This window comes from Microbacterium sp. BR1 (assembly GCF_002812725.1).
Lineage (GTDB): Bacteria > Actinomycetota > Actinomycetes > Actinomycetales > Microbacteriaceae > Microbacterium.
This window is the reverse complement of record NZ_NMUN01000004.1, coordinates 1084380-1188149: the sequence shown is the minus strand read 5'-3', so window position 1 is coordinate 1188149 and position 103770 is coordinate 1084380. Positions and strand designations below refer to the sequence as shown.

Below are 103770 nucleotides of genomic sequence, written 5' to 3'. Positions count from 1 at the left end.
CGCCGGCGCGGGCCCGGTGGCCACCACCGCGGGCCCTGCGGCGTCCGCGGGCGGTGCCGCGGCGGACGGGGCATCCGACTCCGCGGCGGCCCCGGCATCGGCACGTTCCTCCGCCGCACCGGTCGCGACGCCCTACGACTCCGAAGCCACCTGAGGGCACCCGCGCGGCTCAGGTGAAAGAGAGCACCTCGTCGCCCCACGCCGCGCGCAGGTCGTGGTCGAGGTCCGGTTCCACCCGGTCGACCCGATCGATCACGAGAGTGGCGCGATCCGCGGCGGTGTACGGCTCCCAGGTGACGGCGCCCTCGGCCTGCGGTGACGTGTCCAGCGCGAAGCCGATCCATCGGCGTTGCAGACGCGTCGACAGCGCGTGGCCGGTGCGCAGGCCACCGAGGCGGAAGGTGATGTCCTTCTTGCCGCCCTGCAGGTTTCCCCACAGGTAGGGCAGCTCGGTCCCGTGGGTCGCGCCGATCCCGAGCAGTCGCAGCATGGGTGTTGCCCAGTCGAAGCGGTACAGGTAGGTCGGGGCGACGGCGGCGTGGCCCTGCACGACCCAGAGGGTCGGCATGCGGAATCCCAGGTCGCGCGAGATGGCCGGGCCTTGTTTCTTCAGGCGCAAGCCCGCGTAGGCGGACTGGATCTCGGCGTCGGAGGGGATGTCGAGGTCGGGGCGATCGGCGCGCAGGTCGATCGACATCTCTTCGATCGCCTCTTTCGAGACCGGCATGAGCGGTGACTTCATCATGGTGAACAACGAGGTCTCGTCGCGGTTGGTGCCGATCAGCAGCGGCACGGGCAGCGCGCCTCCGCGCGAGAACACATCGACCGGATGCTCCGGCACGAGGTTACCGTCGACCACGGGCGTGAAGGCCAGGGTGCCCGGCTCGTCGGCGGGGGTGGATGCGTATACCGTCATCGCCGCGGCGGCGAGCCGATCGGCGGGAATGTTCCGGAACGACGAGACATCGGCGGGGTCGGCGTCGACGGCCTGCAGCAGCTCGCGGGCCACGCGCTCAGCGCGGTCCTGACCGTAGACAGAGGTCGCGGGCGAACTCTCGGCGATCGCTCGGTGGAACAGCCCGCGCGCCGCGGGCGAGGTCATGAGGGTCGTGACGATGCCGCCCCCGGCGGATTCACCGAACAGCGTGACGCTCTCGGGATCGCCGCCGAAGGCCGCGATGTTGTCGCGCACCCAGGCGAGCGCGAAGAGGACGTCACGCAGCGCGAGGTTCGTCTCGAAGGTCTCGGCATCGGTCGAGAAGCGCGAGAGATCGGCGAACCCCAGGGCGCCCAAACGGTAGCCGACCGTGACGAGCACGATCTCGCCGCTGGCAGCCAGCGACCGGCCGTCGTACATCGGCTGCGAGGTCGCGCCGAACATGTACGCGCCACCGTGCACCCACACCATGACCGGACGCGGTTCGCTCGCCGAAACGCTCTCCGCCGCCCAGACGTCCAGGGTCAGGCAGTCCTCGCTCTGCACGGCATCATCGGGCAGGCGGATCGCGGGTGACGCCGTCTGCACGGCGATGGGGCCGAACCGGGTGGCGTCGGCCACAGCGGTCCAGGGTTCGGGAGCGCGCGGCCCGCGCCAGCGCAGCGGGCCCGTGGGCGGGGCTGCGTAGCGGATCCCCTTCCACGAGCGGATCGCGCCGTCGGACTCGCCTCGGACGGGTCCGTGCGTCGTCGTCACGGTCGTGTCGGATGCCATGGGTTTCCTTCGCGGGTCAACGGGGCCTGAGGGTGAGGGGGCGGCCGGCGAGACCGCGCGGCGTGACGGCGAGCCGCGCCGCGAGGTCGATCAGCGCTCGCCGGGCCGGGTCATCCGCGTTCGTGTCTGGTGCCTCCCCGGGCGCGCCCGTCGCGGTGAGGGGCTCACCCGCGTCGCCCGCCGCGCGCAGAGCCGGGCTGAGCGGGATGGACGCCAGCAAGGGAACATCACCCGAGGCATCCGAGGCATCCGAGGCATCCGAGGCATCCGAGGCATCCGAGGCATCCGAGGCCGACAGTGCGGCCGCGACCTGCGCCCCACCACCCGCGCCGAACAGGTCGAGCACGGTGCCATCCGGGAGCGTGAGCGCCGCCATGTTCTCGATGACGCCGATGACGCGCTGCCCCGTCTGGCGTGCGACCAACGCGCTGCGGATCGCCACGTCGGATGCCGCTGTCTGCGGTGTCGTGACGACGACGACCTCGGCGTGGGGGAGGAGCTGGCCGACCGAGATGGCGACATCGCCCGTTCCCGGCGGCATGTCGAGGAGCAGGATGTCGAGGTCGCCGAAGTGCACGTCGGTGAGGAACTGCTGCACGGTGCGGTGCAGCATGGGCCCCCGCCAGGCGACGGCCGCGCCCTCCTCGCCCTCGCGCAGGAACATTCCGATCGACACGGTCTTCACCCCGTAGGCGACGGGCGGCAGGATCAGATCATCGATGCGGGTGGGGCGCACGGTGCGGCCCTCGCCGTCCACGAGTCCGAGCAGCCCGGGGATCGAGAAGCCGTGCACATCGGCGTCGATCAGGCCCACTCTGAGCCCGCGTGCCGCGAGCGCGACGGCGAGGTTCGCGGTCACGGTCGATTTGCCGACACCGCCCTTGCCGCTCGTCACCGCGATGACGCGCGTCAGCGATTCGGCCGTGAACGGGATGCCGCGCGGTCGACCCGCCCGCAGACGATCGGTCAGGGCGGCGCGCTCGGCGGGGGTCATGACGCCGACGCTCACGCGCACGTCGTCGACACCGGGCACGGATGCCGCGGCCCGGCGCACGTCGGATTCGATGCGGTTCGCGGCGGGGCATCCGACGATCGTGAGGGCGATCCCCACATCCGCGATTCCGCGCGAGACGGCGATGTCGCGGACCATGTCGAGGTCGGCGAGGGGTTGACGCAGCTCGGGGTCGGTCACCGACCCGACCGCCACGCGGACCGCGGCGCTGAGCCGTTCGTCGAACTCGGACCCGCGGTCAGCGCTCATCGGGTGCCGCGGCATCCGTCTCGGAGCGCTCGCCACCTCGGGCCTCGAGGCCCTCGAGAAGTGCCTTCAGCTCGTGGCGCAGCTCACTGCGGAGGACGTCCTTGGTGACGACGTCGCTGCTGACATCCGTGAGGGCCAGGCGCAACGCCACGATCTCGCGGGCCAGGTACTCGGTATCGGCGAGGTTGCGCTCCGCCCGCTGCCGGTCCTGCTCGATCTGGACGCGGTCGCGGTCGTCCTGACGGTTCTGCGCGAGCAGGATGAGGGGAGCGGCATACGAGGCCTGCAGCGACAGGACGAGAGTCAGGGCCGTGAACCCATTGGCCGCCGAGTCGAAACGCCAGTACGACGGGAACATCGTGTTCCAGAGGATCCACAGGGCGCAGAACAGGCTCAACCCGAGCAGGAACCACGGCGTGCCCATCTTGCGGGCGATCCACTCGGTGAAGCGGCCGAAGCGGTCACGCGAGGGCTGCGGCGTGCGTGAGAGCACACCGGGGCGCCCGCGAGGCGCGTCCAGCGTGACGCGGCGCGACGTGCGCGCCATCAGCGGCGCCTCGATCCGGCGGCACGGCTCGCGGGACCGGCCGCGGAGGCATCCGCGTCGTGCGAGCGCCAGTCGTCGGGCAGCAGGTAGTCGAGCACATCGTCGACGCTGACGGCGCCCACGAGACGATGGGCGTTGTCGACGACGGGAAGCGAGACGAGGTTGTAGCTCGCGAGCAGACGGGCGACCTCCGCCGCCGAGGCGGTGGCGTGCACGGGCTCGACCGAGTCGTCGATGATCGCGCCGAGGCGCTCGTGCGGGGGATAGCGCAGCATCCGCTGGAAGTGCACGACGCCGAGCAGGCGGCCCGTCGGGGTCTCGTAGGGCGGCAGCGTCACGAACACCGCGGCCGCGAGGGCCGGGTGCAGTTCGTGACGGCGGATGAGCGCGAGCGCCTCGGCCACCGTCGCGTCGGCAGACAGCACGATCGGCTCGGGAGTCATCAGGCCGCCAGCGGTGTCGGGTCCGTACGCCAGCAGGGCACGAACGTCGTCGGCCTCTTCGGGCTCCATCAGGTCGAGCAACTGCTCGGAGCGGCCCTCGGGCAGCTGCGCCAGGAGGTCGGCCGCGTCGTCCGGCTCCATCGCATCGAGGATGTCGGCGGCGCGCTCGTCGCCGAGCTGTTCGAGGATGTGTGCCTGGTCGCCTTCGGGCATCTCTTCGAGCGCGTCCGCGAGACGGTCGTCGGGCAGTTCGCCGGCGACCTCCATCATGCGTGCGTCGGGAAGATCGAGCAGGGTGTTGGCGAGGTCCGCGGGCAGCAGCTCGGAGTACGAGGCGACGAGTTGCTCGACGGACTGCGACTCGCCGGGCGCCATGCGTTCGCGCACATCGCTCCAGTTCGCGAACGTGGTCGGCCCCTTCGCGAAGGGACTGGCGCTCGTCTTCGGGCGGCGCAGGAACAGCTGCCCGATCGCCCATTCACCGAGCCGGTTGCGTTCGATCGCGGCATCCTCGATCACCGCTTCGCCCGATCCGTCGGTCAGGTGAACGCGCCGCCCGAGCAGTTCGGCGAGGACGCGCACCTCGCCGCCGCGCGGCTGGAACCGGCGCACGTTGATCAGGCCCGTCGTGATGACCTGACCGGTCGCGATCGAGGTCACGCGTCCGATCGACACGAAGACGTGACGGCGTCCGGGGATCTCGACGACCAGACCGACGACACGCGGCGGGTCGCTCGCCCGGTACACCACGACGACGTCGCGAACGCGGCCCAGGCGGTCGCCCGCGGGGTCGAAGACGGCGCACCCGGCCAGGCGCGCGACAAAGACCCTTTGCGTGCTCACTGCTCCAGCGTAGCCCCGTCACAGGGGGTGCCTAGGGAGGGCGTGGGACAATGGCGGGATGAGCATGTTGGGACCCACGCCCCCGGGCAAACGCGCCGAGGCCGTCGGCGAGACCGTCGCGAGCTTTCCGACCTACGAGGGAGCGCAGAAGGCCGTCTCGGCGCTGATCGCGGGTGAGGTTCCCGCCCGCGACATCGCGATCGTCGGTCAGGGTCTGCGCTCGATCGAACGGGTGACCGGACGTCTCGGATACGCCACCGCGGCGCGTTCGGGTGCCGTCAACGGCCTGCTCATCGGCCTGTTCTTCTCGGCGATCCTCGTGCTCGGCAGCCCGTCCGTGCCGATCCAGGCGTTCGTCGGCGTGCTCTTCGTCGGCGTCGCCGTCGGGATGCTCCTGAGCATCATCACGTACTCGTTCATCCGTCGGCGCCGCGATTTCGCCTCCGTCATGCAGGTGCTCGCCGACCACTATGAGGTCACGGTCGGGGGCGATAGCCTCGCGAAGGCGCGGCAGGTGCTGGGCGTCGTGGGTGGGGCCCCGGCATCCGCTCCCGCTCCCGTCTCCGCTGCACTGCCGCCCGTGCCGCCCGTGGCGGGTGGCCCCGCGACCCCGGGTGAGCGACCGCCGCTGCCCCCGGATGCCGCGCCCCCGCGCTACGGCGAGCGTGTGGAAGCCGTGGCACCCGAAGAGCCGCCCCGGTACGGTCAGCGGATCGAGCCCGCCGTGGCGGCTTCGCCCGTCGAGTCCGGCGATGCGAGTCCCGAAGCATCCGACCACGCCTCGGATGACTCGTCCGACGACCCGCATCGCGATGCCGGCCCCGGATCCGACTCCCGCAACGGATCGTGAACGGAGGAGATCCCCGCTTCGGAGGACGGATGTCGATTCCTCCTTCCTCCGAAGACGAGATCTCCTCCGCAACGGGCCGCGTGGAGCGCTGGTCGGTCACGCTGCCGGCCGGCGAGACCGAGATCAGCGTCGCCTCCCACCGCCCGGCCGCGGCCTGGGCGACCCTGATCGTCGCGCACGGTGCGGGCGCGGGCTACGACCATCCGTTCCTCGTGGGTTTCGCGGACGCGCTGGCGCACGCGGGCGTCGCGACGCTGCGCTTCAACTTCCCGTATCGCGAGGCGGGGCGACGGATGCCGGGGCCCGCCGCGCATGCGATCGCCACCTGGCGAGCGGTCGTGGATCGCGCGCGCGGGGAAGCGCCCGTGGGCGAGCCGCTCTGGGCGGCCGGCAAGTCGTACGGGGGACGGATGGCCTCGATGGCCGAGGCGGAACGTCCGCTCGGCATTGCGGGGCTGGTCTACCTGGGCTACCCGCTGCATCCGCCGGGCGATCCCGAGCGCGAACGCGCGGAGCATCTGCCGCGGATCGAGGTGCCTCAGCTGTTCGTCGAGGGGACGAACGACCCGTTCGTCGTGCCCCATGAGGGCCTCGAGCGCGCGGTCACGTCGTGTCGGGATGCGCGGATCGCCTGGATCGAGGGCGGCGGGCACTCATTCGAGGTGAAGGGGCAGAAGCGCCCGGCCGAGGAGGTCGGCGCGGGTCTCGCCCCGCTCGTCGCGGACTTCCTCCGCGCTCGACTGCTCTGAGCGCGGCCGGAGCCGAGGGCCCGTGCCGAGCAGAGGGGGTCGTCGGGCCGAATCGTCCTCCCTTCGGCAGATCTCCTCCGCTGGGCAGAGGGTCAGGCCGGGGGAGCGAGCCGCGCCATCCAGGCCTCGACGTCGTCGGCGGTGCGCGGGATATCCGCCGAGAGATTGACCGGCCCCTGAGTGGTCATGAGGATGTCGTCCTCGATCCGTACGCCGATGCCCCGATACTCCTCGGGCACCGTCAGATCGTCGATCTGGAAGTACAGTCCCGGCTCGATCGTGAAGACCATGCCTGCCTCGAGCACGCCGTCGTAGTACATCTCGCGACGGGCCTGCGCGCAGTCGTGCACGTCGATTCCGAGGTGGTGGCTCGTGCCGTGGACCATGTAGCGCCGGTGCTGTCCGCCGGTCTCGGGCGCGAGGGCCTCGTCGGCCGTTACGGGTAGCAGACCCCACTCGGCGACCCGCGCGGCGATCACGGCCATCGCCGCTTCGTGCACCTCGCGGAAACGGGCACCGGGCCGCGCGACGCGCAGCGCAGCATCCGCCGCCTCGCGCACGGCCTCGTAGACGCGGCGCTGCACCTCGGTGAAGCGGCCGGAGACGGGCAGGGTGCGGGTGATGTCGGCGGTGTACAGGCTGTCGACCTCGACGCCCGCGTCGACCAGCATGAGGTCGCCGGGGACGACGGGTCCGTCGTTGCGGGTCCAGTGCAGGTAGCACGCGTGCGGACCGGACGCGGCGATCGTGTCGTAGCCCTCCCAGTTGCCGTCGGTCCGGGCGCGCAGGTGGAAGACGCCCTCGACCACGCGCTCGCCGCGGGGATGCGCGACGATCCGGGGGAGTGAGCGGACGATGTCGTCGAACCCGTCGGCCGTGACCTGCACCGCGAGGCGCATCTGCTCGATCTCGAAGGCGTCCTTCACGAGCCGCAACTCCGACACGTAGCGCGTCAGCTCCTCGTCGTCGCCGACCACCAGGTCGTCATCGGATGCTTCGAACCCGTCCAGGTGCGCCGTTTCGAGGGCCAGATCGGCCGCGACGCCGGCGAGTGCCGGACGCGGGCCGATCCAGAACTCACCGATCGAGGCGTCCGCGTAGAACTCGGCCGTGTTGCGGTCGGCGCGCTCGCGGAAGTACAGCGTCGCCGTGTGACCCCCCTCGACGGGGTCGAGGACGAGGACGGCGTCGGGCTCGGCATCCCGTTCCCACCCGGTCAGGTGCGCGAAAGCCGAGTGCGCGCGGAACGGGTAGTCGGTGTCGTTGCTGCGCACGGCGACGCCGCCGGCGGGAACGACCAGGCGCTTGCCGGGGAACGCGGCCGAGAGCACCGCACGGCGGGCGGCGGCGAAGGATGCCTGCGGCCGGGCGGGGGGAGCGGTCTCGGGCCGTTCGGCCCAGCCGTTCGGGATCGTGTCGAGGAAGCCCTGCCCGAATCGCTGGCGGCGATTCGCATTGGCCTGCGCCTCGCGGTCATCCTGCGCAGCCTCTTCGGTCACCGTGTTCGTTTCGCCCGTCGCGCTCATCCTTCCAGTCTCGCACGCGCTGCGGTTTGCGGGAGGGGGACGCCGAGCCGAACGCGGGTCGCTCCCGCGCCAACCGAGGTCGGGGCGTCGGGGCATCGGGGCGACCGAGGTTGGGGCGTTGGGGCGTCGGGGCGACCTTGGGGCGCGGAATCCCGCGCCCCAAGGTCCGCCGGACGCCCCAACTGCGCTTGTGCGGGCTCCGGCAGGTGTGGGCTCAGACAAGCGCGGGCACAGGCTTGTGCGGGCTCAGGCAGGTGCGGGCTCCGGCAGGTGCGGGCTCAGGCTTGTGCGGGCTCAGGCAGGCGCGGCCTCGGGCGGCGCAGGCGCGGGCTCAGCCGGCGGGCTCGAGCTGGACGACCAGCGGGCGGTGGTCGCTGCCGGAACCGTCGAGCGAGCGCAGCAAGATCGATCCCGTCGCCTTCCAGTTCGGCGTCGACAGCACGTGGTCGATCGGAGCGCCGGCGAGCGCCGGGAGGTCCGTGGTCCAGGTGCCGACGCCGCCGTTCCCGGATTCGGATGCCGCGTCGTGGCAGTACCCGAGTGTTCCGCCGTCGACGCCCAGCCGTGCCATGTGGTCGATCGTCGCGTTGAAGTCCCCGGCCATGATGACGTTTCCGGTGGCGCACTGATCGGCCAGCCAGCGGAGGTCGGTGCGCCAGTGCTCCATGTCGTCCTCGCGGGGGGCGACGGCGTGCACCGCGACGACGATCGGTCCCTGTCCGTTGATCGGCATCGCCACGGCGCTGGGCAGAACGCCCGTGTTGCTCGAACCGTCTTGCGAGGACTCGATGACCGAGTAGTCGCCCAGCTCGGGCGAGATCAGCAGCGTGGTGGACCGGGCATCCCACGTGTCGACGCCCGTGCTGAACTCGACGTGGTGCGCCCACATCGGGCGCCCGAGCTCGCGCATGGCGATCGCGATCTGCTCGCCGGATTCGATCGTGGTCTCGGGGAGGGAGACGATGTCCGCCTGCATCGCGACGGCGGTCTGCGCGACGGATACCGGATCCGTCGCCTCGCCCGCCGTGTTCCACGTCATGACGCGGACGCTCGTCGCCGTCTCGGCCGGAAGCTCGGTCGTTCCCGTGCCGCGCGTCACGACGATCGCGCCGTTGCCGAGGGTGCCGATCACGGCGACCAGGGCCATCGACAGGGCGAAACCGCGAAGGGGGCGTGCGATCGCGAGGAGCAGCATCAGGACGGTCGCGAGAGCGAAGGCGACGGCGACGAGCGAGCGGAAGGCCACGATCTGCGCGACGGGGAACGTCTGCTCGACCCGGAAGAAGGACGGCCACGTCAGCACTGCTGTCGCGATCGCGAACAGCACGGCGATGAGGATCCCGAGCACGCGCAGCACCTTTCGACTCTAGGAGTCGTGGCTGGGAGAACGACGGACGTGAGCGTCGGCGGCGTCGACGACGCCGGTCGTCAGGAACCCGCCGGGGGTACGCTCGGGGGGATGAACGGGCAGCGGGACGTCGTGCGGCGATTCGAGGGGCCGAGCGACCTCCACCTGCACTCGCTGCGATCCGACGGCACCGAGCCGCCCGAGACCGTCGTGCGCGCGGCGCACCGCTACGGGCTCCGGACGATCGCGCTGACCGACCACGACACGACGGCCGGGTGGGCGGAAGCCGCCGAGGCCACCACGTCGCTCGGCATGACGCTGCTCCCGGGCATGGAATTGAGCGCCAAGCACGAGTGGCGGAGCGTTCACCTGCTCGCCTACCTGTTCGATCCCGACAACCCTGCCCTCCGGGCCGAGATGGAACGCATCCGCGATGACCGGATGGGCCGGGCCGAACGCATCGTCCGCAACATCTCGCGCGACTACGACCTGTCGTGGGCGGACGTCGTCGCCCAGACATCCGATGGCGCCACCGTGGGTCGTCCGCACATCGCCGACGCGCTCGTCGCGCGCGGCTTCGCCCTCGACCGCTCCGAGGCGTTCGCGGGGATCCTCCACCCGCGCGAGGGCTACTACGAACCGCACTACGCGCCCGACCCCCTGTCGGCCGTGCGACTGGTCGTCGCCGCGGGCGGGGTGCCGATCGTCGCGCATCCCACCACGGCCGGTCGGGGACGGATGATGCCCGTTCCCTATCTCGAGCAGCTGATCGATGCGGGGTTGGCGGGCTTCGAGCTCGGCCACCGCGAGAACACCCCGGCTGGCATCGAGGTGCTCCGGGACGTCGTCGCGCGGCGCGATCTGATCGTGACGGGGTCGAGCGACTACCACGGCCTCGGCAAGCCGAATCTGCCGGGCGAGAACACGACCTCCGACGAGATGGTCGAGCGCATCATCGCGCTCGGCTCCGGCATCGCACCCGTGTACCCCTGACGCCCGGGTCCGACGAGCCGTGACGCGACGCGTTGCCCCGCTTCGCTTCGGACGGTGAACGAGCCCTGCAACGCATCGGCGCCTTCGCGGCATCCGCGCAGCCGACGGACGTCGCGGATGTCGAAAACGGCCGCCGACGTGGTGTGAGGAGTCCCGGAATATGACGAAGCGGCCCCCGTCCGGAAAGGACGGGGGCCGCTCGCGATCGGGTCGGGCGATTCAGGAAAGCGCCTTGGACTTGATCTGGTCGTACTCGGCCTGCGTGATCGTGCCGGCGTCGAGGAGCGACTTCGCCTTGGCGATCTCGTCGGCGGGGCTCGTTCCGGCGGCCTGCTTGATGTAGTCCTGCTGCGCGCGCTCGAAGGCCTGGGCCTGCGCGGCGCTCCGCTCACCCATACCCCGACCGCGGACGATGAGGTAGATCAGCGCGCCGAGCCAGTTGGTGAGGAGGAGGACGATGATCCAGACGGCCTTCCACCACCCGCTGAGCTTGTGGTCGCGGAACAGGTCGGTGATGATCGAGAACAGGACCATCAGGTAGGCGAAGAAGATGAAGATGGCCAAGAACCACCAGATGAGGTCCCAGAAAGAACCCCAGAAGCCCTGGTACTCGTAGCTGATGGGAGTGACAGCCTCGGTGAAGATGCGCACGGGTGTGCCTTTCAATCGGATGATCGGCGCCTACGGGCGCCACCGCTCAAGATAGCGGGTGAGGCCCTCTCACGGGGGCTCGATCGGGTCCGAATGGCGAATCCCGTGCCGTCAGCGGTGCACGCGGGTTACGCGGTGGGAGCGGTCGGGGCTCCGGACGAACCACCCGAGCGGCGGCGACGGCGGCGGCGCGACGGCGCGGGGCGGCCATCGTGGTGCTCGCTGCCGCCTCCGTCGTGCGTTCCGCCGCCCTCCGTGCGAGGGGCGTCGGAACCGGAACCCGAGCCATCGGCGGGAACGTTCGGCGAGGCCGCTGCCGTGCCCTCGCCGCTCCCACCCGAACGCGAGCGAGAGCGTGAACGACGCGGACGGTCACCCGCGGGCGCTCCGGAACGCTCCCGCGCGGGCTCCTGCGTCTTGACGGCCGCCGTGCGCGGTGCGGTCGAAAGACGACCCTTCGTTCCCGTGGGGATGTCGAGGTCGGTGAACAGGTGCGGGCTGGACGAGTACGTCTCGGTCGGCTCGGGCTGGCCGAACTCCAGGGCGCGGTTGATGAGCGCCCACTTGTGCAGGTCGTCCCAGTCGACGAACGTGACCGCGATGCCCGTCTTGCCGGCGCGACCCGTGCGACCGGCGCGGTGCAGGTAGGTCTTCTCGTCGTCGGGGATCGTGTGGTTGATGACATGCGTGACGTCATCGACGTCGATACCGCGGGCGGCGACGTCCGTCGCGATCAAGACATCCTTCTTGCCGGCCTTGAATGCGGCCATCGAACGCTCGCGCGCCTCCTGGCTCATGTCGCCGTGCACCGACGCGGTGTTGAAGCCGCGGTCGCCGAGCTCGTCCGACAGGCGCTGTGCGGCGCGCTTGGTGCGCGTGAAGATCACGGTCTTGCCGCGGCCCTCGGCCTGCAGGATGCGGGCGATGACCTCGTCCTTGTCGAGCGAGTGCGCGCGGTAGACGAGGTGCTTGATGTTCGCCTGCGTCAGGCCCTCGTCGGGGTCGGTCGCGCGGATGTGGATCGGGTTCGACATGAAGCGACGCGCGAGCGCGACGATCGGCCCGGGCATCGTGGCCGAGAACAGCTGGGTGTGACGGATCTGCGAGACCTTGGTGATGATCTTCTCGATGTCGGGCAGGAAGCCGAGATCGAGCATCTTGTCGGCCTCGTCGAGTACGACCTCGGTCGCGTTCGAGAGGTCGAGCAGACGCTGGTTGTTGAGGTCGATCAGGCGACCCGGGGTTCCGACGACGATCTGCGCGCCGGCCTTCAGCTGGTCGATCTGCCCCTCGTACGCCTTGCCGCCGTAGATCGCGACGACGCTCGTGGAGCGGTTCGAGGTGAGCATGTCCATGTCTTCATAGACCTGGACGGCCAGCTCCCGCGTCGGGACGACGATGAGGGCCTTCACGCCCGGTGAGGGGTCGAGTCCGAGACGCTGGACGACGGGGATGCCGAAGCCGAAGGTCTTCCCGGTGCCGGTCTTGGCCTGCCCGATGATGTCTTGCCCGGGGAGTCCGAGGGGGATCGTCTGCTCCTGGATCGGGAAGGCATCCACGATGCCCTTCGAAGCGAGAGCGTCGACGATGTCTTGATCGACACCGAGTTCGGCGAAGGTCGTCACAATATGAGCCTGTCCGGCAGTGAGATGCTGCCTGGGTACTTGCCCCCGGAGGGGAAGAAGGGTGATCCACGCCCTTCACTCAGCCACAGGCGCGGGGTCCCGATCCGACGCCGGGACGAGTCCCAGCCTACCCGAGGCTCCGCGGCGCGACTCTTCCGCCGCCCCCAACGGCCACCCTCGCCCGCGGCTAGGCTGATCCCGTGTTCAATTGGTTGCGCCGGCGGCGCACGCCGCGTCGCGTGCTGACCCTCCGATCCCGGGGTGACACATCCGGCGCGACCCGGGTCGACTTCTCCGAGCTCGCGCCCGACGTGCAGACCTTCCTGGGTCAGGCCGCCTACCTGCAGCTCGGATACTTCGAGACCCTGACGCAGCTGATCACGTCCACCCCCGAGTTGGCGCAGAAAGAGGCGCTGTCACGCGCCGCCGGCGCCGCGCTGACCAAACATCAGGCGATCGTCGCGCTCATCCGCGAGCGGGACGAGGACCCGACGACCGTGATGCTGCCGTTCCGTGAGCAGCTCGACGCGTTCCGGCGCGTCACGCATGGCGAACGTCCGATGGAGACCCTGCTCAGCGTGCATCTGACCGCGGGCCTGCTCGACGATTTCTATCACGCGCTCGCATCGACGTACGGGGACACCGGGCGACGCGTGTCCGTGATCCTCGAGGCGGATGACGACCGCGGCGCGATCGTCGAGATCATCGCGGCGACGATCTCGAGCGACGAGGAATGGCGTTCGCTGCTGTCGATGTGGGGACGGCGCCTGGTGGGCGACACCCTGCTCGTCGCGCGGGCAGCGCTCACGACCTCCGTCGGACTCGACCGCGCCGCCGAAGAAAAGGTCGAACCGGTGTTCACCGAACTCATGGCCGCCCACTCGCGACGGATGGATGCGGTCGGCCTGAACGCCTGAACGCGCGCGGCTCGTCGAGCTTTCAGACGAGCTTGAGGCGGATCCGCTCGCGCTCGTCGTGCGCGGCGCGGGCGCGCGACACCACCGCGAGCACGACGCCGGTGACGACGGCGGGGATGGCGATCGACGCGACCCACAGCCAGGGGTTGCTCTCGGCGAGGCCGAGCCAGGTCAGGCTCGTGTAGATCACCGCGGCGATCGCAGCGTCCAGCAGGGGGCCGAGCGCGACGCCCCGCGTGGAGCGCAACGGCAGGGCGAAGTGCAGCGCCATACCGATCGCGACCGCGGCGACCAGCGCGAGGACGATCAGCATGTCAGCCGACGAAACCGATGCGGCGTGCCTCTTCGGTGCCGAGCTCGACATACGCCAGTGCGGCCGTCGGGACGATGTAGGAATTGCCCTTGGAATCGGCGAACGACACGTGCGAGGCGGATGCGTCGAGTGCCTTCGCGACGGCTGCACGAACGGTCTCGGCGGACTCGGACGTCTCGAAGTTCAGCTCACGGCCGGTGTTGGCGATGCCGATGCGAATCTCCACGGGTGACTGCCTCTCTGCTCTCCGGGCACGACGCCCGACTGCTCTGAAACTCTACGACACGGGTGGGTGAGGGCTGCCCGGGTCGGTCACGCTGAGGGCGAACGCGTCGAGCGCGCGCTGCCGGACGGCGGTGTCGGGGGGCCGCGTTAGCGTGGGGGGATGGGTACGGGTAGCGGCTGGGTGGACGGCCTCGACGCGGCACAGGCCGACGTCGTCGCGCTCCCGGCGGATGCCTCGGGTGTCGTGATCGGCGGGCCGGGCACGGGCAAGACCGAGGCACTGGTGGCGCGCGTGGCGCGCCTGCTGGCCGCGGGGGCGCGCGACGGGCTGGGTGTGGACGAAGTGCTCGTCCTGACCCCCACCCGTCAGACCGCGACGGCACTGCGCGACCGGCTCGCGCTCGTCGGCGGGGTTGCGACCCCGGGGCCGCTGGCCCGCTCGATGGCATCCTTTGCGTTCCAGCTGGTCCGCGGCGTGTCCGTGCAGCGCGGCGGCGAGCCGCCGCGCCTGCTGACGGCGCCCGACCAGGACCGCATCATCGCCGAACTGCTCGCGGGTGACGAACGGGATGCCGAGCGCGGCGTCTCACGGTGGCCGGCCACGCTCGGTCCGGCCGTCCGGGCATCGCGCACCTTTCGCGCCGAGTTGCGGGCACTGCTCGCCGAGTGCACCGAACGCGGTATCGGGCCCGCCGAGCTGGCATCCGCGGGACGCAGACTCGGGCGTGATGCCTGGGTGGGGGCCGCGGAGTTCGTGACCGACTACCGCTTCACGGTGGGCGCCATGCGTGCCGAGCATCGCGATCCCGCCGAACTGCTGCGCGAGGCCGCGGCGATCCTCGCGACGGCGCCCTCGGGGGCGGCGGGCGAGGCTCTGCTCGGACCCCCCGCTCGATTGCGTGCCGTGCTCGTCGACGATGCCCAAGAGCTCACGCGCGGCGGCATGGCGATGCTGCGCGGACTCCGGGCCCGCGGGGTGGCGGTGCTGGCGTTCGGTGATCCCGACATCGGCTCCGGGTCGTTCCGCGGTGCGTCGCCCGAGTTGTTCGCGCGGCTCTGCGACGCCCTCGGTGCGCTGCACGTGCTCGACGACCAACACCGGTCGACGCCCGCGCTGGCGCGGATAGCGCGCGAGGTGACGACCGCGATCGGGGCATCCGGGCGTGTCGAACATCGCCGAGCGCCCGGGCCCGAACTCCCGCCGGACCCCCGCGTGAGCACGATGATCGCCCCCTCGCCGCACGAAGAGATCGACCGCATCGCGCGGGTGCTGCGTGAGTGGCACATCGTCGACGAGATCCCGTGGTCGGCGCTCGCCGTGATCGCCCACGACACCCGTCAGGTCGGCGAGCTCGAGGCCGAGCTGGCTGCCCGCGAGGTGCCGACGCGGTCGTCCAGCCTGCCGCGTCCACTGGGCAGCGAGGGCGTCGTGCGTGACCTCGTTCAGCTCGTGCGACTCGGCATGAGCGCCCCCGACATCCGCGATTCCGAAGCCCTGTCCGCCGCGCTGCTCTCGCCGTTCGGCGGACTGGATGCGGTGGGGCTGCGGCGTCTCCGGGCGCGTCTTCGCCACGCCGAACTCGCCGCCGGTGGCACACGTCCCGCGCGCGAGCTGCTGCACGAGGCCATGGCGAACCCGCTCGATCTCGCGCTGCTCGACACGCCCGAGGCGCGGGCGGCCGAGAGGCTCGCGACGACGCTGCGCGTGCTGCACGCCGACGCGCAGCGCGGTGCCACGGTGCACGATCTGCTGTGGATCGCGTGGGATCGTGCGCGGGACGGCGGGGGCCGCCCCCTCGCCCGTGTGTGGCACGAACTCGCCACGACGCCGGGCACGCTCTCTGCCGAGAGCGGCCACGCGCTCGACGCTCTGGTCGCACTCTTCGACGCGGCGAAGCGCTTCGTCGAGACGTCGCCGGACGAGGCACCGGAAGCGTTCCTGCGACGCATGGTCGACAGCGAGGTCCCCGAAGACATGCTGACCTCACCCGATGTCGCCGAGACGGTGGCGCTGCTGACGCCCGCCGCCGCGCTCGGCACGCAGTTCGAGGGCGTCGTGATCGCGGGTGTGCAGGACGGCGTATGGCCGAACGTGCGCCTGCGGGGCGGTCTGCTCGATAAATGGCGGCTGGCCGACATCGAGGGACTGGCCATCGGGGGACCGGATGCATCGGGCCACACGCCGGATCGCTCGACCGGGGCGCACGCCGAACCCGACAACGGGGGATCGCTCGACCGCCGCCGCGCGGCGCTCCACGACGAGTTGCGCCTGCTGGTCCGGGCCGTCTCCCGCGCCCGTACGCGGCTCGCCGTTACGGCGGTCGACGACGACGATCGCGGCCCCAGCCCCCTGCTGAGCTTCTTTCCCGAACCCGACGAGAGCGACGATCCGACCGGTGCGGTGGAGCATCCTCTGACCCTGCGGGGACTCGTCGCGCAGCACCGGCGAGCCCTGACGACCCCGGTCGCCCCGGCGCCGGTGCGCGCGCACGCGGCGGGCCAGCTCGTGGTGCTCGCGCGGGCCGGCGTGCCCGGCGCGGCGCCACATCAGTGGTACGGGATGGCCGAGGCATCCTCGAACGGCCCCCTGCGCGACCCGGCCCGATCACCCGTGCACGTGTCGCCCTCCAAGCTCGACGCTTTCGACGCCTGCGGCCTGGACTGGGCGATCCGCGCCCTCGGCGGGGACACCCGTTCGTGGTCGGCCGGGGTCGGGACGATCCTGCACGCCGCCATGGAAGAGGTGCCGAGCGGCGATCGCGCTGCCCTGCAGGCGGTCGTGGACGGGCGCTGGGGCGAACTCGACTTCGAGGCGCCCTGGATGGCCCGCAAAGAGCATGCGTGGGCGGGGCTGCTGGTCGATCGACTGCACGCGTACCTCGAGCGGTTCCACCGCGAAGAGGGCCGTGTCGTGGGGGCAGAGGCGCGCTTCCGGCTCGCGATCGACATGGATTCCGTCGCCGGTGGTGCGGATGGCGTGGAGTCGGCGCCGGATGTCTGGGCGATCCGGGACGGTGAACGGGGAGCCGAGCACGGCGGAGAAGACGGAGCCCCGCGTGGCGGGGGAGTGGGGGACGGTCCGCCCGAGGACCGCAGGCTCGCCCTGCTGAGCGGATCGGTCGATCGCATCGAGGTCTACCCTTCGGGACGCGGCGAGGCCCTCGACCCGACGAAGGAGGAGGGCGTCGCCGAGCGTGTCGTCGTGGTCGACCTGAAGACCGGCCGTTCGGAAGACAAGCTCACCGACGAGAAGGTCGCGGACGACGCGCAGCTCGCGGCCTACCAGCTCGCCCTGTGGGAAGGGCTGCTGCCCGGCGCCGATCCCGCCGCGAACGCGGGCGCGCGGCTGCTCGTCCTCTCGAAGACGCTCAAGAACACGCACTACAGACTCGCGCGCCAGGCGCCGATGGATGTCGCGCGGCGAACGTCGTTCCTGCGCACGATCATCGACGTGGCCGAGGGGATGTCGTCCGACCGTTTCGATGCGAACCTCGACACGCACTGCACGACGGACCGCTTCGCCGTCTGCCGCATCCACACGATCAAGGCGGTGTCGGCCTCGTGACCTCCACGCCGCCACCCGCCGTGTCCGCCGACACCACGAGCACCACGAGCACCACGGGCACCGGGAGCGTCGCCCCGGATGTCTCCGCGCCGCCCGTCGCGGTCTGGCCGGGCGGGATGGGCCTCTCGGCCCCCGTCATCTCGGCGGCGCTGGGTCTGCCCAGCCCCACCCCCGACCAGCGCGCCGTCATCGAGGCACCGCCCACGCCTGCCCTGGTCGTCGCGGGGGCGGGCAGCGGCAAGACCGAGACGATGTCGGGACGGGTCGTGTGGCTCGTCGCGAACGGTCACGTGCGCCGCGACGAGGTGCTCGGGCTGACGTTCACCCGCAAGGCCGCGGGCGAGCTCGCCGAACGGATCGATCAGCGGCTCGCGGGCATCGACGAGTTCGCTCGGCGTGGGCTGCTGCCGCACCTCGATGCCCTCGCGGCGGACGGCACCCTCGCCGGGTTCTGGGCACGGGCGGGTGCCCTGCCCCCGCGTGCGCGCCGCGCCGAGCTGGTGGCTTTCGTCGACGGTCTCGCCGAGGCGCTCGCGGCCGTTCCCCCGGAAGAGGATGCGGCGGGCGAGGTCTTGCTGTCGCGCCCTCGAGTCTCGACCTACAATGCGTTCGCCGACGCGATCGTGCGCGAGCACGGCCCGCGGATCGGCCGCGACCCGGATGCGGCGCTCATGAGCCAGTCCGGGTCGTGGTTGCTCGCGCGGCGGGTGGTCGTGGCATCCGAGGACGAACGCCTGTCGGAGCGGGGGGAGGCGTTCGCGAGCGTCGTCGATGCCGTGCACCGGCTGGCGGGCGAACTGCTCGACAACCGCGTCGATGCCGCGAGCGTGGCCCGCTTCGGTGACGAGTGGGCCGCGGCGCTCGAGCCCCTGACGAACCCCGCCCTGGCGAACCCCGGCGACATCGAGAAATTCCACGCGGCGATGAGCGGGCTTCCCGTGCTCGCCGGCCTCGTCGACGACTACGCCACCCGTAAGCGCGCCGAGGACACGCTCGACTTCGCCGACCAGGTCGCCGGGGCCCTCGAGATCATCGAGCGTGCGCCCGAGGTCGCCGAGCACCTCCGTGAGCAGTACCGCGTCGTGCTGCTCGACGAGTATCAGGACACGTCCGTGATCCAGACACGCCTGCTCGCCGAGGTCTTCCGCGACTCCGCGGTGATGGCTGTGGGTGACCCCAACCAGTCGATCTACGGCTGGCGCGGGGCATCCGCCGACAACCTGGGCGCTTTCCCGGGTGCCTTCGCGCACCGAGCCGCATGTGGTCGATTCAGCCTGATGATCAGCTGGCGCAACGACCTGAGCATCCTGACCGCCGCGAACCGGCTCGTCGCGGGCGCGGAGCACCGCGGGGTTCCGGTCGGTGCTCTGGGGGCTCGACCCGGTGCGGCCCACGGGCGCGTTCAGTGCCGCTTCGAGAAGACGATCGACGACGAGGCCGATGCGGTCGCGCGCTGGTTCGTCGACGTGCGGGCCCACCATGATGCGGCGCAGGCGGACTCCGCCACGCCCCGTGCCCACTCGGGGGCTGTGCTGTTCCGCACCAAGAGGCACATGAACGCCTTCGCCGAGGCACTGGCGCGGCACGACGTGCCGCATCGCATCCTGGGGCTCGGCGGCCTGCTGACGACCCCCGAAGTCGTCGACGTCGTCGCGGCGCTGCGGGTGGTGCACGACCCCTCGCAGGGGTCGTCGTTGATCCGGTTGCTGTCGGGACCGCGTTTCGCGATCGGTGTGGCCGACCTCGCGGCTCTGCATGCCCTGGCGGACGCGCTCGCGAGGCGCGACGGTTCGCTCGCGCCGCTCCCGGCCGAGCTGGCCGCGCGCGTGCGCGGCTCGGCCGGTGCCGACGAGCAGCCTTCGCTGGTCGATGCCCTCGAGTTCGTCCGCACCGTGCGCGACGACTACCGCCTCATCGCCGAAATCACTCCCGCCGGCCGCGCCCGCCTGCGCGAGGCGGGCGAGATGCTCGGACGGCTGCGGCGCGCGGTGGCTCAGCCGATCCCCGACCTGATCCGCACGATCGAGCTCGAACTGCGCCTCGACATCGAGCTCGCCGCGAACGAGACCCGCGGGCCCGCGCGCGTCGCCTCGGCACAACTGCGCGCCTTCCTCGACGAGGTGCGCGCATTTCTCACGGCCGACGAGCGCGGCTCGATCGGCAGCCTGCTCGCCTGGCTCGACCATGCCGAAGAGACCGACGAGCTCATGCCGCGTCCCGAGCCGCCCCAGCCCGGCGTCGTACAGCTGCTGACCGTCCACGGCTCGAAGGGTCTCGAATGGGATGCGGTGGCCGTCGTGCGGCTCGTGCAGGACGAACTGCCCAAGGCCCCGCGGTCGGTGGCCGGATGGCTCGGATTCGGTGTTCTGCCCTACGCCTTCCGCGGCGACCGCGATGCGCTGCCGGTGCTGGATTGGCGCCCCGGTGCGGACCCCGACCGCGCCGCGCTGCGCAAGGCCATCGCCGCCTACCGCGACGGGGTGCGCGATCACCAGAAGGCAGAGGAGCGGCGGCTGGCGTACGTCGCGGTTACCCGGGCCCGTTCGGATCTGCTGCTGACGGGTTCGCAGTGGGGTGGGCAGAGCAAGCCCCGCGACCCGAGCCCCTACCTCGTCGAGATTGTCGAGGCGCTCGGGATGCCGCCGATCGAGCCCGCGGACCCGGGCGACAACCCGTATCTCGAGAGGGGCGGGCAGGTGCTCTCGTGGCCCCTCGATCCCCTCGGCGCGCGCGGGCCAATCGTCCGCGCCGCGGCGGCGAGCGTCGAGCACGCGGCGACGCGGGCCGATCCCGAACCCGATGAGTTGCTGGCGCGCCTGCTCGCCGAGCGTGACATGCGCGCGCAGGGCCCCCGGCACGCGGCGCCGACACGCATCCCCGCCTCTCGCTTCAAGGACTTCGTCACCGACTACACGGGAACCGTGGCGGCGATCGCGCGCCCCATGCCGGAGCGACCGTACCGGCAGACGCGCCTGGGCACGCTGTTCCACTCCTGGGTCGAGCAACGGTCGGGGCGCAGCGGCGCTGGAGGCTCGATCGACGAGGCGCTGTGGGAGCGGGATGACGACCCGACCGACTCCGAAGCGTCCGTCGAGGACGCGGCCGATCTCGAACGCCTGCGCGCGAACTTCGAGCGATCGGAGTGGGGTCCGCTGCGGCCTCTCGAGGTGGAGACCGAGATCGACTTCGCCCTTCCCGAGGCGGGCGGCCCGGGTCGCGTCGTCATCTGCAAGCTCGATGCCGTGTATCGCCGCGATGATCGCGACGGACGCATCGAGATCGTCGACTGGAAGACGGGTCGCCCGCCGCGTTCGCCCGCGGAGCGCGAAGAGCGGATGCTGCAGCTCGCCCTGTACCGGCTGGCCTACCACAAGGCCCGGGGCGTGCCCCTCGATCAGATCGACGTCGTCCTGTACTACGTGGGCGACGATCTGATCCTGCGCGGAGACGGCGTCTACTCGGAGGCCGACCTCGCCCAGCGCTGGAACGCGGCACGCGAGGCCCGTGCTGCCTCGATCTCTTCGTCTGGGACATCCGTATCCGGCACGACGTCGGGATCGGTGACGGAGCCCGCCGGAGCCACCGCATCGGCGGAGCCCGCAGCGTCATCCGAGTCCGTCGAATCGACGCTCTGACGCAGGTCGCCCCAGCCGCTCACGTCGATCGGTGCGGTCTCCATCTCGGCGGCCGAAACGTCCGAGGAGCCCGGCAGCGGGGGGACGTCGTGACGGGATGCGTCCTCGGCGAGCTCGGCTGCGGCTGCCGGTGCACCGACATCGCCGGTCTCGTGCGCGCGAGCTGCGGCCACGAACAGCGACACCATCGCCGGGTCGTAGGCGTCGGTCTGCATCGAGATGCTTCCATCGTCCTCGGCGACCGCCCTGGTGACGGGCGTGTCGGCGAGGACGGCGATCGCATCGTCCACACCCACGACGGCGACCGGGTCGAGGCGCGTCGCGGCATCTCCGAGTCCGTCGACGAGAGCGTCGAGGAGCGCAACCGCGTCGTCCACGACGTCCTCGCGGCGCTGTTCATGACCGTGGAGCAGCCACTTCGCGAACTCCAGCTCGGCGTAGAGCCGGGCACGGGTGCGCAGATCCGGGTCGGGCGAGCGGTGCGCGGCGGAGACATACGCGGCATACACGTCGTCGGCGGCGTCGGGAGCCGCGGCCAGCCATTGCAGGTCGACGGCCGGGTCGCCGACGCTGAAGCGGCTCCAGCCCAGCAGGCCGGAAACGGTCGGGAACCCGTCGCGATCCTCGAAGCGGAAAGAGGCAGCGACCGCGTCACCGAGCACGACGCACGGTTCGAATCGCCACAGCGCCTCGTCTTCGGCGGCACGCCGCCAGCGTGTGGCGAGCGCCACGGGGAGCCGACGCGTCGATGCGGCGCGTTCGATGAGCGCGACGACGGCTTCTCGGACCTCTTCGGCGGACTTGACGGGGAGTCCCTCGGCGCGAACGACGGAGGCGGGCAGTGCATGCAGGGCCGCGAGCGCGATGCCGATCGACGTTGCGGCGCCGGGGCCCGCGGGCAGGTCGCCCGCCTCGACGCGGTAGCCCGGAACCATGTCGGTGAGCAGGGCACGGCCCTCGGGGAGCGCGACTTCGCCGAGCGGACGGGGTGCGACGAAGGGCAGCAGGGCACGGGCGCCCGGGGTGAGGGCGCGCAGGGCGAGAGCCTCGGTGGCGAGGTCGCTGGCGGCAGAGGCATCCACCGGCGCGCGCACGACGACGGACGATCCGTCGTCCAGCCCGACGACGGCGCTGTCGTAGCGGCCGCCCTCGCCGGTCGAGAGAGCTGCCGCCGAGACGACCGCGGCCTCGGGCAGGGCTGCGCTCACCGACGCGGCTAAAGTGAGAGGGGAGCCAGTCATGCCCCCAGGGTAGGTCGGTCCTCGCACGCACTACCCGCGCCACGCCCGCGAAAGAGGTCATCCATGACGGTCCCGGGCTTGCCCAGGGTGATCACGCCCCCGGTCTCTCCGATCGACCGATCGGCCATCGATCGTGATCTCGCGGATGCCCTGACCGTCCTCGCCGACGAGCCCGACGCGCGGGTTCTCGTGCTGCGACGGGGTCGCGCGCCCCTCGACGCATCCGGCGTGCTCGTGCTGGTCCCCGCCGCGACACTCGAGCCCGCCGCGATCGTCGCGTTCCTCGGTCGCGACGCGCTCGGCGCCGTGCTGCTCGCGCTGATCGAGGACGACGAAGCGGATGCTGCACCGTTCGAGCCGGAGGGCGGCTGGGTCGAGCTGCGTGACGTGGGTGGCACGCTGGACCCCGAGAACGGAGCCTTCTTCGTCGAGGCCCTGTCCCTGGCGCGCTGGATCCAAGATGCTCCGTTCTGCCCCGCCTGCGGCACGCGCACCGAACTGCGGAACGCCGGATGGTCGCGGCATTGCCCCGCGTGCGGACGCGAGCACTTTCCCCGCACGGACCCGGCCGTGATCGTCGCGGTGACCGACGGCGAGCGCCTGCTGCTGGGGTCGAACGCCGCATGGCCAGCCGGGCGCTACTCGTGCTTCGCGGGGTTCGTCGAGGCGGGGGAGTCGGCCGAGGAATCCCTCGTGCGCGAGATCGAAGAAGAGTCCGGCGTGCGCATCTCGGCTCTCGAATACGTCGGCTCGCAGGCGTGGCCCTACCCGCGCTCGCTGATGCTCGGATACCTCGCGTCGACCGAAGACTCGGCGGCCGCGCGACCCGATGGATCCGAGATCGTCGATGTGCGGTGGTTCGAACCGGACGAGATCGAGCGGGCGCTCGCGGGTGATGGCGACGTGGTTCTGCCCGGGGCATCCTCCATCTCGCGCGGGCTCATCGAGCGCTGGCTCGAACGGGTCACGGATCGATGACGGATCCCACAGGGGGGGCCGAGCGCGCCCTGCGAGACCTCGACGAGCATCAGCGCGAGGCGGTCCTCGCGGTTCGCGGACCCGTCTGCGTCCTCGCCGGGGCGGGTTCGGGCAAGACGCGCGTGATCACGCACCGCATCGCCTACGGCGTCGACAGCGGGATGTACTCTCCCTCGCGGGTCATGGCGGTCACGTTCACGACGCGTGCGGCTGGTGAGATGCGCGGACGCCTGCGCTCGCTCGGCATCGAGGGCGTCTCTGCGCGCACGTTCCACGCGGCCGCGCTCGCACAGCTCAACTACTTCTGGCCGACCGTCGCGGGGGGCGAGTCTGCGCCGCCCGTCCTGTCGAACAAGGTGCGCGCGCTGTCGGACGCGGCAAGCGGACTCCGCCTCACCCTCGACGGGGCGACACTGCGCGACGTGGCGTCCGAGATCGAGTGGCGCAAGGTCACGCTCCGCACGATCGAGGACTACGCGCGCGCGGGCCGTCCGGGTCTCGGACGCCTCAGCCCCGACGCCGTCGTCGCGCTGCACGAGGCCTACGAGAAGCTCAAGGACGAGCGGCGGCAGCTCGACTTCGAAGACATCCTGCTCGCCTGCGCGGGAATGATCGAGTCCGAGCCGCGCGTCGCGCGAGCGGTGCGCGAGCAGTACCGGCACTTCACGGTCGACGAGTATCAGGATGTGTCGCCGCTCCAAGAGCGACTGCTCGGACTCTGGCTGGGCGAGCGCAACGACCTGTGCGTCGTCGGTGACGCGAGCCAGACGATCTACTCCTTCGCCGGAGCCGATCCGCGGTTCCTGCTCGACTTCGAGCGGCACCACCCCGGTGCCCTGATGGTGCGTCTCGAGCGCAACTACCGCTCCGAACCGCCCGTCCTCGCGACCGCGAATGCCCTGATGCGCGGTCGTCCGGGCGCCCTCGAGCTGGTCGCGGCGGGCTCCGAGGCGGGAAGCCGTGGGGGCGAAGCCGACGCGGCATCGAGTTCATATGCCCCGAGCGCGCCCGCGGCACGTTCGAACACACCGCGTTCGAACACACCGCGTTCGAGCACACCGCGTCCGAACACACCGGAGACGCAGGCACGGCCGCCGGCGACGACGGCCATGCATCCCGACGACGATGCCGAGGCGACGGCGGTCGCACGGAACATCAAACGGCGCCTCGACGGCGGCGAGACCCCCGAGGGATTCGCCGTGCTCTACCGGGCGCATTCGCAATCGGCGGCTCTGCAGCGCGCGCTCGCCGCCCACGACATCGCCGCGACGGTGCTCGGCGGTAAGCGGTTCTTCGAGCTGCCCGAGGTGCGCGACGCCGTGCTCGTGCTGCGGGGTGAGTCCGTCGCGGGCGGTTCCGGTGACCTCGTGCCCGTCGTCCGTGATCTGCTGCGCTCCCGTGGCTACACCGAGACCCCGCCCCCGGCCGGCGGTGCGCTGCGCGACGCGTGGGAGGCACGCGCGACGCTGCTGCGCCTGGCCGAGAACGCGCCGCCGGGGACGACCCTGCGTGCTTTCACGGATGACCTGCAGGCGCGCGCCCGGGACCAGCACGATCCGGGGCTGCGTACCGTGACGCTCGCGACGATTCACGCGGCCAAGGGTCTCGAGTGGGACCATGTGCACGTGATCGGACTGTCGGAGGGTCTGTTGCCGATCTCGTACGCGCGCGGGCTCGAGCAGATCGACGAGGAACGCCGGCTGCTGTACGTCGCGATCACGCGGGCACGGCGGTCTGTCTCGTTGTCGTGGTCTGCCGGGAACGGGAGAGCTGAGCGGGAGCCGTCACGTTTCCTTCAGGAGCTCGGCATCCGCACTCATCGTGCGGCCGGTGCGTCATCCGTCGGCGCTCGCCCCCCGCGGTAAGCGTCACCGAACATCCCTCCGCGCCGCCGGGGTCCGCGAGGATTCGGACCAGTGCGGCCGCGCTCTCGTGGACGAGTTCGGGCGCGGGCACGGGCGCTCCGGCCGAGAGCAGCTGGAGGGCGAGCATCGGCCAGGCGCGATCGGCGTCGCGGCGTTCGAGGTGCAGGCAGGTGATGCAAGCCGTCACGCCGGGCACGATGAGGGGGCCGACGACGATCCCGGCTCCGCCGACCAGAACGGGCAGGTGAACGCGATCGGCGCGCAGGTGCGGCGATGCCCGCCGCGGGTCGAGGACGTGTCGGGCGACAAGGACGACGAGATCCGCACCGGATGCCTCGGCCGCGGCGCGATCGTGTTCGCCGGGGTCCGCTTCTTCGACGACCGTGACCGAGTACCCGGACGCTTCCAGCGCCATCCGCATGGCGACGACGACCGGATCGCTCGAGCCGCCCCGCGGCGCCTCGAGCAGGATGCCGCCCGGCGCGCTCCGGCTCTCGAGGTCGGTGCGTGTCAGCGCGTCGCCCAGACGGGCGAGAAAAGCGCGGACCTCTCGCGGGTGAACCCGCTTGAGGTCCGCCCACACGTCGAGACCCGACTCGGGCAGACCCCGGGTGAGCTCGAACAGCAGCCGCTCCTGCCAGGGTGAGACATCCGTCAACCGCGTCTGAGCGTGTTCACCGAGCTGCATCGTGGTCGCATCGCGCCACAGCGGGGTACGGGTCGGATCGAGGCGAAGCATCACGGTCATTCCGCGATTGTGTCGTCTGGGTCGAGTCCGGCCGCGAGATTCCACAGGGTGCGGCGACAGGTGACGGTCGGGGAGCCCTGTGGAGGACGGGCGGTGTCGGCCCCCGTCGCCACCTCAGCGCTCGGGGTTCGTGCCGTCCTCGGATTGCTCGTCCGGCCCCGCGTCGGGGTCCGAGCGCGGATCGGCCGATTCTTCACCGGCCAGAATGCGGGCGATCGCGTCGTCCAGCTCGTCGAGCTCCGCCTCGGGCGCCGCGTCACCGAGCGCGCGGCGACGGAGCGTCTCGATGATCCGTGAGGGGTCGTCGATGTCTTCCGACGTGGGCATGAAGTCCGCGTAGTCCCATAGCGAATCGCGTGCCTCCACGCCGACCGCATTCGTGATGGCCCGCCACATCGCCGCCGCTTCGCGCAGGCGCCGCGGCCGCAGCTCCAGCCCGACGAGCGAGGCCAGCGCCTGCTCCGCGGGCCCGCCCGCGGCGCGGCGGCGGCGAACGGTCTCGGCGATCGCGGCGGCCTTGGGCAGGCGCGCCGTCGCATCTTCCGTGACGACGTCGACCCAACCCTCGACGGTCGCGAGCAGGTTCTCGAGACGGGACAGGGCGGCCCGCTGGGCCTCGGTGTGCTCGGGCAGCAGGGCGCCGCTCTCGAGCGCCGTCCGCAGTTCGTCCGGGCGCGAGGGGTCGAAGCGCGACGCGAGGTCCTCCAGTGCGTCCGTGTCGACGTCGATGCCGCGGGCGAACTCGGTCACCTGCGACAGGACGTGCAGGCGCAGCCACTTCGCGTGGCGGAAGAGACGGGCGTGGGCGAGCTCGCGCACCGCCGCGGCCAGCGCGAGCTGATCCTCGGCGATGTCGAGGTCGCGACCGAAATCGGCGAAGTTCTGCGGCAGGATCGCCGCCTCACCGGCGGGCATCACGGGGATGCCGACGTCGCCGCCGCTGATCACCTCGGTCGAGAGCTGACCGACGACCTGGCCGAGCTGGGTCGCGAAGAGCGAACCGCCGAGTGAGCGCATGACCTTGCCGGCGCCCTGCAGCAGCGGCTTGAGCTCTTCCGGTGCCTGCTCGGCAAGGGTGCGCGTCAAGGCATCCGTGATGCTCGTCGCGACGGGTTCGGCGAACTCCTGCCAGACGGGAAGCGTCGCGGTGACCCACTCGGCACGCGTCATGATGCGGGGGCTCTGCGCGAGGTCCGAGATGACGGTCGCCTCGCTCAGCCACAGGTTCGCGAGCGTCAGCGCACCGTCCAGGTCGACGCGGTCGCCATCGGTCACGCTCAGCCCGCCGCTCCGGGCGAGCTGCAGTGCCTGCTGCTCCGCGACACCCCACGGGATGCCGTCCCCGGCCGCCATCGCGCCGCGCAACTGCTGCTGAACCATGGCCATCATGGCGGGGTCCAGCGGCATGCCGGTGAGCCGTTCGAACTGAGCGGGATCGATCTGCCCGCCGCCGCCCAGCATGCGACGCAGGAGCTCTTCGAAGTCTTCCTCGGGGTTCTCGTCGCCAGGCACTTCAGCCGCCTTTCAGCGTCGTTCGGGTGGGTGGTTCTACGCTAGTCGCAGCCGACTGTGACCCCGCCGGGGTCGAGCCCGCATTGCTTACGCCGTTCGCGAACGGCGCCCGAAGTCCCGCTCCCTCCCGGGCGAGCGAAGAAAGGTCCCACCGTGGCGCTGTTCGACGAGAACCTCCAGGTCGTGCCCGCGCAGCGACCGCCGCTGCGGCGGTCGACCCGGGTCGGCATCATCGCGCTCGCGGTTGCCCTTGTGTGCCTGGCGGCCCTGACGTTCCTGCCCACCGGATACGTGATCCAACAGCCCGGACCCGTGTACAACACGCTCGGGACGGCTACCGGCGCGGACGGGACCGCCGTTCCGCTCATCGAGGTGGAGGGCGCCGAGACGTTCGACACCACGGGCGCGCTCGACCTGACGACCGTCCAGGTGGTGGGGAATCGCGAGCGGACCCCCACGTGGCTCGAGCTCATCGGGGCCTGGTTCGACCGCTCCCGAGCCGTCGTCCCGCTCGACTCGGTGTTCCCCGCGGGCCAGACGAGCGAGCAGCGCACTGAGCAGAACGCGCAGCTGATGGTGGACTCGCAGCACGAGGCCACCGTGGCGGCGCTGCGCGAACTCGGATACGAGGTCGACTCGCGCGTACGGATCCACTCGCTGCCCGAGGGTTCTCCGGCCGAGGGTGTGCTCCGGGCGGACGACGTCGTCACCGCCGCGAACGGGCAGCCCATCAGCGACGTCACACAACTGCGCGACATCATTCAGCAGGGGGACGGGGCGCCCGTCGCTCTGACGATCGAGCGCGGCGGCGCCGAGCAGACCGTCGAGGTGAGTCCCGTCTACAGCGAGGACGATTCCGCCTGGCAGATCGGCGTGTCCACGATCCTCGACTACGACTTCCCGGTCCAGGTCACGATCCAGCTCGACAACGTGGGCGGACCGAGCGCCGGCCTGATGTTCGCCCTCGGCATCATCGACACCATGACCCCCGACGAGCTGAACGGCGGGCGCCAGGTGGCCGGCACCGGAACGATCACGGCGGACGGCGTCGTCGGCCCGATCGGCGGCATCCGACAGAAGCTCTACGGAGCACGGGGAGCGGGGGCGGAGTACTTCCTGGCGCCGGCGGCGAACTGCGACGAGGTCGTGGGGCACATCCCGTCCGGCCTGCGCGTGTTCTCGGTGGCCGAGCTCGATGATGCGATCACCGCGCTCGACGCCGTTCGCGACGGCGGGGACCTCGATGCGCTCCCCGCGTGCGCTGTTCCTTGACGCGCGATGACGCCGCCGTAATCGAAACGTGGCCGGTTACCCGGCCTTCTCCCGGTCTGCGCACGGACTGCGCGCGAAACCGGGCGCCTAGACTGGTGGAGTGACCACGACTTCCTCGAAGCCAGCGGCCCCCCGCACTACACGACGCGTCGTGACCATTTCTCTGGTCATCATCGCGGTACTGCTCGTCGGGTTCTTCATCTTCGCTTCCCTGTACGCAGACTTCATGTGGTACCGGCAGATCGGGTTCGACTCGGTGCTGGTGACGCAGTGGCTCGCCCGCGCGACGATGTTCGTCATCGGGTTCCTCGCCATGGCCATCCCGGTCTGGCTGACGATCCAGCTCGCCTACCGGCTCCGTCCGGTGTACGCGCGGCTGTCGAGCCAGCTCGATCGCTACCAAGAGGTCGTCGAACCCCTCCGGCGCCTGGCGATGTGGGGAATCCCCGTCTTCTTCGGTTTCTTCGCGGGCTTCTCGGCGTCGACCCAGTGGGAGACCGTCTGGCTGTGGATGAATGGCGTCACCACCGACATGACGGACCCGCAGTTCGGTCTCGACACCGGCTTCTATCTGTTCGCGATGCCGTTCTACAGCGCAGCGCTCGGTTTCGCCTCCGCCATCCTGCTGATCTGCCTCGGCCTGACCGCCGTCGTCTCGTACCTCTACGGCTCCGTGCGCGTGGGCCAGCGCGAGGGCGGGCGCTGGGAGCTGCGGATCTCGAAGTCCGCACGCATCCAGCTCGCGATCCTCGCGGGGCTCTACCTGGTCGCCCAGGCGGCCAGCCTGTGGCTCGACCGCTACAAGACGCTGAGCGAAACGGGCGACCTGATCACGGGCCCCGGCTACACGGGCGTCAACGCGGTCATCCCCGGACAGGCGATCCTGGCGGGCATCGCCGCATTCGTCGCGCTGCTCTTCTTCGTCACGGCCATCATCGGTCGCTGGCGCTTCCCGCTGATCGGCACGGCCCTCCTGATCGTCTCGGCGATCGTCGTCGGAGTCGGCTATCCCTGGATCGTCGATCGTTTCCAGGTCGCGCCGAACGAGTTCTCGCTCGAGCAGCAGTACATCGAGCGGAACCTCGACATGACCAAGGTCGCCTACGGCATCGATGGACTCGAGAAGACCGAGACGACCGCCGTGACGGCTGCCGAGCCCGGCGCGTTGCGCGCGGACGCGCAGACGACAGCGTCCATCCGCATCATGGACCCCGCGATCATCAGCCCGACGGTTCGCCAGCTCGAGCAGTTCCGCGCCTACTACCAGTTCACCGACCCGCTCGATGTCGACCGCTACGAGATCGACGGCAAGTCGCAGGACACGGTGGTCTCGGTACGTGAACTGGACATGGATGCCCTGGGCACCGCGGGCACGTGGCAGAACCGCACCGTCGTCTACACGCACGGCTACGGCCTCGTCGTCGCCGCGGGCAACCAGCGGACGACCGACGGCAACCCCGTCTTCCTCGAGCGAGGCATCCCGGCGACCGGATTCCTCAGCGAGAGCGAGAACTTCGAGCCCCGCGTCTACTTCGGTGAGGCATCACCCCTGTATTCCATCGTCGGCGCGCCGGAGGGCACGGCCCCCGTGGAGCTCGACTACCCGCGCGGCTCTGAGGGCCAGAGCGAGACGAAGACCACGTTCGACGGAGATGGCGGACCGAAGATCGGCACGCTCTTCGACAAGCTGATCTACGCGCTCAAGTTCCAGTCCACCGACATCCTGCTCTCGGACTACGTCAACGCGGACTCGCAGATCCTCTACGACCGGGATCCGAAGACCCGTGTTCAGAAGGCGGCGCCGTACCTCGACCTCGACAACGACCCGTACCCGAGCGTCGTCGACGGCCGCATCGTCTGGATCGTCGACGGATACACGACCGCGTCGACCTTCCCCTATTCGCGCACGGTCAGCCTGTCCGACGCGATCGCCGACACGACGAACCCGACGCCGCGGTTCACGATCGACGACATCAACTACATCCGCAACTCGGTCAAGGCGACGGTCGATGCCTACGACGGCAGCGTGACGCTGTACGCGTGGGACCCGGAAGACCCGCTCATCCAGGCGTGGCAGAAGGTGTACCCCAGCACGGTCAAGCCGATCAGCGAGATGTCGGCCGAACTCGTCAGCCACGTCCGATACCCGACCGATCTGTTCAAGGTGCAGCGAGCAACGCTCGGCCAATACCACGTCGACGACGCGCAGTCGTTCTACCAGCGCGACAACGCCTGGTCGACGCCCACGGATCCGCAGGACTCGACCTCGACGCGCCTGCAGCCGCCGTACTACCTCACGATGCAGATGCCGGGCCAGACGGCACCGTCGTTCTCGATGTTCACGACGTTCATCCCGCCCGGAACGGGCACCGCGTCGCGCAACATCCTGACGGGTTACCTCGCGGTGGATGCCGACGCCGGATCCGATAACGGGGTCAAGGCCGAGGGGTACGGCAAGCTGCGGATGCTCGTCGTGAGCGCCGATACGACGGTGCCCGGCCCCGGCCAGGTGCAGAACACCTTCAACGCCGACCCGGTGGTCTCCTCCCAGATCAACCTGTTGCGGCAGGGACAGTCCGAGGTGCTCAACGGAAACCTCCTGACCCTCCCGGTCGGCGGCGGATTCCTGTACGTGCAGCCCGTCTTCGTCCAGTCGTCCGGTGGCACGCAGCTGCCGACCCTGCAGAAGGTTCTCGTCGCGTTCGGCGACGAGATCGCCTTCGAGGACACGCTGAACGAGGCGCTCGACACGCTCTTCGGTGGCGACTCCGGCGCCGATGCGGGGGATGGCGCGGTCGAACCCGACCCCAGCGCGACGCCCGGTGACCCGAGCGCGCAGCCGTCGAACCCCTCGGACGGCGGCGGGTCGACCGTCGACGTCCAGGAGCAGGCGCTGCTCAATGAAGCTCGCCAGGCGATGCTGGACCGCGATGCGGCCCTGCAGGCGGGAGACTGGGCCGCGTTCGGCGCGGCGGACGCCCGCCTGACGGACGCGATCGACCGGTTGCTCGCGCTGTCCGCCGGCTGATCCACCTTGCACGAGACGGTGTCGCCCTTCGGGCGGCACCGTCTTCGTCGTCACGGGCCGCCGACACGACCGGTGTGGTCGATGCGAGCGGCGGGCCGGGTCAGCCGGTGAGAAGCCACCACCAGATCAGCAGCAGCGTGACGCCGAAGCCCGCCAGCTGGTTGATCCACAGGAATGCGCGCCAGCCCCGCGTGGCCTCGTGCGACGCAGCATCGCTGACACTCCGGTACGGCCATACGGCGACCAGGTACGGGATCACGAGCAGTCCGGCGAGCGGCCCGGGCCACTCGGCGGCGAGCATCACGACGCCCGCGAGCGCGTAGCAGACCAGGGCGAAGCGAACGGTCCAGGCCGCGCCCCGCGCCGTCGCGATGGACGAGATTCCGGCTTGCCGGTCGGCCGAGACATCCTGCACCGCGCCGAAGGCGTGCGAAGCAACGCCCCAGAGGGCGAACGCGACGACGATCGCAACCAGCCCCGGTGTCCACACGACACCCGCCAAAACGAGGCCGTACACTTCGGGCGAGAAGAAGTGGATGCTCGAGGTCACCGAGTCCGCGAACGGAACCTCTTTGAGGCGCAGCGGGGGAGCGGAGTAGAACACGACGAAGAACAGGCTGGTCGCCAGCACGAGCCACGAGAGGGGGGCTCCGACCCACACGAGATAGACGACGAAGGGCAGGCACGACAGGCCCGCCGCCCACAGGGTGACCGGATGCAGGCGTCGATCCAGCACGGCACCGTGCGCGCCGCCCTTGCGCGGGTTGCGCAGGTCGGACTCGTAGTCGAAGACGTCGTTGATGCCGTACATCGCGAGGTTGTAGGGGATCAGGAAGAAGATCGTGCCGACGATGAGGGCGCCATCGATCTGGCGCGTCGCGACCAGGTACGCGGCCGCGAAGGGAAATGCCGTGTTGACCCAGCTGATCGGCCGGGACGACACGAAGAGGGTGCGGATGACTCGGCCGAGACCGATGCGCTCCGCCCCGCTCATGCGGGCTTCCTCGGGGTCAGGAGCGTCCAGACGGCCGGGATCAGGAAGGCGGCGGCGAGGGGGTACGAGAAGTCCTCGATCGGAGCGAGCCCGATGTGCAGACCGCTCAGGTGCTCGCTCGGGTAGGTGAACAGCCCGGCCGCGATCATGATGTTGTCGAAGACGGCCGTGAGGGCCAGCAAGACGAGTGCGGCGAGTGCGGACGCGGCCATTCGCCGGCCGAATCGCTCGCGGCGGATCGTGACGGCCGTGACGACGGCCGCGAGCAGCAGGAACGGGACGACGATGAGCGGGTATGTCATCCGCGGGCGCTTCCCTCGGTTTCGGATGCTCGGGCTTCGGGGGCATCCCGGCGGCCGAGCACGCGCATCCCGGCGGCCGCGCAGACGAGAGCGAGATAGCAGAGGAACGCGAGGAAGAACACCTCTTCGACCGGCAGTTCCGGAGCGAGGACGATGCCCGTGTAGAGCGGGCTGTCGCCCTTGACGAATACCCCGCTGATGATGCCCGCGGCGTCCCAGGCGAGAAAGAAGGCGACACCGATCGCGACGGTCGCGAGCGTGCGCCCGCGAGCGACCCAGAACGCGAGCCGGAAGCGGCGATCGATCAGGGCCATTCCCGCCGTCGAGACGAGGATCGCGAGAAGGTACAGGCCCGGCACGCGTTCAGTCTCCCACGGTGTCGAGAACCGGCTCCGGCAGCCTTCCCGCACCGTCGTCGCCGCGCACGCGCTTGAGCACGAGCTCGGCCGAGATGAGGCACATCGGCAGACCGATGCCGGGCAGGACATCGGCACCGGCGTAGAGCAGCCCGTCGACCCTGCGCGAGGCATTCCGCGGACGGAATACGGCGCTCTGGAGCAACGTGTGCGAAAGCCCGAGGGAGTTGCCGCGCCAGGTGTGCAGGTCGGCCGCGAAGTCGGCCGGCGCGATCGTGCGACGCACGACGATGCGGTCGGCGAGGTCGGGGATGCCCGTCCACGCGGCGATCTGATCGATCACGGCATCGGCCGCGGCCTCGATGCGCGGGTCGCCGGTGCCGTCGACACCGCCGTGGCCGAGCGCGATGTCCGCGGGCATCGGGACGAGCACGAAGAGGTTCTCGTGACCGGCCGGTGCGACCGACGGATCGGTGGCGCTGGGGCGGCAGACGTAGAGCGAGGCCGGATCGGGCACGTACGGCTCATCGCCGAAGATCGCATCGAAGTTGCCGCGCCAGTCCTGCGTGAAGACCAGCGTGTGGTGCGCCAGGCGCGGGAGCTCGCCCTCGACACCGAGCAGCAGCAGCAGAGCGCCGGGGCTCGGCGTGCGCTTCTTCCACCAGGACTCGGGATACGTCTGGCGCTCGGGCGGCAGCAGCTCGGTCTCGAGATGATGGAGATCGCCGGCGCCCACCACGATGTCGGCGGGTACGAAGCGCGATGCACCCGAGGCATCCTGAACCCGGACGCCGACCGCCCGCGGACCGGCGGTTTCGATCGCGACGACCGGAGAGCCGGTCTCGATCGCAACGCCCCGCTCGCGGGCGAGGCGCGCGATCGCGTCGATGATCGTCGTGAACCCGCCCATCGGATACGCGACCGAATCGCCCAGGTCGAGGTGACTCATGAGGTGGTACAGGCTCGGCACGTCGAACGGCGAACCGCCGAGGAAGACGGCGGGATAGCCGAGGACCTGGCGCAGCCGAGGATCGTGGAAACGGCTCTCGATATGGCGGTGCAGCGGGCGCGTGAGCAGGGGGAGCAGCTGGGGCAGGCGACGAAGCAGTGCGGGATCCCGCAGGCCCGTGGTCGAGGCGTAGGAGTCGTAGAGGAACCGCGTGACGGCCAATTCGTAGGCGTCCTGCGCCGACGCGAGGTACTCGCGCAGGACGGCACCCGAGCCGGGTTCGATGTCTTCGAAGAGCTCCGCGACGTGTTCGACGCCCGACCGGATCTCGAGGGGCTCGGGGTCGCCCTCCGTGTAGACGCGATACGCGGGGTCCAGGCGGACGAGGTCGAGTTCTCGCTCCGAACTCGTGCCGAGCAGCCGGAAGAAGTGGTCGAACACCTCGGGCATGAGATACCAGCTCGGTCCCGTGTCGAAGCGGAAGCCGTCGCGCTCCCACGATCCGGCGCGGCCACCCAGGTCATCCCGTGCCTCGAACAGCGTGACGGAGTGCCCGTCCGCGGCCAGCAGCGTGGCCGTCGCGAGACCCGCGATGCCCCCGCCGATCACGACGACTCGTTCGGCGGTGCTCATGAGCGTGCTCCTGGCGTCGGTGGCCGCTGTGCGCGGGGGGAGGGGTGGCCGGTCGATGCGCGTTTCGCCCGTCGCGGCGGCCGCGGGCGGGCCCCGGATGCCGCGCGTGCGAACAGCAGCGCCTTCACCGGGTTCGGCACGCGGACCCGGCCGGGCGAGGCATCCGCTCGTCGCAGACGCGCGCTCAACTCGGCGAACAGATCGTGCGCGCACGTGACGGCGCGTCGGCAGTCGCGCGGCAGGCGTGGGATGACGGATGCCGCGGCGGCGAGGTCTGCGTCGATGTCGTCGAGCACGGCGGTCCGGGTCGTCGGCGAACCGTCGAGACCGAGGTAGTCCCGCCCGAGCGTGCCGCTGTCGTGGCCGGCGTCGCGCAGGAAGTTGACGTTCTGGAATGCCGCGCCGAGGCGGCGGGCGCCCGCGACGATCTCGGGCTCGGCCGGCCCGGGCGTCGCGCTGCCCGCGTTGACGAACGACTGCAAGCACATCAGGCCCACGACCTCGGCCGATCCGTAGACGTAGGCGTCGTGTGATGCCGTGTCGTGCTCCGAGACCGTGATGTCGGTGCGCATCGACGCGAAGAAGGGGCGGACGAGCGACTCGCCGATCGCGCACTCGCGGGCGGTCAGGGCGAACGCGTGGACGATCAGGTTTGCGCTGAAGCCGGTGCGGATCGCCTCGAGCGTCTGAGCCTCGAGCGCGTCGAGTTCGAGGGATTCTTCCGCGGCGGTCAGTCCCGCCTCGCGCGCCGGTCCATCGACGATCTCGTCGGCGACGCGGACCAGCGCATAGATGCTGCGCACGTGCGGGCGAACGCGTGGCCCCAACAGGCGAGAGGCGAACCCGAACGAGGTCGAGTACCGGGCGATCACGGTGTCGGCCGCGGCTCGTGCGGTGCGGTCGTACAGGTCGAGTCCGGTCGCGTCGGGGGGCGATCCGCCAGGGCCGGGGGACGATCCGCCGGACGATGGGCGCCGGGTCACGGGATCCGGGCTTCCACGGCGCTGACGAGGTCGCCGAGCAGCCGCGCCGTGGCGGGCGGCAGCCGACCCGCTACGACCAGTGCGCGGGCTTCCGCCAGAGCGCTGTTCACGAGGCGCTCGAGTTCGCGGCGTGCGCCGCTGCCATCGAGCACGTCCTGCGCGTGCCGCACGGCGATCGGTCCGGTGTGCGCCAGGGCGAGCGCGTCGCTCACCTCCGACCAGGATGCGGTAGCCCGCGCCAAGGCGATGAGGGCCGTCTGCTTCGCCTCGCGCAGGTCGGCCCCCGCGGGGCGACCTGCCTGCTCGTCCGTGCCGAACGCGCCGATCAGATCGTCGACGAGTTGATACGCGAGCCCGAGTCGGCTGCCGAACTGCGCCAGCATCGTCTCGGTCTCGGGGGTCGCCCCGGCCAACAGCGCGCCCGCACGAAGCGGTGCCGCGAACGAGTACACGGCCGTCTTGTCGTGCGTCACGGCCAGGATGTCGGAGGCCGCGGGTTCTTCGTCGAGCACCGAGTGCGCGACATCCGCCAGCTCTCCCGCGGCCGACACGAGGACGGCCTCGTCGAGCAGATCGAGAAGACGCGCGCGCTCGTCGTCGGACGCGGGGCACAGTGCGATCAAGCGCTGGGACTCGTGCAGCAGCAGGTCGCCCGCGAGAAGGCCAGCGGCGTCTCCGACGAGCGCAGCGCCCGAGGCATCCGCTCCCCACCGCGACGCGTAGGACCGGAACTCGCCCGACACGTTCGGCACACCACGACGCATGGTGTCGTGATCGAGGATGTCGTCGTGCATGAGGAATGCGGCATGCAGCAGCTCGAACGCCGCGGCGACGGGATAGACGCATCCGTTCGTCGACGCGTCACCGCCGAGCGACTCGAACGTCGCCACGACGAGCGCCGGCCGGAATCGCTTGCCGCCCCGCGCCGCGCGATGGATGGCGGCGCCGAGCTCGGCGAAAACGCCCCCGAATGGCTGAGCACGACGATCTATGCGCGCGAGGGCGCCATCGATCGTCGTATCGATCTGTGCCCGGGCGTCGGTGCTGAGCAGGCTGGTGGAGATCAGGCTCATGAAAAGGGGCTCATGACGCGAGACGGCGATCGCCTACGGAACGGTATGCCGCGAACAGGTCCAGCTGCTGAGCCTGAAGAACGAGCCACGGGCTGAACGCCCAGGGCGTGGCCTCGAGAGAGCGTGCGAGATCCTCGGGTCGTACCCACATGGCATCGACGACCTCGTTCGGGTTGAGAACGAGCTCGTCGACCGTGCGTGCCGTGTAGACCGGGCAGATCTCGTGCTCGACGATGCCGCTCGCGTCGACGGCGCGGTACCGGAACAGGGGCAGGGCCAGCTCGAGCGACGTGACGCCGATCCCGAGTTCGTGCTCCGCACGTCGACGCACCGCCGAGACGACGGGCTCGGCAGGCCTCGGGTGTCCGCAGAACGAGTTCGTCCACACACCGGGCCAGGTCTGCTTGTCCAGCGCGCGTCGCGTGACCAGGATCCGGCCCTCGTCATCGACGACGTGGCACGAGAATGCGAGATGCAGCGCCGTATCGGTACCGTGGACGCTGGCCTTCGGAGCGGTCCCGATCTCGTTTCCCGCCTCGTCGAGGAGGACAACGTCGTCGGTGTCGGGCATATACGTGCTCCCCTGTTAATTCGCTAGCTTAGCTAGCTAATCGCTGTCTCCCGATGATACACATGAGCCCGAGGGGGTGTCCACGCGTTGACTGAGCAGCAAGATCCCGTGCGGTCGGCGCTCCTCGCGCTGCGCAGCCTGGGCGACGCCCTCGACCGCATGCACGGCGAAGTCGGGGACGAGATGGCGATGAACCTCACCGACCTGCGCGCGCTCCGCATGATGGTCGAGTGGGAGCGTCGCGGATCCGATGTGAGTCCGCACGATCTCGCCCGACACCTTCGCATCTCGACGGCATCGACGTCCAAGATGGTCGATCGGCTGTCCGCGGCGGGCCACGTCGAACGGAAGCCGCATCCCACCGATCGGCGGGCGCGTGTCGTCGTGTTGACCGATCACTCGCGGGCCACGTTCTATCGGCATTTCGGGGGACACCTCGGCGCGATGCGCGAGATCGCGGGAGACTATGACGCCGATCAGCTCGCCATCATCGCGGATTTCCTGCAGCGGATGGCGCGGGCACTCGATCCCCTCCCCTGAGGCGTGGCGCCATGGTCGTGGAAGTCTTCGACGACACGCCCACGCATTAGTCGAAACTATGTTCGTCGCTGGATAAGCTCCTGCACAGGTGGACGAGGTGCGGTTTCTCCACGAAGGTGACTGGCCGAACGACGGATGTCGGAGGCCCTTCCTAACGTGAGAAGCACACCGAGCCCCGCTCACGCCTTGTCGAAGTATCCGGATCGCCGATCCGGCCGCGCGACAGACTGCAGGCGATGGACCGCGAGACAGAAGGAGCATCCCATGCCCAACCCCGCCGACCGCGAGAAGGCCCTTGAATCGGCCCTCGCACAGATCGACCGCCAGTTCGGAAAAGGCTCGGTCATGCGCCTGGGCAGCGACGAACGCGCCCCGGTCGAGGTCATTCCGACCGGCTCCATCGCCCTCGATGTCGCCCTCGGCGTCGGCGGGCTGCCCCGCGGCCGCATCATCGAGATCTACGGTCCCGAGTCGTCGGGTAAAACGACCCTGACGCTGCACGCCATCGCAAACGCCCAGCGCGCGGGCGGCATCGCTGCCTTCATCGACGCCGAGCATGCACTCGACCCCGAATACGCCATGAAGCTCGGCGTCGACATCGACCAGTTGCTCGTCTCGCAGCCCGACACGGGTGAGCAGGCGCTCGAGATCGCCGACATGCTGATCCGCTCGGGCTCGATCGACCTCATCGTGATCGACTCGGTCGCGGCCCTCGTGCCGCGCGCCGAGATCGAGGGCGAGATGGGTGACTCCCACGTCGGTCTGCAGGCGCGCCTCATGTCGCAGGCGCTTCGCAAGCTGACGGGTGGTCTGAACCAGACCAACACGACGATGATCTTCATCAACCAGCTCCGCGAGAAGATCGGCGTGTTCTTCGGTTCTCCCGAAACCACGGCCGGCGGTAAGGCGCTCAAGTTCTACGCTTCGGTCCGCCTCGACATCCGCCGCATCGAGACGCTCAAGGACGGCTCGGATGCCGTCGGTAACCGCACGCGCGTCAAGGTCGTCAAGAACAAGATGGCCCCGCCGTTCAAGCAGGCCGAGTTCGACATCCTCTATGGCACCGGTATCTCACGCGAGGGTTCGCTGATCGATTTCGGTGTCGAGCACATGATCGTCAAGAAGTCCGGCGCCTGGTACACGTACGAGGGGGAGCAGCTGGGACAGGGTAAAGAGAACGCCCGCAACTTCCTGCTGAAGAACCCCGACACCGCCGACGAGATCGAGCACAAGATCAAGCAGAAGCTCGGCATCGGCATGCCCAAGGCTCTGCCGCAGGTCGCGGCCGACGACGAGCTCGCTCAGCGTCGCCCGGCGTGATCGTGCCGACCAGTGGCGGTGATGGGGGCGAGCGCCTGGCCCCCGTCACCTATCTCCCGGGTGCGGAGCCCCAGCGCGGGCAGGCCGCACCCGAGAGACGGGTGGCAGCGCCCTCGAAGCGCGTGGCGTTCTCTCCCGCGTACTGGGCCGAGGATGAGCCCACCGCTGACTCGAAGCGTCTTCCAGTCCCGATCGTGGCGCGCGATGACCAACTGGACGATGATGACCAGCCGGACGATGAGCCCGGTGCGGACGTGGAAGGGGCGACGCAGGCGCTGGTGAAGCGGCTGCGGACACGTCAACTCTCGGCGAAAGAGGCGACGGGACTTCTGTCGGAGCGCGGCCTCGACGCCGACACCATCGAAGGTGTCGTCGCGGACTTCGAGGCGCGGGGCTACCTCGACGACGCGCGTCTCGCCGAGCAGCTCGTGTATGCCGCGACGAGCCGAAAGGGTCAGGGGCGCCGGGCCATCTCGCAGACGCTGTCGGGTCGCGGCATCTCGCGCGAGGTCGTCGATGCCGCGCTCGACGAGCTCCCGGATGACGAGGCGGAGCGTGCCCTGGACTTCGCACGGCAGAAGGCCCGTTCGATGGGTTCGCTCGATCGCGAGGCCGCGGTGCGTCGTTTGCACGGTCAGCTGTCGCGCCGCGGATTCGGCGGATCGATGGCCATGACCGCAGCCAAGCAGGCCCTCGACGAGGCCGGCGTCGGAGCATCCGGCGTGCGCTTCCGCTGACACCGCACCCGTCCCCATCGCCGAAACACCCCATCTGTTGCGAGACGCCCGGCGACATGGTGTTTCGCCGCAAATGGGGCGTTTCGGCGACGCTGACGCCGCCCAGAGCCTCGCGGTGATGGGGGCTCGTAGAATGGGCGGATCATGTCGACCCTCTCCAGCGCGCCCACGCTCATCGCGCCATCTCCGGCCGCACGCGCCGACGACGGTGTCGCCCGCACCTACGAGGTGCGTACCTTCGGCTGTCAGATGAACGTCCACGACTCCGAGCGCCTCTCCGGATCGCTCGAGAGCGCCGGATACGTTCGCGCGGATGCCGGGTCCGAAGCAGATGTCGTCATCATCAACACGTGCGCGGTCCGCGAGAACGCGTCGGGCAAGCTCTACGGCACACTCGGGCACCTGGCATCCGTCAAACGACGTAAGGACGGCATGCAGATCGCCGTCGGCGGGTGCCTCGCACAGATGGACAAGCAGGCGGTGCTCGACAAGGCGCCCTGGGTGGACGTCGTCTTCGGGACGCACAACATGGGTTCGCTGCCGCGCCTGCTCGAACGCGCCCGGCACAACGGCGAAGCCGAGCTCGAGATCCTCGAATCGCTCGAGGTCTTCCCGTCGACGCTCCCGACCAAGCGCGACTCGGTGTACAGCGGCTGGGTGTCGATCTCGGTCGGCTGCAACAACACCTGCACGTTCTGCATCGTCCCGACGCTCCGCGGCAAGGAGCGGGACCGACGACCGGGCGACATCCTCGAAGAGGTCAGCCTGCTCGTCGACGACGGCGCGATCGAGGTCACGCTGCTCGGGCAGAACGTCAACTCGTACGGCGTCGAATTCGGTGACCGTCACGCGTTCGGCAAGCTGCTGCGTGCCGCGGGCGAGATTCGCGGACTCGAGCGCATCCGGTTCACGAGCCCCCACCCTGCCGCGTTCACCGACGATGTGATCGACGCGATGGCCGAGACGCCGTCCGTCATGCCGCAGCTGCACATGCCGCTGCAATCGGGCAGCGACCGCATCCTCAAGGCCATGCGCCGCTCCTACCGCAGCGAGAGGTTCCTCGGGATTCTCGACCGGGTCCGCGCGCGCATCCCGAACGCCGCGATCACGACCGACATCATCGTCGGGTTCCCGGGTGAGACGGAAGAGGACTTCGCCGAAACGCTCCGCGTCGTCGAGCAGGCGCGTTTCGCCAGCGCCTTCACGTTCCAGTACTCGATCCGCGAGGGCACGCCCGCCGCGACGATGCCCGACCAGGTGCCGAAGGCCGTCGTGCAGGAGCGCTATGAGCGGCTCGTTGCGCTGCAAGACCGCATCTCGCTCGAAGAGAATCAGGCCCAGGTCGGCCGCGAGGTCAACGTGCTGGTCTCGACCGGCGAGGGCAAGAAGGATGCGGCAACCCACCGCCTGACGGGACGCGCCGAAGACAACCGTCTGGTGCACGTCGAACTGCCCGAGGGGTCCGAGACGCCTCGCCCCGGCGACATCGTGACCGCCGTCGTGACGCACGCGGCGCCGTTCTATCTGCTTGCGGACTCACCGGACGGCGCCCCGCTGCGCATCCGTCGCACGCGCGCGGGCGATGCGTGGGACCGCACGCAGGCCGAGTCCTGCGCGGTGCCCGCACCCGCCGGCGGGTCAGGCGGAACGGCCGGCGCACCCCGCGCGGTGTCGCTCGGTCTGCCCGTGTTCCCGCCCCGAGCGTGAGCGCAGCGTCGGCTCGGGTCGCCGGGACCGATCACGGGGCCCCCCGACTCTTCGCGGTCGTCGGCGCGACGGGCACGGGCAAGAGTGCGCTCTCGCTCGGCCTGGCGGAAGCCCTCGCGGCGCGCGGCGAACCCGCCGAGATCGTCAACGCCGATGCGATGCAGTTGTACCGGGGCATGGACATCGGCACGGCCAAGCTGCCGCTGTCCGAGCGGCGCGGCGTCGCGCACCATCTGCTCGACGTCCTGTCCGTGGACGAGGATGCCGCGGTGGCCGCCTATCAGGTCGAGGCCCGACGGGCGATCGACGACATTCACGCACGGGGCGCGCACGCCATCCTGGTCGGAGGTTCGGGGCTCTACGTCTCCAGCGTGCTGTATGACTTCTCGTTCCCGCCGCGCGACGAAGCACTCCGCGCCGAACTCGAGGCCGAGCTCGAGGCGCACGGGCCCGGTATCCTGTTCGCCCGGTTGCGCGAACAGGATCCCGCCACAGCCGCGCGAATCGATGCGCGCAACGGTCGCCGGGTGGTGCGGGCTCTCGAGGTGCTGGCGCAGGGGAGCGCGACACACGGCGCGGCGCTTCCGGACGAGCCGGTGGCCTGGCATCCGTCGACCGTGATCGGTCTGCACGAGGAACGATCCGTGTTGGTCGAGCGGTTGGACGCGCGGGTCGAGGACATGTGGGCACAGGGTCTGCTCGACGAGGTCGAGGCGTTGCGGTCCGAGGGGCTCGAGCGCGGCACCACGGCGCGCCGGGCGATCGGCTACGCGCAGGCATTGGCGCAGCTGGCCGGACACGTCGACCGCGGCGAGGCGATCGCGCAGACCCAGGCGCTGACACGGCGGTACGCACGCCGACAGGTCTCGTGGTTCCGCCGCTATGCCGACGTTCGTTGGCTCCCCGCAGGCCAGGCCACGGCGCGGCTGGTGCTCGCCGACTGAGCCCCGGCGGACGCGGATAGACTCGTGCGCATGCCCGGGACCGTCACATTCACCAAAGGTCACGGCACGGGCAACGACTTCGTGATCGTCGCCGATCCGGACGGGGCACTGTCTCTGACGGACGATCAGGTCGCCGCCCTGTGCGACCGACGCTTCGGCATCGGAGCCGACGGCATCCTGCGCGTCGTCCGCTCCGCTGCCATCGACGAGGGGGCGTCCGCTCTCGCGGCGGGCGCCGAGTGGTTCATGGACTATCGCAACGCGGATGGCTCGAAGGCCGAGATGTGCGGCAACGGCATCCGTGTCTTCGCGCACTACCTGGCCGAGTCGGGCCTGGCCGCGATCGGCCCGGACGGTATCGCGATCGGCACCCGGGCGGGCGTCAAGGCGGTGACCCGCTCGGCGAACGGGTTCGAGGCCGATCTGGGCGCATGGATCGTGGACGAGCGTGCGCCGACCGTGCGCGCGCGTGGTCTGAGCGTCGCCCGACCCGGTCTCGGCATCGATGTGGGGAACCCGCACGTCGTCGTGGCTCTGCCCGGTGAGGACGAGCTCGAGGCACTCGAATTGACCTACAAACCGGTGCTCGACCCCGAGCCGGCCGCGGGCGCCAACGTGGAGTTCGTGGTGCCGGCCGAGCCCCTCGTGCAGGACGGGGTGGGTGTGATCCGGATGCGCGTCTTCGAGCGCGGCGTCGGCGAGACCCTCAGCTGCGGCACGGGTGTTGCCGCGGCGGCGCTGGCCGTCCGGCACTGGGCGGGAGCCGGGGCCCCGGACGCATGGCGCGTGGACGTTCCGGGCGGAACACTCGGGGTCCGGATGGTTCCCCGCGACGACGCGTTGCACGTGCTGCTGTCGGGCCCGGCGGTGCTCGTCTACTCGGGTGACGTGGCCCTCGCCTGACCGTCGGCCGGTCTCGTTCCTCTGGCCTGGGCTCCGGTCGGTCTCGTCCGTCCCGCCCGCCGCTCCTGGCGTCGCACCCCGTGCATCCGTTCGTTCCCGTGGCGGCTCCACGGTTCCGCATCCGCGCCGCCGATGGACGTAGCGGATGCCGCGAACTGCAGCCGTCACGTGGTTCAGCGTGGCAAAGCGGTGGCCGTCCGTGTCGGGCAGTCCGCAATCCGAACCGAAGCGGAGGATGCCTCAGCCGACGATGTCGAGGGGCGTGGTCGGCGGTGAGCCGTGTCGACGGACGCGGAGCACCCGGTACCCGCGGCCGGTCGCGGCCCGATGCACACTGAACCCACGCTCGAATGTCGCCGCGAGCCAGCGCTGCAGTGAATCCGAACCGAGATTCCGCTGCACGACCAGCCACGCATCGCTGCGTTCGTCGAGTCGTGGGATCCAGCGCTCGAGCAGACCGTGCAGTTCGTTCTTGCCGACGCGAATCGGGGGATTCGACCGGATGCTTCGAAACGCCACGTCGTCGGGAACACCATCGGGCAGCACGGCGTTGACATTGACGAGTCCCAGCTTTTCGGCGTTCCGGCGCACCAGGTCGAGGGCTCGCTCGTTGACGTCCACGGCCCACACGGTCGCGTGCGGAGACTGCATCGCCAGGGTGAGGGCAACCGGCCCCCAACCTGACCCGAGATCGAGAAGGTGGCCCCCGGCCGGAGCGGCGGGAGTGTTCGCGAGAAGCACGGCGGTCCCGGCATCCAGGCGGTCGGGGCTGAAGACCCCGCCAGCGGTCGTCAGTTCGACAGTCCGGCCGTCCAGCTGGACGCGGATCTGACGGAGATTCTCGGCGCTGGCGGGACTCGCAGAGAAGTAGTGGTCGCTCGCCATGGGTGCGAGCGTAGCGGAGTACCCGTGTCGCGCGGGAGGCTAGAGTTTTACGACGTCGCGCGGACACGACGACCACGGATGCCTGAACCGCCCCATTGCGGGTGCGATGCATCCGGAGAGGAAATACATGACCGACAGGATTTCACCCCCCGGCGATGTCGCGGGAACCCACGAAGACGCGGCCCAGAGCACGGGTGCGGACACGATCGACTACGCGTCCGACGATGTCGTCGCGCGGGTTCTGGCGCGCGCCCAGTCTCGTTCCGGCCTGCGCACCTTCGGGGCAGCGCAGGCTCTGCAGGATGCTTCGACGACGGCGGGTGCGTCCTCGGACGGGGATCAGTGGGACCGCGAAGACCGCCAGGCGCTCCGGCGCGTGCCGGGGCTCTCGACCGAGCTCGAAGACGTCACCGAGGTCGAGTACCGCCAGCTCCGCCTCGAGAACGTCGTGCTCGTGGGTGTGTACCCGCAGGGCGAGCAGGAGGACGCCGAGAACTCGTTGCGCGAGCTCGCCGCCCTGGCAGAGACGGCCGGGGCGATCGTGCTCGACGCCGTGCTGCAGCGCCGACCCCATCCGGATCCCGCGACCTATCTCGGGAGCGGCAAGGCGCACGAGTTGCGCGACCTGGTGGCGGCTGTCGGAGCCGACACCGTCATCGCCGACACCGAGCTCGCGCCCAGCCAGCGGCGTGCGCTCGAGGATGTCGTCAAGGTCAAGGTGATCGATCGCACCACCGTCATACTCGACATCTTCAGCCAGCACGCCAAGAGCCGCGAGGGCAAGGCGCAGGTCGAGCTCGCACAGCTCGAATACCTGCTCCCGCGCCTGCGTGGTTGGGGTGACTCGATGTCCCGCCAGGCCGGTGGCCAGGTCGGTGCGGGCGGCGCGGGAATGGGCTCGCGTGGACCCGGTGAGACGAAGATCGAGCTGGACCGTCGTCGCATTCGCACGAAGATGGCGCTGTTGCGCCGTCAGATCCGCGATTTCGCCCCGGCCCGTGAGGCCAAGCGCGCCGAGCGCACCCGCAACACGATCCCGTCCGTCGCGATCGCCGGGTACACGAACGCCGGCAAGTCGAGCCTGCTCAACCGGCTGACGAGCGCGGGCGTGCTGGTCGAGAACGCCCTGTTCGCGACCCTGGATGCCACGGTCCGCCGCTCCGAGACGGTCGACGGACGCGTCTACACGCTCACCGACACGGTCGGGTTCGTCCGCAACCTGCCGCACCAGCTCGTCGAGGCATTCCGCTCGACGCTCGAAGAGGTCGCGGGCGCGGACGTCGTGCTGCACGTCGTCGACGCCGCGCACCCCGACCCCGCGAGCCAACTCGCGACGGTCCGCGACGTCATGGCCGAGGCGGGCACGCGCGATGCGCACGAGATCGTGGTGTTCAACAAGGCCGACCTGGTCGGTCCCGACGACCGGATGGTGCTGCGCGGGCTCGTGCCGGACGCGCTGTTCGTGTCGTCCCGCACGGGCGAGGGCATCGACGAACTGCGCGCCGCTGTCGAGGCAGCGCTGCCGCTGCCCGCCGTCGAGGTGCGCGCGCTCGTGCCGTACGACCGGGGCGACCTGGTGTCGGCGGCCCACGACTCGGGCCTGATCGTCTCCGAAGGGCACGAAGAGGGTGGCACGGCGCTGCACGCGCACGTTTCCGCACGCCTGGCCGCCGAACTGGCCCCGTTCCTGCGCTGACCGCGGCCCGCCCCGGTCGTCTCGGGCGATTCCGCTGGCACGCGTCGTCGTTCGCGGGCCTGGTTCGTCGCGCCCACTGCCAGGTGAGCGGCTCCCTACGCCCCTCTCAGTCCTCGAGAGGCAGGACGGGCACGCCCGGCGTTGCGAAACCGAACACCTGGCCGAGGAAGCTCAGTTCGCTCTCGAGGGCGTGCTGGATGGTCTCGGCGCGACGGAAGCCGTGCGACTCGCCCTCGTACACGACGAGCGCGTGGCTGATGCCCTTCGCGGCGAGGGCGTCGCGCATGGCGTAGGCCTGCGCGGGAGGCACGACCGGGTCATCCGCACCCTGCAGCAGCAGCACGGGAACGCTCAGGTCATCGATGCGGCCGAGCGGAGATCGTGCCTCGTACACGGGCTCGGCGTCGGGGAGCGGCCCGACGAGTCCGTCCAGGTAGTGCGCCTCGAAATCGTGCGTATCGGCGGCGAGGGCGCGCAGATCGGCGACTCCGTAGCGGCTGATGCCCGCCGAGAACGTCTTCGATGTCGTCAGGGCGGACAGGACGGTCCATCCACCGGCGGACCCGCCCTTGATCGCCAGCCGGGCGCCATCGGCGAACCCCGCGGCGACGAGTCCTTCGGCTGCCGCCACGACGTCCTGGACGTCCACGATTCCCCACTGCCCGGCGAGGCGCTCGCGGTACGCGCGGCCGTAGCCGCTCGACCCGCCGTAATTGACGTCGAGCACGCCGACACCGCGGCTCGTGAAGTAGGCGACAGCGGGGGACGCCTCGCCCGCGACGTGCGCGGTGGGCCCGCCGTGCACGGTGACGATGTACGGGGGTCGTTCGTCCGCGGGACCCTCGACCCCCGGATTGGAGGGAGGGTACGCGAAGGCGTGTACGGGTCCGCTGGGTCCGTCGAACGTCATCGCGATGGCCTCGGGCAGCCAACCGTCGCTCCGGTCGGACACCCCACCGCGCAGGGGTCGGGCCCTGCCCGGATCGTCGACATCGACCAGCCAGAGACCGGAAGGGGTCGTGGCGCCGGCACCCGTGACGAGCGCGCGCGTGCCGCTCACGTCGCGAATCAGCACCTGCGCGGACAGCGGCGTGCGGATGCTTCGGGCCCCGCCGTCCGTGTCCTCCACGACGAGCTCGTCACGGCCGTGCGTGCGCACCGCCAGGATCCGCCCGTCGTCGAGCGGGGCGAACCATCGCGCGCCGAGGTTCCAGAGCGGCCCGCCGGTGTCCGCGTCGGAGCTCTCGGCGGCGGTGGGCTCCGGGAGCCCGCCCAGGCGTCGCCGCTCGAGCGTCCACCGCCCCGAGCGGTCGGTCGAATAGGTGAGTTCGTCCGGACCGGTCCATTCCGGCTGCAGGACCGATTCGTGAGCACTGCCCGCGACGATACCGACGGCGCCGGTCCTGATGTCGAGGACGACGAGCTGCGTCGCCTCCCACGGCATGTTCGGGTGGTTCCATCCGATGAACGCCAAGCGGTCGCCGTCGGGGGAGAGACGCGGGTAGGCGAGGAAGTCGTAGCCGGATGCCAGGGGCGTGCCCGCAGAGGGTGCCGCATCCTCGACCGCCACCGAGCTGATCTCGACGATGGCACGTTCGGGTACACGCCCGTCGCGCGCCGTCTCGCGCACCGCGAGGAGCCGTCCGTTCGCCCAGGTGAGGTCGCCGTAGTGCGTGCCCGGGGCCTCGACCGTGAGCGCACGCGGTTCGCCGTCTGCGCCCAGCCGCCAGACGCGCTGATCGGACTGCTCGACGAAGTAGAGCGTCCCGTCGTCATCGATCGTCCACGCGCCGCCCCCGTACTCGTGGACGCGCGAACGTGCGCTCCACGGCCCGGGAAGGACCACGTCGGCGTCCGCTTCCGCGTCGGCTTCGATCGCGCGCCGCAGGATGGCCGTCCTGCCGCGTTCCTGCGGCAGTGACTCGCTCCACCACACCTCGTCGCCGACGAATCGTGCGCCGTCGATGCGTGGTGCGGAGGACGTGACTTCGGCAGCCGAAATGGGGGAGGGCCAGGTTCCGAAAGGCAGGATCGTGGTCATCCCGACAGGCTACGCGGCGCGGCCGACACCACGGGTGCCGGTCCGGGCGCGCTACACCGTGGCGCGATCGGGTTCGACGTCCTCGGCTTCGGCCGGCGCGGCTTCGACGACCTCCGGCTCGTTCTGCGCGAGTTCGGTCGCCCACCAGGCCAGGAGCGCGACGACGAGGACGAGCGAGACATCGCCGATCGAGAGCGGGCGGAGCGCCAGCAGCCACAGGATCGCAAGCGCGGCGAGCACAACGCGCACCAGGACGCGATAGGTGTACATCCAGCGTCCGACGCGGCCGGTGTCGACGCCGCTGGAGCGCAGGGACGACCGCAGGCGGTGGTTGACGCCCGTGGCGCCGGTACGGATGGCGACGGCAGCGTTGCTGCGCCCCTGCACCCACGCGAGAAGGGCGAGGAGCACACCGATCAGCGCGATGACCGCGGCGGTGTCGCGCATCGCCGTGACGATCTGCGCGTAGATGGCGTCGACCGCCGTGATGGGGATCGCGAGCCGCGACGCCGCGATCGAGGCCACGGTGGCGCCGACCGCGAGGGCCACGGCGAGGGTACCCCCGCCGATGGCGATGGCCACGCCCGTCCCGACGAGGGCGACGCTCTTGCGGCGAGCGAGGAGCACCCCGCCGATGAACAGCGCGAGGGTCACGAGCGGCAGCCACCATCCGACGGTCGCTGCGATCCCGTAGACGATGCGGACGCTCACGAGCGCGTCGCTCTGGACGAGGACGATCGTCCGGTCCACAGACGGAATCGCGGAGGCGAATCCCACGCCCTGCGCCACCAGCCGGTCCTTCACTTCGTCGATGATCGGCGCGAGCGAGATCCCCACCTCGCCGGAGTCGCTGATGGTCACGGCGCCCGTCTGCGTCGTTCCCGTCGCCGCGGCGGCGAGGCCGCGGTGACTCGCGCGGAGGGCCGTCTCCCAGACCGAGGCGAACACGTCCGATTCCACGAGCTGCGTGACGGATGTGCCCACCAGGCCGCGGAGCCCCTCGACCGCCGGACCGCGCAGCAGATCGATCGCTGCCGTTGCGCGGGGCGGCAGCCCGAGACCCTCGATCCCGTCGAACAGATCGTCGGTGAGGCCCTGCAGATCGAGGGATTCGTCGATCGCCGCGGTCGCTTGATCGACGATCAGAGCCTGCACAGCGGGGTCCTGCGCGAGCGGCGCGAAGGTCGCCACGAACGCGGTCTCGTCGACGAGCTCGGTTCGTGCCCATGCCGACACGATCGAGACGGGCACCAGCAGGGCTGCGATCACGATCAGGGCAGACGAGAGAACAGCTCGCCACGTGCCCCGGCGAGGCCGCGACACGCGCTCCGGGCGGGACGGCGTCTCTCCGAGTCGGGAGCGGAGGCGTGCGTTCTCGGCTTCGAGTTCGGCGAGCCGACGTGCGGCATCCGCTGCGTTCGCGGGAGCAGGAGTGGGGTTGGTCACATCCCCTTATACCGCTCCGAAGCGTCTCCGCGCAGTTCCTCACGCACGGCGCCGGATGCCGTGATGGGGCGTCAGACGGCGCGCAGGACCGCGACGACCTTGCCCAGAACGGTCGCGTGATCGCCGAGGATCGGCTCGAACGCGCTGTTGCGGGGCAGGAGCCACGTGTGTCCGTCGCGACGGCGGAAGGTCTTGACCGTCGCCTCACCGTCGAGCATGGCCGCGACGATGTCGCCGTTCTCGGCCGTCGCCTGTGTGCGGACGACGACCCAGTCGCCGTCGCAGATCGCCGCGTCGATCATCGACTCGCCGGAGACACGCAGCATGAACAGCTCGCCCTTGCCCACGAGCTGACGGGGGAGCGGGAAGACCTCTTCCACCTGCTGATCGGCAGTTATCGGCACGCCGGCGGCGATGCGCCCGACGAGAGGGACCATGGCCGCGTCGCCGACCGGGGGCGCGGAGTCGGCGGGATTCTCTGCCGCACTGCCGGGAAGGTCGATCAAGACCTCGATGGCGCGCGTCTTGCCGGAGTCGCGACGAAGGTACCCCGAGAGCTCGAGCTGGTTGAGCTGGTGCGTCACGCTCGAGAGCGAACGCAGGCCGACGGCGTCTCCGATCTCGCGCATGCTCGGCGGATAGCCGTGCGACTGGACCGAACGCTGGATCACCTCGAGGATCGCCAGCTGCTTGTCGCTCAGGCTCTTGCGACGCCGCGTGCGCGCACGCGGTTCGGTCGTCTCGCCGACATCGGAGGCATCCGCGGCGACCTCGCCGCGTGCGTCGGTGACTGCATCGGAGCCCAGGTCGGCGTCCGGATCGGCCAGGGCGGAGTCCCAGGGTTCAAGCGTCATGTCGTGCTCCTCCCGCCGTACGTGGCGTCGCTCTCGATGCGATGTCGGTGGTCGCTGGTGTACTGCTCTTGCACCAGCGCGACCATCGAAACACTATCCGGTCCTCGGTCGTTTTCGGCACATCTGTTCGAGCGTGTCGATCGATTCGGGCCACACAGAGGCGCAGAAGGACTTGACAAGATGCAACACTCGAAGATAACTTCGGAACACAACTTCGCATCCGGCTCTCCCGGCCGAGAGTCGGATGCGGAGCTGGACTCGCGAACGGGCTTTCCGGCATCGCGTGAAGTCTTCTCAACCCGCGCCACTCAGCACCACACGATCCAGGAGGACAAGATGACGACCGCACTCATGTCGATGCCATCGCACACCCGCCTGCGCATGACGGCGCGTGGTCGCCGCGTGATCGTCGGCATGGTGTCGCTGCCGCTCGCGGTCGCCGTTTTCATCGGCGTCCTCGCCGGTGGCGAGGCGCTCGCATCCCGCAGCGCGTCGGCGCCCGCGGGTGAGTTCACGACGGTTCTGGTGGAACCGGGTGACTCGCTCTGGTCGATCGCGCTCGAGGTGGCGCCCGCGGCCGACCCGCGCGACGTCGTGGATGAGATCGTTCGGTTGAACGCGCTCGGTTCGTCGACCGTGGACGCGGGGCAGCGCATCGCGATCCCCGCCGAGTTCACGTCCTGAGCCCCCGCTGCGTCGCGGGCCCCCACGCGAACGCGTCGGGGCACCTCCCGCCCGGAACACGTCGCGAGTCCCGTGCGTCGTAGCATGGGAGGGGTGAGCGCATCCCTCGAAGACCTCCCTCTCCGTGACGATCTCCGGGGAAAGACGCCCTACGGGGCACCCCAGGCCAGCGTGCCGATCGCGTTGAACGTCAACGAGAACACGCACCCCGTCCCGCAAGAGGTGGCCGACGACATCCTGGACGGCATCGCCGTCGCGCTGCGCGAGATCAACCGCTATCCCGATCGTGATTTCGATGCGCTCCGCGAGGCTTTCGCGGACTACCTCGGTCACGGCCTGACATCGCAGAACATCTGGGCGGCGAACGGCTCGAACGAAGTGCTCCAGCACGTTCTGCAGGCGTTCGGGGGCCCCGGCCGCACGGCCTTCGGGTTCGGCCCGACGTACTCGATGTACCCGCTCCTGGCGTCCGGCACGGGTGCGGGATGGATCGCGGGCGAGCGCGGACACGACTTCACCCTCACCCCGGAGTTCGCTGCCGAGCAGGTCGCCGAAGCCGACCCCGATGTGATCTTCCTCTGCTCCCCGAACAACCCCACGGGCACGCCGATGCCGATCGAGGTCATCGAGGCGGTGTACGAAGCCTCCCGTGGTGTCGTCGTCGTCGACGAGGCGTACTGGGAGTTCGCGCCGCACGATCAGCGCTCGGCGCTGACGCTCCTGCACGACCGCCCGCGACTGGCGGTCTCGCGCACGATGAGCAAGGCGTTCGCGTTCGCGGGGGCCCGTGTCGGCTATCTCGCCGCAGACCCCGCCTTCATCGATGCGTTGCGGTTGGTGCGGCTGCCGTACCACCTGAGTTCGCTCACGCAGGCCGCGGCGCTCGGCGCGCTGCGTCACTCCGACACCATGCTGGCGATGGTCGACGACATCGTCCAGCAGCGCGATCGGATGGGTGCGACGCTATCCGCCCTCGGGTACGAGCCGTACGAGTCCTGGACGAACTTCATCCTGTTCGGCGGGGTCGCCGATCCCGCCGCGACGTGGCGCGCGCTATTCGAGCGCGGCGTGCTCGTGCGCGACGTCGGGCTGCCCGGGACGCTGCGCGTCTCGGCCGGTACCGAGGATGAGACCACAGCATTCCTCGACCAACTCGCGTCGATAGACTCGCAGGCATGAGCAGGCGCACGGCGAGCAGGACTCGTCGCACGAGTGAGTCATCCGTCGACCTCGAGATCGACCTCGACGGGACCGGTCGCAGCAGCATCGACACGACCGTGCCGTTCTTCGACCACATGCTGACGGCGTTCGCGAAGCACTCGCTGACCGACCTGACGGTGAAGGCGACGGGCGACACGCAGATCGACGCGCACCACACCGTCGAGGACGTCTCGATCGTGCTGGGCATCGCCATCCGCGAGGCGCTCGGCGACAAGGCCGGTATCTCCCGCTACGGCGACGCGCTCGTGCCGCTCGACGAAGCGCTCGCGCAGGCCGTCGTCGACATTTCGGGCCGTCCCTATCTGGTGCACTCCGGCGAGCCCGCCGGGTTCGAACACCACCTGATCGGCGGTCACTTCACGGGTTCGCTCGTCCGCCACACGTTCGAGGCGATCGCGTTCAATGGCGGACTCACGGTGCACGTCCGCGTTCTCGAAGGACGTGACCCCCACCACATCGCCGAGGCCGAGTACAAGGCATTCGCGCGCGCGTTCCGCCAGGCCAAGTCGCTCGATCCCCTCGTGGAGGGGATCCCGAGCACCAAGGGCGCGCTGTGACGGATGCCTCTGTGTCCGATGTGCGTCGGCCCGTCGTCGCCGTCCTCGACTACGGATCCGGCAACATCCACTCGGCCGTCAAGGCGCTGCAGGCGGCGGGCGCTGACGCGCGTCTGACATCGGACCCGCAGCTGGTGCTCGAGGCCGACGGTCTCGTCGTGCCGGGCGTCGGTGCGTTTCGAGCCGTGATGGAGGCCCTCCGTGCGAGCGGCGGGGATCGCCTGATCGATCGCCGCCTGGCCGGCGGGCGTCCCGTCCTCGGCATCTGCGTCGGCATGCAGGTGCTGTTCGAGTTGGGCGTGGAGCGGGGCGTCGACACCGAGGGCATGGGGGAGTGGCCGGGCGTCGTGCGCGAACTCGACGCCCCCGTTCTGCCCCACATGGGCTGGAACACGGTTCGCCCCGACCCGGGATCGAAGCTCTTCGCCGGGCTCGAAGACGAACGGTTCTACTTCGTGCACTCGTTCGGCGTCCAGGAGTGGTCGCTCGAGGCGGACGGACCCTTCGCGAGCCCGCACCTGACCTGGACCGACTACGGCGCACCCTTCCTCGCCGCCGTCGAGAACGGTCCGCTCTCGGCGACCCAGTTCCACCCCGAGAAGTCCGGTGCCGCGGGCATCCGCCTGCTGGCGAATTGGATCGACGGGCTGCCCGAGACTAAAATCTAGGCTTCGTGCCCATCCGGCCCCCGGCCCGCGTCCCGCGGCTGCCGGATCCGGTGTCAAACCGGCGCATCCGCCCACGCACGAGGATCCATGAACGACTTCTCCGCCACACCCGAGCTCGTCCTCCTTCCCGCCGTCGATGTCGCTGGGGGTAAGGCCGTTCGCCTGACTCAGGGCGAGGCCGGCACCGAGACCTTCCATGGCGACCCCGTCGACGCGGCGCTCGACTTCGCCCGCCAGGGTGCGACGTGGATCCACCTCGTCGACCTCGACGCCGCGTTTGGCCGCGGGAACAACACCTCGGTCCTGCGCAAGGTGATCAAGCAGGTCAAGGGGGTGCGCGTCGAGCTGTCGGGGGGCATCCGTGATGACCGCTCGCTCGAGGCCGCCCTCGACAGCGGTGCGAGCCGCATCAACCTGGGCACCGCCGCGCTCGAGAACCCCGAGTGGGCGGCCGACGTGATCGCCCGCTACGGCGAGGCCATCGCCGTCGGACTCGACGTTCGTGGGACGACCCTCGCCGCGCGCGGCTGGACCGAAGAAGGTGGCGACCTCTGGACGGTCCTCGACCGCCTCGAGGCCGCCGGCTGCAGCCGTTACGTCGTCACCGACGTCACGAAGGACGGCACGCTCAAGGGCCCGAACCTCGACCTGCTCCGCCAGGTGACGTCACGTACGCCGAAGCCCGTCGTGGCCTCGGGTGGCGTCTCGAGCCTCGATGACATCGCAGCGCTCCGAGAATTGGTCCCGCTCGGCGTCGAGGGCGCGATCGTGGGTCGGGCCCTGTATGCGGGAGCGTTCACGCTGGCCGAGGCGTTGGATGTCGCGGCCGGCTGATCCGGACGACGCGAGCAGCACCGGGCACACGCACGGCGCCGACTCCGCGGGCGTCCCGTGGGAGGGGCGCGCTTTCCAACCGAACCCGCACGCCGACGACGACGGGTCGGCGCCCGAGGCGTTCCTCGCAGCCCTCGCCGCCTTTCGTGCGGGCGAGGTGGGCCAGGCGGCCGTGGTCGACGCGCTGCGGGCCGTGCGGTTGCTCGTCCCGTTGATCGCCGAGCGGGGCGAGACCGGCGTTGCGCCGTCGGGGCTGACCGTCGACAAGACCCAGGAGCTCTCGATCGTGACGGTGGCCGCCCCCGACGGGAGGACGGTCCTTCCCGCGTTCTCGAGCGTCGCCGCGATGCAGGCGTGGGATGCCTCGGCCAGGCCGATCCCGACGCCCGTCGCGCGGGTGGCACAGGCCGCCGTGGGGGAGGGCACCGACCTGATCGTGGTCGACCCGGGCTCCGAGACCGAGTTCGTCATCCGCAGGCCCGCGGTGTGGGCGCTCGCGCACGGCGAGTCGTGGATCCCGTCGTCGGAGTCGGTCGAGGTGCGGCAGGCATTCCTCGAGTCGATCGCGACGGAGCTGGCCGCGGTCGACATCGTGCTCGAACCGGGAGACCCCTCCGCGCGTCTCCGCGGCCCCGAGACGATCGTCCGGCTGAGTCTGCTGCGGGGCCTCGAGCGTCAAGAACTCGACCCCGTGCTCGCGCGCCTGGCTCAGCGCTGGGCGGCGGACGACCGCATCGCGACGCTCGTCGACTCGCTCACGGTTCGGCTGGAGCGCTCGGCCACCTGACGCTCGGGGCGCCGGGTCAGGTGACGGGCCCGGTCCACTTCTCGCCCGGTCCCTTACCGATGGGATCGGGGATGACGGATGCCTCGCGGAACGCCAGCTGAACCGACCGCAGGCCATCGCGCAGCGAGCGGGCGTGCATGTCGCTCACCTCGGGTGCGGCCGCGGTGATGAGGCCTGCCAGGGCGTTGATGAGCTTGCGGGCCTCGTCGAGGTCGGTCTGGTTGCCCGGGTCATCGGCGAGGCCGGTCTTGACAGCGGCGGCACTCAGCAGATGGACGGCGGTCGTCGTGATGACCTCGACGGCGGGAACGTCCGCGATGTCGCGGGTTGCGGCCGAGGCTGCGCGTTCTTGTTCCTCCCAGCGAGCTTGCGTGGCGGCATCCGGTTCGTTGCCGACTCGGACGTTGTCTTCGGGGGGAATCGTGCTCACGTGTCGCTCTCTGCTAGACTTCTGCGGGCTCCGGGACTTCTGTCTCGGTTCGAAGAGGATTCGCATCCCACCCGCGCCGACCATAGGTCAGGCTACCGGGTCCACGTGCTCCGCTGGCTCGTCTCGATCTGAGGCATTCGGTGGTCTGGGCACAAAGCCGGCGGGCTGTTTCGATACCGCGCCGGGTGGAATGCGACGTTCGCTTCACCCGGAAACTCTCGTCTCCGGGTGCTTCCACCCCGCACGGCTCCGTCGTGCGGTTACCCAGATCTAGAGGAGTTCCGCATCAGCGATCCCCGCACCAACGACCGCATCCGCGTGCCCGAGGTCCGACTCGTCGGCCCCGCAGGAGAGCAGATCGGTGTCGTCCGCATCGAGGCAGCGCTACGCCTCGCGCAGGAGGCAGAGCTCGACCTGGTCGAGGTGGCCCCCAACTCGAAGCCGCCCGTGGTCAAGATCATGGATTACGGGAAGTTCAAGTACGAGGCCGCGCAGAAGGCCAAGGAAGCTCGCCGCAACCAGGCGAACACGGTCCTCAAAGAGGTCCGCTTCCGTCTGAAGATCGACGAGCACGACTACGAGACCAAGCGCAAGCGCGCCGAGGGCTTCCTCAAGACCGGAGACAAGGTCAAGGCGATGATCCTCTTCCGCGGTCGCGAGCAGTCGCGTCCCGAGCAGGGCGTGCGTCTTCTGCGGAAGTTCGCCGAGGATGTCGCCGAGTTCGGCACGGTCGAGTCGAACCCCACGATCGACGGTCGCAACATGGTCATGGTCGTCGCACCGCACAAGAACAAGTCCGAGGTCAAGACCGAGCAGAACGCCAAGCGCGACGCGAGCAAGCAGGCTGCGCGCGAGGCTCGCGGTCCCAAGCCCGAGTCCGAGACGGCCGAATCGGTCGCCGAGTAGGACCCTCACACCACTCCCGCCCCGGCGGGTGCACACCCACGACGCCCTCCGGGGCCTCAGCAAAGGAAAACGAGATGCCGAAGCAGAAGACCCACTCGGGTGCCAAGAAGCGCTTCAAGATCACCGGCAGCGGAAAGCTCAAGAAGCAGCAGGCCGGAATGCGCCACAACCTCGAGGGCAAGTCGAGCCGTCGCACGCGTCGCCTGAACCAGGACCAGGTCCTGTCCAAGGCCGACACCAAGGTCGCCAAGAAGCTTCTCGGTCGCTGAGCGCGCCGAATCAGGATAGGAAACAAGACAAATGGCTAGAGTCAAGCGGGCAGTAAACGCCCACAAGAAGCGTCGCGTCATCCTCGAGCGCGCCTCCGGTTACCGCGGACAGCGTTCGCGCCTGTACCGCAAGGCCAAGGAGCAGGTCACCCACTCGCTCGTCTATGCGTACCGTGACCGCCGCAAGCGCAAGGGCGACTTCCGTCGTCTGTGGATCCAGCGCATCAACGCCGCGTCCCGCCAGAACGGCCTGACGTACAACCGCTTCATCCAGGGCCTCGGCCTCGCTGGTGTGCAGGTCGACCGTCGCATGCTCGCCGAGCTCGCGGTCAACGAGCCCGCCACGTTCGCCTCGCTCGTCGCCACGGCCAAGGCCGCCCTGCCCGCCGACACGTCGGCGCCCAAGGCATCCGCGTAGTCCAAACGGCACCGCACGTCGGCGCCGAAGGCGTCCGCGTTAGCCGCTGTTCGTTCGAAGGCCCCGCTCTCATCTCGAGAGCGGGGCCTTCGGCGTTCACGGGCGCATGACCGCGGCGCCCTAGACTGTGCACGTGCTCGAGAACCCGCGCTCACCGCGCGTGCGCGCCGTGGCAAAGCTCACCAAGCGGAGCGCCCGCGGAGAGACAGGCCTTTTCCTCCTCGAAGGGCCGCAGGCCGTCCGCGAGGCCCTGACCTATCGGCCCGACGCGATCGTCGAACTCTTCGCGACGCCGTCGGCCATCGATCGTCACGGCGAACTGCGTGATCTGGCGTCCGGCGTCGGCCTCGAGATCGATTACGCCACCGAGGCGGTGCTCGATGCCATGGCCGACACCGTCACACCCCAGGGCGTCATCGCCGTGGCGCGTCAGTTCCCGGTCTCGGTCCGAGATGTCTTCGCAGCATCCCCGCGCCTGATCGCCGTGTGCGAAGAGGTGCGCGATCCCGGCAACCTCGGCACGATCATCCGGGCAGCGGATGCCGCGGGCGCCGACGCCGTCGTGTTGACCGGCCGCACCGTCGACCCGTACAACCCCAAGGTCGTGCGCGCCACGACGGGGTCCCTGTTCCACCTGCCGATCGCGCTCAGCGTCGAGCTCGCGCCCGTGCTCGGGCTCGCTCGCGGGGCGGGCCTTCGCGTCCTCGCCGCTGACGTGAAGGGCGAGGATCTGCTCGCCGCACGTGATGAGGGACTGCTCGCCGAGCCGACCGCATGGCTGTTCGGGAATGAAGCGCGAGGTCTCGAGGACGCCGCGCTCACCCTGGCCGACCGTGCCCTGCGGCTGCCCATCTACGGGCGTGCGGAATCGCTGAACCTGGCTACCGCGGCGAGCGTGTGCCTGTACGAGAGCGCATTCGCGCAGCGGTCCACTCCGCCCACGCACCGCTGAGGGGACATGTCAACCCCCTGCCGCTGGGGGTCGTCCGCTCCTAGGGTGTGCCGATGGTATCCAACGGCACCAATCACGTGCAGACGGGTGTGCCCCTCGTCGTTCTGAGGGACGTCCAGAAGCACTACGGCGACTTCCAGGCGCTCACCGACATCGATCTGACGGTCAACGAGGGCGAGGTCGTCGTCGTGATCGGTCCCTCGGGTTCTGGCAAGTCGACGCTCTGCCGCACGATCAACCGCCTCGAGACGATTACGAGTGGGTCCATCACGATCGACGGGAGAGAGCTGCCCAGGGAGGGCAAGGGGCTCGCCAACCTGCGCGCCGACGTGGGGATGGTGTTCCAGTCGTTCAATCTCTTCGCGCACCTGACGATCCTCGAGAACGTCACCCTCGGGCCGATCAAGGTCCGCAAGATGAAGAAGGCGGACGCGGAGCGCGAGGCCAAGGTTCTGCTCGATCGGGTCGGCGTCGGGCATCAGGCATCCAAGCTCCCGGCGCAGTTGTCGGGCGGTCAGCAGCAGCGTGTCGCCATCGCCCGAGCGCTGGCCATGAACCCCAAGGTCATGTTGTTCGATGAGCCGACGAGCGCTCTCGACCCCGAGATGATCAACGAGGTTCTGGATGTGATGGTCGGCCTCGCCCGGGACGGCATGACGATGATCGTCGTCACCCACGAGATGGGCTTCGCCCGCAAGGCCGCCGATCGGGTCGTGTTCATGGCCGACGGCAAGATCCTCGAAGACCAGAAGCCCGACGACTTCTTCACGCATCCGGAGACGGATCGTGCGAAGGACTTCCTGTCCAAACTCATCACGCACTGACGCACGCGACCATCAGGTTCTGACACGCTTCCGCGGGCATGCACCGTTCGCGGGATATCGAAATATACGAAACCCAGGAGGACAGCACATGCGTAAGTCACGATTCGGAGCACTCGCGATCGTCGGGGTCGCGGCGCTCGCGCTCACGGCCTGTAACAGCGGCACCCCCACCGCAGCCCCCAGCGAGGGCGAAGGGACGGACGAGGGCACCGCCTGGTTCGAGGTCGCGGACGATGTGTCCCTCGAGGGCAGCCCGACGTTCGACCGGATTTCTTCTGACGGCAAGGTCGTCGTCGGTGTGAAGGAAGACCAGCCGGGACTCGGTTACCTCGACGTCGTCACGAGCGAGCGCACGGGATTCGACATCGACATCGCACGCTGGATCGCGGCGTCGCTCGGCGTGGACGAAGACAACATCGAGTTCATCCGCGTGGACTCCTCAGCACGCGAGCAGGCGATCGTGAACGGCGACGTCGACTACTACGTCGGGACGTACTCGATCACCGACAAGCGCAAGGAACTGATCGACTTCGCGGGCCCTTACTTCGTCACGGGCCAGGGCTTGCTCGTCGCCGCGGACAGCGACATCGCGAGCGTCGAGGACCTGAGCGCCGACACGACGGTCTGCTCGGCAACGGGTTCGACGCCGATCCAGAACATCCGGACGAACTACCCGGAGGTGCCGACGCGTGAGTTCAACAGCTATTCCGAGTGCGTCGAGGCGCTCCTCTCAGGTGTCGTCGATGTCGTCACGACGGACGAAGCGATCCTGATCGGCTACGCGGCTCAGGACCCCGAGAACCTCAAGGTCGTCGGTGAGCCGTTCAGCGAGGAGCGCTACGGCGTCGGCCTGACCAAGGGCGACACCGCGCTGCAAGAGCACATCAACACGCTCTTCACCGACGGAGGCGAGATCTGGCAGGCGATCTTCGACAAGAACCTCGGTTCGTCGGGCATTGAGGTCGAGCAGCCCACGGTCGACTAGTTCGCCGCGGGGGCGGGTCTCGACGACCCGCCCCCGCAATCCTCTCGTTGCTCGAGGTACCAGGAAGGACGGACGCATGGGCGTCATCTTCGATCACCTCCCCATCTGGGTTGAGGCGATGCGCAACACCCTGATCCTCTTCTTCGGGGGCGGGATTCTCGCGCTGATCCTCGGAACGATCGTCGGGGCTGCCCGCGTCTCGCCCGTACCGATCGCGCGGGCCGTGGGAACGGTCTACGTCAACACCGTTCGCAACACCCCCCTCACGCTGGTCTTCTTCTTCTTCGCGTTCGGCTACCCCCAGCTCGGCCTGCCAACCCTTGATTTCCTGTATCTGGGCATCCTCGCTCTGGGGCTGTATACCGCCACCTACGTGGCCGAGGTGCTGCGCTCGGGCATCAATACGGTGCCCGTGGGCCAAGCCGAGGCGGCCCGGGCGATCGGCCTCCCGTTCTCGCAGGTCATGGGGTACGTGGTCCTCCCGCAGGCGTTCCGATCTGTCGTGCCACCGCTGATGAGCGTGCTCATTGCCCTCCTGAAGAACACGACCGTCGCGGCGGGCTTCTCGGTCGCCGAACTCGGCCGCATCCGTGCCGTCATGAGCGAGCAGGGCGAGAACGCCCTCGTCGTGCTGCTCTGGGTCGCGGCGATCTTCGTGGCGCTGGTGTTCCTGCTCTCGTGGCTCCAGCGAACTCTCGAGAACCGATGGAGGATCGCGCGATGACCTCCGTGCTCTACGACGTGCCCGGACCGCGCGCAGTTCTGCGCAACCGGCTGATCGGCGCTGCCACCGTCCTGATCATCCTGGGGCTCATCGGTTTCGTGGTCTACCGTTTCGCGGTCACGGGTCAGTTCTCGGCCGAGAAGTGGTACGTCTTCTCGTTCTCCGCGGTCTGGGTGCAGATCGCCGAGGCCACGGGGCGCACGCTGGCGGCCTTCGCCGCCGCGGGGGCGCTCGCGGTGCTGCTGGGATTCGTGCTCGCCATCGGGCGCCTGTCGGATCACGCCTGGATCCGCGTTCCCGTGATGGCCGTCGTCGAGGTCTTCCGGGCGATACCGGTCCTCGTGCTCATGCTGTTGATGTACTACGGGCTTCCCGTGGTCGGCATCAACGTCGAGGTCTACTGGGCGGTCGTCATCCCGCTCATGGTCTACAACGGGTCTGTCCTGTCCGAGGTTCTGCGGGCGGGCGTCGAGGCGCTGCCTCGCGGACAGGGCGAGGCAGCGTACGCCATCGGCCTGCGCAAGAGCGGCGTCATGGCGTTCGTGCTGCTGCCGCAGGCGGTGCGCTCGATGCTGCCCGTGATCATCGCGCAGCTCGTCGTGACGCTGAAGGACACGGCGCTCGGGTTCATCATCACCTACCCCGAGCTCCTGGCCTTCGCGAAGCTCATCGGCAGCCAGGGCACCTATGGACGGCCGATCCTGCAGGCCGGCATCGTCGCGGCCATCATCTACATCGGGCTGTGTCTGTTGCTCTCGGGTATCGCGAAGTGGGTCGAGCTTCGCCTGCGTTCTTCCCCCGGCGTGATCGCGGCCGCGGCCGCCGTCGCGCCTTTGCAGCGCGAGGGTGGCACGAACACCCAGCTGATCGTGGCGCAGCGAGAAGAGGACGTTCAGAAGCGGGACGATCGGGGCGCCTGAAAGACGGGCACGGCCGGGCCCGGGCATCCGGCCCCGGTAGACTCGCGTCTCGTGTCCGACACTCCTGAGATCACCCCTGAAGCCGTGGACGCCGCGGTCGCGGCAGCGCTCGAGGCCATCGCGTCGGCCGGCGACACCACCGCCGTCAAGGCCGCGCGCGCCGCACACGCGGGGGAGGGTTCGCCCCTCGCCCAGCTGAACTCCCGCATGCGCGATGTGCCGAAGGACCAGAAGGCCGAGTTCGGCAAGCTCATGGGCCAGGCCCGCGGACGTGTCGCGCAGGCGCTCGCCGCGCGCGAGGCGGAGCTGGTCGAGGCCGAGACGGCCGCCCGGCTCGAGGCGGAGCGGATCGACATCACCGCTGTGGCGTCCCGGACGCGCGTGGGCGCGAGGCATCCGCTCACCCTGCTGCAGGATCAGGTCAGCGACATCTTCGTCGGCATGGGGTGGGAGATCGCCGAGGGACCCGAGCTCGAGCACGAGTGGTTCAACTTCGACGCCCTCAACTTCGACGTCGACCACCCGGCACGTCAGATGCAGGACACCTTCTTCGTCGACCCGGTCGACCGTCACCTCGTCATGCGCACGCACACGAGCCCCGTGCAGGTCCGCTCGATGCTCGAGCGCGACATCCCGATCTACGTGCTCTGCCCGGGCCGGGTCTACCGCACCGACGAGTTCGACTCGACGCACCTGCCCGTCTTCACGCAGTTCGAGGGGCTCGTGATCGACAAGGGCATCACGATGGCGCATCTCAAGGGCACGCTCGACCACGCCGCGCGCGTTCTGTTCGGGCCCGAGGCGAAGACCCGCTTCCGCGCCAACTACTTCCCGTTCACCGAGCCCTCGGCCGAACTCGACCTCTGGCACCCGACCTTCAAGGGCGGTGCGCGCTGGATCGAGTGGGGCGGCTGCGGAATGGTCAACCCCAACGTCCTCCGGGCCGCGGGCATCGACCCCGAGGTGTACTCGGGCTTCGCGTTCGGGATGGGCATCGAGCGGACGCTGATGTTCCGCAGCGACGTGCAGGACATGCGCGACATGGCCGAGGGCGATGTCCGCTTCAGCGAGCAGTTCGGGATGGTGGTCTGATGCGCGTTCCGCTGTCGTGGTTGCGTGAGTACGTCGATGTGCCGACGGATGCGTCGCCCGAGGACGTGCTCGAAGCTCTCGTGCGCGTCGGGTTCGAAGAGGAGGACGTCCATCGGTTCGAGGTGACGGGTCCCGTCGTCGTCGGCGAGGTGCTCTCGTTCGAAGAGGAGCCGCAGTCGAACGGCAAGACGATCCGCTGGTGTCAGGTGCAGGTCGCGCCGGAGGGCGAGACCGCCGCGGACGGCGGTCCGGCGGTGCACGGCATCGTCTGCGGCGCCGGCAACTTCTTCGTCGGTGACAAGGTCGTCGTGACCCTGCCCGGCGCCGTGCTGCCCGGGCCGTTCCCGATCGCCGCGCGCAAGACCTACGGTCATGTGTCGGACGGCATGATCGCCTCGGCGCGCGAGCTGGGTCTCGGCGACGAGCACGCCGGCATCCTGCGCCTGGCCGAACTGGGCATCGACGCCCCCGTCGGGACCGACGCGATCGCGCTGCTCGGGCTCGACGACGTCGCGGTCGAGATCAATGTCACGCCCGACCGCGGATACGCGCTGTCGATCCGTGGCGTTGCTCGCGAGTATTCGCACTCGACCGGCGCGGCCTTCCGAGACCCGGGCGCGAAGGTGTGGGGCGAGGTCAACCTGACCGACGAGAGCGCCTTCTCCGTCGCGGTCGTCGACGACACCCCGATCCGCGGCCGCGTCGGCGCATCCGAATTCGTGGCGCGCATCGTGCGCGACGTCGACCCGACTCGGCCCACGCCGCCGTGGATGATCGCGCGGCTCACGCTCGCGGGCATCCGCTCGCTCGGCATCCTGATCGACATCACGAACTACGTCATGCTCGAGCTCGGTCAGCCGATCCACGGGTACGACCTCGACAGGCTGCAGGGCGGCATCACGGTGCGCCGCGCGACCGTGGGCGAGAAGCTCGAGACGCTCGACGGCAAGGTGCGCGACCTCAGCCCGGAAGACCTGCTAATCACCGACGAGTCGGGCCCGATCGGACTCGCCGGCGTGATGGGCGGCGGTACGACCGAGATGACGGATGCCACGCGCAACGTCCTGATCGAGGCGGCGACGTTCGACACGGTCACGATCGCGCGCACGGCCCGACGGCACAAGCTGCCGTCCGAGGCATCCCGCCGCTTCGAGCGCGGTGTCGACCCCGCTATCCCGTTCGTCGCGGCGGCGCGGGTTGCCGAACTGATGGTCGAACTCGCGGGCGGGACCGACACCCGCGCGGGCGGCGCGCTGATGCATGCCTACTCGGCCCCCGCGATCGAACTGCCGCGTGGGTTCGTCTCCTCCGTCATCGGTGTGGAGTACGCCCCGGAACAGATCCGCGCGGCGCTCGAGATGATCGGGTGCGACGTGCGGGAACGCGAGTCTGACGACCTCGTGACGCCGCCGACGTGGCGCCCGGACCTGACCGACAAGTGGACGCTCGCCGAAGAGGTCGCGCGTATCGAGGGGTACGACCAGATCCCGTCGGTGCTGCCGACCCCGCCGTCGGGCCGCGGTCTGACCGAGGCTCAGCAGGGCCGTCGTCGTGTCGCGAACGCGCTCGCCGCGGCCGGCTTCGTCGAGACCCCGTCGTTCCCGTTCACGACCGAGGCCCTGAACGACTTGCACGGCTCGGCATCCGGCGAGCACCTGCCGAGCATCAAGCTCGCGAACCCTCTCGACGGCCAGGCGCCTTTCCTGCGCCGTTCGCTCGTGCCCGCGCTGCTGCAGGTCGCGCATCGCAACCTCTCGCGCGGCCTCACGGACCTGACGATCTTCGAGACGGACAGCGTGTTCGCGCCCGAGCCCGGGGTCGAGTACGGCACGTCGTTCGTGCCGCCGCTCGCCGAGCGTCCGAGCGACGACGTGCTGGCCGAGCTGAACGCGTCGATCCCGCCCCAGCCCCGGCACGTCGCGGTTCTGCTGACCGGCAACCTCGCGCCCAAGCAGCCCGGCCGTGCAGCCGAGCCCGCCGATCTGGGTGCGGCGCTCGACGCCGTGCGCGTCATCGCGGCGGCGGCCGGCGTCTCGATCGACGTAGCCCAGGGCGCTCGGGCTGCTCTGCACCCGGGCCGAACCGGTGTGCTGTCGGTGGACACCCCCGATCAGACGCGTGTCGAGGTCGGATACGTCGGTGAACTGCTGCCGGCGGTGGCCGAGGCATCCGATCTTCCCGGTCGCGTGATCGTCGCGGAGCTGAACCTCGACCTGCTGCTCTCGCTCGTGTCGTCGCGTGTCGTCGCGGCGTCGCTGTCGGGGTTCCCCGCGGCGACGCAGGATGTCTCGCTCGTCGTGGGCGCGGACGTTCCCGCCGCCGAGGTGCGCGCCGCACTCGCGCAGGGTGCGGTGGAGTTGCTCGAGTCGGTGCGGCTGGTCGACGACTACCGCGGCACGGGGGTGCCCGAGGGGTCGAAGAGCCTCACGTTCGCACTGCGCTTCCGGGCTCCCGACCGCACGCTCACGGCCGCGGAGGCGTCCGACGCCAAGCTCGCGGGTGTCGCCGTGGCCGCCGAGCGCTTCGGCGCCAGCATCCGCGACTGACGCGTCGGCCCGGCTGTCGCCGCGGAGGACCGCGGTGCTCAGCCGGACAGTACTCCGGAACAACCGCGGCCACCCTCATCGGCATCCGCGGAAAGACGGGCTCTCCGCTGTTCAGAGCCGAGATCTTCCGGAGTTGTGTCCGCGGATCATGCGGACGCGTCTGCCTCGGGCATCCAACGCCCCGCTGTTCCGATCGCTGCCACAGCGAGGCATCCGACCCGAGACGACCCGCCACGCGCGGGGTGTCTCATCGACACCGTGCTGTTCTGCCAGAGTAGTCCCGATGGGGTCGTGGGGGGTCGGGCTGAGCCCGGGATGAGGAGTCGTCGGAGATGTCCTCCGTTCTCTATCGAATAGGTCGATTCTGCGCCCGACGGCGGTGGTGGGTGCTGGCCGCGTGGCTCATCCTGGCCGTCGGTGGTGGCACCGCGGCCGCAGCGCTCGGCAACCACCTGCAGTCCTCCTTCGACATCCCCGGCACTCAGGCCCAGGCCGCGCTCGACACCCTGGAGCAGCGTTTTCCGCAGCTGAGCGGCGCGAGCGGACGTGTCGTGGTCGTCGCCCCGAACGGATCCGCGATCTCGGACGAGGCGGATGCCATCGGCGCGGCCTGCGAGAGCCTGGCCGTCGTCGCGGGGGTGACGAACGTCGGATGCCCGTATCCGATGCCAGCGAGCGGTTCCTCTCCCGCGGGCACGGGCGTCGCCGACCAGGTGTCGTCGGAGGGGCGGATGGCGTTCATCGCCGTGCAGCTCTCGGACGCCGCCGATGCGATTCCGGCCAGTCTGGTCACTGCGGTCGACGAGGCGACGGCGCCGCTGACCCAGGCCGGTCTGCAGGTGGCGGTTTCGGGGATCGTGCCGACCGCCGCATCCGGCGTCGATTGGACGGAGCTGGTCGGGATGGCGATCGCGTACGTCGTGCTGGCCGTGACCTTCGGCTCGCTGCTGGCCGCCGGGATGCCGCTCATCACCGCGGCGATCGGCGTCGGCGTCGCGACGAGCTCGATCACGATCGTCGCAGCCTTCGCGCCGGTGCAGGCCACCGCTCCCGTGCTTGCGACGATGCTGGGCCTCGCGGTGGGGATCGACTACGCGCTGCTCATCACGTCGCGGCATCGTGGCAACCTCCGGCAGGGCATGGCGGTCGCCGAATCCGTCGCCGTGGCGATCGCGACGGCGGGAACGGCGGTCGTCTTCGCGGGCCTGACCGTCATGATCGCCCTGCTGGGGCTCGCGGTCGCGGGCATCCCGTTTCTGACGGTCATGGGGCTCGGCGCCGCCGCGGCCGTGCTCTGCGCGTTGGCGGTGGCCGTCACGCTCCTCCCGGCGATCCTGACCCTGTGCGGCCGGCGACTCATCCCGAAGCCGCGGCGGAAGCGCGCGGAGCGGACGGGGAAAGCCGAGCCGGATGCGCGGAAGCGGGGCCCCGCGTGGGCGCGGATCGCGACGCGGGCGCCGCTCGCCACCGCGGCGATCGTCGTGGTCGTGCTGCTCGCCCTGGCCGTGCCGGCCGCGGGGATGCGGTTGACGCTTCCGGATGCCGGGTACGACCCGGCGGGCTCACCGCCGCGCGTCGCCTACGACCTGCTGGACGAGGGGTTCGGTCCGGGATTCAACGGCCCCTTGCTGATCACGTCGGACATCTCCCGCACGCTCGATGTCGAGCAGGCGCTCGACGCCCTCGACGGCGAGTTCGGGTCGGTCGAGGGCGTCGCCACGACGTCGCAGGCGTTCCCCAACGAGGCGCTCGACCTCGCGGTGCTGACGATCACCCCCACCAGCGCGCCGAGTTCGGCTGAGACGGGCGACCTCGTGCAGCGGCTGCGCGACCTGGCGCCGGCCTTCGAGACCGCGCACGGTTTCGGGTTCCAGGTCACGGGTGAGACGGCGCTCGCCATCGACATCTCCGACCGGTTGGGCGCGGCGCTCCTGCCGTTCGCCCTTGTCGTCGTCGGGCTGTGCCTGCTGCTGCTGATGATCATGTTCCGCTCGATCGCGGTTCCCGTGACGGCGACGTTCGGCTACCTGCTGACGGTGGGTGCCGCGCTCGGCGTGTCGACGGCCGTCTTCGAGTGGGGGTGGGCGGCTGACCTGCTCGGCGTCGGGAAGGTGGGCCCGGTGATCAGCTTCATGCCGATCCTGGTGATGGCCGTGCTGTTCGGCCTGGCGATGGATTACCACGTCTTCCTCGTCTCGCGGATGCGTGAGCGCTACGCGGCGACGGGGGATGCCCGGGCATCCGTGCTCGAGGGGTTCTCGGCCTCCGCGCGCGTGGTGACGGCCGCGGCCCTCATCATGTTCTCCGTCTTCTTCTCCTTCGTCCCCGGGGGCAACGCCATCATCCAGCCGATCGCCCTCGCGCTGGCGGTGGGTGTGCTGATCGACGCGTTCGTCGTGCGGATGACCCTGGTGCCGGCTCTCATGGCGCTGCTCGGCGACCGCGCGTGGTGGCTGCCACGCGGGCTCGCGCGCGTGTTGCCCGATGCCGACATCGAGGGCGACGCGGTGCAGCGGATGCTCGCCCAGCGCACGTGGCGGGACGGTGACGAGCAGCGAGCTGAGGGTGTGCACGCGCAGGATGCCTCCTTCGGGGGCCTCGAGCCCGCATCATTCGGCGTACCCGCGCGTGCGGTGCTGCTGGTGCGGGGCGAGCACGCCGACCGGGTGAGCGCCGTGCTGGCGGGGAGGTCCGGCGACGTCGAGGGCTCCGTGGCCGTGCAGGGTCGTCTGCTGCCGTTCGAGCGGCGTGCGCTGGCGGCGCGGAGTGCCCACGTCGAGATGGCGTCCCCCGCCGTGGACGCCGAGTCCGTCGGCGAGTACCTGAAGGGGATGCTGCGCCTGAACGGTGTCTCGCGTCGCGAACTGCCCGCACGCACACACGATGCCGCGCGGGCCTTCGACGCCCTCATCGACGTCGTCGGCGCACCCGTGGGTGCCGAGACGGGACCCGAGACCCTCGTCGCGCGGCTGGACGATGCCGGGCGGTGGGCGCTCGCCGTGGCGGTCGCGCTGTCGTCCGGCCTGCCGCTCGTCGTGGTCGACCTGCGCGGGAGATCGCCGCAGGTCGTGGCCGCGGTGCTGGGCCGGCTGGACGCGCCGGCGACGGCCGTGCTCGCGGTCGACGACGAGCTCGTGCCGGTCACCGATCGCGTCGTCGTCTCGGTGCGCGTCGATGCCGCCGCACTCGAGAGGAGTCGCTCGTGACCAGCTTCTGGAGCCTCGTCCCCGCTCCCGCCGGATCCCGTCGGCGTGCCGCGGCCATCATCGTGCTCGCCGTGGCCGCTCCGCTGATCATCCTGCTCACGATGCTGCCGCACCGCAGCGACGAGACGCTGTCGGCCGCGATCGTGAATCTCGACACACCGATCGAGCAGGCCGGAGAACCCGTGGCGGCGGGCAAGCTGCTCACCGAGAACCTTCTGACGAGCCCGGACGGCCTGACCTGGACGCTGACGGACGCGAGTACGGCGTCGGCGGGACTGACCGACGGCAGCTTCCAGGCGATCGTGACGATCCCCGCCGACTTCTCCCAGAACGTCGCGACGCTCGGCTCGGCTGACCCGACGGTGGCTCAGCTGCAGGTGCAGACCAGCACGCGCCACGGCTTCGTCGAGGGAAGGGTTGCGGACGCGGTCGCTGCCGGGTTGCCCCGCGGTGTCGCGGCCGAGTTGACCTCGGGGTACGTCGCCGGCACTCTGGGCGCTTTCGCGGAGCTGTCGGGATCGCTCGGGCAGGCGGCATCCGGTGCGAAAGAACTGACCTCGGGTATCGAGGGCGCGGGCGAGGGCGCCGGCGGGATCGAGGCGGGCAGCTCCGACCTGGCCGCCGGGATCGGCGAGATCGCGCGGATCCTCGACGCCCTGCCCCAGGGCGCGCGGGACCTGGGCACCCTCAGCGGAGCCGCATCGGCCGACACCGCAGCTCTCGCGGCGTCCGTGGCGGCCGAGGCCCTCGTCGCGGAAGAACTTGCTCTCGCGCAGGATCTCGGTGTGGCCGAGCTGGATGCGATCGCGGCGCTCATCGCGCTCGACCCCGCGCGGCCGGCGGGGGACCTCCTCGCCGACATCACGGCCCTGCGGGCGCAGGCCGCGGCCGCCGCCGCGCGGCTGCAGACGCACGCCGGCGCCCTGGCGGGAGACTCCGTCGATGCGGCGGCCGTCGCGATCGGTGCGGGAGCGCTCGCCGAAGTCGCGGCACCCGTCGCTGTCGGACTCGGGCAGCTCGCCCAGGCCGAGGCGGAGGCCGCTGCGGGGGCGCGCGCCCTGGCCGAGGGAGCCGGCGAACTGCGGGCGGGACTCGGAGAACTGGCGACCGGATCGGGAGCGCTCGCATCGGGACTCGACACCGCCGCCGCGGACATCCCCGCGTACTCCGCAGATCAGCAGAAGACGATCGCGGGGGTCGTCGCCGATCCCATCGGCGTAGACACGGCCTCGGTCGGGGGTCCCTCCAGCGCCCGCGCGGCGGCCGTGGCGGCACTCGTGCCCGTCGCGCTCTGGTTAGGTGCGCTCGCGACCTCGCTCGTGGTGGCTCCGTTCTCGCGCGCGGCGCTCGGCACGCCCGCCTCGGCCCGTCGCATCGCGGGGCAGGCGGCGATCGTCGGTGCCGTGGTCGGGATCGTCCAGGCCCTGCTGGTCTGGGTCGGTGTGGCGCTCCTGGGTGTCGCGCCCGATCGCATGGCCGTCGCGTTCGCGCTCTCGATCGTGATGTCGGTGTGCTTCGCTCTCGTGCACCAGGCGCTCTGCGGTCTGCTCGGTCGGGCGGGGCTGGTCGTCTCGGTCGTCGCGCTCGGTGTGCAGGTCGTCGCGGCGGGCATCGCCGGACCGGTGCCGGCGGATTCGATCGCCGCGGGGCCGCTCGCGCTGCTGCCGCTCAGCCTCGGGCTGCAGGGCACGCAAGCCCTGCTCGGCGGTTCGCTGCATGCCGTGCTGCAGGCGGCGATCGGCCTCGTGATCTGGGCGGGTGTCGCGGCCCTCGGTGCTGTCGCGGCGGTCGCGCGGGCCCGCGCATCCGTCGTTCCGTCGAAGGCCTAGGGCGCGGGCTGTCGGGAGGCTTTCACGGCGAGTCGCCGGACAGTACTCCGGATGAAGGAGGCGCGGTACGTGAGGCACCCGCGGAATGGCGCGCCCGGGCGTGGGACGGAGCCCGATTCATCCGGAATACTGTCCGCCGCCACGGCTTGCCGTCGGCGACAACGTCGCATTCGGACCCGTCGCGTCGGCGGCGCACGTCTGATGGGATGAACGGATGACCGACGTTCTGATTCTCGGTGGCACCGGATGGCTCAGCGGCGCGATCGCGCGACGGTGGGTGGATGCCGGGGCATCCGTCACCTGCCTCGCCCGCGGTGCGCGGCCTGCGCCGCCGGGTGCAGAACTGGTGGTCGCGGACCGCGCGGATCCCGGTGCCTATACCGCGGTGACGGGCCGCGACTGGGACGAGGTCGTCGAGATCTCGTCCATCCCCGACCACGTCGCCGCGGCGGTGGACGGCCTCGTGACGCGGGCCCGGCATTGGACATACGTCTCGTCCGTGTCCGCATACGCGAGCAACGTCGAGGTCGGTGCGGACGAGAGCGCGCCGCTCAGCGAACCCGCGGCGCCCGGTACGCCCGAGGACGAGTACGACTACTCGCGCGCGAAGGCCGCGGCCGAGGCATCCGTCCGCTCCGTGCTCGGCGACCGTGCCGCGATCGTGCGCCCCGGGCTGATCGTCGGGCCGGGCGACCCCACGGACCGCTTCGGGTACTGGGTGGGGCGTTTCGCTCTCGCGGGCGACGGCGCGGTCCTCGCGCCTCCGCTGGAGGCGGCCCGCGCCCAGGTGATCGACGTCGACGACCTGACCGACTTCGTCGTCGCGCGCGGCATGGACGGATGGCACGGCACCGCCAACGCGGTGGGGGAGTCGGTGCCCCTCGGTGGGATGCTCGCGCTCGCCCGCGAGGTCGCCGGGCACACCGGGGCACTCGTCGAGGCCGACGGCGAGTGGCTCACCGCGCAGGGCGTCGCGCCCTGGGCGGGCCCGCGTTCGCTTCCGCTGTGGTTGCCACCGGGCATGCCCGGATTCATGACGCGCTCGAATGGAGCCTACCTCGCGGCGGGTGGCCGGCTCCGGAGCATCCGGAACACCCTCGAGCGGGCGCTCTGGGCCGAACGGGCGCGGGGTCTGGACCGCGAACGGCTTGCGGGCATGACCCGTGCGGACGAACTCGCGCTGCTCGCCGACCTCGCGCGCTGACGCTCGCCCGCGCGGCCCCGCGGATTTGCGGATGCTGAGTCCCGGCCGCTATCGTCGGCCCATGCCTTCGGCCGCCACCCAGCTCGAGACGCTCCCCGTGAGCCTCGCCGGTGCGCGCCGACGTCGGGACGGACGCCGACTCTAGGCGACCCCGCGCTCCCCGCTTCGGCGGGTCGAGCGGAGGGTGTCGCCGTCGGTAACCAGCGCGTCATCCCGCGCCCCGCTCCGAGCGGGGGTCGCATCGTCCCAGACCCTAAGGTTGAACCATGCCCTATCAGGTAGCCGTCTCCGGCGCCTCCGGCTATGCCGGCGGCGAATTGTTGCGCCTTCTGGCGGCGCATCCGGATGTCGTCATCCGCACCGTGACCGCGCACTCCAACGCGGGGCAGCCCCTTGTCGCGCACCAGCCGCACCTGCGCTCGCTCGCTCACCTCACACTGCAAGAGACGACGCCCGAGACGCTCGCCGGTCACGACATCGTGTTCTTGGCCCTGCCCCATGGGCAGTCGGGGCAGTACACCGACGCGCTCGCCGATACTCCGCTCGTGATCGACTGCGGCGCCGATCACCGGCTCGAATCCGTCAGCGCCTGGGACCACTTCTACGGCGGCGACTTCCATGAAGCCTGGACGTACGGCGTGCCCGAGTTGCCGGTCGACGGCGGAACGCAACGGGACCGGATCGTCGGGGCCACCCGGATCGCGGCGCCCGGATGCAACGCCTCGACAGTGAGCCTCAGCCTCGCGCCGGGCGTCGCGGCCGGGGTCATCGATCCATCCGACATCGTGAGCGTTCTGGCCGTCGGTCCGAGCGGTGCGGGCAAGAGCCTGAAGACCAACCTGCTCGCGAGCGAGATCCTCGGGTCCGCCAACCCCTACGCGGTGGGCGGCACGCACCGGCACATCCCCGAGATCCGGCAGGCGCTCGCCGCAGCGCGGTCCGCATCGACCGCGCCGGAAACCGCGGACGAAGGCATCCGGATCTCGTTCACACCCGTCATCGTGCCGATGGCACGGGGCATCCTCGCGACGAGCTCGGCCCCCATCGCGCCGGGCGCGACCGACGCGGACATCCGCGGCGCGTGGGAGGCGGCGTACGGGAACGAGACGTTCGTGCAGCTCCTGCCCGAAGGCGACTTCCCCCGCACGGCCGACGTTCTCGGCGCCAACACGGCGCTCATGGGCCTCGCGATCGACCGCGCCGCGAACCGGGTCGTCGTCGTGACCGCGCTCGACAACCTCGTGAAGGGCACCGCGGGCGCCGCGATCCAATCGATGAACATCGCCCTCGGCCTTCCCGAGGCCACGGGCCTGACCGTGAACGGAGTGGCGCCGTGAGCGTGACCGCACCCCAGGGCTTCGAGGCGGCCGGAGTCGTCGCGGGGCTGAAATCGACGGGCAAGCCGGATGTCGCGGTCGTCGTCAACCGCGGACCCCTCAAGGTCGGCGCGGCCGTCTTCACGAGCAACCGCGCCAAGGCCAACCCGATCCTCTGGTCCGAGCAGGCCGTGAAGGACGGCGTCGTCGAGGCGATCGTCCTCAACTCGGGCGGCGCCAACTGCTTCACGGGCAGCTTCGGCTTCCAGACCACGCACCAGACGGCCGAGAAGGCCGGCGAACTGCTCGACGTCAGCTCGGGCGACATCCTGATCTGCTCGACCGGCCTGATCGGCACGGGCGACGAGGTCTTCCGCGCCAAGGTCCTCGACGGCACCGAGAAGGCGATCGCAGCGCTCACGGCAGACGGAGGAGAGGACGCATCCCTCGCCATCATGACGACCGACTCGCGTCCCAAGCGCACGGTGGTGCAGGGCGACGGATGGTCGATCGGCGCCATGGCCAAGGGTGCCGGGATGCTCGCGCCCGGACTCGCGACGATGCTCGTCGTCATCACGACCGACGCCGTGCTGACCTCGGCACAGGCCGACGCGCACCTCCGCGCGGCGACGCGGGTGAGCTTCGACCGACTCGATTCGGACGGCTGCATGTCGACCAACGACCAGGTCACGCTCATGGTCAGCGGCGCCTCGGGCATCACGCCCGACCCCGCGGGTTTCGGCGCAGCACTCCGCGAGGTGTGCACGAACCTCGCGACCCAGCTGCAGGGCGACGCCGAGGGCGCGAGCCACGACATCACGATCGAGGTCACCGGCGCGGCATCCGAAGAAGACGCTGTCGCCGTCGGCCGGTCGGTCGCCCGGAACAACCTCTTCAAGGCCGCGATCTTCGGCAACGACCCCAACTGGGGCCGTGTGCTCGCCGCTATCGGAACGACGGATGCCGCGTTCGACCCGTACGACGTCGATGTCAGCATGAACGGCGTCCGCGTCTGCACGCGGGGCGGCCCCGACCGCCCGCGCGAAGAGGTGGATCTCGCCCCGCGGGCGACCCACGTCGGCATCGACCTCCGGGTCGGCGACGCCCACGCGACGATCTGGACCAACGATCTGACGCACGACTACGTCCACGAGAACAGCGCGTACTCCTCATGACCGACACGACGGACACGACCGAGAGCGCCATCCAGGACACCAGTCCGGAAGAGGCGGCAGCCAAGGCCGGCGTGCTGATCGAGTCGCTGCCGTGGCTGAAGACCTTTCGCGACCAGATCATCGTGATCAAGTACGGCGGCAACGCCATGATCTCGGAAGAGCTGCAGGAGAGCTTCGCCGAGGACATCGCTTACCTCCGCTTCGTCGGCGTGAAGCCGGTCGTCGTGCACGGTGGGGGCCCGCAGATCTCGGCAATGCTCGACCGGCTCGCGATCCCGAGCGAGTTCAAGGGCGGCTACCGCGTCACGAACACCGAGGCGATCTCGGTCGTGCGCATGGTCCTGACCGGCCAGATCAACCCGCAGCTCGTCGGACGCATCAACGCGCACGGACCGTTCGCGAGCGGGTTGAGCGGCGAGGACGCCGGACTGTTCGGCGGACGCCGCCGCGGTGTGACGATCGAGGGCGTCGAGCACGATCTCGGCAACGTCGGCGATGTCGTCGAGGTCGATCCGACCGCGATCCACGATCACCTCGAGGCGGGACGCATCCCCGTCGTCTCGAGCATCGCCCCCGACCTCGACCGCCCCGGCCAGTCACTCAATGTGAATGCGGATGCCGCGGCATCCGCCCTCGCCGTGGCTCTCGGCGCGGCCAAGCTCATCGTCCTGACGGACGTGCCCGGACTCTACGCCGACTGGCCGAACCGCGATTCGCTCGTCTCGCACCTCACGTCGTCGCGACTGCGTGACATGATGCCGAGCCTCGAGTCGGGCATGATCCCCAAGATGCAGGCGTGCCTCGACGCGGTCGAGGGCGGCGTCAGGACGGCGGCGATCATCGACGGTCGCGTGCCGCACTCGGTACTCGTCGAGGTCTTCACACACAAAGGAATCGGAACAGAGGTGGTGGCGGGATGAGTTGGCAGGATGACGCGGGCAAGGACCTGGTGCGCAGCTTCGGCGATCGGCTCGCGCTGTTCGTCCGCGGCGAGGGGTGTTCGCTGTGGGATGACTCGGGTCGCCGCTACCTCGATTTCCTGGCCGGTATCGCGGTCAATTCGCTCGGGCACGCGCATCCGGTCTTCGTCGAGGCGATCACCACGCAGGCGGCGACGCTCGCGCACGTGTCGAACTACTTCGCGACGCCCCCGCAGCTCGAACTCGCCGCCCGCCTGAAGCGGCTCGCGGGAACGGGTGAGGCGGGACGCGTGTATTTCGGCAACTCCGGCGCCGAGGCCAACGAGGCCGCGTTCAAGCTCGCCCGCCTGCACGGCAAGAAGGCCGGGCTGACGCGCATCCTGACGCTCGAGAACGCGTTCCACGGGCGCACGATGGGCACGCTCGCCATGACGGGTAAGCCCGCCATGCAGGCCGACTTCCTGCCCATGGTCCCCGGCGTCGAACATCTGCCCATGACGGTAGCGGCGCTCGAGGATGCGTTCGCCGCGGGGGGAGTCGCGGCCCTCGTCGTCGAGCCCATCCAGGGCGAGGCCGGCGTCGTGGAACTGCCCGAGGGGTACCTGCGCGCAGCCCGCGAGCTGACGGAGAAGCACGGCGCCCTGCTGATCATCGACGAGATCCAGACGGGTGCGGGACGCACCGGGCGCTGGTTCGGCTTTCAGCACGAGGGCATCACACCTGACGCGATCACGGTCGCGAAGGGGATCGGCGGGGGCTTCCCGATCGGAGCGCTGATCACGTACGGCGACGCGAGCGATCTGTTCTACCCGGGCACGCACGGCTCGACCTTCGGCGGGAACGCCCTCGGCACGGCCGTCGCCGGAGCCGTGCTCGGCGAGATCGAAGGGGCAGGACTCGTCGGGAATGCGGCGTCGCGCGGTCCGGAACTGCGCGACGGCATTGCGGCGCTCGGATCCCCGCTCGTCGCGGGAACGCGCGGTCAGGGACTGCTGATCGGCGTTGCCTTGACGCATCCGGTCGCGAAGGCCGTCGTCGCGGCCGCACAGGAGCACGGCCTGATCGTCAACGCCGCGAACGACGAGACCATCCGGCTCGCGCCGCCCCTGACGATCGGCGACGCCGAGGTCGCCGAGTTCTTCGAGCTCTTCGCCGCGTCGTTGTCCACCGTGGCCGACGCCCTTCTGATCGACGATGCCGCGGATGCCGCATCCGCATCGGCACCCGCACCCGCACCTGAGACAACCCCCACGGAGGTTCCCGCATGACCCGCCACTTCCTGCGCGATGACGACATCACGGCGGCCGAGCAGGCCGAGATCCTCGACCTCGCGATCGAGTTGAAGAAGGATCGCTGGGCGCAGAAGCCGCTCGCGGGCCCCCAGACCGTCGCGGTGATCTTCGACAAGTCCTCGACCCGCACGCGCGTCTCGTTCGCCGTGGGCATCGCCGATCTCGGCGGAACGCCGCTGATCATCACGACCGCGAGCAGCCAGCTCGGCGGTAAAGAGACCCCGGCCGACACGGCGCGCGTGCTCGAGCGCCAGGTCGCCGCGATCGTCTGGCGCACCTACGCGCAGGCAGGGCTGGAACAGATGGCGAAGGACACCCGCGTGCCGGTCGTCAACGCCCTGTCGGACGATTTCCACCCCTGCCAGCTTCTGGCCGACCTGCTCACCATCCGCGAGCACAAGGGCGACCTGAAGGGTCTCACGCTCACCTTCTTCGGTGACGGCAGGAGCAACATGGCGCACTCGTACGTGCTCGCGTGCGCGACCGCCGGCATGCACGTTCGCGTCGCCGCGCCCGAGGACTACTCGCCCCGTGACGACGTCATCGCCGACGCCGACCGCATCGCGGCACAGACGGGCGGGTCGGTCGAGATTCACACCGATCCGCTCGAGGCTGCGGCGGGAGCCGACATCATCGTGACCGACACCTGGGTGTCGATGGGCAAGGAAGAGGAGAAGATCGCGCGCCTGCGTGATCTCGGCGCGTACAAGGTGACGGAAGAGACGATGTCGCTCGCGCGTCCGGACGCGATCTTCATCCACTGCCTGCCCGCCGATCGCGGGTACGAGGTCGATGCGAACGTGATCGATGGCCCGCAGTCCGTCGTCTGGGACGAGGCCGAGAACCGGCTCCACGCGCAGAAGGCTCTGCTGGTGTGGCTATTGCAGCGGGCCTGAGCGAGGTCATCCGTTGAGCGAGCGCAGCGAGGCGAAACGCCCCCTGCTCGCCGAAAACTGGCGCCGTCTGAATGGCCCGCGCCGGATTGCCGGGCTCGATCTCGCGCGCGGTCTGGCCGTCATCGGGATGTTCGCGGCGCACCTGCTGTGGATCGATCCGTTCGACATCGCGGACCTCTCGACCTGGACAGACGTGGTCAACGGGCGTTCATCGATCCTGTTCGCGACGCTCGCGGGAATCTCGATCGCGCTCCTCACCGGCGGACGTACACCGGTGAGCGGCGCGGCGCGGGAGCGGGCATCCGCTCGGCTCGCGCTGCGCGCTCTCTGCATCTGGGTGATCGGTGTGCTGCTGATCCTCACGCAGGTGCCGGTCTACGTGATCCTGCCGGCGTACGCCATCCTGTTCCTGCTGGTGCTGCCACTGCTGCGTGTGCGACCCGCGTTCCTCTTTGCGTTCGCCGCCCTGCTCGGACTCGTGATGCCCTGGGTGCAGGCCGCGATCATTCAGTTGCCGTTCTGGGACACCGCGCTTGGGGCGGATCTGGGTCTGCTGATCGGCCTCAACTATCCGTTCACGGTCTGGATCGCCTTCGTCGTCGCGGGACTCGGCGTTGGTCGCCTCGATGTGCGGGCACTCCGGACGCAGCTCGCCCTCGTGGTCGTGGGTGCGGCTCTCGCGATCGTGGCGTACACGCTCGCCGCCGTCGCGCCCGCGACGCCGGACACCTATCTCGCGATGGTCTGGACCGCAGATCCGCACTCCGACGGACTGCTCGAGGTGTTCGGCTCGGGGGGCTTCGCGGTCGCGGTGGTCGGCCTCTGCCTGCTGCTCGCCCGACCGTGGTGGCGCGCGCCGGATGGCGGCGAGGCGTGGCTCGGCCCGCTCGGGTGGCTCACCCTGCCCCTGCGCGCCGTCGGTTCGATGCCGCTCACCGCGTACGTCGGTCAGATCGTCGTCTGGTGGGTGCTGCAGCCGGCACCCGAAGCGGGCGAGTCGACGCTCGGGGCCTTCCGGGACACCGATCCGTTCGTGCCTTTCGTGGTCTGGACCGTGGTCGCCTGCACGCTGTGGGCGTTGCTCGTGGGGCGCGGACCCCTCGAGTGGGTGCTCGACCGCGTGTCACGCCTGGCGGGTCCCCGCGGGCCGGCCGCGCTACATGCCGTCGATAGGGTGGACTCGTGAGCAACGACAAGGCGCAGGGTACGAACGAGGGGGCGCTCTGGGGCGCACGATTCGCGGGCGGTCCGTCGCCCGAACTGGCCGCGCTGAGTCGCTCGACGCAGTTCGACTGGGTGCTCGCGCCCTACGACATCGCCGGCTCGAAGGCGCACGCCGCGGCGCTCGCCGCGGCCGGGTATCTCGAGCCGGATGAGCTCGCCGCGATGCACGCCGCCCTCGATGCCCTGGCCGCGGACGTCGCCTCGGGCGCTTTCGTCGCGGCGGAGGCCGATGAGGACGTGCACGGTGCCCTCGAGCGGGGCTTGATCGAGCGGGCGGGTGCCGAACTCGGCGGGCGTCTGCGCGCCGGACGCAGCCGCAACGACCAGATCGCGACGCTCGTTCGGATGTATCTGCTCGACCATGCGACGGTCATCGCCCGGGACATCCTGCGTGTCATCGATGCCCTTGTCTCACAGGCGGAGGCTGCGGGATCCGCGATCATGCCGGGTCGGACGCACCTGCAGCACGCCCAGCCGATCCTGCTCGCCCATCATCTGCAGGCCCACGCCTGGCCGCTCGTACGCGACCTCGAACGCCTGCGCGACTGGCGCGCCCGCGCCGCCGTTTCGCCGTATGGCGGGGGAGCGCTCGCGGGGTCGAGCCTCGGCCTCGATCCTGCACTGGTGGCCCGCGAGCTCGGCCTCGACCGCCCCTCCGAGAACTCGCTCGATGGCACCGCCGCGCGCGATGTGGTCGCGGAGTTCTCGTTCATCGCCGCGATGATCGGCATCGACCTCTCGCGCTTCGCCGAAGAGATCATCCTGTGGAACACGCGCGAGTTCGGCTTCGTGACACTCGACGATGCGTATTCGACAGGTTCGAGCATCATGCCGCAGAAGAAGAACCCGGACATCGCCGAGCTGACGCGGGGCAAGGCGGGGCGCCTGATCGGCGACCTGACCGGTCTGCTCGCCACGCTCAAGGGTCTGCCGCTGGCGTACAACCGCGACCTGCAAGAGGACAAGGAGCCCGTCTTCGACGCGGTCGTGACGCTCGAGGTGCTGCTTCCCGCGATCGCCGGGATGATCGCGACGCTGCGATTCGACACCGAGCGGATGGCTCGGCTCGCCCCCGAGGGTTTCTCGCTCGCGACCGATGTGGCCGACTGGCTCGTGCGTCGGCGCGTGCCGTTCCGCGATGCGCACGAGATCTCGGGCGCGCTGGTGCGCGCGTGCGAGCAGCGCGGTATCGGACTCGAGGATGCCTCGGACGAGCTCTTCGCCGAGGTCTCGCCGTTGCTCACGCCCGACGTACGCGAGGTGCTCACGATCGAGGGTTCCGTCGCGAGCCGCTCCGGGGCAGGCGGTACGGCGCCCGTGCGGGTGACCGAGCAGCGGGCCGAGCTCGTCGCGCGCGCACAGACCGCGAGCCACGCGCTCGGACTCTGAGCCCGAGCGACCGTTCCCGCCTCTCGTGTCGGCCGGCGAGCTCGCGATGATATTGCTCGCAAATAAGCGTTGACCTTATATTCCTGAATAATAAGCGATATGCTTATGGTATGCCCATAGCCGTGATCGCTGACATCATCGGATCTCGTCGTCTTGACGACCGCGAATCCGCTCAACGTACGCTCGACGACGCCATCGCCGCGACGGAGCGCGCCTTCCCCCTCGCCCGGCAGCCCTTCCGCCCCACCGCGGGCGACGAACAACAGGCCGTCTACGACACCCTCGATGCCGCGCTGGCCTCGACGTTGCTGCTGCAGTTGACGCTTCCGGATGCCGTGGCTTTCCGCTTCGGCATCGGGATCGGACCGCTCGCACCCATCCGATCCGCCGCGGGCGAGATTCCCGAGGGGCCGGCGTGGTGGGCGGCGCGCGAGGCCATCGACACCGTTCACGCGAAGCAGCGCCGCGCCGCGCCGAGCGCGCGCGCCTGGGTTGTCGGTGGTGCGGACGAGACTGACGGTATGTCCATGCCCGTGCCGCTCGCCAACGCGTACCTGCTGGCGCGCGACCAGATCGTCACCTCGATGTCGGAACGCACACGCCGACTCACCCTCGGGCGCTGCCTGGATCGGTCGCAGAAGGACCTCGCCCAGAGCGAGGGCATCACGCAGTCCGCCGTCTCTCAGGCGCTCACGGGGGCCGGAGCCTCCGCGATCGTCGAGGGCTTCCACGCGCTGACGCGGCGGGCGGGATCGTGACCCTCACGGGGCTCGTGCTGCTCGCGATCGGTGCGGCAGACCTGGTGCGAGCCTTCGTGCGCGTGTCCATGCCTGGCCGCCGTTGGATCGGGTTCGCGGTCGTGGGACTCGTCGTCATCACGATCGGTGTCTGCGCGGCGGCGCCCCTCGCTATCGTCGTGGCTCTGGTCTCCGCCGGAGTCTGGCTGTGGCTCGTCCCGCACGCGGGCGGCGGCCGGGCCGGCGCCTGGCCCATGATGGCGCTGCTCGTCGTGTGTTTCGGCGGCATTCTGGTCGGTGACGGCCCGCTGGGCGGTGGGGGCGGGGGAGTGCTCACCCAATTGCCACCCCTCGCGTCGCCCCTCGGTCCGCTGTCCGCCGCTGACATGCTCCTCCTCGTGGGAACGGTCGTGTTCTTGCTCGAGTCGGGCAACGTCATCGTGCGCTCCGCTCTCGCGCTCGAGCGCGTCATCCGTCCGCCCGAAGAAGCTGCGATGAGGGATGTCCCGGGTGCAGCACACGACCCCGCCGTGCACGGCCCCGCCGCACCCGTTTCCGTACCGCCTCTTCCGCCACCGCCTCCGGCTGCCCGCGCATCGGCGCTCAAGGGCGGCCGACTGATCGGGCCCCTCGAGCGCCTGCTCGTCTTCGCGCTCACCCTCACCGGTGCCTACACGCTGCTCGCGGCCGTCATCGCGGCGAAGGGCATCGTGCGATTCCCGGAGATCTCGCGCGATGGCGAGAACGGCGACCGCGCCGAGTACTTCCTCGTGGGCAGCATGGTCAGCTGGGTCACGGCCCTCGCGGCGGCCTTCCTCGTGTGGTGGGTGCTCGGATCCGGCGGCGCGTGAACATCGCCGACCACGCCCGTCCGGGCGTCCGGCGGGCCGCTGATAACCTCGAAGACGTGCCATCCGATGCCCTCACCGCGACCGCTCCCGTGCGCGATCCCGCCTTCGACAACGTCTGGGATGACCTCGTCTGGCGCGGGCTCATCCACGTCTCGACCGATGCCGAGACTCTCCGCGAGATGCTCGGTGGCGACCCGATCGTGTACTACTGCGGCTTCGACCCGACGGCGCCGAGCCTGCACCTCGGCAACCTCGTGCAGCTGCTCACGATGCGTCGACTGCAGCTCGCGGGGCATCGTCCGCTGGGGTTGGTCGGCGGATCGACGGGTCTGATCGGTGATCCGCGGCCGACGGCCGAGCGCACCATCAACACCCGCGAGACCGTGAGCGAATGGGTCGAGCGCCTGCGGGCACAGGTCGAGCGGTTCCTGAGCTTCGACGGCGACAACGCCGCGCGGATGGTCAACAACCTCGACTGGACCGCACCGCTCAGCGCGATCGACTTCCTGCGTGAGATCGGCAAGCACTACCGCGTCGGAACGATGATCAAGAAGGATGCCGTGAGCGCCCGGCTGAATTCCGAGGCGGGCATCAGCTACACCGAGTTCAGCTACCAGATCCTTCAGGGACTGGACTACCTCGAGCTCTACCGCGAGTACGGCTGCGTGCTGCAGACCGGCGGCAGCGACCAGTGGGGCAACCTCACGAGCGGCGTGGATCTGATCCACCGCGTCGAGGGTGTCTCGGTGCACGCGCTCGGCACGCCGTTGATCACGAACAGCGACGGCACCAAGTTCGGCAAGAGCGAGGGCAACGCGATCTGGCTGGACGCCGAGATGTGCAGCCCGTACGCGTTCTACCAGTTCTGGCTCAACACCCTCGACGCCGACGTGATCTCCAGGCTGAAGGTGTTCACCTTCCTCGGCCGGGACGAGATCGAGCGGTACGAGAAGCTCGTCGAGACCGAGCCGTTCCGCCGCGAGGCGCAGAAGCGGCTGGCACTCGAGGTCACCGCGCTCGTGCACGGAACGGATGCGACGGCCGCCGTGATCGCGGCATCCGAGGCGCTCTTCCAAGGCGGAGACCTGATGGCGCTCGATGCGGCGACGCTCGAGTCCGCCCTGCGCGAGCTGCCGCACGCCGAGCTGCCACCGGGGACCGACATCGTTCGCGCTCTCGTCGATACGGGTCTGGTGGCGAGTCTGTCCGAGGCCCGGCGCGCGATCGCGCAGGGCGGCGTCAGTCTCGACGGCGAGCGGGTCGCCGACGAATCCGTCGTCGTGTCGGGCGCCCTTCCGGGCGGGGTTTCCGTGCTCCGTCGCGGCAAGAAGACCCTGGCGGGCGTCTTCGTCCGATGATCGCGCCCGAACAGTGACCGAGAGCTGACGGCCGGATGCCGTTCACCCCGAGCCACGCGGTCGTCGCGCTGCCGTTCGTGCGCACGCCGCTGGTGCCGGCGGCGATCGCGATCGGTGCGATGACGCCGGACCTGCCGATCTTCCTGCGGGGATTCGGTCTGCGGTATTCGGTCACGCACACCTGGTCGTGGCTTCCCGTCACGGTTGTCGTTGCGCTCGTGCTGCTGCTCGTCTGGCGTTGTGTTCTGCGGCCGGCCGCGCTCGATCTCGTGCCGAGGGCGCTGGCCGAACGGCTCCCGGCAGGGTGGCATGTCGGGGCCCGGGCCTCTGCGCGTGAGACGTTCGCGCGACACCGACCCGGCGCTGCGCCGGGCACGATCTCGCTGGCGAGCATCCTGCTCCTCGCTCTCTCGCTCGGCCTGGGCGTCGCGAGTCACATCGCGTGGGACCTGTTCACGCACCTCGACCGGTGGGGTTTGCTCGCCTTCCCGGCCCTGGCCGAGAAGTGGGGCCCGTTGGCGGGTTACAAGTGGCTGCAGTACGGTTCATCGGCGCTCGGATTGCTGATCATCGGGGTGTGGGCCGTGTGGTGGCTCGCGCGTCGTCCGCCCGAACCCGTGCCGGATCGGGTCGCGGGCTTCGTGCGCGTCGCCTGGTGGCTGTCGCTGCCGGTGTTCCTGACGACCGCGTGGATCGGCGGGCTGGCGATTTTCGGACCGCTCCGGCCGGGCTTCGGGGTCGAGCACCTGGCATACCTCGTGCTTCCGCCGACCGTGGGCATCTGGGGCGGGCTCACCCTGGTACTCGCGATCGTCCTGCAGGTGTGGCACCGGACGCCCATGCCCCGGCGCCTCTGAAGCCACCTTCGAGCCAATTTTCCCTTCGCTTCGACTTCGATCTGCACCGAACGGACGCAACATGCCGTTCCACAACGACATGGAACGGCATGTTGCGTCCGTTCGCGGGCGGGTGGGTCACAGCCAAGCGGGGGTGTCCGCACCCCAGGGGCGTGGCGGGGCGAACGCATCCGGTCCGCCCTCGTACGCGATCGCGGGGCCCGCGGTCGTGAGAATCCCGCCGTCGAAGGCGAAGGTCTGCAGGTGCGGGGCCGGGTCGAAGGGCTCGGCGGCGCTCGGCTCGGCCGTTCGGGGCATTCGAAGGAGCTCCGCGGCGACTCGACGCAGAGACGTCTCCGCGAGCCACGACCCGCCCTCGAGCGATTGACGTTCGAGCAGGCTCATGATCTCGGCGGCGAGCAGATACCCGGCGCTGTGGTCGAGCGCCTGTGCGGGGAGGGCCCCGGGGATGCCGTCCTCGCGCGACTCGATCCAGGCGATGCCGCTCGCGGCCTGCACGATGCTGTCGAATCCACGGCGGTCGGCGGACGACGCGTCGAAACCCCATGCCGACAGCCGTGCGACGATGATTCCGGGATGGCGAGAGGCCAGTTCGGCGGGTTCGAGCCCCAGGTGTGCCAGACCGGCGGGGCGATAGCCGAGAACGATCACGTCGGCGTCGACGAGCAGGCGATCGAAGACCTCCCGATCGTCGGGCTCTCTCAGATCGAGCACGGTCGACCGCTTGCCATGCCCGGTGTCCGCGTGCTGCATCGGCAACTCGGGGTGCCGGCGCGGATCGATCCGCAGAACGTCGGCTCCGAGCAGCGCCAGGGTTCGGGTCGCGACCGGTCCCGCGATCACGCGCGTCAGATCCAGGACACGGATGCCGTGCAGCGGCGCCGCCGTCGGCCCCCAGGTCCGCGGGCGAGCGGGGGAGGAGCCCAGGCGATCGACTCGCACAACGGGACGCTCGGCGAGGAGAGCATCCGCGTCCGCGTTCTCGTGCATGACGCTGACGCAGATGCCGCCGCGCGCACTGATGGCCTCGGCAGCGACCCCCGCCGGCATCGCCGCGAGGGTGCGCGCCACCGCGTCCCGGTCCGCGTCCCGCGGGAGAGCGAGAGCCATCCGGAGCGCATCCGCGTGGTGCGGATAGTTGCCGTGGGTGCGTACCCATCCGTCGGATGTGCGGAAGAATCCCGAGAGCGGGGCCCAGGGCGAGGGCGATTCGCCATCGAGGAGGATGTGGCGCTCGCTGGAGTAGGCCACCGCGATACGTGCGGGATCGAGGGATGCCGGCTCGGCCGAGGCGAGCTGGGCGGCCGCACGCGACGCGGCGGAGACGCTCTGCCACGCGAGCGCGCCGACGGCGAGGCGCGAGGGGAGGGGGACAGGCGGTGTCGTGGCGGCATCGCGGGCGTCGGATTCCACGGGATCGATCATGGTCGAGATCGTAGACCCGCATGCGCCCTCGGTGTCGGCGCCGGAAAAACCCCGGAAACATGCGCGACACGCCCGGGACGCACCGCAATTTGCCCGTCCGGCGAAACCGCACGTAAAGTAATACCTGTTCGCCCCAAAGGAGCGCGGTGAGGCCCCGAAAGCTTCCCCTCCTCAAGCGAAGAACATCCCATCAAAATCAGCTCTCTTGAGTGCTGCAACCTTCGGGTTTACGATGGGAAACTCCTCTGATTGGAGTGCCTACGGACATGAAGTCCGGGTCACGAAGAACTGAGAATGTCGATTTGACATCTCGGACAGAGGATGTAAGATAGAGAAGTTGCCCTGCGGGACGGTCGAGAGACACGGCGCAGGAGCATCCGATCCTTGAGAACTCAACAGCGTGCACTTGTCAAATGCCAAAAAACCTCGCGGTCAGCTTGTCTGACCGATGAGATTCTTTTGAGATTAAACGGATATGTCAGTAATGACATCCGATCGTCAGATCAAACTCGCTCGGCTCGACCCATTCCGGTCTTGTCGCAGCAAAATTCTTTCACGGAGAGTTTGATCCTGGCTCAGGATGAACGCTGGCGGCGTGCTTAACACATGCAAGTCGAACGGTGAAAGAGAGCTTGCTCTCTGGATCAGTGGCGAACGGGTGAGTAACACGTGAGCAATCTGCCCCTGACTCTGGGATAACAGTTGGAAACAGCTGCTAATACCGGATACGAGCTTCGAAGGCATCTTCAGAAGCTGGAAAGAACTTCGGTCAGGGATGAGCTCGCGGCCTATCAGCTAGTTGGTGAGGTAATGGCTCACCAAGGCGTCGACGGGTAGCCGGCCTGAGAGGGTGACCGGCCACACTGGGACTGAGACACGGCCCAGACTCCTACGGGAGGCAGCAGTGGGGAATATTGCACAATGGGCGCAAGCCTGATGCAGCAACGCCGCGTGAGGGACGACGGCCTTCGGGTTGTAAACCTCTTTTAGCAGGGAAGAAGCGAAAGTGACGGTACCTGCAGAAAAAGCGCCGGCTAACTACGTGCCAGCAGCCGCGGTAATACGTAGGGCGCAAGCGTTATCCGGAATTATTGGGCGTAAAGAGCTCGTAGGCGGTTTGTCGCGTCTGCTGTGAAAACTGGAGGCTCAACCTCCAGCCTGCAGTGGGTACGGGCAGACTAGAGTGCGGTAGGGGAGATCGGAATTCCTGGTGTAGCGGTGGAATGCGCAGATATCAGGAGGAACACCGATGGCGAAGGCAGATCTCTGGGCCGTAACTGACGCTGAGGAGCGAAAGGGTGGGGAGCAAACAGGCTTAGATACCCTGGTAGTCCACCCCGTAAACGTTGGGAACTAGTTGTGGGGTCCATTCCACGGATTCCGTGACGCAGCTAACGCATTAAGTTCCCCGCCTGGGGAGTACGGCCGCAAGGCTAAAACTCAAAGGAATTGACGGGGACCCGCACAAGCGGCGGAGCATGCGGATTAATTCGATGCAACGCGAAGAACCTTACCAAGGCTTGACATATACGAGAACGGGCCAGAAATGGTCAACTCTTTGGACACTCGTAAACAGGTGGTGCATGGTTGTCGTCAGCTCGTGTCGTGAGATGTTGGGTTAAGTCCCGCAACGAGCGCAACCCTCGTTCTATGTTGCCAGCACGTAATGGTGGGAACTCATGGGATACTGCCGGGGTCAACTCGGAGGAAGGTGGGGATGACGTCAAATCATCATGCCCCTTATGTCTTGGGCTTCACGCATGCTACAATGGCCGGTACAAAGGGCTGCAATACCGCAAGGTGGAGCGAATCCCAAAAAGCCGGTCCCAGTTCGGATTGAGGTCTGCAACTCGACCTCATGAAGTCGGAGTCGCTAGTAATCGCAGATCAGCAACGCTGCGGTGAATACGTTCCCGGGTCTTGTACACACCGCCCGTCAAGTCATGAAAGTCGGTAACACCTGAAGCCGGTGGCCCAACCCTTGTGGAGGGAGCCGTCGAAGGTGGGATCGGTAATTAGGACTAAGTCGTAACAAGGTAGCCGTACCGGAAGGTGCGGCTGGATCACCTCCTTTCTAAGGAGCACTTGGAGGCCTCAGGGCCTTCCAGAGCCAGATTCGAGACACACGTTCTCGACTGGTAGCTCATGGGTGGAACATTAGACAAGGTGCCGTATCGGAAAGTCCCGAACTCAGTACGCTGCTTGCAGCTGGAAAGGTTCTGGTCGTTCTCTCGGCACATGCACGCTGTTGGGTCCTGAGGGACCGGATGCGCTCGGCCCACGGGTCGGAGCAGACGAACCTCAGGACCTTTCTTCGTTGCCACAGGATGGCATCGCGGGAAGGTACCGCCCGTACTTTGAGAACTACACAGTGGACGCGAGCATCTTTGAGTCGATCAACGATCGACTCACAAAGATGATCTTAAAGATCATTAGTCAATTTCGAGTTGAGCATCTGCTCAAACCGATTCTGATTCAAACTCATGTGATTTCAAATCTTTAAGAGCAAACGGTGAATGCCTTGGCATCTGGAGCCGAAGAAGGACGTAGCAATCTGCGATAAGCCTCGGGGAGTGGATAAGCACACCTTGATCCGAGGATTTCCGAATGGGGAAACCCCGCTGGGCAGCGTGCTGACCCAGTGACTCCCGCCTGAATATATAGGGCGGGTAGAGGGAACGTGGGGAAGTGAAACATCTCAGTACCCACAGGAAGAGAAAGCAACCGCGATTCCGTTAGTAGTGGCGAGCGAAACCGGAAGAGGCTAAACCGAGTATGTGTGATATCCGGCAGGAGTTGCATATTCGGGGTAGTGGGACTTTTCATGTTGCTCTGCCGAGCAGCAAGCGTGATGAGACGATATAGACGAATGGTATTGAAAGACCAGTCATAGAGGGTGCCAACCCCGTAGTCGAAATGTCGCCCTCAGCGCGAGAAGTATCCCAAGTAGCACGGGGCCCGAGAAATCCCGTGTGAATCCGCCAGGACCACCTGGTAAGCCTAAATACTCCCAGATGACCGATAGCGGACAAGTACCGTGAGGGAAAGGTGAAAAGTACCCCGGGAGGGGAGTGAAATAGTACCTGAAACCGTTTGCTTACAAACCGTTGGAGCCTCCTTAGTAGGGGTGACAGCGTGCCTTTTGAAGAATGAGCCTGCGAGTTAGCGATATGTGGCGAGGTTAACCCGAGTGGGGTAGCCGTAGCGAAAGCGAGTCTGAATAGGGCGATTCAGTCGCATGTCCTAGACCCGAAGCGAAGTGATCTATCCATGGCCAGGCTGAAGCGAAGGTAAGACTTCGTGGAGGGCCGAACCCACTTAGGTTGAAAACTGAGGGGATGAGCTGTGGATAGGGGTGAAAGGCCAATCAAACTTCGTGATAGCTGGTTCTCTCCGAAATGCATTTAGGTGCAGCGTTGCGTGTTTCTTGCCGGAGGTAGAGCTACTGGATGGCCGATGGGGCCCAAAAGCTTACTGACGTCAGCCAAACTCCGAATGCCGGTAAGTGAGAGCGCAGCAGTGAGACTGTGGGGGATAAGCTTCATAGTCGAGAGGGAAACAACCCAGACCACCAACTAAGGTCCCAAAGCGCGTGCTAAGTGGGAAAGGATGTGGAGTTGCCTTGACAACCAGGAGGTTGGCTTAGAAGCAGCCACCCTTGAAAGAGTGCGTAATAGCTCACTGGTCAAGTGATTCCGCGCCGACAATGTAACGGGGCTCAAGCACGCCACCGAAGTTGTGGCATTGACATTATTGGTAGGCCTTCGTGGTCCAGCCGTGTTGATGGGTAGGAGAGCGTCGTGTGGCCAGCGAAGCGGCGGTGTGAACCAGCCGTGGAGGCTACACGAGTGAGAATGCAGGCATGAGTAGCGAAAGACATGTGAGAAACATGTCCTCCGAAAGACCAAGGGTTCCAGGGTCAAGCTAATCTTCCCTGGGTAAGTCGGGACCTAAGGCGAGGCCGACAGGCGTAGTCGATGGACAACGGGTTGATATTCCCGTACCCGCGAAGAACCGCCCAAACTAACCCAGTAGTGCTAAGTGTCTGAATCCCACTGACGGATCCCTTCGGGGTGAAGCGTTGGGCCTAGCGCACGACCCCATGCTGGTGCGGTTAGCGTATTAACAGGTGTGACGCAGGAAGGTAGCCGGTCCTCGGCGATGGTAGTCCGAGGCCAAGTGCGTAGGCCGAGAGATAGGCAAATCCGTCTCTCACTAAGGCTGAGACACAAAGGGGAGCCCGCAAGGGCAAGATCCGGTGATCCTATGCTGCCAAGAAAAGCATCGACGCGAGGTTCTAGTGGCCCGTACCCCAAACCGACTCAGGTGGTCAGGTAGAGAATACCAAGGAGATCGAGAGAATCGTGGTTAAGGAACTCGGCTCGGCAAAATGCCCCCGTAACTTCGGGAGAAGGGGGGCCTTCGACGTATAAGGACTTGCTCCGAAAGCGTTTGGAGGCCGCAGAGACTAGTGGGTAGCGACTGTTTATTAAAAACACAGGTCCGTGCCAAGTCGCAAGACGATGTATACGGACTGACGCCTGCCCGGTGCTGGAAGGTTAAGAGGACCGGTTAGCCGCAAGGCGAAGCTGAGAATTTAAGCCCCAGTAAACGGCGGTGGTAACTATAACCATCCTAAGGTAGCGAAATTCCTTGTCGGGTAAGTTCCGACCTGCACGAATGGCGTAACGACTTCCCAACTGTCTCAACCGCGAACTCGGCGAAATTGCATTACGAGTAAAGATGCTCGTTACGCGCAGCAGGACGGAAAGACCCCGTGACCTTTACTATAGTTTGGTATTGGTGTTCGGTGTGGCTTGTGTAGGATAGGTGGGAGACTGTGAAGCTTGGACGCTAGTTCAGGTGGAGTCATTGTTGAAATACCACTCTGGTCACTCTGGATATCTAACTTAGAACCGTAATCCGGTTCAGGGACAGTGCCTGATGGGTAGTTTAACTGGGGCGGTTGCCTCCCAAAAAGTAACGGAGGCGCCCAAAGGTTCCCTCAACCTGGTTGGCAATCAGGTGTCGAGTGTAAGTGCACAAGGGAGCTTGACTGTGAGACTGACAAGTCGAGCAGGGACGAAAGTCGGGACTAGTGATCCGGCAGTGGCTTGTGGAAGCGCTGTCGCTCAACGGATAAAAGGTACCTCGGGGATAACAGGCTGATCTTGCCCAAGAGTCCATATCGACGGCATGGTTTGGCACCTCGATGTCGGCTCGTCGCATCCTGGGGCTGGAGTAGGTCCCAAGGGTTGGGCTGTTCGCCCATTAAAGCGGTACGCGAGCTGGGTTTAGAACGTCGTGAGACAGTTCGGTCCCTATCCGCTGCGCGCGTAGGAAATTTGAGAGGATCTGACCCTAGTACGAGAGGACCGGGTTGGACGAACCTCTGGTGTGTCAGTTGTCCTGCCAAGGGCACCGCTGATTAGCTACGTTCGGGATGGATAACCGCTGAAAGCATCTAAGCGGGAAGCCGGCCTCAAGATGAGATTTCCATGCCTTCGGGCGAGAGGCTCCCAGCCAGACTACTGGGTTGATAGGCCGGGTGTGTAAGCGTGGCAACACGTGTAGCTGACCGGTACTAATAAGCCGATGATTTGATAATCACCTATTTTTGCTAGGTGCTTGCGTCCACTGAGTGGTTCTCGATGTACGGTCGAGAACCGCATGAGGTGACTTACGTCACCAAACTCATGCTTGAACGATTGAAACATCAATAGTGTTTCGGCGGCCATAGCGAGAGGGAAACGCCCGGTTACATTCCGAACCCGGAAGCTAAGCCTCTCAGCGCCGATGGTACTGCAGGGGAGACCCTGTGGGAGAGTAGGACACCGCCGGACTTCTTTCAAGAAAGGGCCACCCAATGCTGGGTGGCCCTTTCTTCGTTAACAACGCTGTTTTACAACAGTGCGATTTCGCCGACGGGCGGGTCGCGAAAGGATCGGAAACATGGCAGACGACGACCGCAAGGACGATGAGCGTCGCGGTGGACCCGATCGGGGGCGCGGACCTTCTTCGGGTGCGCCCCGCACCGGTGGCGGCGCAGATCGGCGCCCGTCGTCTCCACGTGGAGGCGATGGTGCGCGGAAGCCGTATGAGAAGCGTGACGGGAATTCGTCCCGCCCGCCCTATGCGAAGCGTGATGGTGACGCCTCACGCAAGCCGTATGAGAAGCGCGACGGCAACTCTTCCCGCCTGCCTTATGTAAAGCGGGATGGTGACGCTCCGCGCAAGCCGTATGAGAAGCGTGACGGGAACTCGTCTCGCCCGCCCTATGCGAAGCGTGATGGTGACGCTCCGCGCAAGCCGTATGAGAAGCGTGACGGCAACTCGTCTCGCCCGCCCTATGCGAAGCGGGATGGTGACGCTCCGCGCAAGCCGTATGAGAAGCGCGACGGCAATTCGTCCCGCTCGCCTTATGTAAAGCGTGATGGGGATGCGTCGCGCAAGCCGTATGAGAAGCGCGACGGGAATTCTTCGCGCCCCCCTTATGCCAAGCGTGACGGTAACTCCGCACGTCCGCCCCATACCCAACGTGAGGGTGACACCGCGCGTCGTCCCTACGAGAACCGCGACGGCGGTGGCTCGCGTCCGCCCTATGCGAAGCGTGATGGTGACGCCTCTCGGAAGCCGTACGAGAAGCGCGACAGCAATTCGTCGCGCCCGCCCTATACGAAGCGTGACGGGGACGCTCCGCGTCGTCCGTACGAGAACCGTGACAGCGGTGGCTCGCGTCCTCCGTACGAGCGCCGTAACGGTAACGCAGGTCGGCCCGCGTACAACCGCAGCGATGCTCCGCCGCGCGATCGCGACTTCGAGCCGCGCATTCCCGATCCGTTCCTGCCCGACGACGTCACCGCGCGTGATCTTCACCCGAGCGCGCGCAACGAGCTGCGCACGCTCAGCAAAGAGAACGCCGATACCGTCGGTCGCCACCTCGCGATGGCCGTCCGGCTGATCGACGAGGATCCCGCACTCGCCCACGAGCACGCCCTGGCCGCGTCGCGCAAGGCGGGTCGCGTGGCTGTCGTTCGCGAGTCGCTCGCGATCACGGCCTACGCCGTCGGCGATTTCGCCCTCGCACTGCGGGAGTTGCGCACGTACCGGCGTATCTCGGGCAGCGACGACCAGATCGCGATGATGGTCGACAGCGAGCGTGGGGTGGGGCGTCCCGATCGTGCGCTCGAGGTCGGTCGCGCTGTCGATCGTGATTCGCTGCCGATCGAGACCCGCGTCGAACTGGCCGTTGCCATGTCCGGTGCTCGACTCGATCTGGGTGATCCCGAGCGCGCCCTGCGCGAGTTGGACATCCCCGAGCTGGATCCCGATACCGCATTCCCGTGGAGCCCCGGTCTCTTCGCCGCGCGCGCAACGGTGCTCGAAGAGCTCGGGCGTCTGGACGAGGCCGCGCGGTGGACCCGACTGGCCGAAGTGGCCGAGGCGGCCCTCGACGGCGATGGCTCGGACGACGTGCTCGAGATCGACGAGATCGAAGAAGTCGAGATCGACCTCGACGACGTTGATGACCTCGACGATGCCGATGAGGTCCTCGACGGTGCTGATGACCACGTCGACGCCGCTGAGGTCGTCGAGGACGCCGATGACCTCGACGACGCCGATGAGCTCGTCGAGGGCTCTGATGACCTCGACGACGCAGATGCGGTTCCCACGGCTGGCCCGGACTCCGAAGACACCGCCGAACCCCTTGAGGGCGAGGAGACCGACAAGACCGAGGCATCCGACTGATGGCGCTGCTCGGGAGGGTGACCCCGTCGCCGCTCGAGGGGGTCGACGCGGTGCTGGCCGATCTCGACGGGGTCGTCTATGCCGGACATCAGGCGATTCCGCACGCCGTGGAGGCGTTGAACGCCGCGGGTCGGACGCGGCGGCTCGGCTACATCACCAACAATGCCTCTCGGACGGACGCGACCGTTGCCGGGCAGCTGCGTGAACTCGGGCTCGCCGTGCAGCCCGAAGACGTCATCACGAGCCCGCAGGCCGCCATGCGACTGCTGCGGGACATGCTCCCCGAGGGGTCGCGTGTGCTGGTCGTCGGGGGAGAGGGCCTGACCGTCGAGGTCGAGAAGGCCGGCTTCATCGTCACGCGCAGCGCCGAGGATGCTCCCGCCGCCGTGGTGCAGGGCTTCTCGCCGGATGTCGCCTGGCGCGATCTGGCCGAGGCCGCGTACGCCCTCGCCGTGCCCGAGGACGAGGGCGGCATCCCGTGGATTGCCACGAACACGGACTGGACGATCCCGCAGGCGCGTGGCATCGCGCCGGGCAACGGCACGCTCGTGTCGGCCGTGCACACCGCCATCGGGCGGCTCGCGACCGTCGCGGGCAAGCCCGAGACGCCGATCTTCGTCGAGGCGATCGCGCGGTTCGGATCGAAGCATCCGCTGTTCATCGGCGACCGCCTCGACACCGACATTCTGGGTGCGCAGCGCGCCGGGATCGCCTCGGCTCTCGTGTTGACGGGCATCGACCGGCCGAAGCACGTCCTCGCCGCGCCGGCGGGGTCACGTCCGGACTTCATCCTCGGTGACCTGCGCGAGCTGTCGCAGCCGTATCCGATCGTGAAGACGCGCGGGAAGGATGGCGCGGTCACGGTCGGCGACGCCACCGTCCGGGTGTCCGGAAACGACGTCGAGATCGTCGCCGAAGGTTCGGCGCAGATCAACCTGTTGCGCGCCGCGGCCCGAGCGATCTGGGATTCCGGGCGCGCGATCTACGGGCTGCGGGTGCCCGAGCGCCTCTACGACGACCCTTTCCGCGCTGCCCGCTGATCGGCGACCGTCGCTGACGCGGGGCACCGAGGCATCCGTCGTCCTTCGTCGTATCCTGGGGCGATGAGCAACACGCCCGAGGGAGCCTTCGACGACAGCCTGGTGTCGCGCCTGCGGGTGGTCGAGGAACAGCCGCTCGCGACCCGCGCCGCAGCGTTCGACGCGATGTACGACGAACTTTCGCGTGAGCTCGAAGGTGTGGGCGGCCTCGCCGATCCGCGCGCTTCGGCGTCCGGCGACCGATGAGTGAGCGGCTGGATGCCGCGTTGGCGGCGCGCGGTCTCGCGCGTTCCCGCACGCACGCCGCGGGGCTGATCTCCGACGGGCTCGTGACGGTGGACGGTCGCCCCGTCGTGAAGGCGTCGGCCCGGGTCGAGGAGTCGTCGCTGATCGAGGTCGCCGCATTCGACCACTACGTCAGTCGCGCCGCCCACAAGCTCATCGCGGCTCTCGACGCGTTCCCCATCGAGGTTGCCGGCCGCGTGGCGCTCGATATGGGTGCGTCGACGGGCGGGTTCACGCAGGTGCTGCGCGAGCGCGGCGCCGACCCGGTGATCGCGGTCGACGTCGGCCATGGCCAGCTGTCGGAGAGGATTCGGGATGACGCGGGTGTCGTGTCCGTCGAGGGCTACAACGTCCGTGACATGACGCCGGAGTCGCTCGCCGCGGTCAGCGGTGTGACCAGCGCACCCTCGGTCGTCACGGGCGATCTTTCTTTCATCTCGCTGGCGTTGGTGCTGCCGGCCGTGCGGGCGACGATGGCGCCGGGCGGTGACGCCGTACTGCTGATCAAGCCGCAGTTCGAGGTGGGCCGCACATCCGTTCGGGGCGGGCTGGTGACCGATCCGGCATCGCGCGCGGATGCCGTTGCGGGTGTGCTCTGGGCGGCGTGGGACGCGGGCCTCGGAACGCACGGCGTGGTCGCCTCGCCGCTGCCCGGCACGCACGGCAACCACGAGTTCGTGGCCTGGCTCCGGGAGCGTGACGCGGAGGATGGCGGAACGGACGCGGATGCGTCGAACCCGAGCGCCTGGCTCGCCATGGTGAACGAGCTCACGCAGCGCTGAACCGGCGTCGGTGCCGTACCGGAGCATCCGGTGACGTAAGGCCACAGATGTCCTCCACAGCGCGCGGGCGGCCCGGCGAACGGGAGGCATCCGACAGAATGGGTGGGGCGAACCAATCGGCGGGAGCGGCATGACGAGCACGCGCAACATCCTGGTCGTCGCGCATGCGCTGCGCGACGACACGGTCGCCGCCGCGCGCCGCGTGACGGCGGCACTGCACGCCGCGGGTGCCCGGGCCGTATTCTCGGCCGACGATCGCACCCAGCTGGGCAAAGCGATCAGGGACTTCGACAACACGGGAACGCTCGGCATCGACGTTCCCGTCGACGAGATCGAGCTGGCCATCGTGCTCGGCGGCGACGGCACGATCCTGCGCGCGGCGGAGCTGGTGCGCGGTGGCACGGCCCCGGTGCTCGGCATCAACATGGGGCATGTCGGATTCCTCGCCGAGATCGAGCGGGATGAACTGGACGAAGCGGTGCATCGCGCCATCCTCGGCGACTACCGGGTCGAGGAGCGCCTGGCCCTCGCCGTGCGCGTGCAGGCGTCCGACGACTCGCTCATCTACGAGACGTGGGCGCTGAACGAGGCGACGGTCGAGAAGGCCAGCCGCGAACGGATGCTCGAGGTCGTCCTCGAGGTGGATGGCCGCCCCCTGTCGAGTTTCGGGTGCGACGGCATGGTCGTCTCGACCCCCACGGGTTCGACCGCCTACAACTTCTCGGCAGGCGGACCCGTGATCTGGCCGACCGTGGAGGCGATAGCGGTCGTGCCGCTGTCCGCGCACGCCCTCTTCGCCAAGCCCCTCGTGGTGGGCCCCGAGGCCACGATCGCGATCGAGGTGCTCGAGAGGACGAACGGCACGGGCATCCTCTGGTGCGACGGCCGCCGCTCGCACGACCTGCCGCCCGGCGCCCGCGTGATGGTGCATCGCTCGCCCGAGCCCGTCCGTCTCGCGCGTCTGCATCCCGCCGCGTTCACCGACCGCCTCGTGCGCAAGTTCCGGTTGCCGGTCGACGGATGGCGCGGGCCCATCGCCGCCGACCCCGAGACCTGGGCGACGCACGAACCCACCGAAGCGGAATTCGATCTCGACCCCGACACCCACCGCGGGGCGGGCGCGTGATCGAGGAAGTACGACTCGCGGGGCTCGGGGTGATCGCCGAGGCGACGCTGCCGCTCGGCCCGGGCTTCACCGCCATCACGGGTGAGACCGGCGCGGGCAAGACCATGGTCGTGACGGGCCTCGGTCTGTTGCTCGGCCAGCGTGCCGACTCGGGCGTGGTGCGTGCGGGCGGTCAGGCCGAGGTCGCGGGCATCTGGAACGTTCCGGCCGAGGGATCCGTCGCCGATCGCGTCCGCGAAGCCGGGGGAGACCTCGAACCCCTGGGCACCGACCGGGCCGAGCTGTACGTGAGTCGCACGGTGACGGCCGAGGGTCGTAGTCGCGCGAGCGTCGGCGGGCGCGCGGCGCCGGCCGGTGTGCTCGCGGACCTGGCTGACGATCTGGTGGTCGTTCACGGCCAGTCCGACCAGTTGCGCCTGCGGTCGGCAACGGCCCAGCGCGACGCGCTCGACCGATTCGGGGGAGCGGGGGTGCGCGCCGCGCTCGTCGCCTACCGGGACGCGTGGGCGCGCTGGCGTGCTCTCGACGCCGAGCACACGACCCTGACGACCCAGCGCGATGTGCGCACGGCCGAGGCCGAGACGCTGCGTGCCGCGCTCGCCGAGATCGAGGACGTCGCACCGCAACCGGGCGAGGATGTCGAGCTCGCCCAGCGCGCCGAGCGCCTCGCGAACGTGGAAGAGCTGCGGGCGGCTGCCGCGGGGGCGCGCGAGGCGCTGTCCGCCGAGGCGGATGCCGTGGACGTCTCCATCCTGATGGGCGAGGCGCGGCGCCTGCTGGAGCGCGCGAGTGCGCAGGATCCCGCGCTCGAGACGTTCTCGCAGCAGGTGGCCGAACTCGGGTTTCGTGCCGCCGAGATCGCGACCGACCTGTCGGGCTATCTCGCCGACCTGGACGAATCGGGACCCCTCGAACTCGACGCCGTCGAAACGCGGCGCGCGGCGATCGGCGCTCTGATCCGGCACCACGGAACGTCTCTGGACGAGGTCCTGGCGCTCGCCGAGACCGGCGCCGCCCGACTGGCCGAACTCGAGGGCGACGACGCCCGCATCGATGAGCTGGCCGACGAACTCCAGACCGCCGCCCGAGCCCTCGACGACGCCGCCGCATTGCTCACGGAGCGCCGGACGGTCGCCGCGGTGGCCCTGGGCGACGCCGTGAGCGCCGAACTCAGCGCCCTCGCGATGCCGGACGCGCGCCTGCAGGTGACGGTGTCGCCCGGCGCCGCATCGTCCGATGGCCGCGACGATGTCGCGCTGCTGCTGGCCCCGCACCCCGGCGCCGAGCTCCGTCCGGTGTCTAAGGGCGCGTCGGGCGGCGAGCTGAGCCGCGTCATGCTCGCGATCGAGGTCGTCATCGCCGGAACCGACCCCGTGCCGACCTTCGTTTTCGACGAGATCGACGCGGGCATCGGCGGGGCCGCCGCGATCGAGGTCGGGCGTCGTCTCGCGCGCCTCGCCGAGGCATCCCAGGTCATCGTCGTCACGCACCTCGCGCAGGTGGCCGCGTTCGCCACCAACCACCTGACCGTCGTGAAAGAGAACGACGGGTCGGTGACCGCCTCGAGCGTCCGCAGGCTCGAAGGGCCCGAGCGCGCTGCTGAGATGGCGCGGCTGCTGTCGGGACTTCCCGACTCGGCCGCGGCTCTCGAGCACGCGCGCGAGCTGCTCGGGCTCGCGGGCTCACGCGACTGATAGGATTAAAGCCCGTGGCGGAAACTGCATCGGGAACATCGAACGACATCACCAAGCACATCACGAGGCACATCTTCGTGACCGGTGGTGTCGTTTCTTCATTGGGTAAGGGCCTGACCGCCGCGAGCCTCGGCAATCTGCTGACGGCGCGGGGTCTGCGGGTGGTGATGCAGAAGCTCGATCCGTATCTGAACGTCGATCCGGGCACGATGAACCCGTTCCAGCACGGTGAGGTCTTCGTCACCGACGATGGCGCCGAGACCGACCTCGACATCGGGCACTACGAGCGCTTCCTGGACGTCGAGTTGAGTCAGGCGGCCAACGTCACGACGGGTCAGATCTACTCGCAGGTGATCGCCCGCGAACGTCGCGGCGAGTACCTCGGCGACACCGTGCAGGTCATCCCGCACATCACGGACGAGATCAAACGACGGATGCGTCTGCAGGCTACGCAGGATCCCCAGCCCGACGTCATCATCACCGAGGTCGGCGGCACGGTCGGCGACATCGAGTCGCAGCCCTTCATCGAGTCGGCGCGCCAGATCCGCCACGAACTCGGCCGCCGGAACGTCTTCTTCGTGCACGTCTCGCTCGTGCCGTTCATGGGCGCATCCGGCGAGCAGAAGACCAAGCCGACGCAGCACTCGGTCGCCGCGCTCCGCTCGATCGGTATCCAGCCCGACGCTCTCGTGCTGCGTAGCGACCGGCCCGTCACCGAGTCGAACAAGCGCAAGATCGCGCTGATGTGCGACGTCGACGAAGACGCCGTCGTCAACGCGGTCGACGTGCCGAGCATCTACGACATCCCGACGATGCTGCACGATCAGGGTCTCGACGCCTACATCGTCAACGCGCTCGGCCTCGACGAGGCGAACGATGTCGACTGGTCGCGCTGGGAACGGGTGCTGGGCGCCGTGCACAACCCCAAGCACGAGGTCACGATCGGCCTGGTCGGCAAGTACATCGATCTGCCGGACGCCTACCTGTCGGTCACCGAGGCGCTCAAGGCGGGTGGCTTCGCGCAAGAGACGCACGTCAACATCCGCTGGATCCCGTCCGATCTGTGCGAGACGCCGGATGGCGCGGCCCGCGCCCTGGCGGACGTCGATGGCATCTGCGTGCCCGGTGGCTTCGGCATCCGCGGCATCGAGGGCAAGCTCGGTGCGCTGAAATTCGCGCGCGAGCAGGGCATTCCGACGCTCGGACTGTGCCTGGGGCTGCAGTGCATGGTGATCGAGTACGCGCGCAACCTCGCCGGGCTCGAGGGTGCGTCATCGAGCGAGTTCGACCCCGACACCGAGTTCCCGGTCATCGCGACCATGGCCGAGCAGGTGGACATCATCGCGGGCGGCGATCTGGGCGGCACGATGCGCCTCGGCCTGTACGCGGCGGACCTTCGCGAGGGGTCGCTCGCCGCCGACCTGTACGGCGCGACGCAGGTCTCGGAGCGCCACCGGCACCGCTACGAGGTCAACAACGCGTACCGCGACCGCCTCACCGAGGCCGGCCTGGTGTTCTCAGGCCTCTCGCCCGACCGGGCATTGGTCGAGTACGTCGAGCTGCCGCGCGACGTGCACCCGTACTACATCGCCACGCAGGCGCACCCCGAGCTGCGTTCGCGCCCGACCGCGCCGCACCCGCTCTTCCGCGGGCTCGTCGGTGCGGCGCTCGAACGTCACCGCGCGAGCGAGCTCTTCGACGTGGATCCGGTGGAGAATGACTGATTTCTCAGCACTGCGCGATGAGCCGGTCGAACTCGAGATCAGCCGCAGCGAGGTCGTCTATCCCGGCCGTGTCTGGGATGTGCGCAGCGACACCTTCGACTACAACGGCGAGTCGACGTCACGCGACTACGTCGATCACACCGGTGCCGTCGCCATCGCGGCGATCGATGACGACGGACGGATCCTGCTGCTGCAGCAGTATCGTCATCCGATCCGTTCGCGCGACTGGGAGATCCCGGCGGGCCTGCTCGACATCGACGGGGAGCCGCCCGCCGACACCGCCCGCCGTGAGCTGGCCGAAGAGGCCGATCTGACGGCGAGCCGCTGGAGCGAGCTCGTCAGCATGAAGACCTCACCGGGCGGCAGCGACGAGGTCGTGCACATCTTCCTCGCGGAGGGCATCTCACCCGCGCCCGAGACGTACGCGCGCGAGGCCGAAGAGGCCGACATCCGCTTGGAGTGGGTTCCGCTCGAAGACGCCGTCACGGCCGTGCTCGAGGGGCGGATGCAGAACGCGATCCTGATCGTCGCCGTGCTTGCGGCATCCGAACGTCGCCGGCGCGCGGCGGGCTGAGCCGAATCCGGGACTGAGCGAGCGGGACTGAGCAAACGGGACTGAGCGAACGGGACTGAGCGAACGGGACGGAGGCGAACCTCGGTGCGGATCGATCGAGCCGTGACGGCGTATCTACGCCACGTCTCGATCGAGCGCGGGCTGTCCGAGCACACGGTTGCGGCCTATCGCCGTGACCTCGGCGACTACGTCGGATGGCTGACCGAGCAGGGCGTTCGCGACACGACGGATGTCACACCGGACGTCGTCGCGCGTTACGTCGCAGACCGGGCCGCCGCATCCCCGCCCCCCGCCGCTTCGAGCCTCGCGCGCCTGCAGTCTTCGGTGCGGGGCCTGCACCGTTACCTCGCCCGCGAAGGAATCGAGGACGAGGATGTCTCGACTCGGCTGCGCCCGCCGAAGGCCGCCCGGCGTCTGCCCCAGGCGCTGACGATCGAGCAGGTCGAGCGGCTGCTCGCGGCGCCGTCGGGTGAGGACCCCATCGGATTGCGGGATCGGGCGCTGCTCGAGCTGATGTACGCGACGGGAGCTCGGGTGTCGGAGGTCGTCACCCTCGACGTCGACGATCTCATGGGCGGCGGCGGCGCGACCGGCAACGGCTCGACCGGCGACATCGTCCGCCTGCGCGGCAAGGGCGACAAGGAACGGATCGTGCCCGTGGGATCGTTCGCCCGCGCGGCGGTGGATGCCTACCTCACCCGTGTGCGTCCCGAGCTGTCGCTGCGTGGTCGCGCCACGCCGCGGCTGTTTCTCGGGGCACGCGGGGCGCCGCTGTCGCGGCAGAGCGCCTGGCTCGTCATCCGTGCCGCCGCCGAGAAGGCGGGGATCTCGGCCCACGTCTCACCGCACACCCTGCGGCACTCGTTCGCGACACACCTGTTGCAGGGCGGCGCCGACGTGCGTGTCGTGCAGGAACTGCTCGGGCACGCCTCGGTCGCGACGACGCAGATCTACACGCACGTCACGGTCGACGCCCTGCGCGACGTGTACGCGACATCCCATCCGCGCGCACGGTAACGCGTCGGACAGCACCGGCCCTCGCGCGCGCCGCCAGGGTCGAGGGGGCACGGGTGACTAGAATCGGTCCACAACATGGGGTTCAGATGGTGAAGCAGGGAGTATCGGTGGCGGGCAGCGCGCGGGGCACGAAGAAGGCCTCCTCGACGGATGAGGCACCCCTCGGCCCGACCGGTCGTCCGTACCACGGCTTTCCCACGCCTCCGAAGCTCGCCTCGCACGGCCCGGCCCGCATCATCTCGCTCTGCAACCAAAAGGGCGGGGTCGGCAAGACGACCACGACCATCAACCTGGCCGCATCTCTCGCGCACTATGGGCGTCGCGTCCTGGTCGTCGACTTCGACCCGCAGGGCGCGCTGTCGGCCGGCCTCGGAATCCAGACGCACGACGTGCCGACCGTCTACGACCTGCTGCTCGACACCAAACGCGACCCGCACGAGGTGATCGTTCCCTCGCGCACCGAGGGTCTGGACGTGCTGCCGGCCAACATCGACCTGTCGGCCGCCGAGGTGCACCTGGTCAACGAGGTCGCCCGCGAGACGATCCTGGCGCGCGTGCTGCGGCACGTCTCGCGTGAGTACGACGTCATCCTGATCGACTGCCAGCCCTCGCTGGGACTGCTCACGGTCAATGCCCTCACGGCCAGCCACGGCGTGCTCATCCCGATGGAGTGCGAGTTCTTCGCGATGCGCGGCGTCGCCCTGCTGATCGAGACGATCGAGAAGGTGCGCGATCGCCTCAACCCCGCGATCGAGCTCGACGGGGTCCTCGCGACGATGTACGACGCACGCACCCTCCACGCCCGTGAGGTCCTCGAACGCGTCGTCGAGGCTTTCGGTGACGACGTGCTCGAGACGGTCATCGGTCGCACCGTGAAGTTCCCGGATGCATCCGTCTCGGGTCTGCCGATCATCGAATTCGCCCCCGAGCACGCCGCCGCCCAGGCCTACCTGCGCCTGGCGCGGGAACTGGTCGCCCGTGGCGACGTCGCCTGAGACCGCGTCGGCGGCTGATGACGGGGACGGCGACGGCCGATTCCGGGTTTCGGTCACGGGCTTCGACGGCCCGTTCGACCTGCTGCTCTCGCTGATTTCGAAGCACGAGCTCGACATCACCGAGATCGCGCTCAGCAAGGTCACGGATGAGTTCATCTCGTATCTGCGGGCGCTCGATCCGGACGAAGAGCTGGAGCGCGCGAGCGAGTTCCTCGTCGTGGCGGCGACGCTGCTCGATATGAAGGTCGCGGGGTTGCTGCCGCAGGGCGAGCTCGTCGATTCCGAGTCCGTCGCGCTGCTCGAGGCGCGGGACCTGCTGTTCGCGCGCCTGTTGCAGTACCGCGCGTTCAAAGAGGTTTCGGGTTGGTTCGGCACCCGGCTGCAGAGTGAGGACACGCGGCACGCCCGCGCCGTTCGGCTGGACGAGAAGCATCGCGCGGCCGTTCCCGAACTGGTCTGGACGCTGTCGGTCGAGGACTTCGCCGCGATCGCCCTGCTGGCGCTGAGCCCGCGCGAGATCCCGCACGTCGGGCTCGAGCACCTGCACGCGCCGCTGGTCAGCATCCGCGAGCAGGCGGCCGTGGTGGTGTCGTTGCTGCGGCGGGCCGAATCGGTGAGCTTCCGCGAGCTCGTCGCGGGTGTCACGCAGCCCGGCATCGTCGTGGCGCGCTTCCTGTCGATCCTCGAGCTCTACCGTCACGCGGCGCTGTCGTTCGAACAGGTCGAGCCGCTCGGCGAACTCACCCTGCGATGGTCGGCCGAGAACTGGTCCGACGAACAACTTGCGACCCTGGGGGCCGACTATGACCGCTGAACATCAAGACGTCGCCCGTCGTCTCGAGGCGATCCTGCTCGTGATCGAAGAGCCGCAGAGCCTCGTCGCCCTGGCGACCGCCGTGGCGGCACCCGTCGCCGCGGTGCGGCAGGCGATCGAGTCGCTGGTCGAGGACTACGACGGCGTGGCCGGCGGGCCGCGGCGCGGGTTCGAACTGCGCGAGGTCGGCGGGGGATGGCGGCTGTACGTCCGCGCCGAGCACGACGACCTGGTGAGCGAGTTCGTGAACACGCAGGCGCCGTCGCGGCTGTCGCAGGCGGCGCTCGAGACGCTCGCCGTGATCGCCTACAAGCAGCCGGTCACGCGCGGCCAGGTCGCCGCGATCCGCGCCGTCAACGTCGACTCGGTCGTGCGGACGCTGCTCGGCCGGGGTTTGATCACCGAGGAGTACGCGGATCCCGAGACCGGGGCGATCCACTACGGCACGACCGATGCGCTGCTGGTGAACCTCGGCATCAACTCGCTCGACGAGCTGCCGCCGATCTCGCCCCTGTTGCCCGACGTCTCGGACGACGACAGCCTCGACGAAGCTCTCGGCCGGTGAGCGTGGTTCAGGTTCCCGGCCGAAGCGAGCCATCCTGTCCAAGCATGTCCCGCTTCGGCTCGGTATGGACGGCACATTGCGGGCGAAACTGGGACATCGAGCGGGAAAAGTGGGACATGGAGCAGGGGA

The 103770-nt window shown here is 69.2% G+C and carries 83 protein-coding genes and 3 rRNA genes; 62 read left to right on the top strand and 24 right to left on the bottom strand.

All coding sequences use genetic code 11. The annotated features are described in order from the left end of the window. Nucleotides 1-169: 169 nt before the first annotated feature. From CGU35_RS09760 to CGU35_RS09745, 4 genes are read right to left on the bottom strand one after another with little or no spacing between them, the layout of a single operon-like run. Complete coding sequence (locus CGU35_RS09760; RefSeq protein WP_100811267.1) at nt 170-1711, bottom strand: carboxylesterase/lipase family protein; 1542 nt, start codon at nt 1709-1711, stop codon at nt 170-172. Nucleotides 1712-1727: 16 nt separating this feature from the next. Beyond that, nucleotides 1728-2972, bottom strand: a complete 1245-nt coding sequence (locus CGU35_RS09755; RefSeq protein ID WP_232711217.1) for an Mrp/NBP35 family ATP-binding protein — start codon at nt 2970-2972, stop codon at nt 1728-1730. Continuing rightward, entirely contained in the window at nt 2962-3519 is a 558-nt protein-coding gene (locus CGU35_RS09750; RefSeq protein WP_100811265.1) for a DUF1003 domain-containing protein, read from the bottom strand. Before CGU35_RS09750 ends, CGU35_RS09755 begins: the two co-directional genes overlap by 11 nt. Next, on the bottom strand, nt 3519-4805 hold the full coding sequence (locus CGU35_RS09745; protein WP_100811264.1) for a magnesium transporter MgtE N-terminal domain-containing protein: 1287 nt from the start codon (nt 4803-4805) through the stop codon (nt 3519-3521). The genes CGU35_RS09750 and CGU35_RS09745 overlap by 1 nt, the downstream gene beginning before the upstream one ends. A gap of 58 nt (nt 4806-4863) precedes the next feature. Between CGU35_RS09745 and CGU35_RS18570 the strand changes: the two genes are divergently transcribed. Both CGU35_RS18570 and CGU35_RS09735 read left to right on the top strand, forming a co-directional pair. Beyond that, complete coding sequence (locus CGU35_RS18570; RefSeq protein WP_232711216.1) at nt 4864-5655, top strand: general stress protein; 792 nt, start codon at nt 4864-4866, stop codon at nt 5653-5655. A 29-nt stretch (nt 5656-5684) separates the two neighbouring features. Continuing rightward, nucleotides 5685-6404, top strand: coding sequence for an alpha/beta hydrolase family protein (locus CGU35_RS09735; protein ID WP_232711215.1), 720 nt, complete (start codon nt 5685-5687; stop codon nt 6402-6404). A 92-nt stretch (nt 6405-6496) separates the two neighbouring features. Here the strand turns inward: CGU35_RS09735 and CGU35_RS09730 are convergent, their stop codons facing one another. Both CGU35_RS09730 and CGU35_RS09725 read right to left on the bottom strand, forming a co-directional pair. Then, a complete protein-coding gene (locus tag CGU35_RS09730; protein ID WP_100811263.1) occupies nt 6497-7930 on the bottom strand; it encodes an aminopeptidase P family protein in 1434 nt (477 codons plus the stop codon). Nucleotides 7931-8261: 331 nt separating this feature from the next. Then, complete coding sequence (locus tag CGU35_RS09725; RefSeq protein ID WP_100811262.1) at nt 8262-9287, bottom strand: endonuclease/exonuclease/phosphatase family protein; 1026 nt, start codon at nt 9285-9287, stop codon at nt 8262-8264. Between the two features lie 102 nt (nt 9288-9389). On the opposite strand from CGU35_RS09725, the gene CGU35_RS09720 reads away from it, so the two are divergent. Beyond that, complete coding sequence (locus tag CGU35_RS09720; RefSeq protein ID WP_100811407.1) at nt 9390-10271, top strand: PHP domain-containing protein; 882 nt, start codon at nt 9390-9392, stop codon at nt 10269-10271. A gap of 219 nt (nt 10272-10490) precedes the next feature. Here CGU35_RS09720 and CGU35_RS09715 read toward each other — a convergent pair whose 3' ends face one another. Next, complete coding sequence (locus CGU35_RS09715) at nt 10491-10922, bottom strand: SHOCT domain-containing protein (protein ID WP_232711214.1); 432 nt, start codon at nt 10920-10922, stop codon at nt 10491-10493. Nucleotides 10923-11050: 128 nt separating this feature from the next. Next, nucleotides 11051-12547, bottom strand: a complete 1497-nt coding sequence (locus CGU35_RS09710) for a DEAD/DEAH box helicase (protein ID WP_100811261.1) — start codon at nt 12545-12547, stop codon at nt 11051-11053. A gap of 200 nt (nt 12548-12747) precedes the next feature. Here CGU35_RS09710 and CGU35_RS09705 point away from each other — a divergent pair, with 200 nt between their 5' ends. Next, the gene (locus tag CGU35_RS09705) at nt 12748-13464 is read left to right on the top strand and encodes a ferritin-like fold-containing protein (protein WP_100811260.1); all 717 of its coding nucleotides are present in this window, start codon (nt 12748-12750) and stop codon (nt 13462-13464) included. Nucleotides 13465-13486: 22 nt separating this feature from the next. On the opposite strand, the gene CGU35_RS09700 is transcribed toward CGU35_RS09705, so the two are convergent. Together CGU35_RS09700 and CGU35_RS09695 are read right to left on the bottom strand one after the other, a co-directional pair. Continuing rightward, entirely contained in the window at nt 13487-13777 is a 291-nt protein-coding gene (locus tag CGU35_RS09700) for a hypothetical protein (RefSeq protein WP_100811259.1), read from the bottom strand. Between the two features lies 1 nt (nt 13778). Further along, entirely contained in the window at nt 13779-14003 is a 225-nt protein-coding gene (locus CGU35_RS09695) for a DUF3107 domain-containing protein (protein WP_100811258.1), read from the bottom strand. 159 nt (nt 14004-14162) lie between these two features. On the opposite strand from CGU35_RS09695, the gene CGU35_RS09690 reads away from it, so the two are divergent. From CGU35_RS09690 to CGU35_RS09675, 4 genes are all read left to right on the top strand, one after another. Continuing rightward, nucleotides 14163-17567 (top strand): ATP-dependent helicase, encoded by a 3405-nt coding sequence (locus tag CGU35_RS09690; RefSeq protein ID WP_100811257.1) that lies wholly within the window; start codon nt 14163-14165, stop codon nt 17565-17567. Between the two features lie 116 nt (nt 17568-17683). Beyond that, entirely contained in the window at nt 17684-21202 is a 3519-nt protein-coding gene (locus CGU35_RS09685; protein WP_100811405.1) for an ATP-dependent DNA helicase, read from the top strand. A gap of 1304 nt (nt 21203-22506) precedes the next feature. Continuing rightward, nucleotides 22507-23421 carry an NAD(+) diphosphatase gene (nudC, locus tag CGU35_RS09680; protein WP_100811256.1) on the top strand — a complete coding sequence of 305 codons (915 nt, stop codon included), beginning with the start codon at nt 22507-22509 and terminating at the stop codon, nt 23419-23421. Further along, on the top strand, nt 23418-25286 hold the full coding sequence (locus CGU35_RS09675) for an ATP-dependent helicase (protein ID WP_100811255.1): 1869 nt from the start codon (nt 23418-23420) through the stop codon (nt 25284-25286). The genes nudC and CGU35_RS09675 overlap by 4 nt, the downstream gene beginning before the upstream one ends. A gap of 862 nt (nt 25287-26148) precedes the next feature. Here CGU35_RS09675 and CGU35_RS09670 read toward each other — a convergent pair. Continuing rightward, nucleotides 26149-27495, bottom strand: coding sequence for a zinc-dependent metalloprotease (locus tag CGU35_RS09670; protein WP_100811404.1), 1347 nt, complete (start codon nt 27493-27495; stop codon nt 26149-26151). 204 nt (nt 27496-27699) lie between these two features. Here CGU35_RS09670 and CGU35_RS09665 point away from each other — a divergent pair, with 204 nt between their 5' ends. Both CGU35_RS09665 and CGU35_RS09660 read left to right on the top strand, forming a co-directional pair. Further along, the gene (locus CGU35_RS09665; RefSeq protein ID WP_100811254.1) at nt 27700-28818 is read left to right on the top strand and encodes a YlbL family protein; all 1119 of its coding nucleotides are present in this window, start codon (nt 27700-27702) and stop codon (nt 28816-28818) included. A 100-nt stretch (nt 28819-28918) separates the two neighbouring features. Further along, nucleotides 28919-31846: a UPF0182 family membrane protein gene (locus tag CGU35_RS09660; RefSeq protein ID WP_100811253.1), complete on the top strand. Its 2928-nt coding sequence runs from the start codon at nt 28919-28921 to the stop codon at nt 31844-31846. A 100-nt stretch (nt 31847-31946) separates the two neighbouring features. Here the strand turns inward: CGU35_RS09660 and CGU35_RS09655 are convergent, their stop codons facing one another. From CGU35_RS09655 to idi, 7 genes are all read right to left on the bottom strand, one after another. After that, entirely contained in the window at nt 31947-32840 is an 894-nt protein-coding gene (locus tag CGU35_RS09655; protein WP_100811252.1) for a prenyltransferase, read from the bottom strand. Continuing rightward, nucleotides 32837-33142, bottom strand: coding sequence for a lycopene cyclase domain-containing protein (locus tag CGU35_RS09650; protein WP_100811251.1), 306 nt, complete (start codon nt 33140-33142; stop codon nt 32837-32839). The genes CGU35_RS09655 and CGU35_RS09650 overlap by 4 nt, the downstream gene beginning before the upstream one ends. Beyond that, nucleotides 33139-33501 carry a lycopene cyclase domain-containing protein gene (locus tag CGU35_RS09645; protein WP_100811250.1) on the bottom strand — a complete coding sequence of 121 codons (363 nt, stop codon included), beginning with the start codon at nt 33499-33501 and terminating at the stop codon, nt 33139-33141. Before CGU35_RS09645 ends, CGU35_RS09650 begins: the two co-directional genes overlap by 4 nt. Before the next feature lie 4 nt (nt 33502-33505). Next, the gene (gene crtI / locus CGU35_RS09640; RefSeq protein ID WP_100811249.1) at nt 33506-35080 is read right to left on the bottom strand and encodes a phytoene desaturase family protein; all 1575 of its coding nucleotides are present in this window, start codon (nt 35078-35080) and stop codon (nt 33506-33508) included. Continuing rightward, on the bottom strand, nt 35077-35988 hold the full coding sequence (locus tag CGU35_RS09635; RefSeq protein ID WP_100811403.1) for a phytoene/squalene synthase family protein: 912 nt from the start codon (nt 35986-35988) through the stop codon (nt 35077-35079). Before CGU35_RS09635 ends, crtI begins: the two co-directional genes overlap by 4 nt. Nucleotides 35989-36059: 71 nt before the next feature. After that, nucleotides 36060-37136: a polyprenyl synthetase family protein gene (locus tag CGU35_RS09630; RefSeq protein ID WP_100811248.1), complete on the bottom strand. Its 1077-nt coding sequence runs from the start codon at nt 37134-37136 to the stop codon at nt 36060-36062. A gap of 10 nt (nt 37137-37146) precedes the next feature. Then, complete coding sequence (gene idi / locus CGU35_RS09625; protein WP_100811247.1) at nt 37147-37707, bottom strand: isopentenyl-diphosphate Delta-isomerase; 561 nt, start codon at nt 37705-37707, stop codon at nt 37147-37149. An 87-nt stretch (nt 37708-37794) separates the two neighbouring features. Between idi and CGU35_RS09620 the strand changes: the two genes are divergently transcribed. The 6 genes from CGU35_RS09620 to dapF all read left to right on the top strand — a co-directional run bounded on the left by CGU35_RS09620 (nt 37795) and on the right by dapF (nt 43858). Beyond that, nucleotides 37795-38247 (top strand): MarR family winged helix-turn-helix transcriptional regulator, encoded by a 453-nt coding sequence (locus tag CGU35_RS09620; protein ID WP_232711213.1) that lies wholly within the window; start codon nt 37795-37797, stop codon nt 38245-38247. 264 nt (nt 38248-38511) lie between these two features. After that, a complete protein-coding gene (recA, locus tag CGU35_RS09615) occupies nt 38512-39567 on the top strand; it encodes a recombinase RecA (RefSeq protein WP_100811246.1) in 1056 nt (351 codons plus the stop codon). Further along, complete coding sequence (locus CGU35_RS09610) at nt 39564-40304, top strand: regulatory protein RecX (RefSeq protein WP_232711212.1); 741 nt, start codon at nt 39564-39566, stop codon at nt 40302-40304. The genes recA and CGU35_RS09610 overlap by 4 nt, the downstream gene beginning before the upstream one ends. Nucleotides 40305-40448: 144 nt before the next feature. Then, entirely contained in the window at nt 40449-42011 is a 1563-nt protein-coding gene (gene miaB, locus CGU35_RS09605; protein ID WP_100811245.1) for a tRNA (N6-isopentenyl adenosine(37)-C2)-methylthiotransferase MiaB, read from the top strand. Further along, the gene (miaA, locus tag CGU35_RS09600) at nt 42008-42955 is read left to right on the top strand and encodes a tRNA (adenosine(37)-N6)-dimethylallyltransferase MiaA (RefSeq protein WP_100811244.1); all 948 of its coding nucleotides are present in this window, start codon (nt 42008-42010) and stop codon (nt 42953-42955) included. Before miaB ends, miaA begins: the two co-directional genes overlap by 4 nt. Before the next feature lie 30 nt (nt 42956-42985). Continuing rightward, a complete protein-coding gene (gene dapF / locus CGU35_RS09595; RefSeq protein WP_100811400.1) occupies nt 42986-43858 on the top strand; it encodes a diaminopimelate epimerase in 873 nt (290 codons plus the stop codon). A 240-nt stretch (nt 43859-44098) separates the two neighbouring features. Here the strand turns inward: dapF and CGU35_RS09590 are convergent, their stop codons facing one another. Next, a complete protein-coding gene (locus CGU35_RS09590; RefSeq protein ID WP_100811243.1) occupies nt 44099-44743 on the bottom strand; it encodes a class I SAM-dependent methyltransferase in 645 nt (214 codons plus the stop codon). Nucleotides 44744-44870: 127 nt separating this feature from the next. Between CGU35_RS09590 and hflX the strand changes: the two genes are divergently transcribed. Beyond that, entirely contained in the window at nt 44871-46439 is a 1569-nt protein-coding gene (gene hflX, locus CGU35_RS09585; protein ID WP_100811242.1) for a GTPase HflX, read from the top strand. A gap of 106 nt (nt 46440-46545) precedes the next feature. Here hflX and CGU35_RS09580 read toward each other — a convergent pair whose 3' ends face one another. The 3 genes from CGU35_RS09580 to lexA form a co-directional block, all read right to left on the bottom strand. Continuing rightward, on the bottom strand, nt 46546-48480 hold the full coding sequence (locus CGU35_RS09580; protein ID WP_100811241.1) for a S9 family peptidase: 1935 nt from the start codon (nt 48478-48480) through the stop codon (nt 46546-46548). Between the two features lie 51 nt (nt 48481-48531). Then, a complete protein-coding gene (locus CGU35_RS09575) occupies nt 48532-49926 on the bottom strand; it encodes a hypothetical protein (RefSeq protein ID WP_100811240.1) in 1395 nt (464 codons plus the stop codon). A gap of 71 nt (nt 49927-49997) precedes the next feature. After that, nucleotides 49998-50780, bottom strand: coding sequence for a transcriptional repressor LexA (gene lexA, locus CGU35_RS09570; protein WP_232711211.1), 783 nt, complete (start codon nt 50778-50780; stop codon nt 49998-50000). Nucleotides 50781-51116: 336 nt separating this feature from the next. On the opposite strand from lexA, the gene CGU35_RS09565 reads away from it, so the two are divergent. The 6 genes from CGU35_RS09565 to CGU35_RS09540 all read left to right on the top strand — a co-directional run bounded on the left by CGU35_RS09565 (nt 51117) and on the right by CGU35_RS09540 (nt 55531). Beyond that, on the top strand, nt 51117-51464 hold the full coding sequence (locus CGU35_RS09565; RefSeq protein WP_100811398.1) for a LysM peptidoglycan-binding domain-containing protein: 348 nt from the start codon (nt 51117-51119) through the stop codon (nt 51462-51464). 84 nt (nt 51465-51548) lie between these two features. Then, on the top strand, nt 51549-52643 hold the full coding sequence (locus tag CGU35_RS09560; protein WP_181003336.1) for a histidinol-phosphate transaminase: 1095 nt from the start codon (nt 51549-51551) through the stop codon (nt 52641-52643). Further along, entirely contained in the window at nt 52640-53242 is a 603-nt protein-coding gene (gene hisB / locus CGU35_RS09555; RefSeq protein WP_100811239.1) for an imidazoleglycerol-phosphate dehydratase HisB, read from the top strand. The genes CGU35_RS09560 and hisB overlap by 4 nt, the downstream gene beginning before the upstream one ends. Then, nucleotides 53239-53910, top strand: a complete 672-nt coding sequence (gene hisH / locus CGU35_RS09550; protein ID WP_100811238.1) for an imidazole glycerol phosphate synthase subunit HisH — start codon at nt 53239-53241, stop codon at nt 53908-53910. The genes hisB and hisH overlap by 4 nt, the downstream gene beginning before the upstream one ends. Before the next feature lie 87 nt (nt 53911-53997). After that, nucleotides 53998-54744, top strand: a complete 747-nt coding sequence (gene priA / locus CGU35_RS09545) for a bifunctional 1-(5-phosphoribosyl)-5-((5-phosphoribosylamino)methylideneamino)imidazole-4-carboxamide isomerase/phosphoribosylanthranilate isomerase PriA (RefSeq protein ID WP_100811237.1) — start codon at nt 53998-54000, stop codon at nt 54742-54744. Then, nucleotides 54728-55531 (top strand): SseB family protein, encoded by an 804-nt coding sequence (locus CGU35_RS09540; RefSeq protein WP_100811236.1) that lies wholly within the window; start codon nt 54728-54730, stop codon nt 55529-55531. Before priA ends, CGU35_RS09540 begins: the two co-directional genes overlap by 17 nt. A gap of 16 nt (nt 55532-55547) precedes the next feature. Here the strand turns inward: CGU35_RS09540 and CGU35_RS09535 are convergent, their stop codons facing one another. Continuing rightward, nucleotides 55548-55952, bottom strand: a complete 405-nt coding sequence (locus CGU35_RS09535; RefSeq protein ID WP_100811396.1) for a DUF1844 domain-containing protein — start codon at nt 55950-55952, stop codon at nt 55548-55550. Between the two features lie 237 nt (nt 55953-56189). Between CGU35_RS09535 and infC the strand changes: the two genes are divergently transcribed. The 24 genes from infC to CGU35_RS09415 all read left to right on the top strand — a co-directional run bounded on the left by infC (nt 56190) and on the right by CGU35_RS09415 (nt 83851). Continuing rightward, a complete protein-coding gene (gene infC, locus CGU35_RS09530; RefSeq protein WP_232711210.1) occupies nt 56190-56867 on the top strand; it encodes a translation initiation factor IF-3 in 678 nt (225 codons plus the stop codon). Between the two features lie 74 nt (nt 56868-56941). Further along, complete coding sequence (gene rpmI / locus CGU35_RS09525; protein WP_036301881.1) at nt 56942-57136, top strand: 50S ribosomal protein L35; 195 nt, start codon at nt 56942-56944, stop codon at nt 57134-57136. Between the two features lie 31 nt (nt 57137-57167). Continuing rightward, on the top strand, nt 57168-57554 hold the full coding sequence (gene rplT, locus CGU35_RS09520; RefSeq protein ID WP_036301883.1) for a 50S ribosomal protein L20: 387 nt from the start codon (nt 57168-57170) through the stop codon (nt 57552-57554). Nucleotides 57555-57687: 133 nt separating this feature from the next. Then, nucleotides 57688-58506, top strand: a complete 819-nt coding sequence (locus tag CGU35_RS09515) for a TrmH family RNA methyltransferase (RefSeq protein WP_100811235.1) — start codon at nt 57688-57690, stop codon at nt 58504-58506. 53 nt (nt 58507-58559) lie between these two features. Continuing rightward, nucleotides 58560-59330, top strand: coding sequence for an amino acid ABC transporter ATP-binding protein (locus CGU35_RS09510; RefSeq protein ID WP_100811234.1), 771 nt, complete (start codon nt 58560-58562; stop codon nt 59328-59330). 88 nt (nt 59331-59418) lie between these two features. Then, nucleotides 59419-60315 carry a glutamate ABC transporter substrate-binding protein gene (locus CGU35_RS09505; protein WP_100811233.1) on the top strand — a complete coding sequence of 299 codons (897 nt, stop codon included), beginning with the start codon at nt 59419-59421 and terminating at the stop codon, nt 60313-60315. A gap of 76 nt (nt 60316-60391) precedes the next feature. Further along, a complete protein-coding gene (locus tag CGU35_RS09500) occupies nt 60392-61039 on the top strand; it encodes an amino acid ABC transporter permease (RefSeq protein WP_100811232.1) in 648 nt (215 codons plus the stop codon). After that, entirely contained in the window at nt 61036-61959 is a 924-nt protein-coding gene (locus tag CGU35_RS09495) for an amino acid ABC transporter permease (protein WP_100811394.1), read from the top strand. Before CGU35_RS09500 ends, CGU35_RS09495 begins: the two co-directional genes overlap by 4 nt. A gap of 51 nt (nt 61960-62010) precedes the next feature. Beyond that, nucleotides 62011-63051 (top strand): phenylalanine--tRNA ligase subunit alpha, encoded by a 1041-nt coding sequence (pheS, locus tag CGU35_RS09490; protein ID WP_100811231.1) that lies wholly within the window; start codon nt 62011-62013, stop codon nt 63049-63051. Beyond that, complete coding sequence (gene pheT / locus CGU35_RS09485; RefSeq protein WP_100811230.1) at nt 63051-65597, top strand: phenylalanine--tRNA ligase subunit beta; 2547 nt, start codon at nt 63051-63053, stop codon at nt 65595-65597. Before pheS ends, pheT begins: the two co-directional genes overlap by 1 nt. A 332-nt stretch (nt 65598-65929) precedes the next feature. Beyond that, complete coding sequence (locus CGU35_RS09480; RefSeq protein WP_100811229.1) at nt 65930-68803, top strand: MMPL family transporter; 2874 nt, start codon at nt 65930-65932, stop codon at nt 68801-68803. Beyond that, on the top strand, nt 68800-70632 hold the full coding sequence (locus CGU35_RS09475) for a YhgE/Pip domain-containing protein (RefSeq protein ID WP_100811228.1): 1833 nt from the start codon (nt 68800-68802) through the stop codon (nt 70630-70632). The genes CGU35_RS09480 and CGU35_RS09475 overlap by 4 nt, the downstream gene beginning before the upstream one ends. Before the next feature lie 214 nt (nt 70633-70846). Then, nucleotides 70847-71836, top strand: coding sequence for an NAD-dependent epimerase/dehydratase family protein (locus tag CGU35_RS09470; RefSeq protein ID WP_100811227.1), 990 nt, complete (start codon nt 70847-70849; stop codon nt 71834-71836). 266 nt (nt 71837-72102) lie between these two features. Further along, on the top strand, nt 72103-73173 hold the full coding sequence (gene argC, locus CGU35_RS09465) for an N-acetyl-gamma-glutamyl-phosphate reductase (protein WP_100811226.1): 1071 nt from the start codon (nt 72103-72105) through the stop codon (nt 73171-73173). Continuing rightward, nucleotides 73170-74327 carry a bifunctional glutamate N-acetyltransferase/amino-acid acetyltransferase ArgJ gene (gene argJ / locus CGU35_RS09460; RefSeq protein WP_100811225.1) on the top strand — a complete coding sequence of 386 codons (1158 nt, stop codon included), beginning with the start codon at nt 73170-73172 and terminating at the stop codon, nt 74325-74327. Before argC ends, argJ begins: the two co-directional genes overlap by 4 nt. Then, nucleotides 74324-75247 carry an acetylglutamate kinase gene (gene argB / locus CGU35_RS09455; RefSeq protein ID WP_100811224.1) on the top strand — a complete coding sequence of 308 codons (924 nt, stop codon included), beginning with the start codon at nt 74324-74326 and terminating at the stop codon, nt 75245-75247. Before argJ ends, argB begins: the two co-directional genes overlap by 4 nt. Further along, on the top strand, nt 75244-76515 hold the full coding sequence (locus tag CGU35_RS09450; protein WP_100811223.1) for an acetylornithine transaminase: 1272 nt from the start codon (nt 75244-75246) through the stop codon (nt 76513-76515). Before argB ends, CGU35_RS09450 begins: the two co-directional genes overlap by 4 nt. Next, nucleotides 76512-77435 carry an ornithine carbamoyltransferase gene (argF, locus tag CGU35_RS09445; protein WP_100811222.1) on the top strand — a complete coding sequence of 308 codons (924 nt, stop codon included), beginning with the start codon at nt 76512-76514 and terminating at the stop codon, nt 77433-77435. Before CGU35_RS09450 ends, argF begins: the two co-directional genes overlap by 4 nt. 13 nt (nt 77436-77448) lie before the next feature. Continuing rightward, nucleotides 77449-78621 carry a heparan-alpha-glucosaminide N-acetyltransferase domain-containing protein gene (locus CGU35_RS09440; RefSeq protein ID WP_232711209.1) on the top strand — a complete coding sequence of 391 codons (1173 nt, stop codon included), beginning with the start codon at nt 77449-77451 and terminating at the stop codon, nt 78619-78621. Beyond that, nucleotides 78618-80048 (top strand): argininosuccinate lyase, encoded by a 1431-nt coding sequence (gene argH / locus CGU35_RS09435; protein ID WP_100811220.1) that lies wholly within the window; start codon nt 78618-78620, stop codon nt 80046-80048. The genes CGU35_RS09440 and argH overlap by 4 nt, the downstream gene beginning before the upstream one ends. Before the next feature lie 110 nt (nt 80049-80158). Then, entirely contained in the window at nt 80159-80806 is a 648-nt protein-coding gene (locus CGU35_RS09430) for a SatD family protein (protein ID WP_100811219.1), read from the top strand. Next, on the top strand, nt 80803-81636 hold the full coding sequence (locus CGU35_RS09425; protein WP_100811218.1) for a hypothetical protein: 834 nt from the start codon (nt 80803-80805) through the stop codon (nt 81634-81636). The genes CGU35_RS09430 and CGU35_RS09425 overlap by 4 nt, the downstream gene beginning before the upstream one ends. A gap of 56 nt (nt 81637-81692) precedes the next feature. After that, the gene (tyrS, locus tag CGU35_RS09420; RefSeq protein WP_100811393.1) at nt 81693-82994 is read left to right on the top strand and encodes a tyrosine--tRNA ligase; all 1302 of its coding nucleotides are present in this window, start codon (nt 81693-81695) and stop codon (nt 82992-82994) included. Nucleotides 82995-83029: 35 nt separating this feature from the next. Continuing rightward, nucleotides 83030-83851 carry a DUF4184 family protein gene (locus CGU35_RS09415; protein ID WP_100811217.1) on the top strand — a complete coding sequence of 274 codons (822 nt, stop codon included), beginning with the start codon at nt 83030-83032 and terminating at the stop codon, nt 83849-83851. A 117-nt stretch (nt 83852-83968) separates the two neighbouring features. Here CGU35_RS09415 and CGU35_RS09410 read toward each other — a convergent pair whose 3' ends face one another. Beyond that, the gene (locus CGU35_RS09410; RefSeq protein ID WP_100811216.1) at nt 83969-85276 is read right to left on the bottom strand and encodes a CoA transferase; all 1308 of its coding nucleotides are present in this window, start codon (nt 85274-85276) and stop codon (nt 83969-83971) included. Nucleotides 85277-85828: 552 nt separating this feature from the next. Here CGU35_RS09410 and CGU35_RS09405 point away from each other — a divergent pair. The 15 genes from CGU35_RS09405 to scpB all read left to right on the top strand — a co-directional run bounded on the left by CGU35_RS09405 (nt 85829) and on the right by scpB (nt 103641). After that, nucleotides 85829-87350: ribosomal RNA gene (locus tag CGU35_RS09405) — 16S ribosomal RNA — on the top strand. 415 nt (nt 87351-87765) lie between these two features. Beyond that, nucleotides 87766-90884, top strand: a 23S ribosomal RNA gene (locus tag CGU35_RS09395). Between the two features lie 118 nt (nt 90885-91002). Continuing rightward, a 5S ribosomal RNA gene (rrf, locus tag CGU35_RS09390) occupies nt 91003-91119 on the top strand. The 16S, 23S and 5S rRNA genes sit together here, the layout of an rRNA operon. A 109-nt stretch (nt 91120-91228) precedes the next feature. Further along, nucleotides 91229-93025, top strand: a complete 1797-nt coding sequence (locus CGU35_RS09385) for a tetratricopeptide repeat protein (protein WP_100811214.1) — start codon at nt 91229-91231, stop codon at nt 93023-93025. Further along, nucleotides 93025-94065 (top strand): HAD-IIA family hydrolase, encoded by a 1041-nt coding sequence (locus CGU35_RS09380; RefSeq protein ID WP_100811213.1) that lies wholly within the window; start codon nt 93025-93027, stop codon nt 94063-94065. The genes CGU35_RS09385 and CGU35_RS09380 overlap by 1 nt, the downstream gene beginning before the upstream one ends. A 63-nt stretch (nt 94066-94128) precedes the next feature. Beyond that, nucleotides 94129-94311 (top strand): hypothetical protein, encoded by a 183-nt coding sequence (locus CGU35_RS09375; RefSeq protein ID WP_100811212.1) that lies wholly within the window; start codon nt 94129-94131, stop codon nt 94309-94311. Then, entirely contained in the window at nt 94308-95132 is an 825-nt protein-coding gene (locus tag CGU35_RS09370) for a TlyA family RNA methyltransferase (RefSeq protein WP_100811211.1), read from the top strand. Before CGU35_RS09375 ends, CGU35_RS09370 begins: the two co-directional genes overlap by 4 nt. 130 nt (nt 95133-95262) lie before the next feature. Beyond that, the gene (locus CGU35_RS09365) at nt 95263-96258 is read left to right on the top strand and encodes an NAD kinase (RefSeq protein WP_100811210.1); all 996 of its coding nucleotides are present in this window, start codon (nt 95263-95265) and stop codon (nt 96256-96258) included. Further along, the gene (gene recN / locus CGU35_RS09360) at nt 96255-97952 is read left to right on the top strand and encodes a DNA repair protein RecN (RefSeq protein WP_100811209.1); all 1698 of its coding nucleotides are present in this window, start codon (nt 96255-96257) and stop codon (nt 97950-97952) included. The genes CGU35_RS09365 and recN overlap by 4 nt, the downstream gene beginning before the upstream one ends. A 14-nt stretch (nt 97953-97966) precedes the next feature. Then, a complete protein-coding gene (locus tag CGU35_RS09355) occupies nt 97967-99676 on the top strand; it encodes a CTP synthase (protein ID WP_100811208.1) in 1710 nt (569 codons plus the stop codon). Further along, on the top strand, nt 99669-100250 hold the full coding sequence (locus CGU35_RS09350) for an NUDIX domain-containing protein (RefSeq protein WP_100811207.1): 582 nt from the start codon (nt 99669-99671) through the stop codon (nt 100248-100250). The genes CGU35_RS09355 and CGU35_RS09350 overlap by 8 nt, the downstream gene beginning before the upstream one ends. An 84-nt stretch (nt 100251-100334) precedes the next feature. Further along, nucleotides 100335-101267, top strand: coding sequence for a site-specific tyrosine recombinase XerD (gene xerD, locus CGU35_RS09345; protein ID WP_100811206.1), 933 nt, complete (start codon nt 100335-100337; stop codon nt 101265-101267). A gap of 86 nt (nt 101268-101353) precedes the next feature. Beyond that, nucleotides 101354-102262, top strand: a complete 909-nt coding sequence (locus CGU35_RS09340; protein WP_100811205.1) for a ParA family protein — start codon at nt 101354-101356, stop codon at nt 102260-102262. Beyond that, nucleotides 102246-103076, top strand: coding sequence for a segregation and condensation protein A (locus tag CGU35_RS09335; protein ID WP_232711208.1), 831 nt, complete (start codon nt 102246-102248; stop codon nt 103074-103076). The genes CGU35_RS09340 and CGU35_RS09335 overlap by 17 nt, the downstream gene beginning before the upstream one ends. Next, nucleotides 103066-103641 (top strand): SMC-Scp complex subunit ScpB, encoded by a 576-nt coding sequence (scpB, locus tag CGU35_RS09330; RefSeq protein ID WP_100811203.1) that lies wholly within the window; start codon nt 103066-103068, stop codon nt 103639-103641. The genes CGU35_RS09335 and scpB overlap by 11 nt, the downstream gene beginning before the upstream one ends. Nucleotides 103642-103770 lie beyond the last annotated feature (129 nt).

Bases quoted from the DNA above. Each gene is read 5' to 3' on its own strand.
- CGU35_RS09760 (WP_100811267.1), bottom strand. From the start codon at position 1,711: ATGGCATCCGACACGACCGTGACGACGACGCACGGACCCGTCCGAGGC.
- CGU35_RS09755 (WP_232711217.1), bottom strand. From the start codon at position 2,972: ATGAGCGCTGACCGCGGGTCCGAGTTCGACGAACGGCTCAGCGCCGCG.
- CGU35_RS09750 (WP_100811265.1), bottom strand. From the start codon at position 3,519: ATGGCGCGCACGTCGCGCCGCGTCACGCTGGACGCGCCTCGCGGGCGC.
- CGU35_RS18570 (WP_232711216.1), top strand. From the start codon at position 4,864: ATGAGCATGTTGGGACCCACGCCCCCGGGCAAACGCGCCGAGGCCGTC.
- CGU35_RS09735 (WP_232711215.1), top strand. From the start codon at position 5,685: ATGTCGATTCCTCCTTCCTCCGAAGACGAGATCTCCTCCGCAACGGGC.
- CGU35_RS09730 (WP_100811263.1), bottom strand. From the start codon at position 7,930: ATGAGCGCGACGGGCGAAACGAACACGGTGACCGAAGAGGCTGCGCAG.
- CGU35_RS09720 (WP_100811407.1), top strand. From the start codon at position 9,390: ATGAACGGGCAGCGGGACGTCGTGCGGCGATTCGAGGGGCCGAGCGAC.
- CGU35_RS09700 (WP_100811259.1), bottom strand. From the start codon at position 13,777: ATGCTGATCGTCCTCGCGCTGGTCGCCGCGGTCGCGATCGGTATGGCG.
- CGU35_RS09690 (WP_100811257.1), top strand. From the start codon at position 14,163: ATGGGTACGGGTAGCGGCTGGGTGGACGGCCTCGACGCGGCACAGGCC.
- CGU35_RS09685 (WP_100811405.1), top strand. From the start codon at position 17,684: ATGGGCCTCTCGGCCCCCGTCATCTCGGCGGCGCTGGGTCTGCCCAGC.
- nudC (WP_100811256.1), top strand. From the start codon at position 22,507: ATGACGGTCCCGGGCTTGCCCAGGGTGATCACGCCCCCGGTCTCTCCG.
- CGU35_RS09675 (WP_100811255.1), top strand. From the start codon at position 23,418: ATGACGGATCCCACAGGGGGGGCCGAGCGCGCCCTGCGAGACCTCGAC.
- CGU35_RS09670 (WP_100811404.1), bottom strand. From the start codon at position 27,495: ATGCTGGGCGGCGGCGGGCAGATCGATCCCGCTCAGTTCGAACGGCTC.
- CGU35_RS09655 (WP_100811252.1), bottom strand. From the start codon at position 32,840: ATGAGCGGGGCGGAGCGCATCGGTCTCGGCCGAGTCATCCGCACCCTC.
- CGU35_RS09650 (WP_100811251.1), bottom strand. From the start codon at position 33,142: ATGACATACCCGCTCATCGTCGTCCCGTTCCTGCTGCTCGCGGCCGTC.
- crtI (WP_100811249.1), bottom strand. From the start codon at position 35,080: ATGAGCACCGCCGAACGAGTCGTCGTGATCGGCGGGGGCATCGCGGGT.
- CGU35_RS09630 (WP_100811248.1), bottom strand. From the start codon at position 37,136: ATGAGCCTGATCTCCACCAGCCTGCTCAGCACCGACGCCCGGGCACAG.
- idi (WP_100811247.1), bottom strand. From the start codon at position 37,707: ATGCCCGACACCGACGACGTTGTCCTCCTCGACGAGGCGGGAAACGAG.
- recA (WP_100811246.1), top strand. From the start codon at position 38,512: ATGCCCAACCCCGCCGACCGCGAGAAGGCCCTTGAATCGGCCCTCGCA.
- miaB (WP_100811245.1), top strand. From the start codon at position 40,449: ATGTCGACCCTCTCCAGCGCGCCCACGCTCATCGCGCCATCTCCGGCC.
- dapF (WP_100811400.1), top strand. From the start codon at position 42,986: ATGCCCGGGACCGTCACATTCACCAAAGGTCACGGCACGGGCAACGAC.
- CGU35_RS09590 (WP_100811243.1), bottom strand. From the start codon at position 44,743: ATGGCGAGCGACCACTACTTCTCTGCGAGTCCCGCCAGCGCCGAGAAT.
- hflX (WP_100811242.1), top strand. From the start codon at position 44,871: ATGACCGACAGGATTTCACCCCCCGGCGATGTCGCGGGAACCCACGAA.
- CGU35_RS09580 (WP_100811241.1), bottom strand. From the start codon at position 48,480: ATGACCACGATCCTGCCTTTCGGAACCTGGCCCTCCCCCATTTCGGCT.
- lexA (WP_232711211.1), bottom strand. From the start codon at position 50,780: ATGACGCTTGAACCCTGGGACTCCGCCCTGGCCGATCCGGACGCCGAC.
- CGU35_RS09565 (WP_100811398.1), top strand. From the start codon at position 51,117: ATGACGACCGCACTCATGTCGATGCCATCGCACACCCGCCTGCGCATG.
- CGU35_RS09560 (WP_181003336.1), top strand. From the start codon at position 51,549: ATGGGAGGGGTGAGCGCATCCCTCGAAGACCTCCCTCTCCGTGACGAT.
- hisB (WP_100811239.1), top strand. From the start codon at position 52,640: ATGAGCAGGCGCACGGCGAGCAGGACTCGTCGCACGAGTGAGTCATCC.
- priA (WP_100811237.1), top strand. From the start codon at position 53,998: ATGAACGACTTCTCCGCCACACCCGAGCTCGTCCTCCTTCCCGCCGTC.
- CGU35_RS09540 (WP_100811236.1), top strand. From the start codon at position 54,728: ATGTCGCGGCCGGCTGATCCGGACGACGCGAGCAGCACCGGGCACACG.
- rpmI (WP_036301881.1), top strand. From the start codon at position 56,942: ATGCCGAAGCAGAAGACCCACTCGGGTGCCAAGAAGCGCTTCAAGATC.
- rplT (WP_036301883.1), top strand. From the start codon at position 57,168: ATGGCTAGAGTCAAGCGGGCAGTAAACGCCCACAAGAAGCGTCGCGTC.
- CGU35_RS09510 (WP_100811234.1), top strand. From the start codon at position 58,560: ATGGTATCCAACGGCACCAATCACGTGCAGACGGGTGTGCCCCTCGTC.
- CGU35_RS09505 (WP_100811233.1), top strand. From the start codon at position 59,419: ATGCGTAAGTCACGATTCGGAGCACTCGCGATCGTCGGGGTCGCGGCG.
- CGU35_RS09500 (WP_100811232.1), top strand. From the start codon at position 60,392: ATGGGCGTCATCTTCGATCACCTCCCCATCTGGGTTGAGGCGATGCGC.
- CGU35_RS09495 (WP_100811394.1), top strand. From the start codon at position 61,036: ATGACCTCCGTGCTCTACGACGTGCCCGGACCGCGCGCAGTTCTGCGC.
- pheT (WP_100811230.1), top strand. From the start codon at position 63,051: ATGCGCGTTCCGCTGTCGTGGTTGCGTGAGTACGTCGATGTGCCGACG.
- CGU35_RS09480 (WP_100811229.1), top strand. From the start codon at position 65,930: ATGTCCTCCGTTCTCTATCGAATAGGTCGATTCTGCGCCCGACGGCGG.
- CGU35_RS09470 (WP_100811227.1), top strand. From the start codon at position 70,847: ATGACCGACGTTCTGATTCTCGGTGGCACCGGATGGCTCAGCGGCGCG.
- argC (WP_100811226.1), top strand. From the start codon at position 72,103: ATGCCCTATCAGGTAGCCGTCTCCGGCGCCTCCGGCTATGCCGGCGGC.
- argB (WP_100811224.1), top strand. From the start codon at position 74,324: ATGACCGACACGACGGACACGACCGAGAGCGCCATCCAGGACACCAGT.
- CGU35_RS09450 (WP_100811223.1), top strand. From the start codon at position 75,244: ATGAGTTGGCAGGATGACGCGGGCAAGGACCTGGTGCGCAGCTTCGGC.
- argF (WP_100811222.1), top strand. From the start codon at position 76,512: ATGACCCGCCACTTCCTGCGCGATGACGACATCACGGCGGCCGAGCAG.
- CGU35_RS09430 (WP_100811219.1), top strand. From the start codon at position 80,159: ATGCCCATAGCCGTGATCGCTGACATCATCGGATCTCGTCGTCTTGAC.
- CGU35_RS09415 (WP_100811217.1), top strand. From the start codon at position 83,030: ATGCCGTTCACCCCGAGCCACGCGGTCGTCGCGCTGCCGTTCGTGCGC.
- CGU35_RS09410 (WP_100811216.1), bottom strand. From the start codon at position 85,276: ATGATCGATCCCGTGGAATCCGACGCCCGCGATGCCGCCACGACACCG.
- CGU35_RS09385 (WP_100811214.1), top strand. From the start codon at position 91,229: ATGGCAGACGACGACCGCAAGGACGATGAGCGTCGCGGTGGACCCGAT.
- CGU35_RS09380 (WP_100811213.1), top strand. From the start codon at position 93,025: ATGGCGCTGCTCGGGAGGGTGACCCCGTCGCCGCTCGAGGGGGTCGAC.
- CGU35_RS09375 (WP_100811212.1), top strand. From the start codon at position 94,129: ATGAGCAACACGCCCGAGGGAGCCTTCGACGACAGCCTGGTGTCGCGC.
- CGU35_RS09370 (WP_100811211.1), top strand. From the start codon at position 94,308: ATGAGTGAGCGGCTGGATGCCGCGTTGGCGGCGCGCGGTCTCGCGCGT.
- CGU35_RS09365 (WP_100811210.1), top strand. From the start codon at position 95,263: ATGACGAGCACGCGCAACATCCTGGTCGTCGCGCATGCGCTGCGCGAC.
- CGU35_RS09350 (WP_100811207.1), top strand. From the start codon at position 99,669: ATGACTGATTTCTCAGCACTGCGCGATGAGCCGGTCGAACTCGAGATC.
- CGU35_RS09340 (WP_100811205.1), top strand. From the start codon at position 101,354: ATGGTGAAGCAGGGAGTATCGGTGGCGGGCAGCGCGCGGGGCACGAAG.
- scpB (WP_100811203.1), top strand. From the start codon at position 103,066: ATGACCGCTGAACATCAAGACGTCGCCCGTCGTCTCGAGGCGATCCTG.